Raw genomic sequence first — 105,149 nt, 5'->3', positions numbered from 1 at the left:
GTAACCTAATTGCCTTGCAATAGTTACCTTGTCGTTGGTTCCCTTAATGGAAAGTTCAAGATTGTAGTTAGCAGTGTAGCCGCTGCCAGCTACAGCGCGTTTTACGAGGATATCTTCTGGGCTAATACCTTCACCAAATTGAAGGGTATCCACGCCATCGGTCTCTTCAATATAGTCTACTCCATCTCCCTTGTTGAAGATGTAGAGGTCGTCGCCCTTACCACCATAGAGTGCGTCATCGCCAGTGCCACCAATGAGAGTGTCGTTACCAGATTCGCCACGGAGCCAGTCGTCGCCAGAGTCGCCATAAAGAAGGTCGTCAGCAATGCCACCGCGTAAGGTGTCATTGCCATCAAGGCCGTGGTATTCAACAGCGCCATCGTCGTAAGCAACAAGTGTGTCACCTCCATCACTGCCAGTACGGTTATGTAACATCTGGTAGATGGTATCCTGTGCCCATATGGTGCCATCAGCAAAGGCAATTCTTTCTACTGCTTGTCCTGACGCATCTTTTTGACTTACACCAAACACGTTTCCATCGCTGTAACCTAATTGCCTTGCAATAGTTACCTTGTCGTTGGTTCCCTTAATGGAAAGTTCAAGATTGTAGTTAGCAGTGTAGCCGCTGCCAGCTACAGCGCGTTTTACGAGGATATCTTCTGGGCTAATACCTTCACCAAATTGAAGGGTATCCACGCCATCGGTCTCTTCAATATAGTCTACTCCATCTCCCTTGTTGAAGATGTAGAGGTCGTCGCCCTTACCACCATAGAGTGCGTCATCGCCAGTGCCACCAATGAGAGTGTCGTTACCAGATTCGCCACGGAGAGTGTCGCTGCCGGAGTCGCCATCTATTAAAGTATACTGACTGCCCACGCTGAGAGAATCTCCACTAGCCGTTCCGCGTAAAACCCGTTCACCAGCAAAGTCGATGATACGACCATATTCCGCCGATTTACCAACATAATAACTTCTCAAAACAATAAACTCTTCACTGCTCTTCAGTCCGTAATATTTCATTGCCCGCACAAACTCACTCAGCAAACCAACGCCAGCAACAGAGTCTCGAGAGATAGCATCATCTATTATCTGCTTAGCTTTCTCGAATGAAACCTCATCATTGTCATCAGCCACGCTATTCACTATATCTTTCAACTGTGCCTGAGAAATCAATGATACATACACAACCTCAAACAATTTAGTATACGAAGATTTTAGCAAGGGTGCCGAGTTGGCATTTGGCGACCCTTGAAATTCTACACCAAAAAATTTCTCCAATACAGCCAATTTTCGGGCATCAAACGTATCGCCGCGGCTTTTCGGATCAACGGAATCCACTCCCGCCCAACGCGCCAAAATATCCTCAGCTAACGCCTCGCGTTTTGCAACATCTTTTTCTGCAATAAACTGATTGATCAAACTGCGTAAAGAACCGGACTCATCCTGCATTATCGCCTTATGTAATGAACCGACATTGCCCGCTCCTTGTACATTTGGAAGCAGCGCAACATCATCGGAAATCTCTACCTGTGACGAATCCACCGAATACACCGGATTACGATTCAGCAGATATTCTCCAGTCATCCGAGTGCTGCCATCCGCCAAAGTAAACGTTCCTGTTCGCACTTGGATGTTATTAGCGCCGTCGGTCACGCCAGTGTTGTTATACGACAAGCCAATAGACACAATCCCCAAATCAACCAACTGTTTTAATTCGCCAGCGGAAGCAATACCGTCGCCGTCAGAATCTTGCCAAATCCGCAGCAGTGTATATATCGCATCATTGCTATCAATCTTGCCGTCCTTGTTATTGTCATACTCTGCCAATGCCGTAAAACCGCTTGATGCCAACGTTTTGCTATCTTTCATTAACGTACGGTCGCCAAACAACTCATTGCCGCCATTAATTATCCCGTCGCCGTTTTTATCGTACGCCAGCAAACCTTCTTTGGCACCAACCCACGAGGTTTTTTCAGCGAAGCCATTATTATCCAAATCAAAGAAAGCGTTTGACTCCTCAAGTGAAACTGTCGTTATTCCGTCGCCATCCAAATCAAACACCAGCGGATCAATACGACGGTTTTGCTCGGCTTGGGCTTTCTGAAAAATAACCTCAATATCTTTATACTCTCCACCCGAGAACATCCTTTCAAACTCTTTCAGCACGTAGTTCGCATAGCCAATTTGAGCATCTGTATAGCTGTGCCTAAATTTACCGTTCTCTTTTGCTGGAGGATTACCGAGCATCCCTTCATATCTACCAGACCTATGTTCTTTCCATTTGTAGAAAGGCAATTTATTGGTCAGTAATGATTCCTTATAATTACCTTCTATTTTAGCTACTTCAATAACTTTGATAGCTCCAAGAAGCTTCTCGATCTTGTCCTTGTCGAGCTTAGCTAAGCCGGCTACATTCTCCTCTACGGTATCTGTTACATCACCCGTTGTCCTGTCTATTAGAGTGTCAAGCATATGATACCTTGCAACACCTGAGCCGCCTCCGCCGCCAAAGAACCCTGCGTATGCCAGCATAGTACTCCTATATTCATCTCCGTCTTTTAAGCCCTTTTGAATGTTCTCTATTTTAGCAAGGTAATCGACATTGCGATTCTTGCCCGTAAGGCTATAGACCTTATACATCAGCATAGTTGTTAACGCCTTGACGTTCACCGATTGAGCTCGCACTCCACTCAATGCATCGACGTGATAAACTTGCCTGCCTAGCCTCATGCCGTAATTACCGGTAATATCTCCAGAATTAATATGATTCGTTGAATTATACTTATATCCATTATCCCATATTTCAATATCCCAAGTGTTCTGACCTATACCAACGCCATTAAAGGTTACTGACTTTACCCCTGTATCACCACTTTCCATATCAGAAGTTACGTATGTCATATACTGAGCCAACCCGCCACCTAGCGAGTGTCCAGTAAAGCTAACATTACTATTCTGGTTGAGAGCCTTGAACATAGCATCTTTAGTCTCGTAACATACTGGACCGTGTTCATTTAAAGTGTTAAACACAAAGTCTTTTGCTTGTTGAAATTGGCGAATAAATACCTGTGGAACGAAAGACGCTATTTGTATGTCCGTACCCCAATCTTTTATATTATTAGTGCCACGAAAGGCAAACACTATCTCACCCGTTTCGGGGTTTTGAAAAGCAGTGCAAGAAAAGGGGATAGAGCGAGTAACAACTTCCTCTCGTTTATACCCGCGATAATTCACAACTTTTACTTCACTGACGCTAGACGGGGATTGGGCTATAAGTTTCCAGGAGCGAAGTGGATTAGAAGAATTTTGGAGGGCAGAGAATTCAGGACTATTGATATTGAAATCTTTACGCGACATAGTACCATTCTCAACACCGTCGACAAGACTACCTATCGTTTTTCCTTTATCTACACTCTCAAAATCAACATACGCCAAGGCTGATAGATTTAGATAGTCTTTAGTGTTTACCATATAAGATCCTCCTTTGGTAATGCAGATATATTATCCAGGCACTTTTTTATGCTTTCTAATGATATGTTTTCGTCTACGCCACAAGAAACACCCCTTCTATCTTTTTCGCTGATATCTAGAACACTAGATGATACCCGAGAAATACCTTGAAGTTTTATATATTTCACCAATTCAAATAATCTACTAGCTATGTCATTTTTTGACATCTCCCGGCCTTCTCTATATCTTATAGCAATCGAATATACAGTTAATCCATATTTATCTTTATCACCCTCCAAAAACACCTCCTCAAAAGTTGGCTTTTTCAGAGTGAAGGTACGCTCTACGTCTGGATCTATTACGCCTAGTCTAACTTTTACATCAACGGGCATGTCTTTAAATATTTCTCTGACTTTGGGTTGAATTTTGGCAGTTTGTTCTTTTTGCCAAGTTCTTACAACATAGTCGTCGCTGTACTTCGTCTGGTTATCCACCCGAGAAATATACACCTTTATGCTTTTATCTGATTTAGGATAAGCATCAGCAGACCATACACAAGAAATACCAAAAGCACCGCCATTACAACTAGGTTTTTCTACTTCAAAATCTTGGTCATATTTGTTTTTTAGATAGCTAGTCATGTTAGCTTGCTCAGTCTTATCGCCAACCGAACGTTTATTAATTTCTCTATCTATTATAATTCCACCTACAATGTACACTACAGTCATTACCACAACTATTGACGACAGAATAATCAAGATAGCTTGCCAGATTTTTTTATTATTTACATGCGATTTGCTCGCTCTTTTGCTCTTACTATTCGCCATACAATATAGCCCCTATTGCTTAGTTATTTATCATTTTACCTTAAGAATAAGCACGATGCAACGGACTGATAATTCTATAATTTATTTCTATACTAACTGACACTAGACGGGGACTGGGCTATAAGTTTCCAGGAGCGGAGAGGATTAGAAGAGCTTTTGAGAGCGGAGAGTTCGGGATTGGAGAGGTCATCCTCCTTAATTAACTTGTCGAGCTAATGATTCAATACGTAGCTTGCGCTCCGCCCGCCTCATGCGCTGAGGCATTGAAGCGACTTCAATATTACGGCGCAACGTCAAAAAAGGCTGCAGATAAAACGATTGGAAAACAAATCCAATTGTCTGGTTGCGAAACTTAGATAGTTGACGATCATTCACACTGGAAACGTTTTTCCCTCCTACAACAATCTCACCAGACGTAGGCTTATCTAGTCCACCAAGTAAATGCAGTAAAGTGCTTTTACCACTGCCGCTTGGACCAACAAGAGCCACAAATTCACCTTCGTGAATGTCTACTGAAACATCATCGATAGCTCTAATTATTTGCTTGCCAACTTTATACTTCTTGATTACATTCGTAGCCTTGATGGCGATCGGTCTGAAATCAAGGTTCGTAATATTATCAGCCTGCGCGACTAGAATATCCGTATTATTACATTCCATATAAAATTACCATTAGCGTTATTATAGCCGATAGCTATTCGTACGGTCAACATAGCCACATAAACTAGCCTCCACCTCCCCTTAATGCTAGAATATAAAATATTATGCCAGAAATAGATAAATACATTATCTCAAAAATTTTGTTCTTTATTTTCGGGTCAACCACTGTAATTATTTTCTTTTTATTCTATACGGGAGCATTTGTAAATATCGTTGGGTCCATAGAAGCTGCAATTACGATATATTGCATAAACACCGTCCTGCTGATACCCATAACAATCTGGTATGCAATCGAGCGCTCACATAAACCGAAATATAAGGAGAGCGATATACTTGAAGCCTATTCTGAAATGATGTCTCGGACTGACGATGAGTCCGTTGCCAAAGAAACTACAAAGCAACAATGAAAAAACTCGCCACAAAATAAGCGAGCTATTCCAAACATTCTTTATGGTGAGCTAACCAATATAAATGTGGAACTTCTTTTTCGCGATTTGTTTGTACTGCGAAATCGCTTCAAGGAGCTTGGTATGGTTATTAAAAATGGCGAGGTACATTTGCTGGATTTGGAGGAGCGTGATGTTTAATTTGCAAAAACTAGATTCAAAACTCTACGACCAAAATACTTTTGACAACCAGTTTATGTGTGACTTACGAAAAACCCGCAAAAGCATTATCATCGAAAGCCCGCTCCTTAGAGTCGCCCGAGTTAAAAAATTCACTCCAATACTCCACCGGCTCAAAAAGCGTGGCGTGGTAATATTACTTAACACCAAACCACTTGAAGAACACGACGAAATATACAAACTACAAGTCCAAAAATCTCTGAGTTTACTACAATCAGTAGGCGTCGAAGTGCTTTTTACAGTCAAACATCACCGCAAATTAGCCGTCATCGACAAAGAAATTATTTACGAAGGCAGTCTAAATATTTTTCCGTATCGCAACAGTTGTAAGATAATGAGAAGGACGACATCGGCGCTGGAGGCGGAGATGTCGATAGATTTTATCGGCTTAAATAAATTTATGGAGGTGAAATAATCATGAACAACGAGTATACAATCAAGGATTTTCATCTGTACGAAGACGAAGAAACGATTCAGAAAACGATCCACCGCCTGGAGTTTCACGACCCAGACAATGCCAATCGCTAATACGCGGTCGGATTTCTGAAATTCATGCAGCGTTTTGCACATGTTGCAAGCAAGACTGAGGGGATTGATCTTGAGAGGCTTTTGAAGAAGTACAAGAAACAGGATAGTGTCTCTTAACAGACTTCAACGCGGCGGTGCTAAAAAGTTACACCCAGTAATGTGCCGCGCTCGTCTTTGTCGTTAAACCTTGCGATAATATATTTGCTGAGATTATCGGTAAATTCTTCCGGTAGAGAGTCATACGGCATATACCCAGAATTCATGGAGCAAATATACTGAAAGTCTAACGACTCGGCTTTGCTACTAGAAATTTCTAGAGCTTTTGCTACCTGTCTAGGATCTACGTCTGCAAATATTTTTGAATCGTGGAATAAGGGAAATTCTCTATGACGTATAGTAGACCAATATTCAGCTAGCATAAGATCGTAGCAGAACACCTTCATACTACTAACGCCGTCGCTGCCAGCTTTTTTAATATCAATTTTAAACTTATAGCCTTCTTTATCTACATCGATAGAGAGTGTCCCGGGCTGTTCGTACAAAAATCGAGAGTTTGAATTAAATAAACGTATAGCTGTTGATATTAGCGGCTGGTCTCCGCTATATTCCTGCCGCATTTTTGATATAATACCGCTAATCTCTATCCTTATATCATCAATCCTTGACTTAATCTCCGTGAGTCGAGAAATTCTGCTCTCTATGTCCGCTATCTTAGCCTTACTTTTATTGACCTCATCTTGAAGCTTTGTATACTCATCAAGAGCTCCATGTGTTTTTAGTATATTCATGTAGCCAGCTCTCTCGTTTGAGAGTTTCTCCATTTTGTTATCCAAAGCTCTGTTTTTTGTTACATATAGCTCAATCTCGCTTTCTAGATAATTTTTTCTATTAAGCACCACGTCCCTATGGAAGTTGATTACCTCATCAAGTGTACGTAGAGAGGACTTTTCGAAGACAGCGCCTGCCGCTTCGTATATTTGTTCTATTCTTATATCATCACCGTTTTCATTTTTTAAACTGTCTTTGTATCTCTCTACTATTTGAGAGTTTATAGTGATTTCATTGATAATATCGTGGATTTCTTTAGTTAAAGTGTCTGCTTTAGCCTGTATATCTCTATAGTCTTCGTGAACTTGAAAATTTTCTAGTCTTTTCATCTTCTCCGCAAGTTGCAACTCAACGTCTATTTTCTCTGAGTTCAAATCGCCAACCGTACCTCCAAACACATCAAAAGCACCCGTTTCAATAGCTTTGTTTGCACTATCTAATTTATTAAATTCAGATTTAAGTTGCGAGAATTTGACAGATAGTCGCCAGTTTAGCCCTATTAGAAAAGCAGCATTGTTATTTCTAGATAGCACGTTCTGCCCAGCAAAGCATAAGAAAGGATTAGAAAATGCGCCGTCATAAGTCCTCATGAAGTACGATGCTAATGTGCGATACGTAGGGTGATTGCTTTTGTCTTTTACCTCGCGCACACTAAGGCCAAATAACTTCTCTCCTAGAGTTAAACAAACTTCATCTACGTTGATGTCTTCAATTCCTAGCGCCTCTACATATTTCTTACGATCCTTTACTGCCCGTTTGAGGACAATTTCTTCTCCATCTATCTCGATAGTTAAATTGAATATCCAGTCTCGCATCTCCTCTTTTTTGAGAGTTTCTGATGGACTGCCTCCGAGACAATAGCTTATAATTTCAAGTAATAGTGTTTTACCCAAGCCATTAGTAGAATGCTTATCGCTGGAATCCTGATCGCGGTCGGCTATGATTATATTAAAACCTCTACGAAATTGTATGGTTTTAAAACTGCTTTTGTTTGCGCTTAATTTAACTAATTTCATGTTTTTTATTTTTTTCGATTACTCCATTATTATACAGTATAGCTCCGGAGGAGTACAGTAACACCAGAGCTGCAATAAACTTCTCAAACGTACCTATTTCTTCATATACCTTCACTTTGCTCCATAACGAACTCACTGTCTCAACTGAATCTATGTTTTGAAGAAGTATTGCGCCAACTCCAACGACCGAAAACCCCACGCGAATAGTTTTATCTGGAAGTATTATCATTTTTCAAACACCTCACACAGCTGAAAATAGTAGGCCACTATTCCGTAAGCTGCAGCCATATGACGAGGGTCGCTACTGTCGCTAGAGGCTGCTTGCACTAGAGAGTAAAATATAGCATCCCCGTTATCAGTGTCTCTTCTTAAATTTTTATACTTTTGTACAAAAAATATCCTTAATTTTTCTGGATAGTCTTCGCTAGCGTTTTTGTTTAAAAAATCATCAATCAGCGATACAGAAGCCATGCCCATTTTTAACATTTGCTCTGTCTGCAGACTTAGACTATTTTTGTGCACTTTATCCTTTATAGGTATCAGTCTAAAGTCTTCGCTATCGTATTTCAAAGGAGGGTTATCTATGATGTGCCGAAGAGTTTCCTCGAGTTCTCTAAATGTGATTGTCGGTAAGCTTCTCTTTATGGCTCGCTCAATGCGTTCCTCGTGCAAAGATTTGATTTCATGAAGATAGTCAACAGAGTATTTTGCCACATTCTTATCAATAATAGCGTGGCACGCTGGACAGAGAAGAATAAGATTATTATAGGAATGACGTTCGATATCACTCTGGCCGTCGTCATAGCGTGCAGAACCCGGCTTATGTCCCTTAATATGAGCCATTTCTCCTACAGGAATCAGGGTGTCAGTTTGACGCTCAACCACTGGTTTGTTACACATTGCACAGCAACTACCACTTTTTGCCCATAGAATTTTCACGCTTGATAGAGGAATACTCATTTGTCTATTATTGTATCACTCTATACCGCTTGTGCCTAGCTAAAACCTCAGCTTTCATCTATCATCGGCTCCGCCTCAATCTGTGATCTTTTCTTCGGGCGCTTTGTTAGTTTTGATTGCTTTTCTTGAAAGAGGCCTGCTAGAACTTTTTCGCTCAGAAATCTCTTCTCACTTCCTGGCAAACTTCTTTCGTGAATGTTTAACAATTTCATCTCGTACCGTCTCATTACCTTCGGTTTCTAGCAGCAAAGTCTGCCTAGACAGCGGCGCACCGCCGCCAGCCGAGCATAGTAATTATACGCAGGCAGGTTGTCGATTTCACCAGGCTCAATGTACGAGCTAAACATCGACCCTGAGCTACTACCCGAACTCTGTAACCCCTTGCGAAAAGCCGCCTTTTTCGCTGCCATCTTCAATAAAATTCCAACTTACGATGAAATAGAGCTTGGAACTCACAAAGACAGCCCGCTACCAGAGGTAAACGAGCTGTTTCGTATCCAGATGGATAATAAATCCTTTAATGGTGACCTTACCGGGAATCGAACCCGGATTGCCAGGATGAAAACCTGGTGTCCTAACCGTTAGACGATAAGGCCACGACTTCAGATATCATAACAAATTATCGTCGAATTGTCTATAGCAAATCAGCTACTTCTCCGCCGTTATCTATTAATGTATAATATTTCCATGACAAAGCAGAAGAAAAAGCGCAATAAAAAATATTCTGGGATGGACGCGGCATCTCAGCGACCAAAAGTAACAAGGATTACAGCAACGAATCGCTCCAAATTATCTCAATGGTTTTTTGATCGAAAAAAGCTCATTCGCACCATTGGCATGGCGGGACTTGTTGTAGTTGCTTTAATTATCGTTATTTCTGGAATATTGAGCCTGTTTCGTTAACGAACCGGCAGCTTAAATCCAAAGGTACTGCCTTTTCCTTCTTCTGATTCAAAGATCATTTCGCCATCGTGCGACAAGATAACTTTCCTCGCCAAAAATAAGCCAACGCCAGTGCCGTCTGGTCGCTTTTTTCTGGCATTTGTGCCGCGGAAGAATTTGCCAAACAAATTTGCCTGCTCCGATTTTGGCACACCAATTCCCGAATCTTTCACCGTAAATTCAATCGCGCCATTACTATTTTTCAGAGAAATTATTACCTTTTTATGTGGATTTGAATAGTAAATGGCATTGTCAATCATATTCAGCATAACTTGACGAATCTTCTCGGAGTCAGCCGTAATCAATGGAACTTTTTTATCAATCTTTAGGTCCATTTCGACAGACCTCTGATCAGCCACAACCTTAAGCAAAGTAACTTCATCCCGAAGAATTTGAGCAACGTCTGTCTCCTGTTTATCAATGTTAAATTTACCAGTCTGAAGCCTAGAAACATTAAGAAAGTCGTTTATTAGCCTCACCATACGCTCACTCGAAGAAAACGCCTCTCTAAGAACTGCACGCTGCGTCGGCGTAATCTTCCCTAGATCGCCCTCTAGCATCATATCCAGATAACCCTTAATACTAGTCAACGGTGTCCTTAACTGATGTGAGGCCATAGAAATAAATTCGTTCTTCGCCTCGTCCAATCGCTGAAGCTGTCGATTACTGAACCTCAACTCTTTCGTCGCCTCGTCAATTTTGCGCTGCAAACTTTTATTCAACTCATTAATTTCTTCCAGTGACAAAGAATTTCGAATCGACACAGCCAGTTCCCCGGCAATCGATTCCAGCATTTCAATATCGCGAGAACTATAGCCCAAACTCTTATGATCGCCCAGAAATAGAATTCCCGTTTCTTGATTTTGATGCAGTAGCGGCATAACAATTTTCGTGCGATGAATATCCAAAAGTTTCTTCAGCTCTGGATCTTTTACTTGATTTGCCAAAATAACTTCCGGAAAACTACAATTCTTATAATAGTAATCCATAATCCTGTGAACATCTTCCTCGACAACAGATATTCGTCGCCGACCCGCCCGACCGTATATTCCTTTTTCTGGAATACAAAACGCCACTTTTTCCGCCTTAAGAGAAGTCGCTATATAATTGCCAACACGTCGAGTTAGCAATTGCAGATCCGCCGTATAGGTCAATATTTTACTAATCTCACGCGTAAACGTATCAGCATCATATTCTCCGTAGTAAAAAACCCTATCAGTAAATTTATCAAAGATTTTCTTCACTGGTTGATATACGACCGCCAAAACCATAGCCAAAATCATGTTCATGAGATTTACGTGACTATCAACCGTTAGGCTGCGCTGGAAGACCAAAATTGAAATAACATATGCAGAAATCACGTAAACGACAGCTAGTGCGATCAATAGCAACATATACGAAACACTTCGAGCCACCGCCATTTTTACGTCCATCAATCGGTATCTTACGATGCTATACATAATTGCGAATAAGAAAATAATCGTAGCAATTGGACCAATCCATATATATCGATAATCACCAAGCGCCGGAAGAAATAGATCCACTACAAAGCCAGGAATGCTACATATCAACAAACCAATCATGTAAATTGCGACTTGCTTGCGTCGAACAGGATCTGATTTGCGCCACGCTATATAACCAAAACACATAGAAATTAAGAAGAATACCGAGAAAAAAGTTGCAAAAATAACATAGTTGACTGCATGAATCGGAATTCGAGAAAAATCTACTGGCGTGACGATTTCTGATGTATTAATAATAAATTCAGGCACCAAAATAATGTATAGCGAAAAAATCGTTATTAGTATACTAGACGCGCAGATAAAACTCTTCGTTGATTTTGTCGATGGAAGGAATGACTTTGTAGTAAAAATAGCCAACGCAGGACAAAAAACAGCCGAAGCTACATAAAACCACCTGGATGCAGTGTCCAATGTTACTTCCTTGTCTGCCAGAGAAAACACTTCAAGTCCAGCCGACCACACAGCCAAACATAAACAAACCAGAAAAAACCAATACTTTGCATCATGACGATGCTTCGATTTTTTAAGCACAAGCACGCCCAAAATTAGCGCCATCAACGCAACCAATCCTAGCACTAATGCTCGTATCATCATACTAATGCTTATTATAGCATTTTATTCTACGTTTCAATCGCAAAAACTGTGTAAACGCCGCTCGCGGTAACTGTAGCTTCAATAGATTCTTTTGGTATGCCGGATTTTTGGAGCAACTTAAAGCCTTCTTTAATTGAACGCATCCTAACTTTTGGAACCCACCCCATTAGTCCATGCAAAAATTCTTTTTGTGGGCGATTTACGTTCATATTGCCAGTGATCATTAGCCCACCGGTTCGTAAAAATTTCAATGATTCTCGTGTCAATTGCTTATAAACGCCATCTGGCAGATATTCTCGTAAGCCAGAATCTTCCGCAATATCCAGCTTACGGTTGCCCAAAACTCCCTCCAGGCTCAAAGGCTTGCCAAGCTTGCTAAATAATCGCTCGCAATGAATTTCAATCTTATCTTCCAAATTCCATTTCTTCGCCAAGCTTTGCGCCGCTGCCAAAGCCAACGGATCTTGATCTAGCAGGATAACCGTCGGCGCCTCACCAGTTTCATTCTTAAGTTTTTTCAGCATCTTCAAAGTCGCCAGTCCCGTTCCGCAGCCAAAACTCATCACCAACATATCGTCAATTGAACGATTCTCTTTTTCTGCCACTTTCTTCAAATAATCAATTGATAAACCATTCACTGTTTCCACTCGCTCACGAATACCAAGCGAATCCGCACAGTGACGAATGACGTTAGAAAACTTCTCAGTCACCGGTGCCTGGATAAACTCTCGGACTTCACTAATTCTCTTCTCTACTTCTTCAATAGCCGTCGCTTTATCTACGCCGTTGTTGATTTTATCTTGAATCATAACTTCTGTCAGCGGTAAGCCATTAATCTTCTCATCAAATACCGACTTATCCAGCGGACCACTCATAGTTGGATATTTACCTTCTGACAATATTTCGCCATTTTTACCAAAAACACTTAAGCCCTCAGCTTCAGAAATTGTCAAAAATGTTAGTGCGGAACCTCGCTGATTGTGCCACGGCTTCGAATCAGTTTGATCTTTACCATACAATAACTTATCACGAGAAATCTCCAGATATGAATCTATATCATTACCCCATTTATTTTCTCTTACAAAAGGAATCTTTTCTAGGACACTCGCAATTGCTGCGGTAGCTGGATTTTTATGAATAAAGTATTTACGAATCTCTTTTAACTCTGCATCGCCCCGTTTCAAATAGTTATATATATTTTTAATATTGTCAGGGTTGTTGTATGCGGAGTCGGTCTTTTCCCCCGCCTTAACCTTACATCCCTCGCGTCTAAGATCCTCAATTTCCTTGTTTAATTTTTTATTAGCTTCATGATCAACTCCATTAAGAAAATCACCTGCTTCCGTAATATACTGTTCGCCTCTAAAGTTTTCCATGCCAGAAATTATAACATAGTTTATATGATATACTTAGAGCATGATAAAAATCGCTATCATTGAAGACGACCCAACCATCAGCCAGATGTACCGAATGAAGTTCGAATCGGACGGGTTTGACGTTCGCTTGGCTGCCAACGGACAAATTGGTATAGAAGTAGTCGAGAAGTTCCAGCCAGACATTATTTTGCTAGATTTACAAATGCCGGAAATGGACGGCGCGGAAGCCTTAAAGCGAATTAGGTCTAAAGATTGGGGAAAAACTATTCCCGTTATCGTCCTCACTAATCTCGGAGAAGAAGAAGCTCCGCACGATTTGAAGAAATTAGGAATTCATAGCTACATCGTAAAAGCGAACCTCACGCCACGCCAAGTTGTCGAACAGGTCAAATCCGCCATAAAAGCTGCCTAGTTTTTTGATTGATTCGCAATTTTTAGACAAGCCGTAATTACATTATCAAACAGCGCAGAAACCGTTAATGGACCAACTCCGCCTTTTTTTGGTGTAATAATTACATCATCACGCTGACGCGCCTCTTCGGATACGTCGCCAACAATTTTTCCATTTTCCGAAGCAGTTCCCGCGTCAACAACAACCGCCTTGGCCTTGACCATTTGGCTTTTAATCAGCCCCGGAACTCCAGTCGCCGACACGATAATATCGTAATTTATCAATTGAGATAAATCGTCACCTTTTTCAAAAACCGTCACATCGACGTCAGACTTTAGCCACATCTTCTCAAGAGGGGCGCCAACCAAACGACCTCGCCCGACAATTGCAACTTTTTTTCCCTTCAAATCAACGCCATATCCAGCCAGTAGCCAGCTAATAGCCGTTGGTGTAGCTGCCTGAAAAATCGCCTTTTTACGCAAACCGTCAACGTCTTTATCTTCTCGAATACTCTCGAGCAACTCCTCAGTCTGATCAGAATTACTAATCGGCAATTGCAGAATTATTCCTTGAACGTCGTCTCGATTGTTCAATTCTTGAATCACCTCCAAAGCACCGCCCGCAGGGACTCGATGAATCTCCACGTCAACCAAAATATCAGCGCCATACCTCTGCTTCAAACGCATATACGTTTCAATGACTGGATTTTCGACGTCAGTAACAATCGCCAAACGAGGATTAATATGCCAAGCTTGCCTTAAAGCTCGCACCTGTTTCGCCTGGCGCTCCTTGATAAATCCAGCTAGTTCTGAGCCATTTAGTTCTCTCATTGTCATTAAGTATAGCAATTTTACCATCTTGAGTACAGATATAGTGTGTGCTATAATTTGAAAAGCTTGGATCATGGCGGATGTAGCTCAGTTTGGTTAGAGCGCTGGATTGTGGCTCCGGAGGCCGTGGGTTCGAACCCCATCATTCGCCCCAAGTTTTACGACAATTTGTTCACACCAATAAATTATTTTCAATAAAACGGTAGACATTTTTATTAATTGTTGTATAATGAAATCGTGGGCCAGTAGCTCAGCTGGTTAGAGCACCTGCCTCTTAAGCAGGGTGTCGAGGGTTCGAGCCCCTCCTGGCCCTCCAAGAAAATAACCTCACATTGAAGTGAGGATTTTTTATTTATCCAAACGGATTATATCCGCGAGAAGGCGGCTCGCGAAAAGTAGTTCGATTAGCATTGAAAGATTGGCGAGAATTGTTCGCGCCCGACGAAGCATTATTATTCTGTAAACTATTAGCCCGTCGATTTCCGCCAGACAAGCCAGCGTCATCAGGATTATTGTTAGCGACTCTCGACCGAGGTGCTACACCTATTTCCGCACCAAATCGTCTTCGATTGTCAGAATTATTGGCTGATATCGAAGATCCATATCCCTTAATAAATCGGCGCTCCGAATTAACGCTACGATTAGCGGTCAGCATTCTGCCCGTATCTCCATACGCTTTAAAACCATCAACTGATCTTCTTAAGGAGCCAGATAATCTAATCATCATTTCCCGCGTCATTTGCGGTTTTTTGTTCGCATCCATATATCCCCCATTAGTTATATGAAATGGCGCCCCGAGTAGGATTCGAACCTACGACCTTAGGCTTAGAAGTCCTCTGCTCTATCCAACTGAGCTATCAGGGCGTATTCACATTATAACATCTTTCTGCTACAATAGTAAAAGCTTGCGGGTGTAGTACAGCGGTTAGTATGCAAGTTTTCCAAACTTGAGATGGGAGTTCGATTCTCCCCACCCGCACCAAGTTAGACAATTTCAATCCATAAAGGGCATCGATGGATCCATATATTTATACAGAAAAGCCAAAATACCAGCCGCACGACATTGAAGATGCGTCCGAATTTTATGATGTAATTGAACGAAGCAGTTTAACGCATCAATTGTCTGAAAACCGACCATACGTCTACTGGACAATGGAAATTTATGATAAGTCCAATGGCATTAAAGGTGGCGGCGGACTTGGAGTTTTGGCGGCGGATACGCGACGTGTAGCTGAAAAATTGGAAGTTCCATTCGTAGTAGTGACACCGTTTTATCGTAGCGAATCACACCAGAAAATCACCGACCTCGCGCAAGAAGAATTTTCAGAGTCCGTTTCACCTCAAGATTACGGATTTGAATATATTGACGAAATTTTTGTGAGTTCGAACGGTTTTCCAGACGCAAGCTTAAGCATTTTTAAGAAGACACTCGGTTCAACGCAATTTGTTACAATTTCAGAACCGAACTTTGGGCAATTGTACGAAGGCGACGGATCTGGTGACCATAGACTATACCAAGAAGTAGCGCTGGGTTTTGGCGGCTATAAAGCATTAAAACTCCTCGGTATTAAGCCGGCTGTTATTCAACTTAATGAGACCGCAACAATTTTTGCTGCATTGGCACGACTAGACGAACTGTGCGCTAACGGAATGAATTTATATGAGGCCATCGTTTACGTTCGCAAACATACACTTTACACAAACCACACACTTCTTCAAGCGGCCGAACCGGAATTTCATCGTTCGCAATTTGAAAAATTAGTTCTGCCAAATATAAAGAGCAACGCCGTACGTTGCTGGCTAATGGAACAATTCCGCAATGACAGATTGAGGCCGAATCTTTTGGCAATTGAACTTACTGAAGCGAAGAATGGTGTAAGTAAACTACATGCCCGCGTAGCAAATTTCCGCGACCGCAACAACGACAAAGTAAAATTTCAAGCCATTACCAATGGAATAGATCTTGAAACGTGGGTGCTACCTGAAACGTTGCAAACATATCGCGATCACGGCATTATCGATAAATTTGGACTACCCACAAATGATTTTTCTGAAAAATTAGACTCGCTGAGTATCGCAGATTTGAGATATTTGAAAAAACTCGGCCGAAAGGAATTAAATCGAGTCCTATTGAGTCGCCAAGACCAGTACGGAAAATCCATACAAATCCCAGAAAATGCAATATTATTCGACTTCAAGCGAAGATTCGCCAATTACAAACGACCTTATATGCCGTTTGAAAACCCAGATTCATTGCGCCAAATTCTCATTAACCACAACGCGCATTATATTCTGACAGGAAAAGTTCACCAAGGCGACGTGACGATGTATCAGAAATTGCTCGAAGTATTAAAATTGATTGATAACGATCCAGTCCTCAAGGATCGTGTTCATTACATACAAGATTATGACGAAGAGTTGGGGCGAGCATTAGCAATCGGTTCAGACGCCTCGATAAATATTCCTATTGTCGGATTAGAAGCGTGCGGCACGTCGTGGGAAAAAGACATCGCCAATTTGAAACTCCTCATCTCCACTAGTGACGGCGGAGTTGCCGATATCCAGCCAATCGCCTGCCTCGAGGTTACCGGGAGAAACTACGAAGCTGAAGTTTCATCTCTGTACGTCAACATGCATAAAGCTGCCGCTATTTTGAAAAATGACCAATTGTTAGAAAAGCATATCCGCCACCAATTAAGCAACTATTTGCCAATTATTTCTGGCGCCCGAATGATGAAAGATTATCTCAAATTTATTTTTCCAAAACCGCAAATCCAGCCTAAAAAAGAACCGCAGATCAAGCGAATTCCTATTCAATAATCACTTCAATATCAGCACCTAGCGAATTTAAGCGCGCCGCCAATTCCTCGTATCCGCGATTAATCGAATATACATCGCGCAGAATCGATACACCTGGAGCAGCAAGCATTGCCAAAAGTATCACAACGGACGGACGAAGTGCCGGCGGAGCAACAACGTCGGCTGGCTTCCATCTTGTTGGACCGGTGATATAAACACGGTGTGGATCAACCAGTTCGATTTGCGCATTCAGCTTGCTCAGCTCTGTAAAGTAAATTGCTCGGTTCTCGTAACTCCAGTCGTGAACCAACGTGCGCCCCTCAGCCACCGTCGCGATAAGCCCCAAGAACGGCAAATTGTCCATATTAATTCCAGGAAACGGCAAGGCGTGAAGTTTATCCTTGGCTGCCTGTAGTTTGGAACGCTGCAATTTAATATCAACCAAACGAGTTTGCCCGTTATTAGCAAAATATTCCTTGCTGAGTTCAAATTTAAGACCCATTTCCGCCAATGTTGCCAGTTCAATTTCCAAGAATTCAATCGGCGCACGGCGAACGGTAATTTCCGAATCCGTCACCACAGCCGCCGCAATAAAACTCATCGCTTCAATCGGATCTTCGCTCGGATAATAGTCCAGATTTTTACTAATTCGTTTACGACCCGTGATTTTCAAGGTTGTCGTACCAATTCCCTCAATTTTCACACCCAACTTCTTCAAGAAGAAGCAAACATCTTGAACCATGTAATTTGGGCTAGCATTGCGGATGATAGTGGTATTTGGCGACAACGCAGCAGCCATAATTATATTTTCCGTCACCGTATCGCCGCGCTCCGTCAACAAAATCGTTCGATCGCCAGAATTGACATCAGTTTTTGCGTGATAATAATCAGTTTCCGCCGTGACGTTCATTCCAAAATGCCTCAAACCACTAAGATGCGGCTCGACCGTGCGCTTGCCTAAATTACAGCCGCCAGCAAACGGCAATTTGAAATCGTCATATTGATGTAGTAGCGGGCCAAGGAACATAATCACCGTCCTAGTTCTCTTCGCCGCAGCAACATCCATATCTTCAAGCTTCAAGCGCGCTGGCGGCACGATCTCAAGATCGCTACCGTCCAACCAGCGAGTTTTAACACCAATCGAATTCAAAACCTCGATAATTCGGTTGACTTCCTCAATTCGCGCCACCTTCCTAAGCGTCGTCTTCCCTTTATTCAACAAACTCGCACAGAGAAGACCAACTGCAGCGTTTTTACTAGTCTTAACTTGTATCTCACCAGACAATTTTTTGCCGCCAGTTACCTTAAAATTCATTTTTCCGGAATGATTTACAGTCACAATATTGTTATTAAGCACTTCACTAATTCGAGCAATCATATCAATGCTAATATTCTGACCCCCGTTTTCAATGCGATTAATAGCACTTTGCGACGTGCCAATCGCCTCAGCTAATTGCGTCTGTGTCAAACCTTGTTTTTGACGATTTTCAGCGATTAAATTGCCGATTTTTTGAAGATACTTGTCTTTTATCATGCGTAAATTATATCACTAATGATATATATAAGCAATGATATAATAAGTATTAACGGAGGTTTAGTCATGAGAGACAAGCAAATTGAAGAACTTATAAAAGCAGAAAAAAAGCGCCAAACGGACGGTCTGGAACTGATTCCTAGCGAGAATTACGTTTCGTCAGACGTGCTTCAGGCGCTCGGTAGTGTTTTCACTAATAAATATTCAGAAGGCTACCCTGGTCGACGTTATTACGGCGGACAAGAAAACACTGATCAAGTCGAGCAGTTGGCGATTGATCGCGCTAAAAAACTTTTCAAAGCCGACCACGCCAACGTCCAGCCACATTCTGGCGCGCAGGCTAATGAGGCGGTGTACTACGCTTGGTGCGAGCCTGGCGACACTATTCTGGCTATGGATTTGGCTCACGGCGGACATCTTACACACGGCGCCCCGGTTACTCGTAGTGCCAGAGAGTACAACTTCATTCGCTATGGTATAAAAAATATCGACACTGGCGAAATTGACTATGAAGAGATTCGTCAATTGGCCTTAAAGCACAAACCAAAGATCATTCTGGCGGGATTTTCGGCATATCCACGAGAGCTAGATTACGAAAAATTTGCCGAAATTGGCAATGAGGTCGGCGCTATGCTAATGGCGGATATGAGCCATATTGCGGGGCTAATCGTTAGCGGTGTTGCCAAAAACCCGTTTGATTATGGCTTTCATGTAATTACCACAACAACTCATAAAACTCTGCGTGGACCACGAGGCGGGTTGATTCTTAGTCGAGGAATAGTCGGCAATCCATTGAAAAAACCAGAGAAAACTCTCGAAAATTTACCTACGTTGATTGATCGAGCGGTATTCCCTGGCACACAAGGCGGACCGCACATGCACACCATCGCTGCAAAAGCCGTAGCATTTGGTGAAGCCTTACAGCCAGAATTCAAAGATTACGCCGAGCAAATTGTCAAAAACGCGAAAAGACTGGCGGAAGAGTTGCAAAAACGCGGCTTTAAGTTAGTGACTGGCGGCACCAGCAACCATTTGATTCTGGCAGATATTCACAGCAGCTTCGGCATTGACGGCAAGGAAGCAGAAATCGCCATGGATAAAATCGGTCTGACACTGAATGCCAATGCGATTCCAGACGATCCCCTACCAAGATTCAGGCCAAGCGGCATTCGCCTAGGCACACCAGCTGTCACAACGCGAGGCGCCAAAGAAGACGACATGGAAAAAATCGCGGAATGGATGAGGCGGTCAATAGACAATCGCGATAATGACGATGAGTTGGCTGAACTACGCAAAGAAGTTATGGAATTCTGCCATACTCTACGCGATATTTAACATATAACCGCACATAAAAAAACTCTGGCTTAATGCCAGAGTTTTTTTATTACCTATATCGAATTACGAAGCACAAGTACCGACTGTTCGCTCTTCTGCTACGTTCTTGGAGAAGTTAAAGTACTTAACGTGCGCACCCGTAGTCGGACATGGAACATACTCAATAGTATTAGCCTCTGAAGGAGCGCTAGATACGCTACCAGACTTAACAGTGCTCTCGTCTAAGTAGTATGGTTCGCCAGTCTGTGATTCAGAAGAAGTGCCAACAGTAACAGTCTTACTTGTTAAGACTGTTAGAGATCCTGGATAGTGACTCTTTGCTGTATTGTATAGCTCAGCTTTCTTAGCAACAGCGTCAGCAGCAGATTTAGCAGCAGATGTCTTTGCTTGGTTCTGCAAACCGTTGTATGCAACCAAAGAAACAACTGTCAAAATTGCGATGATCACGATAACGATCAAAAGCTCAACTAGTGTAAAACCTTGATTTTTGATATTCTTTGTAGTCACGATAATGTGCCCCCTAAATTGTTAGTTTGATTTGTAATCTGATAATACTACAACGTTTTTAAAAGCGCAAGCATTTTTTAATATATATATCGATTCTGTACTGGACGCAAGAATAAAGATTCCGTCGGGCTGAACCTATTATTTTCACTACCTGAAGTTCCGTCACCAATCTGCCCATTATCATTCAATCCCCAACAGTAAGAGCGCTTGTCCGACATAATTGCACAGCCACGGTTTGCCCCAGCAGACAAACTTACTACACTCTCTGAAGCGGGAAGTCCATTTGAACCAACGTTAACTGGCTGAGGAGTAAATGAATATTGAATGTCCGTCCTATTTGCTCCAAGTTGACCCAATCTGTTATCGCCCCAACAATAGACTTTCTTGGTACCAGCATCGTTCATCAAGGCGCAAGAATGAGCAATGCCAACCTCAACCTGCAGCGCCACTCCAGGCAAACCACCGACCAACCTCGGCTCAATATGCTTTTTAGGAGTGCCACTCCCCGGAGATCCAGCCTGTCCGCGCCCAGCGCCACCCCAGCAGTACACCCTACCCGCAGCAATAGCGCAGGTGTGAGTTACATAATCAGGAGAGCCCGACCAAGTGTATCCGTCTTGAGATATATCAGTCACGTCCTCCAAACCCTTAACTCTGGTAGCATTACCATAGCTGCTATAATGCGTCACACCAATACCCAACTGCCCATACCTAGCTTGCCCCCAACAGTAAGCTCTTTTTTCGGTGGTTATAACACACATAGTTTGTGAACGAGATCCGCCAGTTGATAACTTAGTAGCAGAATAATTATTAGGAAGCCTGTCGGGGCCGCCCGAATTAATACGCACTGGCGTTGCGCTGGACTTAGGGCTGCCGGGACTCCCGTAACCCAATTGACCCATAGTATTACTACCCCAACAATACACCTTTCCTGCGGCAATAGCACACGAAACATCGCCGGTTCCTCCAATTGCACTGATATTATTTCCAGCAAAATCTGCAGCCAACGCGCCAGTAGGCGGCTTAACCTCGACTGGAACACTAGAATATTTACCGTCGCCAAAATCTCCATTACCTAGTTGTCCAAATTGATTATTACCCCAACAATATATCTTCCTGACAGAACTAAATTCAGTCAATACACAGCTATGAAATTGTGCCGCAAATATATCAATAATTTTTCCATTTCTCATATCACCCACAGAACGTACCTTTACGGGGACATTAGAGCTAACAGTAGTTCCGTCGCCCAATTGACCCATAGTATATTCATTACTTTCATACTTGTCATTATTGCCCCAACACCAAACATTATTCGACAATATAGCGCACGTACGATAAGTGCCGCTTACTGTACGCGTTGCGTCAATATCGGCTGGCCAAGTAACTGATTTTTTTACAACAGCAGTATAAGTTTTTAAGACTGTGCCACTACCATTTGTTATTTCAACGCGACCAGTAGATGAGATTTGAGCGGTAGCGGCCGACAAAGCCGTGCTTCTAGTCGAAGCCTCCAAATCACCGACTTCAAAAGTCGTCCTAAATTTATTGCCTTCATCAAATACATATTTCTCATAACTCGGATTTACAGCCCCCTTACAATTAGTTTCCGGGCGAAGCGGACCAATTCCACCAGGAACCGACCCCCATGATTGCTCAGCTCCATTAGAATCCAAGCAGGCGTTAGCATACGCCGTACCCGCCTCACCAGCCTCTTGAGCTAACTTGTAATAATACTCTTCCTGAGAGTAAATATATGATTGAGCCACAACCCTCATAGCTCCAGCCAAAAGAGCTAATATGAAAGTACTCATAAGCACGATCAACACCAAAGAATAGCCGTTTTTTTGTCGAATCATAAGTTATTTATCTTTCGTATCATTAATGTTTGAGAATCGGAAACTTGTTTACTTGGTGATTGTATTGTTAAAGTAACCTCTACATTATCCGCGCCATCAAGAGCTTTCTTATCGCTATCTGGAGCGTCGCTATTTTTGCTTATCAGCGTTTTTCCGTCATAGTAATTAATCTTAAATTCCGAAACTCCAGTCGCTAAAATCGAATCTTCACGAAGCTTCATAGCTCGATCTTTAAACTTATCAGCATCCGTAACATTCATACAAAAGTAACCCGCGGCAGACCCTGAATATGGCGCTGGAGGATAACTGGAGAAATCAACTAAATCATTATAGATAGTCCGTCGATGCAACTCTCCATTCTTCAAAAAATATATGACTATTTTTTTATACTTCGGCTGCTGAGTCTTATTTGCATTACAGTCAAACTTTGGAGTTCTTAGATATACAATCTCTCTAGAATCGGCGCCTCGCCCCATATTTGTAGCATATTGGAGCAATATAAGTGAGTTCTTTTCAGGATCAGTAACGGCACTACTTGAATATGGATTACTCCTATATCCCCACTCTCTAGGCACCGCACTAGGGAAATTTTTATCAGTAGCAAACGTATCCTCCCCATCATAACTACTCACCTTAAAGCGCGAGGCTTGGCGCACGTCAGTTTCAATTGCATCCATGGAATTGTGCATATTTCGACTAATCTCGACTTTTGCCTTGCTGATAGATGCGCTTTGATTTGCTGAAATTAACATCTGGCTAAACACGCCGACAACCATTGCAATGATGACCATCACCATTGCCAATTCAACTACGGTAAAACCCCCCTCATTAGAACGCCACATACGTCGCATGTACCACCTTCTTTCCACTACCTATGCCAGAGCTTGGCAATCCATATTCTACGATAGATTCCACTTTGATCGGCATCCCCAGGCTAACTGTTCCACTCTTACATCCGTATGGCGCTGATGCATATACTTGCTGCCTAACCATTCCAGGCAGCCCATCGACATTACCAGTAGTTCTCGTAACTTCATACCTAGTATTCGACGACGCCGTGTTACATTTAAACCACGACGGAGCGGAATCATTCGCGTAACGACGCATATTATTATACGCCAGAAGACTTGCTTTATTATGCTGAGCACTTAAAACCGATATCTGACTGACCTGCGCTTGCATACTTAATATAACAACCATGAAAATACCAATAACAACCAGAGTAACCGCAACTTCGACAATAGTAAATCCATCGCTTTTTCCTGTTAATCGCGCCATATACTATTTACCTTTTTTTCCGACCCCGTCGAAAATTCCTTATATATAATGTTATATTTCACGCAAGTTACCGCCGCCACGTCAGTTATAGGACCAGAAGTCGGCTTCGTACAATCTCCATCGTCTATGTTTGCCGCCTCGTACAACAATTCGCCGTTACTACCGCCAGCCCAATCACCACGACTACATTTAATCATTTCTTTTTTTAATGAATCACTTCCTACAATTGACGAAAAACTCTTAATAAGATCAGCACAGGAAGGATATTCGTGTCCAATAGAGCTTACATTTTTATATTTGTAATATCGTTCCAACCTCAAGGACAGCTCAGATACATCAGCTTTTTGCTCCTGGTCTCTAGTCAAGTTCAAAAATCTTCCGCCACCAACAAACGCAATACTAGCCAAAATCGACACAACCACAATAACTACTGCCACCTCAACTATCGTATAGCCACCCGTCCCACGATTCATATCAATATTGTAGCGCAAATCTACAAAAAAGCATATGCTTATTATCAGGAAAGTTCTAACGGCTCTTGCTCAATTTTTATACCGAACTTGTCAAAGACAATTTGCACAATTTCCTCGCGAATTGCCGCCAAGTCATCATATCCCGTTGCCGAATCGTTCACAAGCACCAACGCGTTCTTTTCGTAAACTCGCATGCCGTGACTGCGATAACCCCTTAAGCCAGCCTTATCTATCAACCAACCCGTCGGGATTTTATATCTTCCGTCAGACATTGCATAATTTGGAATGTCGCTATATTCTTTTTGCAATTCCTCCAATTTCCATTTTTCAACCAGCGCATTTTTGAAGAAAGAACCTGCACTTGGCAATTCCGCTGGGTCTGGCAATTTTTCCGAACGAATATTAAGAACTGCCACGCGAATCACTGACAAATTGATCTCACGAATATCATTCTCGTCAATATATCTCTGTAAAGAAGCGTAATACGGCGGTTTCGGCTCTGATTTATTTAGTCGCAAAGTAATATTCAGAATGCAATATCGTCCTTTTTCTTTGTCGCGAAAAATGCTGTTTCGATAAGAAAAGTCACATTCGTCAGCAGAAATAGTTACAATTGTGTCGGTTTTTGAATCATAAGCTTCCAGACTAATCAACGTGTCGGCAATTTCTTGACCGTACGCCCCAACGTTCTGGACTGGCGCAGCTCCAGCAGTTCCAGGAATTCCCGACATAGCTTCAATCCCCTGAAGTCCAAGCCCAATAGCCTTCTCAACAACCTCATCCCAGACTTCGCCCGCACCAATTTTTACATCAGTTGTTTCGTCAGTTTCAGAGATAACCTCAAAACCTTTAATCTTATTCAACAGTACGATTCCTTCAAAAACCTCGTCATGCGTAATCACATTACTGCCACCACCTAACACAAAAATCGGCAAATTTTCCTTTCGGGCATTACGATATAGCGACACGACATCACCAGCAGAATCCGCCGTCGCCATATAGCGAGTCTCACCTCCCAATTTCATAGTTGTGTATTGTTTCAGTGATATATTAGTCATGACGTCCATGCATATAGTATATCATTTTACTCGGCCGTCATCTATGATATAATAACTTCATACGCACCCGTAGCTCAGCGGATTAGAGTACTTGGCTTCGAACCAAGGGGTCGCAAGTTCGAATCTTGCCGGGTGTACCAAAATAGCTCGTCATTATGACGGGTTTTTATTTATGATGACATCATAAAAACACTAGTCGAGCGGCTGAGCTAGCTATTCAGTGGCGGGTTCTGAATTCCTGACGGCATTTGTGCAGATTGTGAACCTAAAATTTGGCGAATTTGATCAGCGGTGATAATTGTGGTCGAGCCAGGTGCGACAGTTCCCGCCAGCATTTGCTTGGCGACAGTATTCTCGACAGCTCGCTGAACGACGCGGCGCATCGGACGAGCTCCCAATCTTGGATCATAGCCAGCCTCGACCAACAATTTCTTACCTTCTTCCTCGACCGCAACTTGAATTTTTTGCGGCGCCAAAGTCTTATTAACTCCCGCCAAAATCAAATCAACAACCTGCAACAATTCCTCTTTTCCTAGCGGACGGAACAGAACAATTTCATCAAAACGGTTTAAGAATTCTGGGCGGAATAAATTGGCATTAATCAACTCGTTGATAAACGTCTGCTCGAACTGCTCCAATTGATAGCCCCGCTCAATATATTCACGAATTCTATCCGCGCCAGCATTCGACGTCGCAATCACAATCGTATCGCGAAAACTAATTTCTCGGTTATTTTCGTCACGCAATATTCCCTCATCCAAAAGCTGCAGAAGTGTCGTCAAAACCTGAGGATGAGCCTTTTCAATTTCATCCAAAAGCACAACAGAAAACGGGCGCTTCTGAACCTGAGCCGTCAAACTCCCTGGATCTCGCGCGCCATCCGCAATCAACCTAGCCACGTCATCCGGCCTGACAAATTCGTTCAAATCCAAGCGAATCATATTGCCTTCACCGCCAAAATAAACATCTGCCAAGGCTTTAGAAAGCTCCGTTTTACCAACACCAGTCGGACCAAGAAACAGGAACGCACCAATCGGTCGATTCTGATTTCTAACACCTGTGCGCGCGCGGCGAATAGCGTCAGAAACAACCGTCACGGCTCGCGTTTGATTGATCATTCGCTGATGAATTAATGACTCCAAGTTTAACAATTTTTCCTTTTCGTCGTTCAAAGATGCTACTGAAATTTTTATGCCAAGAGTCTTCTCAATCGCATCATCCACAGATTGCGCGGTCACTAGCCCGCCACTCGCATAACTTGCTGCTGCTTCCAAAATTTTCAACGCCTTACCTGGCATTACCAAATCTTGAACATAACGATCGCCAACACGATACGCCTCCGCCAACGCCTGATACATATATGTCACTTTGTGTTGCGCCTCAAATAAAACCAATTGATCGCGCATAATTTTCATAGTTTCGGGTTCATTTGACGGCTGAATTGCAATTGTATTCAAAGCGTGAGCAAGCTGTGGCTTAGTCTGGGAGATTTGCAAAAATCGCTGATCGTCCATCGTTAAAATTGTCCTAAGTCTGCCCGCCTCCAGAATTGGCAATAACACATTACTCAGGTCAACCGAACCGACGCCTTCTTCGAAGAATAATTGCGCATTGTCCAGACATAAAATCACGTTTTTCGACAAAAAAGCCTCATTCAAAATCATCGTGACTAGGTTTTCCAACTCCCCGCGACCCGACGCTACGCTAATCAACGACGACGCATCAAGCATAAAAACTTGCTGATACATCAGCGAACCAGGAACGCCTCGATGTCCGTCAATCAACATTTCCGCAAACGCCGACACGACAGTACTTTTTCCCGCACCGTCAGCACCAACCAGCGTAATATTCTGCCGCCCGCCAGAACTAAACGTTTTAAGCATCTGCCCCAGCGCCTCCTCGTGCGCAGCTAACTTAGTTGTAAACGCGCCGCCAGACACACTAACGCTAATATTCTGAGCAAATCGACTCAGCAGTGGCGTATAACCAAAAGACCAATCCCTAGCAATTCCGCCCGTATTTAACGGCTTCTCTTTATATTGATCAATCAGCGCCTTGATTCGCTCGTACCATCGAATAGTCTCCTCGATATCATGAAAATCGATCTTCATATTCGCCAGCAAAGAATCGTGTTGTGGCAATTGCTTTACTATCGCCGCCGCCAAAACCGCGCTAGTAATCTTCGGACTTTCCGTGCTCTGCCAAATTTCAATCGCCGCTTTCCAAATCTGCTCCGTTCGATCCGGATCGTCGACGGAAATATTGCGCAAGAAATTCGGCGTCAAGCCCAGTCGCACTGCCAAAAATTGCCCGGCTCGCGTACCTGTAATCGCCTCAGCAATATCAATCGGCGTCGGTCTGCGCGGCAATTTACCCAAAACGTCCGCCGCCATCACATCGTCAATTGTCTTAGGATTTTTACTAATTTCCGCTGTCTTAAGGTCTTTTTCCCACCAAATCGACACCATAATCATTGGACCACTCAGACCAAATAATAGCCAGCCAATCGCCCCGTGTTCAATCAACGACCACAAACCAAGTAACACCATCATAATGCCGACGGCTATCGCCACGATATGCCAAGCATTGCCAAACCTTACAGAGAATCGCGCTTTCTGAGCTCGCAAACTGTCGTAATTAAATCTCGGCTCTATTTCCATACAGAAACTCCCATTTGCCATAAAATAATTCCGATAAACGGCATCAGCGGCAGCGCCAGCCACATAATAATTCCTACAATCATCCACAAAAATCGTAGCAATATCATCAATATCCCAATAATTATCACCATCGAGCGCACCACCGCACCAATTACTCGCGAGAACATTTTGTCAAAAAACGCAGATAGCTGCACGGATAAGTCGCCACCAACCGGAGCGGCTGAAATCTGGCGAAACGGATTGAATAAGGTTTTCAAAAGTAGCCCGACTGAGAAAAAATCTGCGGTTCGTAAAACCCCCAGAAAACTTTGTCGGATATATTGCAACAAGCCATTGCCATACCACCACTGAAAGATACCCACCAAAAACATATTGATATTGTAGCACATCGGCCCGGCAGAGTATAATAGACAATATGGCAAGACAGATGATTAGTACTATTATTGGCAAAAGCGTCAAGAAAGTCGCTAAATTACGCGGCGGCGGTTCGGCCTTGCCGGGTTTGGTGATTGAAAAAATTGACCCAAAATTTATTCAGAGAACGCTGGCAGATTTGCCGCAAGGCGTGGTGATTATCAGCGGAACGAATGGGAAAACGACGACGACAAAAATCGTCGTAGAGTTGCTGGAATCAGTCGGACTGAAAGTCTTCACGAATCGCACTGGTAGCAATTTTTCCCGAGGTGTGGCAGCGGCGCTGCTCGATGAGGTCAATATCCGCGGCAAGCTGGACGCCGACATTGCAGTTCTGGAACTGGACGAGGCTTGGGCGGTTAAGTTCGTGCAAATTGTTCGTCCACGCTTTTCCCTACTTCTGAATGTTATGCGCGATCAATTGGACAGATTTGGAGAAATCGACAATACAGCCGCACTACTTCAAAAAATAGCTGAAGCCACCAACGACACTGTCGTTCTCAACCGCGACGATCCACGGATTTTTAAGATTAGCGAACATATTCAGGCTAAAAAAGTTTTCTTCGGCACAACCAGAGAATTACTTCAATTGATGCCAACAGACGACACTCTAAAATACGGCACCGCAGTCGCAAATCAAAGCGTGGCGGCTGATGTTTTATTGAAAAAAATTAACGCTCAACAGGCAACTTTTCAAATTGACAATAAAGAAATTGACGTAGATCTGCAACTCACTGGAGTTTATAATCTTCTCAATGCGGCGGCGGCGGTTGCCCTGGCTCGACAAGTCGCGGGACCGGAAATTACCGATACAATTTTATCTGCACTGGAAAACGTAAAGCCGGCGTTTGGTCGTGGCGAAACGATTTACTTAAACGGCACGCCAATTGAGCTTATTTTGGTGAAAAATCCGAGCGGCTTTCGGTTGGCACTTCTGTCGTTCGCCAAAAATAATAGTGCTACGATGATCGCCGTTAATGACAATTACGCCGACGGACGAGATGTAAGTTGGTTCTGGGACGTCGATTTTTCGCTATTAAAAAACGTAGCAATGATCAGCGGTGCGCGTGCTTACGATATGGCTTTGCGACTTCAATATGACGACATTCCAATTGGGAAAATTGACACCAATATTTCGAAAGCCCTGGAAGATTTCATTAATACTAATCCCGATGAGCCAAAACAGATTTTTTGTAGCTACACAGCCATGACAGCAATTCGTCGCTTGCTGAGCGAAAAAACCGACGTGGAGGAAATATCATAATGAAAATAACAATTGCGCAACTTTATCCGCGAGATATGAATCTTTATGGCGACTGGGGAAACACGCTAGTCCTGAAAAAACGACTGGAGCGACGCGGCTTCGATGTTGAGATTATCGATCACAATCCAGGTGATTCAACGGATTTTTCTAAAATTGATATTTTTGTTGGCGGCGGCGGACAAGATTCTGGGCAGACAATTATCCAAAACGACCTTCTGGCACGAGCTGATGAACTGCGACAATTAGCAAAAGACGGTGTACCGATGTTGATGATTTGCGGAATGTACCAATTATTTGGTCGGTTTTTCCGAACACTCAAGGGTGAGGAAATTGTTGGCGCTAACATTCTGCCGATTGAAACAATTGCTGGCGACGAGCGGATGATTGGTAATATTGTCATCAAAAGTCAGGAATTTGGAGATATCGTTGGCTATGAAAATCACAGCGGACAAACTTTCTTAGATAAGACTACCAAACCTCTTGGGCAAGTTATTAAAGGCGCCGGCAATAATATGACTGACGCAAACGAAGGTGTTCGCTATAACAATATCATTGCCACTTACCTGCACGGCCCGATTTTGCCCAAAAACCCGCAAATTGCAGATTTTCTTATTGGCGAAGCACTAGAGCGACGCGGCGTAAGCGCAGATTCGGGGCTGGAAAAAATTGACGATACTTTAGCGAATAAAGCGAGAGAGATAGCGTTAAAATTATCCAGATAATCCATGAAAAAAATCCGTATATATCTTAAAAAGCTATATGCATTTCTTCATAAAATGCCCGGTTGGATTTGGCTAATTCCAATCTTAATTTTAGCCATCAACGTTCGACTTACCTATTTAACAAAAGCCGACATTTGGCATGACGAAGGATATACGGCGACTATCATTCAGCAGCCGATCAGAGAAATTATCGCCATCACAACCACGGATGTTCACCCGCCACTTTATTACGTTATCATGCATGTTTGGCAATCGATTTTCGGCAATTCCGTAGCTTCGCTCAGAGGGTTTAGTATTACGTGCGGAGTTCTGACGATTGCCCTATTATTTCTATTACTCCAAAAACTTTTCTCTAAAAGAATTGCTGTATTTGGAAGTTTTTTAGCAGCGCTAGGACCGTTCTTAATTCGCTATAGCGACGAAGCCCGAATGTATGCGCTGGCGGCATTTTTGGCTGTAGCAATGACATACGCATTTGTCGTGGCAGTCGAGCGCAAAAATAAGAAGTTCTGGTGGGCGCTATACGGAATTTTAGTAGCGCTCGGTCTTTATACTCAGTATTTTCTAGCGCTCATATTACCCGCGCATTTCGCATATATATGGCTAAAACTTGACGGAAATCGCACTGCCATAAAAAATATATTTAAGGATAAAAACGTTTGGCTTGCCGCAGGAACATGCTTTTTACTATTCCTTCCCTGGTTACCAGTTATGATCTCCCAAACCAGCCGAGTACGCGGCGGCTTCTGGATCCCTGAAGTCACCAAATTCACCATCCCGACAACATTATCAATGTTCTTAACTTATGACGACAGAATTGTCCGCTATTTTGGGTTGCTGCTGCCGCCAATTATAGTCGCAGCTTCATTCATCCTAGCCAAAAAACACCCAAAATACCAAGCAGCAATTTGGATTTTAACAATTTGGCTACTGCTGCCGATGATCATCGTTTACATACTTAGCCAGGGTCGACCAGTTTACTTAGACCGCTACTTCACTTATTCAGCGCCAGCGTTTTACGGCTTGATTGCAATATTCATTGGGCTTATTTTTTCTAATAAAAAATGGTGGTCTATTGGAATATCTATCGTTCTGACATTATTTATCGGTCATTACATGTGGCATATCGGCGGTAAAAATATTGCGAAATCATCCTGGAACAACACCAACACAGCCATGAATCATATAAATGGGAATATCCAGAGTAGTGATGTCATTATTTCTGGCGAGATCTACACTTATTTTCACACTTCCTATTACAACCGCACAAATAAAGAAATTATACTTCTGAAGCCGAAAGAAGAGCTGGGCTGGGTTGGCGAATGGGGATTAATTAAAAAATTGAATACTCCAGAAATTAGCTCTTTAGAGTCAGTAAAATCTCCAAGAATCTGGCTTATTCTCCGCGAAAAAACATATGACGAATATAAAAAACAAGTTCCACCCTATTGGCAATTAAAGCAAGAATTCCATGATGGCGACTTGATTATTGGACTATACGAAAATAAAAAATAACTGGTCGAATGCCAGTTATTTTAATACGCTGAATGATTTCAATTGGTCGGGGTGAAAGGACTCGAACCTTCGACCTCACGGTCCCAAACCGCGCGCGCTAGCCAACTGCGCCACACCCCGAAGATATCTCTATCATTCGCTCTGATCTATCTTAACATATATCGCTGAATAAGTACAGGAAAATCCCATAAAACTTAAAAGAGATCACTAAAATGCAGCAGCTAAGCATTCACAGCTTCAATCTCAACCGATAGCACTTCTTTTTTGATTGGCAAAGATTGACCGGGCTCGAACGTATAAACCAGCAATTGACCAAATGGCATTTCTACGTTCGCCATCTCGGCTTCTGGAACTTGGTCGAGATGTTTAATTAAAGCTCGAATAGAATTGCCGTGAGCCACCAATAAAATATTCTCACCATTCTGCAATTTCGGCAAAATCTCTTGCTCAAAATATGGAACAACCCGCGCATAAACATCTTTCAAAGTTTCGCCACCCGGCACTGGATAATCCCAACCGCGTCGAATACCATTAAAAGCCTCTTCGCCAATCTCCGCTTTAACTTCCCATTTATTTTTTCCAGTCAAATCGCCATAATCACGCTCATTTAACTCAGTTGCATGCGTTGTTGGTAGATTTTCGACTCCGCACCCCTCAAGTAGCGCAGCCAAAGTTTGTTGTGTGCGTTTTAATGATGAAGTGTAAGCTTCATTAAATGACAAGTCTTTCAACAAAGCGCCCAATCGCACTGTGTCATTATGACCTTTTTCCGTCAAATTAACATCCGTCCAGCCAGTCCACTTACCGAGCAGATTCCACTCGCTCTCACCGTGCCGACTGATAACTAATATTCCCATTATTTCCCTCCAATCATCGGCGCAAAAAATTCTACAACTTCTTTCTTCACGCCGTCATTATCAATAATTTTCGTATTTACGTAACCGAATTTATCAATTGCCCAAAATCTGATTGCCCAGAGCAGCGACATATCTTCAAAATCAACCTTATTTTTGGCAATAAATTTACTAGCCACAATTTCCGATTCCTGCAATTTTATCTCAGAAAAAGCATCGTTTTCTAACTTTGTAAAAAACACAAATTGATGCGTCAAAAACTCATCAGAATGACGCGAAGCAACCATGGCAAGTTTCAGATTCTTAGGATCGACTTGAATGTCGACTTCTTCTTTCACCTCGCGCACCGCCGCCTCCAGCGGAGATTCTCCAGTGTCAACAATGCCACCAGGCAGCGACCAATGGTCTTTATAACCAGCCTTGACGATCAATAACTCGCCCTGCTCATTTTCAATCAACACCGCCGCACTAGAAAAACGCCTGTCCAAACTTGCCAACCAAGCCCGTCGCTCTTCATCTGTAAATTTCATTATTTAGCAAACTCAATTGCTCGCGTTTCGCGAATCACGTTAACCTTAATCGTGCCAGGATATTGCATTGTCGACTCAATTTTCGTCGCAATATCTCGTGCCAATTTAATCGCCGACAAATCATCAATCGTCTGAGGTCTCACAATTACACGAACTTCACGACCAGCAGAAATTGCGTAAGCCTTATCAATTCCCTCAAAGCTCGTAGCGACATTTTCCAAATCGCGCATTCGCTCTGCAAAATTCTCAGCAGAAACGTTACGCGCACCTGGACGTGCAGCCGAAGCCGCGTCGCAAACTCGAACAATAATTGCCTCTGGAGTTGTCGCTTCGATATCATCGTGGTGCGCTTCGATTGCGTGAACAATTCTCTCATCCATGCCATATTTACGAGCCAATTCCGCCCCAATATGATGATGTTTACCCTCAATTTTATGCGACACCGCCTTACCAACATCATGAAGAAGTGTAGCAATTTTTGTAATGCGCACGTCCGCACCGATTTCCTCAGCAATCATCCCCGCAATTTGTGCCATCTCAGTCGAATGCTTCAAGACGTTCTGCCCGAAGCTGGTACGAAACTTCAATTCACCAAGTAGCAATAGCATCTCCTTCGGAATCCCAACCACGCCAGTTTCGCGCATAGCGTCTTCACCAGCTTGTCGAACCTCTTTTTCAATCTGTTTTTTAGCCTTAGCGACCACCTCTTCAATGCGTGCAGGATGGATACGACCGTCCTTCATCAACATCTCAAGACTCAGGCGAGCCACTTGTCGGCGAACAGGATCAAAACTCGACAAAATAATCATGCCGGGTGTATCGTCAACTAAAATATCGACGCCAGTTTCGCGCTGCAGTGCCTGAATATTACGACCCTCCTTACCGATAATTCGACCCTTCATCTCGTCATCAGTCAACTTGACTGCAGTCACCGTGCGCTCAGCAGTCACCTCACTACTCATTCGTTCCATCGCGGTCACTAGGATCATTTGCGCTCGCTCTTCAGCGTCATCCATTGCGTCATGCTGTAATTTTGACACCAAACCGACCAAGTCTTGCTTAATGTCGCGCTCGGTCATCTGCATTAACTTATCAGCAGCATCTTTTTTCTTCAATCCAGCGATTTTTTCAAGCTTTTCCTGCTGACGTGTGCGAATGTCGCGAATTTCATTTTTAAGATTATCAACTTCATCCTCATGCGCGCGCAATTTTTCTGCTCGTCGATCAAGCTCCTCCAGCTTATTATCCAGAGTCTTCTCGCGATCCGCCAAACGATTTTCGGTCTTTTGCCATTCCTTGCGACGTTCATTTTCAATCTTAAGCGCCTCGTCCTTAGCCTTTAGGACAATGTCGCTCGCCTTAGTTTTCGCATCCGCCAGATCTCGCTCAATCTGATTTTTACCGTTAATTTGGCGAGTTCTCTGATAGCCCACAAGACCAGCAGCGCCCGCGCCAGCTCCAATAGCCGCGGCAATAATTACTTCTATCATTATCATTCCTTTCCGATCAGCCGCCCCTGAGTGTTCGTCTCAAGGAAAAATATCAACAGCCAATCAACTTCAAACTATCTAACTCGGCGAATCAAAAATCACAAACCGCCGTAATTTAATTATACACGGTTTTGACGGTTTGGGCGATAAAAATTATTTTCGCGGCGCAGTGATATTCGCAGCAGCACCGTACTCTGGCATAACAATTTTTTCATTCTCACCAGAACGCAATTTACCCAAAGCCAAATCACGCCAATTGTCACCCATCGCACTAACAATAGGGATATTCAAGCTGTCCGCCAAGGTATTCACAACCGTCAAACCAATTCTCAGCCCCGTAAAACTTCCTGGTCCTTTCATCACGCCAATGCCGCTTATCAGATGCAAATCACCAGTCTTTTCCTCCAAAAATTTCAACAAATTCCGCGCCAACGTTCGCCCAGCTTCCCATTCAAAATCCTGACGATTTTCTCCATTGACTATTGTCAAAAAACATGTTGATGTTGAAGTGTCTAATAAAATTATCACGCCATATTCTCCTTTATTTTTCCCAAAAGTTCATCAGATTTTTTGCCGCCAGGATAAAATTCCACAAGCCGCCCTTCTTCGCTAATCGCAGTAATTTTTATCACCAACCGATCACTCGGCAATGCATCATCAACAGCGCCAGCCCATTCAACTACAACCACCGAATTAGAAGCCGCCACTTCGCGAATCTCCTCGCTCATAATTCCAGCATTTCCCAATCTATAAAAATCGTAATGCGCCAAACTCAGACCGCGAGGTGAATCGTACACGCGCGAAATCGTGAAAGTTGGACTCTGAACTGGCTCGTCAATCTCTAAAGCTTGCGCAATTCCCTTCGTCAATGTGGTTTTTCCCGCGCCAATATCGCCAACCAATTCCAGAACTTCCCCGCCAGAAACAGCCCGACCAATTGCCGCGCCCAATTCTCGCATTTTCTCTTCACTAGAAATATTCACTCTTATATTATACTATGCTAGCTTTTTTTTGGCGATGATAGTACAATAACCATAAGAGTTATGCGTGTTTCAGACCAGACAATTGAGAGCATTCTGAAACAAGGTGGGGTTGTTGATGAGCCGCAGCTTGCTGATTTGAAATTGATCGCTGAACGGTCGAAGCAAACATTGCAAGAAACCGCTATTGAGCAAAAAGTCATTTCTGAGGAAGATTTGACAAAGTTGATCGGCGATTACATTGGCGTGCCTTTCGTGCGAATTGAGCCAAAGGATATTCCCGAAGATGTGTTGAAACGAATTCCTGAACATATCGCGCGCCAGTATAATGTTGTGCTTTTTGAGAAAAATGAGGACGACAGCCTATCGCTTGCGATGGAAGATCCAGACGACGTGCAGGCGTTGAACTTTATTCAGAAAGAAATTGGCTACAACACTAAGGTTTTCCTAGCGACAAAAAGCAACATTTTGGACTGTTTGGAAAATTATCGCGGCAATATCAATGCCGAACTTGACGAAGTTATCGCAGTACAAAAAGACGCTTCTGCCGAGGATCAAAACGTTAGTCAAGATGATTTTGCGGAAAATTCACCAATTGCCCAAACTGTTAATTTGTTACTGGAATATGCCATAAAATCCAACGCTTCTGACATTCACATTGAGCCGCGCGAAGATTACGTTCAGGTTCGCTATCGAATTGACGGTGTTTTGAAGGAAGTTAACAAATTGCCACGAAACGTTCACGGCGCTTTGGTGAGCCGCATTAAAATTCTCTCCAATCTGAAAATTGACGAACGCCGCGTGCCGCAGGACGGACGATTTAAGATAAAAGTTTCAGGAAAACAATACGCGCTTCGTGTTTCGACATTGCCAATCGCTGACGGCGAAAAAGTAGTCATGCGTATTTTGGACGAATCCAACCAGGCCGTTAAACTAGATAAGCTTGGCTATTGGGGTCTGTCGCTCGCAACCGTAAAAGATGCAATGGCTCAGCCGAACGGAATGATCCTGGTGACTGGGCCGACTGGATCGGGAAAATCGACCAGTTTGTTTAGCGTCTTGTCTGAGCTCAATACTCCAGATGTCAATATTTCCACAATTGAAGACCCGGTAGAATATAAAATCCCAGGAGTCAATCAAACCCAGACCAACGCCAAGGCCGGAATGACCTTCGCATCAGGGCTAAGGGCGCTACTTCGCCAAGACCCAAATATCATCATGGTCGGAGAAATTCGTGACGGCGAAACCGCAAACCTTGGTGTTCAAGCAGCGCTGACCGGACACTTGGTATTCTCGACACTACACACCAACAACGCTGCAACATGTTTACCCCGTCTGCTGGATATGGGAATTGAGCCATTCTTGATTGCCTCAACCGTGAAGGCGGTGATCGGACAGCGACTGGTTAGGCGCCTGTGTATGAATTGCCGCCAAGAATATACCCCAAACGAAGAAGAAATAAAGTATATCACCGAGATGTTTAAGATAAACACCGAGTCGATTAAAAAAATTCACAATCTCGAAGAACAAGCTTTTGAGGATAAAATTGGCGGAGAAACACCTATGGGATCAACCGATTCAGGAATTGAACGATTATGGAGGCCGAACCCAGAAGGCTGCGATGAATGTGGACATAATGGATTCAAGGGGCGTGTTGGTATTTATGAGGTTCTGGGAATATCCATCCCTATCCAAAAAATGATTACCGCCAACGCCACCAGTAACGACATTCAGGACCAGGCAATCTCCGAAGGAATGGTGACAATGCAGATGGACGGACTTATTAAATCACTGCGCGGAATCACTACTGTAGACGAAGTTTTGAGGGCAACAAGGGAGTAATATTATGCCAATTTTTGAATATTTGCTTGTCAATAAAAAGAAAGAGACCGTCTCTTCAACTATTGAAGCAGCCGACAAACTATCTGCCATTAATAATTTAAGGTCACGCGGACAATTGATAAAAATTGAAGAAAAAGGCGCAAAAAAAGAGCTTAGTTTTTCTTTCGGTAAGAAAAAGAAAGGTGCCAAGACTGAAGAATTGGTGATGTTTACTCGCCAATTAAGCGCCATGGTTTCAGCTGGCGTTCCTATTCTTCGTTCCCTTAACTCTATGGCAAAACACGCCGAAAGCGCCAATTTCCGAGACACGGTCAACGCCGTAATTAAAGACATTGAAGGCGGTATGTCTTTTGCGGACGCCCTGAGCAAACATCCAGAGACCTTCAATGATATTTATGTAAACATGGTTGCTGCGGGTGAAACTGGAGGTATTTTGGATGACATCTTAAAGCGCCTGGCCCTACAACAGGAAAAAAACTCATCCATGAAGAAAAAAATTAAAGGCGCCATGACATACCCGATCGTACTTTTAATCATTACGATTATCGCCTTCTTCATCCTGATGATCTTCATTATTCCAGTCATCGGCAAAACTATTAAAGACATGGGCGGACCTGACGCTAAACTACCAATGCTTACTGAGATTATGCTCGGAATTAGCGATTTTGTAGTATCATTTTGGTATATAATCATTCCAATATTTGTCGGAAGCATTTGGCTATTGATTCGCTACATTAAAACCCCAAAAGGTCGCGTAAAATTTCACAATATCATCATCAAAGTTCCAGCTGTCGGACCAATTGTTAAGAAGGTGGCAATCGCCCGCTTTACTCGAACCTTCTCCGCTCTTATCGGTGCGGGCGTGGCTGTGCTCGAAGCATTAGACGTAACTTCGCGAGCTGTCGGAAATGTCGCCTACGAAAAATCCCTCAAAGAAGCCACCAAGCGAGTCCAAAACGGTGAAGTCTTGTCAAAAATTATTGCAGAGCAGGACGATTTATATCCGCCAATCGTAGCACAGATGTTGTCTGTCGGTGAAGAAACCGGACAAACGGACAAAGTTCTGGTTAAAGTCGCTGACTTTTACGAGGAGGAAGTTGACACCGCGATTGACGGCGTTAGCTCTATTATCGAGCCAGTGATGATCGTTGCTATGGGTATTGTTATTGCCCTGGTGGCGGTTAGTGTTATGGGTCCAATTACAAGTATGGCGGGTCAAGTTAAGGAATAATAGTTTTTCAAAAAAGCTTATGCTATAATACTGACATATAGGTGGGGAAATAATAACGTGTCGAGCATATTTTATAGAAAAAAACCAATCATCGGCCTAGACATTAGCCGAACAAGCATAAAAGTAATGTCGATTGACAGAAATCGAATGTTGGTTCATGGGTATGGATCGATTAACCTCGATTCTCAAAAAAGCGACGGAAATTCTGCAGACAACACTGAATATTTGGCGCAGAATATCAAAACGTTATTGAAGAAAAACGTCGTAGGACAAATTAATAGCAACCGCGTGGCGTTGGGCATACCAACTAACCGAACATTTTCGCGAACATTCAGCCTACCCGTGAAAGAAGAAAGCAATATTCGCAGTGCGGTAAATTTGGAAGCCGAACAATACATTCCAGCCCCATTAGATTCTCTTTATTTGGACTATCGAATCATCAATCGCACGAAAGATGAACTTAGTGTGCTAATGTGTGCCGCACCGAAGAAAATGATCGATAGTATGTTAGACGCCACAAAACAATGCGGCCTAGAAGTTGCAATAATTGAGCCAAACATCAGCGCAATCGCTAGACTTCTGAAGCGCACAGAAGAAGGAATGCTTCCTACTGTTATTGTCGACATAGGTACATCAACTACAGATATCGCGATTCTAGACTCTGATATACGTGTGACGGGAGGCTTAAATGTTGGCGGCTATTCACTCACCTTAAATTTAGCTAAAAAAATGAATGTACCAATTGAAACAGCTCATCAATTTAAGGTATTAAACGGATTAAATCCCGGCCCAAGGCAAGCCAGAATCGCAGGAGCCTTGCGCCCAAGTTTGGAAAAAATGACCAACGAAGTTAAGCGCGTTATGCGATATTACACAGACCGCTTCCCTGATGAGAAAAAAATTGAACAAGTTCTCATCGTTGGCGGTGGCGGCAACTTACCAGGAATCGGTGATTTTTTCACGAACGAGCTATTAATGCCAGCACGCGTGGCAAGTCCGTGGCAAATGCTGAATTTCGATGGACTAGAGCAGCCAGCAAAACAGCTCCGCTCTCAGCTATCGCCAGTCGCGGGATTAGCCTTAATCAAGCAGGAGGATATTTATGATTAACCTTCTCCCTCCTCAAGAAAAAAAGCAAATCAGCGCTGGACGAGTAAATGTCATCTTAAGACGATACTGCATCATATCATTGATATTTGCAGGTTTGCTATTCTTAACTATTGGCGGATTTTATCTGTTCTTAGAAAATAGCCGTACCTCAGCTCAAGCTAACATCGACGAAGGAAATGCCAAACTTGCTCAATATCAATCGACACAAAAAGAAGTTAGCGAGTTTAAGAAAGACCTCGACTCAGCTAAGGTAATCATCAACAGCGAAGCTCATTACTCTACAATTATTCCAAAAATTGCACAGTACATCCCATCAGGTATGGTTTTGGATTCTCTAACACTAGACACTTCAGCGCTAGATAAACCGTTGTCATTAACAGCTCTCGGAAAGAATAAGGACGACGCTATTCGAATAAAAACTAGCTTAGAAAAATCAGAGATATTTAGTGACGTTCACCTTGAGACCGTTGTTTATAGCGGCGGCAACCAATCATCGGACAAACCTGCAGATTATCCAATCACTATAACAATTAGCGTTACACCAAAGCCAGAGGTCTTAAAACAATGAAAAAAGTTCTAAATGCCAGTATCGCGCGAATTGTTCTGTCGTTATTATTGCTCATAATATTGTCAGCAATGGTAGGACTAGTTATTTTCGCCTACTCATTCCTAAGTAAAACATCAGAAGAAGTCGGAAAAATGCAGACCGAAGCAACTGCAGTTGACGCAAAAATACAAAGTTTGCTAGCGTCAAAATCTCAGCTCGACCGCAATTCCGACACAGTTAAAAAAGCAAAGAATATCGTCTCAGAATCGAAGCTTTATCAATATCAGAATCAGATTATTCAGGATTTAAATACCTACGCTGACCGCGCTGGCATTCCGATTAAATCTTTCTCTTTCCAAAACGAACCAACAACTTCTGCTAAGACAGCGACACCTAGCAAGCAAACATCCGCCAGCCCTGCCGGAGTGAAAAGTACTTTCGTATCAATTCAATTGGGAGATCATATAGATTACACGAAATTCCTGCATTTCCTTAGTCTTATTGAAAAAAATGTCACTCGAATGCAGCTTTCAGGTGTGTCAATTTCCAGAGGCGCAAATAATCATGAGATATCAATCCAATCACTTGAGGTAAAGGTTTATACACGATGAGCCCATCAATATCAGAACAACTCGAACCAATCGTAAAATCACTGTCCAAATTCCTGTGGCGATTTCATGTGATAATATATAGCGTTGTCGTAATCGGAGGCGTAGCAATCGCGATATTTCTTTTGAGCGGACTTTTAGCAGTTCCTACTGAAGAACCACAAACCGCATCAATAAGCTTCGATAAAAAAACCATGCAAATTATTAAAGACTTCCGACCATCAACTTCAGCAAACGACTCGTTTAGTCTGCCAGCTGGTCGCTCCAATCCGTTTGCCGAATAGAACACAACCGTTTATAATATAGTTATGCTTATATCCGCAGATCGCTTCCTTGATATTCCCGTCATGAGTCTTCAGACGGGTTCCGAGCTAGCGCGAACATCGCGGGAAATTATCAATCCTAAGAATTTGTCTATAATCGCATATGAACTTGAAGGACGACTTCTGGACCAACACCCTAGCCTGCTTCGCATTGACGACGTCAGAGAAATTGGACCACTCGGTATGATTATCGATTCAACCGATGAGATCATCGGAATTGATGATGTGATTACTATAAAAGAAATTTATGACATCAATTTTGCATTAAAAGACAAGTTGGTTATTGATGAAAAAAATAAGAAAATCGGAAAAGTTATCGGATACACACTGGCGGCTGGGAATTTTATTATACAACAACTCCGAATTCGGCGACCGTTCTTGAAAAGTTTTGGCGACACAGAATTGCTTATTCATCGTTCTCAGATTATAAAAGTAACCGACGATAAAATTGTTGTAAAATCAGCAACTATCTCGCACATAGCCGAAAAAACACCTATTTCGCAGATAAATTCATACGAAAATCCATTCCGCAAGCAGCCTCGTCCACAACCAGAATCTACAAAAGCTGATTAATCATTTGGGTTTTCAAGAGCCTTCTTAATGTCATCATAAGAAAAACCCTGCCTAGCCAAATATTGCATTAACTTCTGCTGATCACTATATCGATAACGTTTTTTAGCAATGACCTTCCGTAATTCCTCGTCATCAGAGCGAATATTCTCTTTAACCAATGATTCAATCGCTGTATTATCAATTCCCTTTTGCGCCAGTTCCAATTTCAAGCGACGAATACTAGCGCCTTTTTTCATAAACCGCTGCTCAAACCAAAATCGAGCAAATTTTTCATCGTCCAAATATTTCTTCTCAATAAGACGATCCAAGACGCGCTCGGCAATCTCCGGCTTTATTCCAGGACGTTCAATAATTTTTCCAGTTTTCGCTGAACGTCGACGAGTGGCTAGTGTTTTCCGACGCAGATAATCGCGCACTTCTTTGATGGCTCGCGGACGCATTAAACAGTATTCTATAGATCTAGCATACAACTTGCCAAACTGGCTATCGTCTTCTAATTTCGAAATTTCCTCTTCCGTATATTCGCGACCAATCTTAATGCCTAGTTCGCCGACCTGAAATACGTCCAAGCTAAAACGATATTTCCCGTCAACACTTACATTGACACGATTTTTATCACGAGTCTGAAGAGAAATATCAGTGATTTTCATAAATCTATTATAGCGCCAAAACTATGCGCTAGCTACTAGTGGACTATTCGACCACCTCAACCACTTTGCCATGCATGCCGTTATAGCAAGCAGCAGCACGCGGCTTAGTAATAACCGGCAGTTGGCGCGGAATGGCGCTCATATCGACATCGCCAAGTGTACCAGCCTCGACACACCCAATCGTAATGTGTGGACGGAATCCATCAATATCCAGCCCCGGATGAATATCGTCCAGCATTTCAAGCAACTTCCGACGCACTTCAACCATCCAGGAGGTTTTCTGTACACGCAATTCAACCCAAACACAGTTACCAGCTTCATCTGGCAAGAAGTTAACACCGTCAAGCACCAGTTTATCTAGGGACGGCAACGCAGCGGCAGCTAACTTGAGACGCGGTATATCCTGCTCAGTTACATTGATCAGCGTTGCGTGCGGAATAAACTCACCGAAATCAAGATTCATTTTTTCCGACAGCTCTCGAAGGTAAGCGGTCTGCTCATCATCAAAAATAAGATTAACTGACGCCATATGGTGTTCGGCTGAATATCTGGACTCTACTGCTCGCATTACTTTTCCTCCTCCTTCACTTTATCACGCACTTTCTGATCAATTTCCGCCAAAACCTCAGGATTTTCCTTCAAATAATTCTTCGTTTTGTCGCGCCCTTGACCAATCGTTTCGCCGTTATATTTATAAAACGCGCCAGATTTTTCAACTATACCGTGCGTTGCCGCTAAGTCCAAGATATCGCCAGTTTTACTAATTCCCTCGTTGTACATAATATCAAATTCAGCCACACGGAACGGCGGTGCAATCTTATTTTTCACGACCTTAATTTTCGTGCGGTTACCAATAATATCATCGCCAACTTTGATTTGACCAATTCGACGAATATCAATTCGCTGCGACGCATAAAACTTCAACGCATTACCGCCAGTTGTCGTTTCAGGATTGCCAAACATCACGCCAATTTTCATACGAATCTGATTGATAAAGATCACCGTAGCTTTCGACTTATTGATAATTCCCGTCAATTTACGTAGAGCCTGACTCATCAATCGAGCCTGAAGACCCATATGAGAATCACCCATATCGCCATCAATTTCAGCCTGTGGCGTCAAGGCAGCCACCGAGTCGACTATCACCAAATCCACCGCGTTCGAACGAACCAGCGTCTCCGTAATTTCCAATGCTTGCTCGCCGTTATCTGGCTGAGACACCAACAAATTTTCCGTATCCACACCCAGACGCTTGGCGTATGCTGGATCAAGGGCATGCTCAGCATCAATAAACGCCGCCGTTCCGCCCTGCTTCTGAATTTCTGCAATAGCGTGAAGCGTTAATGTTGTCTTACCTGAACTTTCTGGACCATAGATTTCTATAATACGACCCTTTGGATATCCGCCACCAAGCGCCAAATCCAAGCTCAAAGCTCCAGAAGGAATTACCTCAACATCAACTTTATGAGCCTCGCCTAATTTCATAATTGATCCGTCGCCAAATTGCTTGGTGATTTGATCCATTGCCAGACCAAGCGCCTTAAGCTTACCTTCATCAACTTTTTTATCCGATGCCTGACTTGACTTTTCTGGATTTACTGTTTTACTGTCTGATTTTGCCATAGCATTCCCTCCTTAGTTACTTCCTTTATTATACCGATTTGTTGCAAGATTTGCTATAATTACATTCATGAATAAGCGAAACGGTTTCACTATTATTGAACTTTTGGTTGTAGCGACTTTCTTGATTATTATCGCAATCTTAGGTTTCTCACAATATACAAAATTGACCAACGAATCAAACAACGCCAAAAAACGCACCGCGATTAACGCCATGCATTATAGCCTGGAAGAAGGTTTTTACGTTAAAAATGGCTATTACCCAGAGAAGTTAGAAGAAGGTACGCTTCCGACTATGGATCCCGCATTGTTAAAAGATCCGCAAGGTAAGAAAATTGGCGAAAAAGACAGCAGTTATCGCTATGAATCTTCAAATTGTAATGATGGAAAATGTAAGTCGTATAAACTTGTTGCGACGCTTGTCGATGAAGATGACTACGTAAAAGAAAGTCGCCACAAATAATTAGCTAATCATCACAAACAGGACGGCCATTCTTAAAGTCTTCAATGGCATTATTGATTATCGCAATTTGCTTGCGTGGATTTGCCACAAAATGGAATATATATGTCGTTTCTTCGCCCTCGGTGCTGAGACGAATCGTGCCATAATTGAAAAGAGTCTGAATAATTCCAGATTGGAGGAAGCTTGCATCCTCAATACTGCCTAAGCTCACCGTTTGCTCGTGCCGATAAAATAAACTACCCTGAATTTCCTGAATCACACTTTCGTTTGTCATGTAAAAGTGATTCTGCAAATATATCCACAAAGACACCGCACCACCAAGCGCCACTATCCCAATAAGCAACATCGCCACGCCAAACACATCGGTCAGCGAAGGCATCGGCGAGATAATTGCGTCACGAGCAATTGACGGATAAAACATCACAAACACCATGATCATCACCACCAAAAAAACCGAAATTCCTGTTGGAATAAGCATACCAATCGGATGGCGTTTAATATCCAAAATAATATATTCGCCTTCACTCAAATTGAGATTCGGGTATTGCTGGACTGATTTTTCATGCTTTTGCTTCAGGTCATCGCTAATAGTAAACGGCTTCGGGTCAATATCTCGCGCAACATGTACGACTTGCGGCTCATTGGCATATTGACTACGCAATCGCGGATCAAAATTCTCCCCATCAATAATTTCCGGTCTTGCCGTCACATAAGAATTCGTCTGCGCCACAACCGGAGCTGGACGACCAGTCTGTGACGGATGATGGTATAGTGGTCGACCATCAGCATCGTACGCAACAGGCTGCGTTAAATCTTCTGACGAGGATGTTTGTGGATTCATGCCTATATTATAACACGACAGAACTTAAGATAGTCTTGTTTTTTGCCCATGGCGGCTCCTAGTTAAGTTTGTCTGGTTTTATTAAAACACAAAAAGTCGAAGAATACGATAACTATTTTCCCAAATGTCGCTTTGCCTTAATTGTTACTCGACGACCACGCGGCGTGCGCTCAATAAAACCAATTTGTAGCAAATATGGTTCATAAAAATCCTCAATTGTTGTCGCCTCGTCACCAGTCAACGCCGCAATTGTTGTTAATCCAACAGGATTATCGCCATAATTTTCCAGAATCGACTGTAATAAATTACGATCAGCCGGATCCAAGCCCAACTCATCTACTTCCAACATTTCCAAAGCATTAGTCGTAGTTTTTACATCAATTATTCCATCACCATTAACGTCTGCGTAATCACGAACTCGCTTAAGAAGTCTATTGGCAATACGTGGCGTCAAGCGCGCTCGCGTCGACAATAGATCCGCCGCTTCACTTCGAATTGACGACTCCAAAATCTTCGCACTACGCGTCACAATTTTCGCAATATCCTCTGGCGTGTAAAATTCCAAGCGATAAATATGCCCAAACCTATCGCGCAAAGGTGCCGCCAAACTTCCGGTTCGTGTCGTCGCACCAATCACCGTAAATCGCGGCAAATCCAATCGAATTGATCGCGCTGCCGGACCTTTTCCAATCACAATATCCAGCTTAAAATCTTCCATTGCGGAATATAAAATCTCTTCTACAGACCGACCCAACCGATGAATCTCATCGATAAACAGAATATCGCCGTCCGATAAATTAGTCAGAATCGACGCCAAATCGCCCGCTTTTTCAATTGCTGGACCACTAGTAATCCGCAGATTCGTGCCCATTTCATTAGCAATCACTGTCGCCATAGTTGTTTTACCAAGCCCCGGCGGACCATATAATAATACGTGATCCAACGGCTCGCCGCGCTTTTTAGCCGCATCAATCGCCAAGCGCAAATTACGTTTTAATCTTTCCTGACCAACATACTCAGCAAAACTCTGCGGACGCAGACTCACCTCAATTCGCTGCTCTTCAGAATCATCATCATGCGAACTTGTATCAACTATTCTTTCAATTGCCATAAACTAATTATAACATTTATAGTACAATAGAATTGTCTACATCTAGAACTCAACGTTTCAAACGTATTGTTTACGCATATAATGGGCAGCCGTTATTCGAGCGTAAACTCTACGTTCTAGGTGTAGACAGCCAAATTTAACGGCTGTCCTTTTTGTTGGGCGGCACATCTCATAGGAGGGGATGATGAACACAAGCGAGAAAAAACCAATTTTTAAGAAGGTGTGGTTTTGGGTAATTATTGTTATTATTGTGATTGGAGTATCCAGCGCATCGCAACAGAACAAAGCCACTGTCGTCAATACAAACAATAATAACGCTACTTCGGAAAATAAACCAACCGAAAAAACTACTTTCAAAGTTGGTGAAACTATCGCTTTCGACGGCAAGGAGGTGACTGTTAAATCAATTGATCGCGACTGGAAATCAGATAACCAGTTTATTAAGGCTAATGACGGAAAAGAATTCGTTAAAGTGAATGTGTCAATTGTCAACAAATCAGATAGCGAGCTATCATTTAATACGTTCGACTGGAAAATAGAAGATGCGAATGGTGCCATTGAAGGGCCAAGCGGCACAGCCTTCACTGCAAGCGACAACCTAGGGTCTGGCGACCTAGCAGTCAACGGCAAAAAAGAAGGTTCTGTTATTTTTGAGGTTGCAAAAGATTCAAAAATTAAAATTCACTACCAGCCTTCATTTTGGTCAAATAAAAAGATAGTCATTGAGCCTTAGAAAATTTACCTATTCTTTAAAAGGGCGCCATCTTAGCGTCCTTTTTATTTCTTCAGCGCCTCAGTTACTCGCTGAGCTGTTGGCAAATTGACATCAACGTTTTCGAGCGCCTTAGTGGCATCCGCTAATGTATAGCCCAAAGCCATCAACGCCTCCAAAGCTTCATCGGAAGTGTTTAATTCAGTCTGTAGCGGAGTTTCCGTTCGGCCGTAATGAGTCGGTAAACCAACTTTATCGCTCAGATCAACCACCACTCGCTCGGCGGTTTTTTTGCCGACGCCAGTGGCCTTTTGTACAAAGCCGCTGTCAGCGTTAGCAATAGCATTGCGCACTTGCTCAGCATCACCCAAGCTTAAAATCGCTAACGCAGCCTTCGGGCCAACCCCCTGAACCGTGATTAGCATTTCAAACAGTTTTTTCGCCGCCAGGCTAGAAAACCCGAACAATTCCTCCGACTGTTCGCGCACGTGATGATAAGTGTAAAATTTTGCTTCTTGATCTAATGTCACTGCGTCAAAATCATTAGTCGCCACGCTAACTTCATATCCAACACCATGAACATCAATAACTAACGAGCCGTTAAACTTCTCAGCAACTTTTCCAAAAACATGTGCAATCATATTTCAATTATACCCGATTCATCGCCGCGTGTGTAATTGCTGCAGCCAAAGCATCCGCACAGTCATCCGGCTTTGGAATATCTTTCAAACCCAAATTAAGGCGCACCATTTCCTGGACCTGCTTTTTATCAGCCTTTCCATAGCCGGTCAAAGTTTGTTTTATTTGCAACGGCGTATATTCAGCAATCGGCATTCCGGCTTTTCGTCCAGTCAACATCGCCACGCCGCGCGCTTCCGCCACAGAAATCGCCGTCGTAACATTACGCGCAAAAAATAGCTTTTCAATCGACATAACATCAGGATTTGTTTCGGCAATAATCTCTGTTAGACTATCAAAAATATCTTCAAGCCTTTCGTCAATTGGCGTATGTGCCGGCGTCGTCACAACTCCCGCTGTGACCATCTTAAACTTACCGCGAGAAAAATCAATCACACCAAACCCCAAAATTCCCGTTCCCGGGTCAATCCCGATAATTCTCATATCTTTATTATAGCAATTATTTACCGCTTGCGGATTTAATGCTTTCGCGGATTTTTCGTACAAATTGCGAAATTTCCCATCGCCATTGCCATACGCCGTAACCGACGGCCAGTAAGCTCACGCCACCAAACACCCACCAACCCCAAGTAGCGCCAGCGACTTGCTTAACTTCAGCAGCCGCCGAACCAACGGTCGGCATACTAGCCGATTTTATCTTTCGGCAACGCTTAGTCTGCAGGTTACGCTCAAATCCTTCTGGGCATTCTTTTGCTATATCGTCAGTGGAGGCAATTTTCTTACATCGACCCGTAGCTGAATTGCGGAATTGACCCTCCGGGCAAGGCTTCAAAGTTTTTGCCGCAGCCGATGCGATAGATCGGCATCTACCAGTTTCTTCGCTACGATAATAGCCATCTTTACAGGGAGTAATAGTTTTTTCCGCTTCAATTTTTCGACAACGGCGAGTTTCCGGATGGCGGTATTGACCAACGGGACAAGGACTTTCAATGGGCGGAATGGCAATTTTCACACACCTGCCCAGCACATTTCGTTCATAGCCGTTCTGACAATCTGGATATTCCTTAAAAATATTAGCGGCGCCTTCAGTGGTGGCAAATGTCCGAGTCCACTCATCATCAACCAAACTCCACGAGGAGCCTTTTGGCATATTGTTATATTCAGAGATATCAATTTTCGATCCAGCCTCGTCTAATAAATAAACTTTTCCTTTTGTTTTTGGCAATTTCAGTTTCGTGTTTTTTATTTTGATCGTTAAAAATTCACCCGGATTTAATTCGATGTCACCAATATTTTCACGAACGCCAGAATCGCCAACCGTCAATTTACAGCCTGTCGTAATGACGGTTTTTTCGCCAGAATTTACAATCTCAATGAATTGTTCATCAACATTCGACGCGATTTCACTTAGCTTCAGACCTTCACATTTATTCAACTCCTTTGGAGATTCAGGTTTGGGCTCTGGACTCTTACAATTCGGACGTGAATAAGGCACAATTTCCTGATTATCAGAACCTTTACTCGATAAAAAATCAGTGGAATTATTTTTCGAATCAATAATATTTCCATCAATAAAACAGCGCCAAACAATTTTCACGCCGCCTTTAATTGGTGAACCCGCAGACTTTGAATTATTTCCCCAGCCAACAGTATCTGAAACCGACCCGTCCGAGCGCGACAGCACGACCGATCCATCATTTTGAGCCAAACCTAAATTGTTATCAAACTTTATGGCGCCCGCTAACATCTTATCATTCGACAAAACCAAAAATCCGTTCGCCGATATTACTTCATCCTTGAAAATTTTTCCAACGGGTTTAGCGACAGGTCCAGTGTAATACTCTATTTTCCAACCAGCCAAATTAACATCCTGATTCGTCTGATTATAAATCTCAACGTATTTTTTATCCTGACTAATCTTTGAAATTAATATCGGAGCATTTTCTTCTATTCTTCCGCTTGGATTATCTATTTTTGGCGACTCAGATTCGGGGTTTGGCTCAGATTTTAAAGACTCATTGGTAGCAGGATTTTCACTCGGACTATCTGTAGAAGAATTCTCCGTTGGAGCCTCGGGATTTTCACTTGATTGGGAAGGTGAATTGCTATCGATCTGCTCCTTGTCAACAACTGAATCTTTCGCTTCCTCAGCCGATTTAAGACTATTATCGACAGTCTGAGCGTCATCAACTTTCGACTCTTGAGTAACACTTGAAGCGCCTTCCGCCAAAACCAACGGCGACGGCATCATTAGTGCCACGGCTAGTATCATAAGTAGTGTGTTGCGCAAATACTTCATGCTCGCTCCTTGCTTATGGTTAATCATCTTTAGTTTAGCGTACTTTTTGTCAAATTAAAAATCGCCCCAGAAAAGGAGCGATTTCTTAAAGCGATGATTTTATTCCGCTGTGATATCCGCATTTGTATGAACATTCACAACGTCATCCAAATCGTCCAACGCATCAATCATCTTCATCAATTTCTGCGCAGTTTCCATGTCGGCAATTTCTATCGGCGTATTGGCAATATATCGCAACTCCGCATCTTTAACCTTCAAGCCCTGTTCAACCAATTTATTCCGCACACTCGCCAAATCTTTCAACTCCGTATACACGATAATTTCGCCATCTTCCTCGACAGCATCTTCGGCGCCAGCGTCCAAAACCGCTAGCAACAAATCTTCCCCGCTGCCTTCAATAGTGATGACGCCTTTGCGTGTAAATTGGAACATCACACTACCAGCATCAGCAATTCGTCCGCCGTTTTTAACCAACGCAGTTTTTACCTCTGGCAATGTTCGATTGCGATTATCTGTCGCCGTTTCAATAATAACACCCACGCCGCCAGGACCATAACCTTCGTAAGCAATTTCCTCCAAAGCCGCCGCACTCTTATCCGCCACTCTGTCAATTGCTCGCTGGATGTTTGCACTAGGCATATTCGCAGCCTTAGCTTTTTCAATTGCCATCGCCAAACTTGAGTTCAGCGCTGGATCTGTGCCGCCACGTGCCGCAATAGCAATTTGATTACCCAATTTCGTAAAAATCGCGCCACGCTTAGCGTCAACAATCGCTTTTTGTCGGTGAGTTGTAGCCCATTTACTGTGTCCTGACATAATTTCTCCTAAAGTTATTTGCTATTTCAATCTGTTACTATTATACACTACTCCACAATATTTATCTTAGCGAGGTCCAATTTAGTTTGCTTTTTCATCCAAATCATTGCCAAAATTAGCGCCACATATAAAACCGCACATTGCCACAAATTGATACCAACTTCCATTTGAGCCCATTCAAATCCAGCCGTCCAATTGGTGACTTGAATCATATAGCCAAGTAACCACGTCGTCGGAATTGCAATCAACACGCCAATCATCGGCACAAAAACCAGCACGCCCGACATAAACGTCAGTAGCATCGCTAGCGGCACAAACGGCAAAATCAGCATATTCGCGATTAACGCCACATTGCTAATAACACCGAAACTCATCATAAGTAGCGGCAATGTCATAATTTGTGCCGACAAAGTTTCAATTAAAATTTGTCGAAACGCACCCGGCTCTTTATTGCCGAAAAAATAAGAATGTAGAAGCGGCGCCAACATGATCACGCCCGCAAATGAAGCAAAGCTTAATTGCCAGCCCAAATCGCCCCAACCAAATTGTGGATTTATCAATAGCGTGATTGCCGCCGACACAGGAAGTAGAACCAGCGGATGAATTGTCCGACCATAATACCACGCTGCCAAACTCAGTCCCGCCACCAAGCCAGCCCTCGACATACTAGGACTTAATCCAGTCACCGCCATAAAACCAATTATCATAACAGCCGCGCTGAGCATCGCTAAATATTTTGATCGCTTGGCGAATAATCGTCGCGCTAAACGAACTAAAATTGTTAAATTATAGCCGCTCGCTACCACGATATGTGTCAATCCAGCAATTTTCAAATTGTCACTTAATTCAGTCGGCATAGCACGCCTTAAACCCAATAAAAATCCCAATCCCAACGCGGACTCTGACTCTGGAACATGCTTACGGACCCGTCCCGCAAACCAATCGCGAACTCCCACCGCCACATCACCCGGAACGGGTCTTTCGGCGCTAATAATTTTTGCCCGATATACGCTTGCTGAAAAAGCCCCAAATCCCGCCGTCATTTTACCCTTAACCTTCACGATATCACTACGCTTAATTGAGTTTTTATCTGGCGTCGTCACCCAAATTTGTCCCGGCAATTTTTCATTATTCATCTGCAGATTGCCCAGCCTAAGAACCGTTTGGCTATTTTTATCGAGATCAGGATCCTCCAAAACTTGACCTTGGACAATTGCGACTTTTCCGATTAACGAATCATAAATCTCCACACCTTTTCTGCCGATTTCACCGCGCCAAAGACCAACCAAAACTCCAGAAATAATTGCTAAAATCACGAAAACTCGCCAGCGCCAAATTGCCACAATTACAAAAATAGCCAGCCCGACCAATAAAAATAATGAGTTCGCCGCAAACGACCGCGGTATGTAATGGATGGAAATTACGCCAATTGTCAGACCGAGGCACCACACCGCCACCAACCAAGAAATATGCAACTTCTTAAATAGCCAACTATTCATACTTAAAGTATATCTGGATCTGAAGCCATAAAAAAGACTCCGCCAAGGGAGTCGATTTCAAATTTGGAGGGTCCACCGGGGCTTGAACCCGGGACACCCTGCTTAAAAGGCAGGTGCTCTAACCAGCTGAGCTATGGACCCATTCGGAATATCCGCTTTCTTCATCCTAGCACAAACCAACACAAAGGTCAATGCTTAGTGAGCTTATGTCCGCCAGTATGTAGTGAAAAAATGTCAATTAAACCGCACACCAGACCAAACGTAGCCACATATCGCCAATTATTCGCGAAAATCTTATACAGCTCCAGCGCCTGTCCGTCTAATGATATATATTTTCCCAGAGGAACCACCAATAGCGCTGCTGTCAAGAACGCGATTCCCACCGCCGAGACAATTCTCTCATGTTTTTTCTGGTATCTCGGACCACTTAAAAGAAGCATAATTAACGGAACCAACGTTAAGACTAATCCCGAAATTACACCATTTGGCAATAAACCAGTTTCCAATTTCAAGCCGTCCAGCACCCCCGTCAGCCAGCTGCCCCACCATTCTGATAGTAAAAATCCCGTCGCCAACGACAACGCCAATGGACCGAATCTTCGAGATGAAACAAATGCAACCGCAAAAATCGTTACTAAAATTGCTCCAAATAAAATTATCACACTCATTTATCCTCCTCCAAATCAAATTTTACCGGTGACCCAACTACAGCGCTTGCCCGCTTAGCAACACCCGCCTTCACCTCCAACACGTACTTTGCCGGAACCGGTGACGCATATTTTTCATGCGGCTCAGCATCTGGCTTGACGTTATGTTTTACATAGACGACGCGCTTTTTATCATTGATCCAAATCATATCGACCGAAAACTTCATATCTTTCATCCACATTTTGTGACGATCGTTATGGTCAAAGACGAACAGCATGGCATAATTCTCATCAATTCCCAGCCTTCCGGACAGACCTTTCCGCTGCGATTCTTCGTCATTAGCAATTTCCGCCTGAAGCATCGTCTTATTCAGGTAAATCATTTCCGTTTTTGGCGAAACCGTTCGAAAAGCATAAAAAATTGCCCCACCAATAACCATTAGCATACCGCAGATAAATATCCATTTGATGACAGTCTGAGTTACTGTCGAGTGACGAGGCTCGTCCATAAACCTATTATAACAAGTTTATGCTTAAGCGCCGATTTTATCTTTTTTATTGCCACGCTTGGCGTTTCGATCAATGTATTCAATTATCTTTCCAGCCACATTTCGGCGAGTAATTTTCTCAATTCCAAACCCTGGACTAGCATTAACTTCCAGCACCAAAGCTCCACGGCTTGACCTCATGAAGTCGACTCCAGCAACCGTCAATCCCATTGCCTTAGCGGCTTTCACACACATTTTACGTTCAGAATCTGTCAATTTTATACTGGTTCCTTCGCCGCCCTTGTGTAAATTGCTACGGAAATCATCGTCCAAACTCTGACGCTTCATACTAGCTACCACTTGACTACCAACCACAAACGCACGAATGTCGACACCAGCCGACTCTCTAATAAACTCCTGAAGCAGCACGTTCGTACCGTCCGAGTTAGTCAAATAGAACGCCTGCAGAACCGACTTGGCAGCCTTTTTAGTTTCCGCCAGAACTACGCCATTGCCATGCGTACCGCGTGCCAACTTAATAATTGCCGGCATACCACCAATCTCTTCAATGAGCGAATCAATGTCAGTCGCGTTTCGAGAAAAGACCGTCTTCGGAATCGACACTCCCGCTTTTACCAATAACTGCGTTGAGCGCAATTTGTCTCGCGCCCTAGTGATTGCAATCGAGCGATTCATGAAAAACGCCTTCGGATACATCATCTCCAATTGACGCAAAACCGCTGTTCCATACTTTGTCATGTGGCTCGCGATTCGCGGAATCACCACATCAAATTCACCAATCTCCTTACCTTTGTAAATAACCGTCGGATGCTTTTCGTCAATTGAAACGTAACAGTTTTTATACTTAATAACTTTAACTTGATGACCGCGTTTTTCAGCTTCTTCCTTCAGGCGAAGCGTCGAATAATTAATGTTGCCGTTGGATAAGATTGCAATTCGCATTATTTTTTCCCACCTTTCTGATGATATTTTTTATAAAATTCGTATGGATTCAATTTTACTTCTTCATTAAGGCTAGCAGTTACGGACGGTTTTTTCCTGCGAACATTTTTCCTTGATACGTCCACTAGGAATTTTCCAGAAATCGACCGTCTTCCGATTAACACAGGAAATTCATTTTTTGATCGATCAGACAAATTCATTAACATTTTAATTTTTCGCCCGCCAAGATTCACCCAAAAATGCGTTCGATAACGAATCTGATTTTGACCCATTGCAGAGCGTACGCTAGCCACAGAATAATCAGTTCTCTTAAATATCTTACCGTTATAATAAGGCGAACCCTTACCAAATAGAGAAAATTTCAATACCCCATCTTTATCAATGCGAATATTGCTCGCCCAAACCGCACTGGAATCGGCGCCCGTATCAATTTTAGCTGGGACTTTTTGCGCTCGCTTGCCAAAATCCACAAGCTCAGTCGACCCAATAATGGTTTTTTCTTTCATACGTCAATATTATGGCATAAAAACTATCTTTTTGCAATATCTTGCCTTTTGCTTCTTTGAGCTCTCGCTACCACAATTATCACCGCTACAATGATAGATATACCAGCCAAAATAGCTAATACATAAGTGTATCCCGACAATAGATATATCAAAGCTAATGTCACGCATACGGCACCCCAGGTCGTAATCAGTCGTTTGTTAAGTACCAGCCCCACAACGACCATCAATGAATGCTCTATTAGGAATAATATTTCCATAACGCCGTCTCCTGCGAACGCCAAGACGAGAGTCGACAAACTAAGCACAGAAAGAGCCAGCACTAGGTGTGCTGTCGTAGACTTATGAATATACCCCAACCAACGCCACGACATTACTGCTCCCGAAAGAATTGCCGCTGACCACAAATATGGTATTGTGATAGCGTGAACAGGTAGGGCTAGGTTTTTAATAGTAAATAAAACACCGCACAAAATCAGGATCACGCCTGAATCAAAATATAAAATATTCTTTTTAGGAATACCTTCGAACATCAAGGCGATACCATTAATTATCCACACTAGCGCCGCCAGAATCACTGACGCCACAGTAGCGCTAACTGATGTAGCAATAGACAATAAGGCTACCGACCAGCCAATGGCACTATAGAACGAAGAGTAATACCAAAGACTCGACATCTTTCTGATTCGCGTAGTAATAGCCAGACCGTAAAACACCGCAAAAATGACCAGGGCAACGACTGACATAAATTCGAGTGGAATGGCAAGCCGTTGCGCTATAAGGTAAAGCAACAACACTAAACTCGGGTGCGCAGCTATTGCCATTATTCGCCAATCTCGTTTAGCAAGTACCGCCATATAAAGAGCCGCTACAGCTGCTAGCCATCCCAATACCTTGAACGACAAATCATATGTTGCCAGTAGATTAATCATTGGAAGCACTGTCGCTGGAACTATAGCAGCACACAGCGTCATATCACCAATAATTGACGATTGCCTATTCATTCGCAACAGCCAGTACAAAGACCCAAAACCAACTAGACTCACCCATGCAGCAATTGCGAGATTGTCATTAAACGGTATATTCAACCAATGCAGAGATAATAAAACAAAGATGATTGTCGTAAGATATGCCCCACCCAAATAAACCTCTCTACGACATCGGTAAAACGCGTAATATAGTGACACCGCTAGCGGCAACCAAACTATCGGATGAATTGACGACAATACAATAAGCACAGCCACACCAACGATAGAATGTAATAATAACTCACGACTTTTGACGGCTGTGTTGCCATGACGACGATAAAGCCATTCTACTATTAATAGCGACGACACATTTATCCACGCCATTAGAATGGAGATATTTTCACTAGACACTGCAAAACCTAAAGCTAGCAAAAATACTGACAACATTAAAGAAGTATGGACTCCAACTACAAACTCATAAACTTTTTCGCGCCATACAGCCACACTCATAATGCCAGCGCCGATAGCTATCGCGCCCGATAGACACATCAGGGCTTCCTCTGTCGCATAAGTGGCTATCATCGCTGAAGTAAACATTGCCATTAATAGCCAAGTTGACGCAGCGCCATATACTAAAGCAGCCTGACTTTTACTAATATTCGGACGCTTCAAAATTAGCAATCGGCAAATAACTGGCAGTGGCGTCATGAATAGAAAAATTAGATACTGTACGCGTGGTGCTATAGCTATATCAATATTAAATAGTGTTATACCAATCGGCACCAATAGAATCCCAGATATCACAACCATAACACCGAAGCGGACACGACGTAACAAAAAAAGGATTGCAAGACTAATCGCTGAAATAACACCAATAAAGGTAAAAGCAACCATCATTCGTAGCGAATCTCCAGAACCGATCACGCCGAACAGAGTACTTAATGACACAACAAAACTAGCCCACAATACTATTTCATGATGTCTATCGTACTGTTTCTGGATGTACATTGATATAGCAGACCAGATTATATTTCCAAGTGCCGCTAACCCTAGAATCACGCTTACGACCAACTGATTATCGTCAGATAAATACATTGCGAAACTAGTAGCCATCACCATTAACAATAAGCGAGCTGTTGTCAATTCATAAGTACGCATCTTTTTAGACTTCTCAACAAGAGCAACCGTAAAGTAATATGCAACGCTAGCAAATAACAGTACACTAATATCTAATGCACCCATATATGCCGACGAGCTAAGCGCGATAAACATCGTCATCGGCACGATAAACGGACTTACAACGTTTAATGGTTCGACGAACTGACGAGGAAAGCGACTAGAAAAATATGCAGCCACAGTCATCAAACATCCAAATAGCAGCATTACAACGTAATACCAGACCAGCTGCGCATGCACAACAGCCGGCAAACTAGTCGTCATCGTAAACATCGATAGTAGCGATATATAAGCAAGGGGTCGACTATTCAATCTCACCGTAGCATCAACACACAAAACAGCACCAATTACAGAGGTAATAAGCCAGCACCATGCTGGGTCAATACCTAAAAGTAAATTCATAGTCCAGCCGCCAATTGGTACAGCGGCCAAGGCGGTTCCAATAAGTGCTGTCGACGCAGATTTTAATATTGGCAAGCGAGCATACAATATCTGACCAATAATATAATAAATAAAAATAAACAGCCACACCAATCCAAACCTAAGTTGGATAGATAGATTAATTGTCTGAGCCAGAAGCAATATTCCCGCAGTCAGAAGTAGCGATGCCGTATATAGCGCTATATTAATTGTAGTCTTACGGCCCCTCTCCTTTTCCTTGTCATCAATATGTGATGTTCGTTCAATATTATTCTCAACAGGCACAGCAACTGCATCCACTCTCTCTTCAGATGTGGAAATACTAGTAGGAATTATATTATCGAGATTCTCATTATTACTGATATTTAACGGTGTATTCGCAAGCCGTGAAGCGGCGTTTTGATTCTCGGTAATAAGCCTCACTTGACCGTTGTCATTCTCAATTTTTGCGCATCCATTTTGCGCATCACGCACGCCATCCCAATATCCCTGCCGATAATCTTCGGAGTAATTAGACGGCTGACTATTACCTCTCTGTAATAATTTTATTAGCTTAATTACTACAATAATAACTATTATCAGAAAAATTAATCCCATGCCTTCAATCCCTCTTATGTTAGCTTCAGTATAACACAGGATTTTTTCTCGACAAATATACTAAGAAAACAGTCCTCGTTTTTTCGCGCCCTTAAATTGTTCCAAAAGTTCCTTCTGCTTTTTGGTCAATTTGGTTGGCGTATCAACAATAACACCCACAATATGCGGACCACGAGATTCACTATGTAAGTGCGGCACGCCATGACCTGACAACTTGAAGTCGGTGCCGCTCTGAGTGCCTGCTGGGATTTTCATCGTTATTACGCCGTCCACAGTCTCCACGTCAATCTCCGTTCCCAGTGCCGCATCAACCATAGAGATATGTTCTTCGCTAAGAATAATATTACCCTCACGAGTGAATTTTTTATGCGCCTTAACACGAATGTGGACATACAAATCACCCCTACTACCACCAGCAACTGCTTCGCCACGATCGCGCAGACGAATTGTCGCGCCATCATCAATCCCTGCCGGAATTTTAATAGTGATATCCTGATTCTGTCGGGTCGTGCCTTTTCCTCGACAAACTGAACATTCTTTTTCAGGAACTTTTCCCTTACCGTGACAAGTTTCACAAACAACCGCCTGCTGAATTTGCCCAAACAGAGAATTCATCGTTCGAGTTTGCTGACCCGCGCCCTTACAAGTTGGACACGTCTTCATTCCAAATCCAGGCTCAGCGCCATCGCCATGGCAATGCTCACATTCAACATCCAGCATTAAACTAATTTTCTTTTCTACACCAAATACCGCGTCCTCAAAACTTAATGTTACACTAGTTTCAACATCACGCCCACGCGAACGACCATTCCCAGAGCCGCCAGCTGCGCCACCGAAGAATTGGCTAAAAATATCACCTAGTCCACCGTCACCAAAATCAAAGTGAACGTTTTGACCGCCGAATCCACCGAACCCCTCAAACGGATTACCAGAAAAACCGCCACCAGACGCGCCACCAACGCCAGCGTGACCAAATTGATCATAACGCTGTCGCTTCTGTTTGTCTTTCAGAACTTCATAAGCCTCATTAATTTCCTTAAATTTAGCTTCGTCGCCACCCTGTTTGTCAGGATGATATTTAATTGCTAATTTACGAAAAGCCTTTTTTACCTCATCTTCAGAAGCGGTCTTTGGAACGCCCAATATTTCATAATAATCACGCTTGCTCATACCTTACATATTATACGCGTTTAGCACTCTCAGTGCAAGAGTGCTAAGTCCAAAAAAGGCCACTCTTTTTATAGAGCAGCCTTCTTCGTAAATACGTTAGGTTTATTTTTCGTCGACAATTTCACCTTCGACTGGCTCGTCTTTATCAGACTTTTTGTCGCCAGCTTCGTCAGCTTTTTTATCGTCGGCTGATTGTTGATACATCTTAGCCCCGATTGGCATAATCGCGTCGTTCAAGGCTTTAATTGCAGCGTCCAATTCATCCTTATCTTCAGAATCTTTGTGCTTTTCAGCCTCTTCGACGGCCTTTTCAATCGCTTGCTTGTCGTCGTCAGAAATCTTATCATTGAATTCGTCCGGCATCTTCTTTGCCTGATAAATAGCGTTTTCAAGCTGATTCTTCGTATCGACAGCTTCGCGTTTTTTCTTGTCTTCGTCCGCGTGAAGTTCGGCTTCTTTTTGTGCCTTCTCAATATCTTCCTTGCTCATATTGCCAGAGTTTTGGATGGTGATCGATTGCTCTTTGCCTGTTCCCTTGTCTTTGGCTGTAACGTTAAGAATACCATTGGCGTCAATGTTAAAGGTCACTTCAATTTGAGGCACGCCGCGTGGCGCTGGCGCAATACCGTCAAGCACAAAACGACCCAGGCTCTTATTGTCATTAGCAAACTCGCGCTCACCTTGAAGAACGTGAATTTCCACCTGAGGCTGGTTATCCGCAGCTGTCGAGAAAACTTCACTCTTGCTTGTTGGAATCGTCGTATTTCGGTCAATCAACTTCGTCGATACACCGCCCATCGTCTCAATTCCAAGAGAAAGCGGAGTCACGTCCAGAAGCAACACGTCCTTAACATCGCCAGCCAAGACGCCACCTTGAATTGCGGCACCAACAGCCACAACCTCATCTGGGTTCACGCCTTGCATTGGATCTTTTCCAAAGAAATTCTTTACACGCTCGACCACAGCTGGCATACGAGTCATTCCACCAACCATAACTACATTATTAATGTCGGACTTAGAAAGCTTAGCATCCTTCAAAGCCTTTTCTACTGGACCGTCCAAGCGATCCAATAAATCCTTAACCAAATCTTCCAACTTAGCGCGACTCAAGCTCATCTCAAAGTGTTTTGGACCATCAGCATCGGCGGTAATAAATGGAATGTTGACTTCATACTCAGTAACCGTCGACAATTCTTTCTTCGCCTTTTCAGCCTCATCCTTCAGACGTTGCATTGCTGCATTATCCTTACGAAGATCAATTCCTTCCTTTGATTTGAAGTCGTCCAAGAAGTAGTTGACAATAGCGTTGTCGAAATCTTCACCGCCAAGGTGTGTATCACCATTGGTTGCTTTAACTTCAAACACCCCGTCGCCTAGTTCCAGCACCGACACGTCAAACGTACCACCACCAAGGTCGAACACTACGATAGTTTCGTCGTTCTTACCCTTCTCCAGACCGTACGCCAAAGCTGCAGCTGTTGGTTCGTTGATAATACGCTTAACTTCCAATCCAGCAATTTTACCAGCATCCTTAGTTGCTTGGCGCTGTGAATCGTCAAAGTACGCTGGCACCGTAATCACTGCTTCCGTTACTTTTTCACCCAAGAAAGCCTCGGCGTCAGCCTTGATTTTACTAAGAATCATTGCCGAAACTTCTTCTGGTGTATATTCCTTATCACCCATCTCGACTGCCACGCCAGTACCCTTTTTAACAATCTTGTACGGCATGATATCCAAGTCTTTTTGCACTTCCTTGTCGTCAAACTTACGACCAATCAAACGCTTAACGCCGTAAATCGTGTTTTTTGGGTTTGTTACACGCTGACGCTGAGCAACTTGACCGACGAGTCGTTCACCCTTTTTATTAACCGCAACTACAGATGGCGTAGTACGATTACCTTCGGCATTAGAAATTACCTCTGGTTTTCCAGCTAACATATACGCAAATGCGCTGTTGGTTGTACCGAGGTCTATACCAATAATTTTACCCATATGATTCCCCTTTCTATTATGATCACATCTGGTCTATATCTTATATTCATTCTAGCACTCTTTCGTGGCGAGTGCCAACTATCTCAGTATAAATAATTAGCACTCTCGTGTCAAGAGTGCTAAACGTAGTTTTTTTCTTAATTAAATTACTGACGGGCAACTTTTACCATTGCGTCGCGAATAACCGAACCGTTCAAAGTATAGCCGGCGCGAAGCTCCTCGGCAATAACTTCCTTGTCACCATCCGTTGATTCGTCAAATTGAACAGCCTGATGAAATTCAGGATTAAATAAAGTTCCGGGTTTGGCGTCAATTTTCTCCAAACCAATCTCCTTTAACTGCTTGTCAAGCTGCTTACCCAGACCAGCCACGCCCTTAACCCACGCATTATCTTGGAGTTCCTCTGGGACGTTGGCGACAGCTCGCTCAATTGTATCAATAACTGGCAATAATTTCATCACCGACTTAGTTTGACCCAACTCGTGTGCTGATTGCTTTTCTGTCTCCACGCGCTTACGATAATTCTCAAAATCCGCTCGAGTTCGCTGCAAATCCGACGTCAGCTCGGCAACTTCTTTCTCTAAATATTCAGCTTTTTTATTCTTCGTCATTTTTTCCTCCTTTTAAATGGCAAGACCGGATCAACACCAGCCGTAACAGACTCAAAGGCTAAAATACAAATCGCTCCAATAATAAATATTATTATTGAAATTATTACAATCAGCCATGCCGGCAAACCACTTAATAGTCCACCAATCCATTCAGCCATTACAATACCTCCTCTAGCATCGCGCCCGTACGACGCACCAGTTCCATAGTTCGACGATAATTTTGTCGCGTCGGACCAATCACACCGATGTAATTATCACCGCCAGACGATGACTTAAATTTACTTATAATCAACGTAGCTCCACTACTTTTACCGATTGGGTTTTCGCTACCAATAAACACATTTAGCGGTTCGTCCGGTGCCGCTTCACGCAGCCACGGTTCGATATTGTCAATCAATTTAGCAACCGCCTGAACATGATCGCCATCGTCAAACTCTGGCTGACTGAATAACTGAGTCATTCCGTTCATATACAAACTCGAACCAAATGACGCAAAACCAAAATTGCCAGTCATTTCCACCAAACCATCAACTGCTCGACGAATCGCTTTGTCTGAAGTATCAACATTTGAATTGACATGCGCCTCAATTGCCTTCGTGCTACTATCAATACCGCTCGGCAATTCCGTCATTTGCGCCGCCGTGATTCCATTGACGTAAAAACGATATCCCTTATCTGTCGGAATTCTGCCCGCACTCGTGTGGGGCGCCTCAATAAATCCCATCTCCTCAAGTTTTGCCATTTCGCTGCGAATCGTGGCGCTACTCACGCCAAACAGTTTGGCTAGCGTTACACTACCAACTGGCGCCGCAATTTCGGCGTATTGCTCAATAATAGCGACAAGGATTGCTTGTTGACGTTCGGTCATAGTCCAATTATATCGCAAATCTAGCACTCATACAAGCAGAGTGCCAAGCCTTATCGTCTTTCCGTAAAGTAGCGCGCTGCATCTGAAGAAAACAACATCATGATCATAATATGCACACCAATTGAGATCAAAAGCAACATAATCGACGCATTAATTCGCCCAATTGTCACGGATAAAGATTCGGTGACAATAGCTAATGTCGCCACAGAAAGTAGTGAGATTCGCGCCCGACTACTTCCTCGAAGCAGCAACCCAACTAGCACGATTTCCGCTACGACCAGCAGAACATTAAAGCCAGCCATCATTGACAACATGGTATTCGCGGCATTTATATCAATTCCGTCAATATTCGCAACTTGCACCAAAGTCGTCGGCCAGCTAGAAAAGTCCACCAACATTTGCCCGATTGTGAATAACGACGCCAGAATCATTAGTCCGCCGCCAATTAAAATCTGCGGTGGTCGGCGACCCCAAAGCTCTTCCAATAAAGTTTCGTGATTTCGCGGATGACGATCATAAATTGTGCCGTCCATAATCACTCCGAGCCGCGTTGAAGTCGCGACATTATCTTCAGCCTTTATCCAACTGACTTCCAAAATCGGTAAATCGCCATCGGTGCGAATGGAATCTCCAAGACCGTTGCGCGAATGATAGCCCGTTGAAAAATCCTTTAATATCGTCACTCTAATATTTTTATTGTTACTTTTAACCGACTCAATAATATAATCTCGTTCAATATCAATATTCTCGTCAATCTTATGTGTGAACTGAAAAGTAAATAAAGAAAAGCCAATACTCTTATCGTACGTACCAGCCGCCAACCAATCAACTCGATGACCGCCAGGAAGAAGCCAGCCATTTGGACATCGCCAAAACCTAACGTGATGACGACGCCTTGGATTGCCGTCAACTTCCTGCTGATAGGCAAAGTCTTGCCGCCTACCAAACAAAAACGCTGGCGACACTGGTGCATTTGGATAACTACGACCGCTCAGCACCGTAAGCACCATTTTCCAAGCCGACCTTGGAGTTACATCATCCGCCAAAACCCAACCAGCCTCAGTCATTGCCTTATGGAGCTTTTCTTCCGAACCGCGCACGCTCAAATTTACAGGGTCACTTAATACTCCGTCTGCCGTTCGCGTCCTGCCAATAAAATAGTTCGGCACGTACATATTACTCAAAATTCGATGAAGTCTAGGCAACGCCAAATACGCCACAATTATCCACACAACAAAGAACAAGCCAACTAGCCACCAGCCGCCCGTCGCCCAACCTTCTCTAAGTACCAACCACGCTAACCAAAACGACGCCAAACCTGCAAAGATAAAGAAGGATTGGTCTAACAATGTAGTCAAGGTCTTCGAGGAGCGATCTTGCCTGGCTGCTATTTTTTTTGGAGTTTTTACTGAACTCATAGATTAATTATATCATTGAGGAGATTTCGAGCTACCAAACGCGCCTCGTCATCCTGACGCTTAAACACGTCGCCGCGCAAAATAATTTCCTCAGTCACTCGGATTGCTCGCTCCAAATCGTCATTGATAATCACGTGATAATACGGAACTTCAAGCGCGTAAGCCAGCTCTTTTATCGCCGAGGCATGACGCTTCGGCCACTCCGCTTGAAAATCTTCTTCGGTTGCGTAACGCTTTTTTAATCGCTCAATCCAAGTTCGACTATTTGGCGGCACAATGAAAATTGCAATGCTATCTGGCGCCAGTCGCTCATATTCCTCCACGCCCTGAACGTCAATGTCAGTTATTGCCACACGGTTCTGATCATGCGCTAATTTTAACTCAGCCACCGACGTCCCATAAACCGTACCGTGAACAAACTTTGCCTCAATGAATTCATTATTTTGTAGCATGTTTTCGGCAGTTTGCGAATCAATAAAATGATAGTCAATTCCATCTTGTTCGGCACACCCGTTATTCGTGCGTGGAGCGCGCGTAGTGTGAGAAACAATATCGCGAAACTCGGGCGACTTCAGCAATTGTTTTTTTATCGTGTCTTTGCCTGCACCAGAAATTCCCGCAAGCAGCGCAATTTTCGTACTTTTGACCAACTCAATTGTCGATTCAGTCGGCTGATAATTTGTAATAAGATCTTCAATACTTGGCATAATATTTACCTATAATAACTCATCAAGTACAGATTGCCAATTAGGAAATTCAGAACTTCCAAAACGAATAAGCCGACCAGAAAACTCGCCTGCACCATTCGCCGTCCGATCGTCAATCAAAATATCGCCTCGACTCAAATTCTTTGCTGACGAAAAAATAACCTTACGGAAGAAAACATTATCCGAACCTTCGCCGCCAAAATACTTTTTCACCCACGCCAACTTATCACCCAAAGCCGTCGGATTTTCCCACGGAGAAGAAGATAAAATATATAAATCGTATTTGTCTTTCAGGGCGTAAACCGCCTCGATAGCTCCAGGCACTGGATCCATCAAAGAAAAAATTCCTGGAATATTATCGTGCTGGCCGACAAACTCATCGGTCAACTCAGGCGATATCTTCGTTAAAGCAGATTTGAAATCCGCCAAAACGCCATCCATATCAATATAAACAATAGGTTTTTTCATAGTTAATCCCTTTTCAGCATCACCATAAACGCTTCGCTCGGTATGTCGACTTTACCAAAGCGTTTCATTCGTTTTTTACCACGCGCTTGCTTTGCTAGAAGCTTCTTTTTACGACTGACGTCGCCGCCGTAAAGATAGCCCGTAACATCTTTTCGGTAAGCGCCGATATTTTCCCTAGCAATAAATTTACCGCCAATTGCCGCCTGTAATGAAACCTCAAAACTCTGACGCGGCACGACTTCCTTCAGTTTCTTAACAATCTCACGTCCCAAATGCTGCGATTCCGACCGATGACACATCACGCTCAGCGAATCAACCATTTCGCCCGCCACATAAAAATCGACGCGCACCAAATCTTCCACTTGATAATCTGCCAACTCATAATTAAACGAACCGTATCCGCTGGTAATAGATTTCAATTGGTCATAAAAATCCGTCAATAAATTCGCGAGTGGCGCCGCAAATGAAATCAGCGCCCGTTCGTCAATGTAACTCAGGTTTTTCTGGCGACCACGCTTGCTCACGATCAACTGAATCACCGCACCGATGTAATCCTGTGGCACAACAATTTCACCGTCAATCCACGGCTCGCGAATCTCTTTTATTTGCGCTGGATCGGGCAATTCACTAGCGGATTTAATATCCAACTCCTCACCATTCGTCAAACTAACTTGATAATCAGTACTCGGATTTGTAACAATCAAATCCAAATTATACTCACGTTCTAGTCGCTCGCGAATAATGTCCATGTGCAGCAATCCCAAAAATCCAATTCGCACACCATAGCCCAAAACCGGCGAATTCTCCGGCTCGAATTGCAGCGCCGAATCGCTCAGGCTCAACTTTTCAATTGCCTCTTTCAGGTCATTGTAGTCTTCATTGGACACCGGGAAAAACCCCGCATAAACAAACGGCTTAACTTCTTTATAACCTGGAAGCGGCTGGACGGTAATTTTTTCAGTCATAACTATGTATTATTATATCAGTTCAGCGTTCTTGTATAAATGCACAGTAAATCGCTCCTTGCATGCCTACTTATTCTCAGCAAATTATTCCTTACACACTGAGGTCTAACCTATAACTGCTCAAAAATCTTATGAGCTTGATTCTTGCCAATAACCTGAACCAGTTCAACGTAACTCATCCACCGACCGCGTTTAGCTTTGTCGCGACGATAGTCCTTCTCGTCAGTAATATCGCCCTTAACTATTGCATCAACATTACGCCAAGCGACCCAAGGCATGTCATCGCTCAAAAAGCTATAATCTAGATGAACATAATTTTCGTTGATCAGTTTATAGTCTGACGATGAAAATCCGCGCGCATACAACTCGCGGAGAATAGCGTCTGCTAGCTCGGCAAAACTGTCAACCGTAACACACAAAAAGTCATCGTATTCCTCACCGATTTCGTATGATCGTCCATTCATAAAAATACTACACGAATCATCGTCAACAATTTTCTCATCCAACCACACACGGCGGTCGCGTGTTACTGGAATTACACGACATCTAATCTTCTCTGTAAAGTTTTTGAAATTGCTCATAATTGCCAACAACAGATATATCAATACCTATTTCGTGCATTTTATTACATCTGCGCTTTTCAATACAGTATATACTATTTCCACTGTCGCGTCTGGTTGATCTTGTGCTTCTCAAAATACACTTCCGCCAAATTGACGTCAAACCGATTCGCCAATTCCATCAAATAGTTCAGCACATCCGCGAACTCCTCGCGCAGATTGTCGTGGTTATCAGGTCTTTTTTCTCCCTTAAATCCTGTCTCTTTGCGAATCGCCTTCGCCAGCTCGCCAACTTCCTCGGCTAACAATAAGAATACTTCAGTGACAGAATTTTTATCCCAACCTTTCTCCTTACAAGTTTGATCGAGGTGTTTTTGTAATTCAGTTAAGCTTATTGTTTGTGGATTCATGGTTTTTCCTTCTTTAATCTTAATTAACTTACACTTGATGGAATATAAACATAGCAGGAAGCAAGAATCTGCTCGCTATCCAATCCTATTTTTAATTACTATTATACTCTGATTTATCAAACAATATATCACTTTGGTTAAATATTTTTTCCTGTGATAGTCCAAAATCTCTACCAGCAACTTTTTTTATGAAGTTGCTGGTTTTGTTTATATAACTTTTATAAAGAAGTAATAAAAGTTAAACCGCCTAATATCACTCCCGCTGCATTGGGAATGATGAGGATCCAGTCTTTTTTAGGTTCTTTTGTCCAACCATAGATTACCCAAATTAAACAAGAAACTGCTGCGAATAGTGGTTGGAATGGTTGAGCTTTTTCTCCTTGTAGGTTAGCGATAATTTGTGGAATATATGCAATAAAGACAAGGATCCCAATAAAAGCTCCAATAGATCCGACAAAGCGATTAATTTTTTGTTTAGACATATAATACCTCATGAGGTTTTATTATATTATAAAGGAAAAGATGCTGTCAATAATTTTGTGTAAACACTCTAGTAGAGTCTTCAAACAAAGTAACTAAGTAACGTTCCAGAGCCTCCTCGTTAGGAAAAAGAACCTTCTATTTCGTTTGACGTTTGATTTCTTTATTAAGAGACTTAATGAGTTTTGTCGAATAAATGCTATGCCAAATCTGGTAAGGAAACTGATTTCAGCAATCATACGCGTCAATACTACGAACCAACGCCAAAAAAATTCAGTTAAGCTTATTGTTTGTAGATTCGTGGTTTCCCTTTTTAATCTTAATTAAAATATCTCCCCAGTGTTACCGTATCGCCAACCCGCGCCTCGCGTGTCGTCTTCAGGTTTGTCACAATATAGCCAATTTCGCCAGTTTCAAGCGAAGGGTCGGGCTGCATGGCTGGGTTAAGATGACCAACTTCCAGAGCTAGTCCATTTGCGCCAGTCGCCATCATTCGGATAGATTCGCCCTTTTTAATTCGCCCATCAACCACCCGCACGTATAAAATCACGCCACGATAATCGTCATAATAGCTATCAAAAATCAACGCCCTAGTCGGATCATTAGCCTCGCCAGTTGGCGCCGGAATTTTGCCAACAACCGCATCCAAAACCTTATCTACATTTTGACCAGTTTTAGCAGAAATATGAATAATCTCGTTCTCATCGCAGCCCAACAAATTAATGACTTGCCTGGATACGCGCGGTATATCAGCGGCCGGCAAATCAACTTTATTCAGGACCGGAATAATTGTCAAATCCTGCTCCATCGCCAGATAAACATTCGACAATGTTTGCGCCTGAATTCCTTGGCTAGCATCAACCACCAATATCGCGCCCTCGCAAGCCTGCAAACTACGCGAAACTTCATAACTAAAGTCAACGTGCCCCGGAGTGTCAATCAAATTCAGATCGACATTTTTATATCGCATTCGCACCGGCGCCAGCTTAATAGTAATGCCTTTTTCCCGTTCCAAATCCATTGAGTCCAGCAGCTGCGATTTCATTTCACGCTTTTCTACCGTCCCAGTCATCTCCATCATTCGATCAGCCAGCGTAGACTTGCCGTGATCAATGTGAGCAATAATACAAAAATTCCGAATATTTTCCATTAGCCCTTAAACTCCAATCGTCCAAATAACACTTTTTTCAATCGTGCAAGAATCGGGTCAATTTCTGGCAATTTTAGCCACTTTGAAGCCGCGGCATACGTGCCAAAACTAACCAATGAAATGATAACAAATTTCGGAAAAGCGCTAAAGAAACTATCGTCATGATAACGAAACGGCATAATTAGCACGGCAATATAACAAACCACACCCGTAACAATTCCAGCGAGTATCATCTTAAAAATCGCCCGCACAAACGTCATGTCAAATAATTTTGGCATTTGACGATTCATAACCGCCAAAAGAACAACCACCTCCAAAACCGCCACCGTTGATTGAGCCCAAGCCAATCCATACGCGCCCATTTTCAAGACCATTGATAGAACAATTGCTAAAATTATATTTAAAGTAATCGAGAAAATTGAAATGTATAGCGGAGTTTTCGTATCTTGGCGGGCGTAAAATGCTCGTGCGGCCATGTGGTAAATGGTTCGGAATAAAATCGCCACGACCAAACAGCCCAAAATTCCCGCGATCAGTTGATTGCCACCATTGCGAATAAAATGCACGACGTATCCCCTGGTAAAGAAAATCACCACCGACACCGGAAGAGCCATCCAAAAAATAATTCTCAGCAGGGAACGCAGGTCTTTTTGAAATAGGTCATTTCGACCTTCACCCAAATGCTCAGTCAATTGAGGAAAAGCGGCATTTGAAATCGCCACGCCAATAAGATTGATCGGCATCATATGGAGGGTCAAAGCCTGCTGGTACGCCCTAACCGTTCCGTCAGCCAAGCGCGAAGCCAAATTGACCTCGACCAAGCTAACCACATAATCCATTCCTTGATCAACAGAACGCGCCGGCAATAGAGATAAAACTTTCCTAAATCCCTTATTCCGCCAATAAATTTTGAAATTGTAATCAAAACCAAGCCCAGCCAAACCGACTGCGCTGACGATCAATTGTAAAAATGATCCCAAAACCACACCCAACGCCACACCCATAATGCCGCCGTCAAAAATCTGCCAGCCGAATAAATTGACACCGCCGGTAAACCACACCGTACCGATAATAATACCGACGTTATACAGCATTGGCGCCAGCGCACAGAACATAAATCGCCCAACCGCTTGCTGGATACTAGCAATTACCGCTGCAACCGCAAAAATAAACGGATTAACCGCGATCACCTGCATCATACTAACCGCCAAAGCATGACCAGATTCACTCAGACCAGGTGCGATTAAATACTTCATCAATGGATCAGCGAAAATAATAATCAGCACCGACGCTGCCATAGTTATAAGCGCCATAAAATTAATCATGCTCGAGCTAATTTGCCAAGCCGACTGCTTATTGCCCTTGACCCAGCGCTCATTAAAAACTGGAATGAACGTCACACTAAGCGCACCAGAAACCAGCACTGCAAACATAAAATCTGGCACCATAAAAGCTGCCGTATAAGCGTCTAGTCCAACCGGGTATCCCGCCAATGCTCCATTTTCGCTCGGCATGTAGGCGGAGTTGAGTAAACGATCACGAAAAAACCCCAGCAAGCTCGACAACAACGTCGAGCCCGCCAGAATCGTAGCAGCCAATTTCACATTAAGCCGCTGATTTATTTTCGTAACTGTACTACGAACGCGCCCCATAGTATTTTACGAATGCAGTTTAGCTTCTTTTGGTAATTTAGTGCCTTTAAGAATCTCGTCAACCTCAGATTCTTCCAGAGTTTCTTCCTTTAGTAAAGCCTCAGCCAACTTATCAAGGAACGAACGATTTTCTTTCAATACCAACATTGCACGATGTTTAGCTTCGGTAATCAATTGCGCGACTTCCTCATCAATCATCTTCGCAGTCTCATCAGAATACGGACGCTCTCTGGTCATTTTATCGAACATCAAGCCGCCGTTATCTTCATGGAATACTTGATCGCGTAAGCCCTTGCCCATTCCTTGCTCAATCACCATATCACGGGCAATTTCAGTCGCTTTTCGCAAATCCGAACCAGCGCCAGTAGTGATTCCGTCATCGCCGTAAATCAATTGTTCAGCGATTCGTCCGCCCATTGCCCGAGCCAAAATATCTTTAAACTCGTAAACATTTGTGTAGCTCTTATCTTCTGGCGGCAAGAACCATGTTACTCCGCCAGTACCGCCGCGCGGAATAATCGTAACCTTGTGGACTGGGTCAGAATCAGGCAAGACGTGACCAACAATTGCGTGGCCAGCTTCGTGATAAGCAGTCAATTCTTTCTCGTGATCGTTCATTATCTTAGTCTTGCGCTCTGGGCCAATTGCCACACGCTCAAACGCCTCAGTTAATTCGTCATTTGAGATCTTCTTCTTGTTGCGACGAGCGGCAATAATTGCAGCTTCATTGGCCATATTCGCCAAGTCCGCACCAGACGAGCCAGCGGTTTTTGCCGCCAATTTATCAAGATCAACAGTTTCATCAGTTGGCTTTTTCTTAAAGTGAACTTTTAGAATTGCCTCACGATCTTTACGTTCTGGCAATGTAATATTCACACGTCGGTCAAATCGTCCAGGTCGAAGCAAAGCTGGGTCCAAAACGTCCGCGCGGTTGGTTGCCGCCAAAACAATAACATTCGTTTCGCCATCAAAACCATCCATCTCTACCAAAATCTGGTTCAAGGTTTGCTCACGCTCGTCATGACCACCACCCATACCAGAGCCACGCTTACGACCCACAGCGTCAATCTCATCAATGAAGATGATGCATGGAGCATTTTTCTTAGCCTTTGAAAACAGATCTCTCACTCGGCTAGCACCAACACCAACAAACATTTCCACGAATTCAGAACCGGAAATTGAGAAGAATGGCACACCAGCCTCGCCAGCAACAGCTCGGGCTAGCATCGTCTTACCCGTACCAGGATTACCGACTAATAATACGCCTTTTGGAATCTTTGCGCCCAAATCTTTATATTTCTTCGGATGTTTGAGGAAATCAACAACTTCCTGCAAATCTTGCTTGGCGTTATCATTTCCAGCGATATCTGTAAACAGAACCTTTTCTTTGTCCTGTCCATACAGGCGAGCCTTACTCTTACCGAATCCCATGGCTTGATTATTTTGACCCTGAGCTTGGCGCATCATAAACATGAAGAACACCACGATAATCAGCACAGGCACAACCATAACCGCCAGGTTCCACATAGTTTCGCCGGTTGTTGATGGCGGGATAACTTTCACCTCAACCTTAGCATCCTTGTTCAAGCCCTGCTCATAAATACTACTAGATTCCTTGACTGAATGCTCGGTAGGTTTTGATTGATCTTTCGGAGTAATCTTAATATCGTTTCCTTGAATCTCCAATTGAGCAATTTTACCGTCATTTGCTCGACGCACCACATCAGATAATGCAACATCTTTAAGATTTGACGCAGGGAAGAGTGTTGCGTAAAAAATTAACGCTACAAAAATTATAATTGCCCAAAACAATCCAAATCGTAAAATTTGACTTATTCTATTCTTTCCATTTCTTTGAGGCATCTTAACAGCCATTCTCAACTAATCCTTTCGCCTATACTAATCAAACTCTCTTTATTATAACACTTCTTAGCGTCAATTTCATCACAATGCCGCCACCAACTTGCCAGCAAGAGCCAGCTTTCCCAGTTTTTATAGCAATTAGCATACGCTCCAATTGAGAACCCAGTAACGACACATCATAATGTCGTAAAACGTAATAATATAGTAATTCTTGTGCGACATTATCATCTATCATCGTCAAAAAATACCGCCCCAGGACTTCTCCATCAAACTTCTCTATTTCCTGCTCAATTTTTCCTCTTAATTCTCTCTGTTTTCGCCACGCCTCATACACTCCAAGCTTCTGGTATTCATCAAGCTCGCGATTTATCTTACGCCTAAATTTATTCCTCTGATACAAGTCGCTTTGATTTGTCTCATCTTCACACCATTCCAATTTCTGACGAATCGCATATTCATAAATTCTCTGCTTCGTCCAGCTATTCATCGGCCTAACTATTTGACTATCACTCATTCCCGCCAAGCCTCGCCATCTGGAGCCACGCTTAAGATTCATCGCTACAGTTTCAATAATGTCATCTCGATGATGCGCCGTCACTATCACGCCATCAAAATCCGTCGCCACGCCACGCAAAAATTCATAACGCCTTTGGCGCGCTAATTCTTCACTGGCATCAGCCCCCAATTTTTCGCGCCGACAAACGAATTGTATTTTATATCTATCAGCTAAAGCCTCGACAAATCTAGCATCACTCGCCGAATCCTCACGAATTCCGTGATCAAAATGAGCGACCACCAAATCTTTTTCCGTTCGCGACATCAAATCCAGCAAAACTACCGAATCAATCCCACCGCTGACTGCGATAATATATCTCACATATCCATTATCTCACAATTTACCTAAAACGTATTTGGCAAATTTTATACTATCTGTTACAATCAATGCAGTGTGGCACCGTAGCTCAGCTGGTTAGAGCGCAGGACTCATAAGCCTGAGGTCGGTGGTTCGGGTCCACCCGGTGCTACCAGAAATTATCTTTCCTCGTCAATACGGCGGGGAATTTTTTTATAGATACTGAATTAAATTAGCTCAAGCTCTTCGGATTGAACGCCGTCCAAAGCAGCCAATCGTCGTGACACAAAGCTATCCAATTCCCATGAATTACGCTGACGCTCCCACGTTGCTAAATCCTTTTTTCGGGTTACTTCTAAAAATTCAGCTAATTCACTGGTGTTAATTTCCATATTTTTTCCTTTTTTGTGTTAATTATTTAACTGTCTTTATACTATCATAAATTTGACAAAAAAGCAATACCTTTTTCGGTCATTATTTACCTTTTCATTCCGCTTGTGGTACACTGGTAGGGAAGGATTTATACACAAAAATGACCCCCGTAACAATCTCATCACTGGCCACCATAATTTTTGCAGCGATTATCCACGCTAGTTTTCAGCTTAGCGTCAGTGTTTTAACGTTACTTAGCGGACATTCGATTGGCAAAAAAACCGCCCAGAGAAAAATTTTTCGTATGAGCAACAGTTTTGTATTTGGTGTTTCAACAATCACTCTACTGCTCATTAGCTCAATCTCCTATTTCTTATCACTATTCATCCACCACGCCACCAGCGCAGAGCAACTCGTTGCCGCCGTCTCTTCAGGGATGATGTTCGGCTTAGGAATCGCAATTTGGGCGTTCTACTTCCGACGACGACCAGGAACTTCATTATGGCTTCCACGTAATTTTGCAGAATATTTAAACAAACGCACCAAAAAAACCAAAAATTCCATAGAAAGCTTTGCTCTGGGAATAATTAGCGTTATTGCAGAAATCATATTTATTATCGCGCCAATTATCGCCGCTAGTCTGGCTATTATCACCCTACCAAGCCCCTTCTTGCAAATCGTCAGCGTAGCGATCTACGTCATTGTGTCCACACTGCCGTTGTTTGTCGTTATCGTCTTGATCGGCAGCGGACGCAGCATCTCTAATTTACAACGTTGGAGAGAAGATCATAAGAGATTTTTGCAATTCGCCAGCGGCGGTAGCTTACTAATTTTGGCAGCATTCCTATTTGTCGACCGCGTTATTGGCGTCATTAGCTATGGAGGCAATCTATGGTAAAGCCAGGTCAAATTGACGTCATCAAACAAGGAAAACGACCACCAGAGGAGTTTAGTCCAGATAAGCTCCACAATTCCATAATTGCCACCTGTCTAAGCGTTCGCACACCAGAAGGTCAAGCTCAAGACATTGCAAAAACCGTCACTCTGGGCGTTATGAATTGGTGCGAAACTCACCCAGAAATAACCTCTGCCGATATCCGCCGCCAAGCACAACGCATTATGAAAACTCTACATCCTGACGCGGCTTATTTATATAAAAATTATAAAACCATAATTTAGGAGATTTGATGTCGCAAAAACCAACTTTTGACTATGATTATATCGTAATTGGTAGTGGCGCTGGTGGCTCACCTGCAGCCAGCATATTAGCAAGTGCCGGAAAAAAAGTTGCTGTTGTAGAAAAATCAACATTCGGCGGGGAATCACCAAACTGGGGAGATGTACCAACTGGATTCTTAACTCACGCTCTTAACGTTTATCAAACAGCCAAAGATGCCGCTAAGTTTGGGCTGCGCACTAACTCGGTTGGGTATAATTACCCTTCTCTACTCTCCTGGAAAGACAAAGTTGTAAAGAGAACTGGAGCTGGTGGTAATCGCTATTATTACGAGAAGCAAGGCATTAGTGTTTTTGCTGGCAATGCGCATTTCTTGAGTCCGAATGAAATAGCTATCAATCGAAGACACTTGTCTGCTCGTAAATTTCTCATTGCAACTGGATCTGATTGGCAAATTCCAGAAATACCTGGGTTAAGCGCCGTTTCTTGCCACACTCCAAAAACTATTTTTAGCTTAAAGCGCCCACCAAAAACCATGTTCATTGTTGGCGCGGGAGCTACGGCACTAGAATTGGCGCACATCTTCTCCACCCTGGGAACAAAAGTTTACGTAGCAGAGAAATCGCCCAGAATATTATCAACATTTGACCCAGAAGTCAGTGCTTTGGTTACGAATGACGCAAAAAATCGCAATATTTCAATCTTAGCTCGCACTAAGATTATCGCTATACAAAAATCATCTATACAAAAGCGCGTCACTTTTCTGCAAGGGCGAATAGAAAAATCTGTACGCGTTGATGAGATTCTAATTGCCGACCAACAATTGCCTGCGACAGATTTAGGATTAGAAAATGCTGGCGTAAAATATACCGAAAATGGCATTTTGGTTAATTCTTACCTGCAAACTTCCGCTCGGCATATTTTTGCCGCAGGAAATGTAACTGACGCTAACATCCAAACCCACACAGCTTTAGCGCAGAGTCGTATTGCGGCTCATAATTTGCTACATAATAATAAGATTAAATTCAATGATTCCCCACGCCTACAAGTTGCATTTACTCAGCCAGAAATAGCTCAAATTGGAATGAATGAATATGATTGTAAGGTGAAAGGAATAAGCGCAAAAATAGCAATTGTTCCGCTCACGACTACCGTACGCAGCAATATTACCGACCAGCGAATAGGTTTTGTGAAATTGATCGTTGACAAGAAGCGAGTTGTCGTAGGCGGAACGATCGCCGGACCGCACGCTAGCGATATGGCAGCCGAGCTAGCCCTGGCTGTTCGACATAAAATTACCAGCGAAGAGCTGGCGTCCACTCCGCATTGTTTTACTTCTTGGTCAGAAGCCGTGCGAATTGCCGCTGGAAAACTTCTATAATTACCTCTGATGCGCTATAATAAGTCTCACGGGGGCGTAGCTCAGGGGTTAGAGCAGTCGGCTCATAACCGATTGGTCGCTGGTTCGATCCCAGCCGCCCCCACCACATTCTGAATTCGAATTTGATAATCATAAGATGAATATTTTTACCATTCCTGCTACAATATTATGTGGTAGATATTAAATTTGCAAAAATGAACAAATTAAAACTCAAACGATTAATTTACAGAATACAGCACGACTATTTGACCCTAAATAATGTCGTTATTGCTGCTGCGATTTTAATTGCTATGAGTTGGGCTTGGGGCTCCATTGAATCAATGCAAAAAAATTACGAATTGCAACGCTCTATCGACAACAAACGCCAGCAAGTGGAAATAGAAAAATTACAAGTCGCCTTGCTGGAATACGAATCGAAATATTATCAAAGCGAAGAGTATCAAGAATTAACTATTAGACAGCGCACGGGAAAAGGTCTACCTGGCGAAAAACAGCTCATCACCCAATCTTTCGAAAGCGCCACGCCTACACAAAAATTCACATCAAACACGAAACGGACTGACAGCAATTTCCAGCAATGGATGAACTTTCTATTTGGCGGCAATAGTCATAAACACTAAGGTGTTGCAATTATTGTGCTAAGCTGATATCATAATTATGTATCGCGGGGTAGAGCAGCCTGGTAGCTCGTTTGGCTCATAACCAAAAGGTCGTAGGTTCAAATCCTACCCCCGCCACCAAGAAAGGTTTTTCAGGCTCTGGAGAGCCTTTTTTGGTTGGTAGTATTCTGTAAAATACACTGATTTCACTGATTTCAAACCTATGGTTTTTATAGTCATATATCAACCCCCTGTGGGAATAATATGTTTTGGAACCTTGTCCTAGCGCTCGGCGAAGCCAGTACCCATTGTCTATCTACATCTCGCAAATCTCAAGAGCAACATCAATATCAGTCTCTCGTATTGCTTGCTGACGCTCTAGTCGCTGTAGCTAGTCGGCTATCATTGCCTTATCGTCATCATACGCATTTATTAGATCTGTTTTATCATACAACAATCCAAGCACAAAAAGTAGCAGTACCTAGCATGACTTATTTTGGCAAAAGATGATTCTAGGTTTTATCGCTCAGGGCGAGATAACTCTGCTTCAAGTCTACGAGATTCTTCGTCAAGGCGAGCCCGAGCAGAGTCTTTATCGTCATAGAATTCTGATTTTGTTTCAACATAATTACCTAAGCCAAAGGTTTTATAATAGATAACTTGATATCGCTTATCATCTAACTCCCATAGTTCAAGCGAAGTGTATAGGTCGTGCTTAATCACTCCACTCAGCCCTAGCTTATGCCGTAAATACCACTCACTAATCAGCGTTCCTTTGGGGATATTTGAGTGGTGGTTAGTTCCTTCTTTGGCGACTTTACCATTCTCAATAAGCGCCGCTAAGAATATTCCTCTTTCGCTTGGGTTAATATCCTTGTAGCTAAACTCTTTTGTGGCTAGTAGTTGCTGAGCGGTTTCTAATGTTATTTTGTTCATATAGTCATTCTCTTCCTAATTTGTATTAAGTCACATCTTCCTCAAACCGTGTATACAGGACAGAGCAATCGTCCATTGCGGCTAGGCTATCCGCTAGTTCAATAATATCATTCCCTTGATAAACATCACGCCGCCATTCGTTCGGTATTGCATCAAGTCCATAGTATGCACCAGCTAATTGTCCGTACACCGCCATAGTTGTATCGACGTCGCCGCCCAGACACATAACTGCCAATATTCCATCCTCAAATGTGTCATAGTTCATAAAGCCCCATAAAGCTATCTGGAGGGTGTATACAACATAACCCGGCTTATTCTTGAGCTTATCTGTCTCAACTCTCTCTTTTAGCTTGTTCAGCAGCTGGTCGTAGTGTGCGCCGGTACTATACTTACTAACATCTATAATATATGTTTTGTCTTTTAGATGGATAGCGTTGTGTAGTATGGCAGCAAATACTTCAGCAGCAGCTTCAGCCTCATAGGAGTAATGCGTTTCTCTAGCAGAGACTTGAGCAAGTCGTATCACGTCACGAATATCTCGTTTGCCGTAGGCAGCTATCACGACTGGTGCGAGACGCATTACAACGCCGTTGCCAGCACCATCGCTCCGATTCATCGTTTTGTGAACAATAGCGTAACCGCTAGCGTACATATCCAGCATGATAAGCGTCTGCATGCCGATACCCTCGCCATAATCAAAATACGAGCGGTAGCCCTCTGATTGCCATTTGCAATACTTATCCATAACGTTCCACGAATCATAGCCGCCGCATTCCAGCAAGCTATCTGCTAAACATAATGCCATAGAAGTGTCGTCTGTCCAGACGCCACGAGGAAAGTGTGCTTCATCGTGCATATGACGCAATTCTTCTTTACGACCAGCAATCTCATCACTTGTGTAACCGTGTTCAACAGGAGCACCGAGAGCGTCACCTATGGCTAAGCCGAGTAACATACCCTGGAGCTGTGCTTGAGAGTTTTTCTTCATTATTTTGATTATATCGTCAATCTCCTAAATAAGCGACCTCGATTAGCCCTTTGTAGCAATCTTAGTCTAACCCAACCGCGACATTTAGTGCTGATTTATGAATTTATCAGGCTGGATAACGTAAAAAGTAGTCAAGAGGATAATTTATTGATATTAACACATTCTGTTACGATATACTTTAATGGTGGTTAGGTATCTTTATTGAAGGGGTGGTCGCCTCTATTAAGCGTCTCCAGCTCAGAATCTCGCTACAGATATGGTTCCAATGTAGATGCACTTGGGTCACCAAGAAAAATCCCTCTTCATTCAGAAGGGGGCTTTTCTTTACGCATTATTATCTATGCAACCCTTATTCCAACCCGGACGCTTCTTGCCCGCTTTAGTCAGAGATGTGGCTGTGCGAACTTTTTTATAATCCAAAACATCACTTAGGACAGCCCCTCCTAATTTACCATACAGTTCACAATCAAGCTTAAGTGGACACGCTTCACAAGCATTCATAGCAAGTCTGCCAACTTCAGAAATATCACTACCCCTGTTTCTTTCTATGCGACGAGCTCGATCATAGTCGCCACGACCTCTATGACGTTCGGCAAAGCCAGCACGACGACGAATCCTGCCGAAAAGATCACACATCTCAACTATAATTCTATTTCTCTTCGTAAAATCTTCATCACTATAACTATTCGCATCAGGAACAAAATCTTCGCCCAAATAGTCCAACGGCACAACATTACCGTCCGAATCAACAACATCAATAACGCCCGCTCTGTTTGGTCTAGCAAGCTCCAACACTTCAACCGTCTTCGACTTCATATAGTAACTGTTATACCACAATATCCACAAATAATCAACCCCACAAAAAACTCCCCTGCTTTTTACAGAGGAGTTATGGCACCTGTTTGTTTGGTTCTACTATATCACCAAACGCGCTTATGGTGCAAGCAAAGGACTATTTTTTCTTAGAAATTGTCAAAAAGCCGTTGCGTGGGTTTTCTTTCACAATACGATCTTCTGGTAGATCACATGGTGTACCCTTTTCATTCTTCTCAACCTTAGCGAAGAAGTAAATAGTTTGAGTCTTGCCGCCGCGCAAAGTTACGTCAGTCTTGTGCAAGTAATATGTGATGCCCTTTGAGTTGGTATGTTTATAAGCCATTTGGTTATATACCTCCTATTAATGATATACCTATATAGATTACTATCTCTATATCACCCCTGTCAAGCTAAAAAAGCTTATTTCGTCGTCTAAGCATCAACTTTAACATCCCCAGAACAACCAACCTCATTACGATAATCATGGCAATAAATATCGTCACTAGCAAAGACCACCCCGCGTAATCAGCTGACCATATCGGCGAAACGAAGGTATGATAATATGGCTCGGTTGAAGGCGCTTCAAACTGCAAGTTAGTGGCTTTCGCGGCAGGATATTTCGCCCACTCCTCGTTAATACAATTGATGTACCTCGGATCCGCCTGTGTCGTAAATCGGCCGTAACCGCCTTGCTGTGCCCTAGCATCGCAGACAGCCCTAACCTTCGACACAGTGTCATTGTTAGACTGATTTTTTATCTCCTCCTCGAACTCTTTCAGCTTCCGGTCATACATTTGTTTATACGTATGATCCAGCGCAATCTTCCCCGGATCAGCATTCATGTGCGTAGATACATAACGCTGTAAATCGTATAGTCGCTGCTGAAGATTGACTATATCTCCAGCCTTATCTGCATTTTCTACAGATTCTCGTCGCTCGACCATACCAACATTATTCAGCCTCAAAAAAGTTGCCGAAATAAAACCAGACATAATCAATAAAATAACCAACTGCCAAGTCTTAATCTGACTGAGCCGCTTAATTCTAAACTTGGTTTTTTTCTTATCTATAGCCATCCCACCACCTTCTCTATAATTTTAGTATAGCAAATTATCCCAATGACGTGAATATTACTATCACTGCGGTGGTATAATATTTGTATGCGAATTTATTTTTCAGGAATTGGCGGCGTTGGCATCGGACCACTAAGTAGAATTGCTTTAGAGGCTGGGTATGACGTTTGCGGCTCCGACAAATCACCAAGTCTTATCACAAACGAATTAGAATCAGCCGGAATTCCTATTTCTTTTGATCAATCTGGCGCGTTCTTGCAGTCAGAACACGATAAATCACCATTTGACTGGTTTATTTACACCGCTGCTTTACCGGAAAATCACCCAGAATTAGTCTTGGCGCGAAAATTAGGCATAAAAACCAGCAAACGTGACGAGTTACTAGCGCAAATAATCGCCGATAAAAACCTGAAGCTTATCGCGGTCGCTGGTACTCACGGAAAAACCACAACAACGAGTATGCTAGTCTGGACAATGGAGCAATTGCAAATTCCTGTCAGTTATTCTGTGGGTTCAACTTTAAGCTTTGGGCCAAGCGGAACATTTGATAAAAATAGCCAATTTTTCGTATACGAGTGTGATGAATTCGACCGCAACTTTTTGCATTTTTCTCCAGAAATTAGCCTCATCACATCTGTTGACTACGACCATCCAGACACATATCCAACAAAAGAATCTTACTTAGACGCCTTCCGCGAGTTCGGCGAAAAATCTAAAAAAGTTATCGCGTGGCAAGAAAGTTCCACCATATTTGATGAAAAAAATCTAACAATCTTGCACGATTCCAATAAAAATATCACTCTACCCGGCGAGCATAACCGAAAGAACGCTACTTTGGCGATTGAAGCTTTGAAGCATATGGGAGTAGACACGGAGGAATCAGAAATATACCAAGCAATAAATTCCTTCCCTGGATCAGGACGACGTTTTGAAAAGCTCGCCGAAAATCTATATTCTGACTATGGACATCACCCGGTTGAAATTCAAGCGACATTACAGATGGCTAAAGAGTTGTCAGACGATGTAGTTCTGGTTTATCAGCCACACCAAAATGTTCGCCAGCACGAAATAATCGGCCAATACACTAATGATATTTTCCATGATGCCAACGAAATTTACTGGCTGCCAACTTACTTAACTAGGGAAAATCCAGATTTACCAACCTTGACGTCACAACAACTTGCTAAAAATATCGATAAAGAAAAAGTTCATTTTGCCGAATTAGACGATAATTTATGGCAAGAAATAACCGCGGCAAGGAACTCTGGAAAACTCGTCCTGTGTATGGGCGCCGGCACAATCGACGGATGGATTCGCGAGCAATTAGCTAAAAATTAGCGATCATCGCCGCTGCCGTGAATCTTCCCCCGACTCTGGCGACTGAGCAGTTTGTCGTTGTTTCTGCGAGCCACTTCTTCCAGACTACAGTCAAGCAAATGAGCCACAGAATTAACATACCATAACACGTCACCGAGCTCTTTTATTATTGCGTCGCGGTCATTCTCCGAGATCTCGCCATTTTTATCACGTAAAATTTTCTTAAACTTCTCCATAACTTCGCCAGATTCGCCACTTAATCCCAATATCTGTGCCATCAATCTCGCGTCAACATCGCCATATTTATGAGAATCTTTATCTGTTAAAGTAGAAATTGCTTTAGTTGAATAATCGTTAAATTGCATAATATTCCTTTCGTTTATTAGCGGGTAGTTCTTGCGAAATTAATAGTTTTTCCTTCGCCAATCCACCTTTGTTCGTAAGTCGTCATTATTTTATATTCGTCATTTAGCGCGGATTCATGAAGATCAAAACTCAACTCTTTAATTTGCCATTTTTCTGCCACCAATTGCTCCAAGCTCCAACAGAAAAAATTATGATCGTCGTGTTTGATTAATAAAGATCCGTCCGATTTTAACAATGAAGAATACTTCTTCAAAAAATTAGGATGAGTCAAGCGACGCCCAGCGCTATGCTTCCTCGGAAACGGATCAGGAAATGTTACCCAAATTTGTTCCAAAGAATTCTGCTCTGCTAATTGGTCTATTTGGTCAGCCCGCGCTCGAACAAAAAACACATTCTCCAGCCCTTTTTCTTCGGCAATTTTCGCACCCTTTTGTAATCGATCACCTTTCACGTCAATTGCTAAAAACGTTTTTTCGGGATGACGCAATGCAAGCTCCACGCTGAATAGTCCAGTTCCAGCACCGATTTCCAAACAATCGACTTTCCGCTTTATCCACTCGTCAAACTCAAAACATAGAGGTGAGTTGTGGAATAAAGCAAATTTATACTTCTTACGTTTTCTGGTAATAATAAATTGATTCGGATCGACAAAACTCATATTTTCTATTATACTAAATCAATAATGGATAAGCTTATAAAACAGTTCTTAGATTCTTCTACGTTAGGTCAATGGTTGCATGGCAATAACTTTGGCTGGCTAATTAGTGAGCGCATTATTGACACAGTCAGCATTATTATCGGCTCTGTTTTTGTTTATTTTCTGGGGAAATATTTATTATCTTGGACTATACATTATTCTATACGCTCCACCGCCAAACATCGTTCCTGGCACCGTAAAGACATAGAAAAGCGCGAAAAAACTCTCATCCAATTAACTCGCAGTTTCTGGCAAATTATTATAATTTTCTATGTCGCCGCAATTGTCGCCAATAAACTATTCCTATTTGATTTATCGCCGCTATTCGCTAGTGCTGGTATAATCGGTGTGGCGTTAGGATTTGGCGCTCAATCGCTCGTTAAGGACTTCTTGTCTGGTATTTTCATCATCGCCGAAAATCAATATCGTGTTGGCGATGTCGTTGACGTAATGGGAGCTGCTGGAACCGTCGAAAGAGTTGGTACTCGCACTACTGTTATACGAGATTCCGAGGGTAATGTTCATTATGTTCCAAATGGCACAATTCAGCACGTTATAAATAAAACTATGGGCTATAGTATGTCGCGCTTCAGTATTTATATTGACCCAAGTTCTGACATTTCTGCAGTTACAGACATCATTAACGCCACCGGTCAAGAATTGGCTAAAGAAAAGGCTTGGCAAAAGAAAATTATCGATCCGCCTAAATTTGTTTCCGTTGGTGATATTACTGGACGAGGAACAGAATTGATCATTGCCGGAAAAACTCAGCCATCCGATCAGTGGTCTGTTACCTCTGAAATGCGACATCGATTGTTACAAAACTTTGATCGCGAAGGAGTTCTTCTGGCGACTCTGCCGACCCCAACCTCAATAACCAGAAGATAAAGATTAATTGTTAGATAAACCCAATTCTTTATCGCTCAACACATCATTAGAAAACGCTTTAATCTTATTAACGTTCTCTACTTCTTTATTATAAATTCCCAAAAATTCCTTCAATGTATCCTTATTTACTGTGCCTTGCGCGTCAAATTCGTGACTTTTTTCATTCGCATCCTTGCTAATTTGCTTGCGGCGAGAAGCGTATTCTGGACGACTCAAATCCAATCGATAAGCGTCAGTCTTGTAATACATAAACATTGCAATCGATACTAGTAAAACCGAGGCCGCAATAGTCAGCCCAATAAACGTAGCGAATTTATAGCTACGAAATAATTCCTTAGCCCTATTCATTAGAACCTCCAGACAGCGAATTTTTAATAGCTTGCACTTCTTCTTTATACCTCACTAACAATTCATCCAATATCTTCACATCCTCAGAAAGTTTATTACGAGCCTCGCGAGCGACGGTCAATTTTTGATAATAGTCCGCCACATTATTAGAGCAATTTGCACGCTGAAGATCAGTCATAGCAGTATCGTAATCGTTGTAATTGCTATTAAACTTAAGTCTCGTCGACTCGAACTCATTAGTAATGTTCACTAACTTTGAGCTATCCAGCTTATTGATTGCCAATCGACCGTTCAGCCTGGCCATAAGTTTGGTAGAAATAGAATTATATCTCTGTCCAACGTTTACCCTAGTTAGAGCGTCATTGGTATGGATGTTTTTAATAGTAACTCTTACGGAACTACAATTTCGCTCAAGCGTTTTTATAATCTCAGAATCAGCCGTAGCATCGACAGACTGAGCCTCAACTGCCCGTGGCGTCACTAACAAACTAGAAGCAATCAAAAAAGACGCGAGATAGAAAGTAACTTTTTTCATCACTTATATTATCTCACGTCTTCTTGAATAGAGTCAAATATTACTTGAAACGTTTTTCGACGTTGCCCTTAACATCTTTTGCGGTTTCTACTACAGCGTCTCCAACTTTCTGAGAGCCAGCTTTCAATGAGTCTACACTGTCTTTAGCTGCAGCGGTCGCTTTGCAAGCCACCTTTTCAGTGTCGGCTTTCATTTTTGCAGCTTTATCCTTCAAGCCTTTCCTTGTTTCCTTGCCGCTCTTTGGTGCAGTTAAAATTCCAGCTGTAAAACCTGCTGCTACTGCTCCGATAATTGCTAAAACTTTTTTCATATATTTACTCCTTTTTTAATTATTTTTTACGAAATAAACCTGATATTTCACTAAAAACTTTTGTTGGCGACAACCACTCAGTCGCACTAGCTACGTTAGTTGTAATTTTACTAACGCTTTTCATGACCGTATTAAGTCTTACCAACAAGGCTATGACCACTGCCAGTAGCGTTACGATAATAACCGACAACAATCCTACGATGATTGATAATAAAACGATGGCTGTTTGGATATCTTCCACGCTTTACCTTTCTGCAAAAGTTTATATTTGTTATGTTTATTTTAGCATGCTTGTTAAATTGTTTGTATTAGATAATCTAACTATTTCACTATAGCATAAGCTTATTAAATTGTCAATAGAGATGTCCGCTAATCGTTAATAATATGATAAACTGGTATGGTTATGCGAGATTTTTTCAAACGATACATACCGGAATTTGTTTATGGCGCGGTTGACGGCACAGTAACGACATTTGCAGTCGTGGCGGCTTCAGCCGGTGCTGGAATATCCAGTTCAGTAATTCTTATATTAGGAATTGCTAATTTAATAGCCGACGGATTCTCAATGGGCTCTAGCGCATATTTGGCAGCAAGTGCAGAACACGAAGAGTCTGTTCGCGACAGCCAAAAACGCTCATCCCCAAAGATCATAGGCGCAGTAACATTCTTAGCTTTCGTGGTAGTCGGTAGCGTGCCAGTATTGCCATATTTGATTGACGTAATTGCAAGCTTAAAAGCGCCAAACGCGGCGTTATTCTATGTTAGCTCGGCGCTAACTGCGGCAATGTTCTTAGCAATTGGCTTCATCAAAGGTAAAGTCAGCAAACAATCACCTTGGCAATCTGCAGGTATCACGTTACTTCTTGGGGTAATTGCGGCAGGGCTAGCCTACTTTGCGGGCGACATTTTGGCGGCATGGCTGGGGATTAGGATTTAGATTTTCTGCGATAAAATTTATTATTTTATCTATATTACACACAGCATTTTCGCTTACCACATCACCATCCAAATAGACACGCCTATTGATTTCCAACATCACCGACTGTATCTTCGGATTTTCATCGTAATAAAATTCCATCGGAACCAGCGCCCCAGAATACGGATAATTTAACTCACAACTATATCCCATTTTTTCAATATATGTTTTCAATTTTGATGCATTGTCTTTACCGAACCATTTTTCATCATAGCCAAGGCAAATATCAGGTAAATTCTCCGTCCAGCCAAACAATCTTCGCACCAATTCATCGCTATAACTATGAATATCAATAATCACACACGATCCATATTGATCAACAATTTCCCTACTCAATGCGTTTAGCTGTTTGTGATGTAAGTCATATGATTTGCCCAAAATCTCTTCGCGACGGGATGATCCTATTTTGCGATATTGCGTACCGTCAGATAAATGTGTATAAATCGCTCCCATACCCAGCTTAGCCATCGACTCAGCTTCGTCATCGCGAAACCTCTCGACGTCACAATATAGCCGCGAATATTTAGCTATAATTTTATGGCTATCTATATTTTTAACAAGCTCATCAACTTTATAATCAGCAATGAAACGCAATTCTCTCTCGATAATCTCTTTATCTATCGTAATATCACGCCAAAAATCAGGCGGCAAGCACAACGAGGCGTGAGGAATGTGAAGAATAATATTACAGCGCATTACCAATCAGCTCTTCTCTGTATTGATAAGCTTCATCGTATGGAAAATATGGCACACTCTCTGCGAATTCGTCAGCATTATTAAGCGACATTATTTGCCTATGCAACATAAAGTAAACGGCCGGTCTGCCGAACTTAGAATAATTCCAGTTGTGTGGTGCATATTCGTCCATAAACTGCACAGCCGCTACAGCTATAAATCCATATTTAGTATATTTATTGCATAATACTTGACCCATACAGTCAAGCTTCACCCCCCCCCAGAGATATAGCTGCTGGAATCATGGTATCCAAAGACTGCCTCACTGGATTCTGTTTAGAATTAAAAACACTAACTATATCACCATCCTTAATGGCAAACCCAGCATAGCTATTATGCATGAGTATTGTATGATTCATATTTGCATAGTCATCTATCGAGTACTCGGACAAAAAACACTTCCTTTCATCACCCAGCATTGATTGATTTATCGCTACATGGAATTCCTCGGCAGTAGCATATCTTAGTTTATCGTTCATTGTATAATATATACTATACTTTGCTACTAATTTACAAACCCAATTCGCGCAACTGAGCGGGATCGACAACCGATGGTGAATTCATCATCACATCCACACCAGAGCCATTCTTTGGAAATGCCAGAGTCTCGCGAACGTTTTGCTCATCGGTCAATTCCATCAAAATACGATCAACACCAAAAGCACATCCTGCGTGAGGCGGAGCGCCGTATTTGAAAGCGCCTAGCATAGCACCAAACTTTTCTTCAACATAAGACTCGCTGAAGCCCAGCAGACCGAACACTTTATAAAGCACCGCTGGGTTATGATTACGAACACCACCAGAACAAATTTCATAACCGTTCATCACCATGTCAAATTGATCAGCGACAATGGATAATTTTTCGGCGTCAGTTTCAGCAGACTCCAGAGCTTGCAAACCACCCTTTGGCATACTGAACGGATTATGACCAAAATCAAGTTTTTTACTTCGCTCATCCCATTCATAAAACGGAAAATCAATAATCCAAGCAAACGCCACGACCGATGGGTCCTTAAGATTAAAGTGCGAGGCAAATTCATTACGCAAGCGCCCCAATACCGCGTTAACAACCGAGCGAGAATCAGCGCCAAAGAACACTGCATCGCCATCAACCGCACCAGTTTTCTGTTGGATGTCAGCCAATTCCTTCTCACTCAAGAATTTCGCAATTGGAGATTTCGCCTCGCCGTCTTGATATGTAATGTACGCCAAACCACCAGCGCCTTCACTTTTAGCGATATTAGTGAAATTGTCAATTTGTTTGCGACTCAAACTTGCGCCATTTTTTACGCAAATAGCCTTAACACATTCAGCATTTTTAAATACGCCAAACTCAGTCTCCGAGAACACGTCCGTCAGCTCTATCAATTCCATACCAAATCGCAAATCCGGCTTATCAGAACCGTAAGTTTCCATGGCGTCGCGATACGAAATTCGCGGAATTGAACTGCCATCACCAACCGCCAAATCGCTCAAATCCAACAATTTTTTACCAGCAAAATCAGTTGCCAGTTGCTTCATCAAAGGCTCAACTTCAGCGCGAACTTCTTCGCCATTTTCAGCAAAACTCATCTCCAAATCAAGCTGATAAAACTCGCCATACAAGCGATCTGCTCGCGGATCTTCATCACGGAAACAAGCAGCCAACTGATAATAACGCGGCACACCGCCAACCATCAGCAGCTGCTTAAACTGCTGTGGAGCTTGTGGCAAGGCGTAAAACTTCCCTTCCTGCAAACGACTCGGAATCAGAAAATCACGCGCACCCTCAGGACTTGAATTAGCCAAAATTGGCGTTTGAATTTCAATAAAATCTCGATCGTCCATATATTCATGGATTCGACGATACATTTCAGCACGTTTTTTAAGCATGTTTTGCATTTTTGGACGACGCAAATCGAGATAACGATACTTGAACCTTAGTTCTTCGCCAGCTTGATTATCCTCGGCAAATGGCTGAATTGGCAAAGTTTCAGCTCGGTTCAAAATCTCCAAATTGTCCACAACAATTTCCACATCACCACTGGCAATATTCGGATTTTTCAGACCTTCACCACGCTCCGCAACCACACCACAAGCACGAACCACAAACTCATCTCGCAAGCTTTCCGCCAAAGAAAAAGCATCTTTTTTATCAGGGTTAATAACCAACTGAACCAAACCCGTGTGGTCACGCAAATCAATAAAAATCAATCCGCCATGATCACGCCTGGAATGAACCCAGCCCGCAACTGTAATATCCTCACCAACTTTTTTAGAAGTTTCTGCCGCCAAAATTCTATTTTTCATATCTGTTATTATAGCATAATCTGGTCAAATTCCCAGAATTAAACATCTCGACGAGTTTTTGTGGGCAAATTATTTTTCTGCGGATTAGCCGTGGCAGCTTTACGGAGATCTCCATAAACATCATATTCGTCAATGATTTTCTGACCTAATAGCGCTTCAATTACGTCTTCTAAACTCAGTAAACCAACTGTTTCTCGAAACTCATTTACAACAATAAACAAGTGATGCTGCGTTTTCAAAAATGCAGCTAAGGCGTGCTGTAGAGTTTGATTTTCGCGAATATAATAGACCTCTTTACCCATGGTTGTTTCCGCACGATGAGATTTTGATTTGCGATCAATTGTCAACAAATCCTGAATTCTCAGCATACCAACAACATGGTCAATGTCGCCGTCAATGACAGGAAATCTGCTATACCCCTTTTTATGAAGATCATCAAGCACTAGCGGCCCAAGGAGTTCATCCATAGGTACCGATTCAATCATGCTTCGCGGCGTCATAATTTCCTCGACCTTCATATCATTGAAATTCAGTCCGTTAGTAATAAGCTTTTTCTCAGAAGATGAAATCGCTCCGCTGGATTGAGCCACCATTTCCAGCAATTCTTCTTTCGACTCAATCACCTGACTATCACCAACCACTGGCGACACCGAACGGATTAGCGACAAAATTACTTGATGTCGCTCAATTGTCGTTAAAATTAGCGGTTCGTATTTTTCATAAAGTTGCTGTGAGTATTTCTGCCACAAGCTAATTCGCGCAACAGCTCCGATTTCTAGGGCTATTATAATTGACAAAATAAGCCCAGCCGCCCAATTGAATAAATAAACGCTAATAACGCTTAAAATTACCAAACACAAAGAAGCCACAGCGCGTTGCAGTGAAATAATATCTCGTAAAAATTCTCTTTGTCGCAAAAGAATTTTAGCCTTTTCATCGCCTAGCCCACTTCTCCGCCGTAGCTCAAATTGGCTATGCGAAGACGTTTTCGGCTGAACTCCCAGCACTATCAGTAAAACCGCCAAAGTAGCCAAATATCCAAAAATTAGCACAATCGTCATAGTTTTATTGTACCGCATTCCGTGCTATACTTACTAGAGTAAATGGAGGTAAAATGAATAAGAAAAGCTGGATAATTTTCGCAATTATTGTAGTGGCGATTGTTGGTGGAATGATTTATATTTCTACACAAAATCGACTAAATATTAGCGATATCAATAACGATCAGCTGAACACGGCTATCAGCGCAGAATCAAGAAATGGTAATATCGCGGATCATGAAATTGGTAGTAAAGACGCCAAAGTGACAATTATCGAGTACGCCGACTATCAATGCCCTGGCTGTGGTACCGCTGCACCAAAAGCCGAAGCGCTAGCTAAAAAATACAAAGATCACGTTCGATTAATTTTCCGCAATTTCCCAATTGCTAGTTCACACCCTAACGCACGAGCTGCCGCTGCCGTGGCTGAAGCTGCCGGCTTGCAAGGTAAATTCTGGGAAATGAATGAGCTTCTATATGCAAATCAGGACGCTTGGAAAAACGCCAACACTACAGAACGCGACAACATTTTCAAATCTTATGCTGAACAATTGAAGCTTAATATCGATCAATATAAAACCGATATTGCCAGCAACAAGGTTAAAAATAAAATCGACTTCGATATGGCTCTCGGTCGCAAGCACGGCGTTGCCGCAACACCAACTTTCTACATAAATGGAAAAAATACTGAGATGGACAGCTCTGGCTCAATCGAATCATCAGTCAAGGAGGCCTTGAAAAAAGCTGGCGTTGAAGTAAAAGATTAACGTATTTTCACACAAACCAAAATCCCGCTCCGGTGCCTTGGAGCGGGATTTGTTTATAGTCGTCCCTATTCTATCATTGGATCGACTGCACTCTTTTTATTGTGCTATGTATGTTTGCCATTCGGCAGGCACCACATCCACCGCGATCTTTTTGCGCCTTGATGGCACAAATTTGATTGCTATTGGCATGTGTTTTGCACTCCTTATTATTATGTGCAGCCCCACGCGCTTCGACCTTTATCACTTAATATCAGCAATTTAATGCTTCGGCGCGAGACATGCTAACAATGTTACCAAACGCTTATTGGTACGTCAAGCAAAAACATTTTGAAAATGCTTATTATATCTATATTAGAATAAGCGGAGTCGCTTAGCAACAAACATAACAAGTAAAATCAACAACACCGTAAAACTGGTGATAACCGGGTACGCCCAAGGCTCGCCCTGAAATGGTAACGCGATATTCATTCCATACATTCCGTAAAAAACGTTTGGAATAGCCAGAAGAATTGTTATGGCGGTCAATGCCTTCATACGTTGGTTCAGCGTATTATTAGCAACTGTCGAATAAGCGTTTTGGATACTGGAAATTGTGTGCGTGCTGGAACTGATCGCCACTAGAACTTGTCTAATATGTAGGTCAACATCCTCCAATGCTTCCAGATCTCTGGTCTTAAATAAATGGCGACGGTTTTCCATCAGTTGCGTAATGACGCGGGACATCCCTTCCAGACTGCTTCGATATTCATTGAGCGTATCTTCAATTGCCACAAATTTAATAAAATCCGAATTCTCAACTTCATGACGACTTAGTCGCCGGCGAGCATCGCTAATTTGCTCCGTTAACAAGTGTACGCGCTGTTCATATTGAGAAATAATATACGCCAAATTCGCAGCAAAAACTCCCGCCGGACGCTCGGTTGTACTAAATAAATAATCGCTAACCTCCAGAGGTGAAAATTTAACATGAGGCGATATTGTAATATAATGACCGCCGCTAATTGCAATCAAAAACGGTGCCGTTTTGCCAGAATCAGTTTGACCAAATGGTATGCGTGTAAAAATATATTCAACGCCATCGGAAAACTCCGCTCGAGGCAATTCGTGGATGTCCAGTACGTCACGGACAATATTAGCAGACAACGACAAAGCCTTTGAAACTCGAGTAACATCAAGACTTCCAGTCAAATTAATCCAACCGTTTTTATGCATTCGTTGAGCTTGCGTCAACTTTTCAGTCAACGATCTGCGTTCAAAATAGCCCACCATCATGAGAAAATTATAATATACATAAGCGATATTAGCAATCTGTCGAATTGCAATTAAACTTTAGCGGCGGCGCAGGAAATAATAGCCCACAACAAATGCCAGCACTACACTAACTGCGGTAATCGCCCAAAACATCAATGGATTATCAGCACCTGGAACCGGCACGTTCATACCATACAAACCAGCGATCATCGTCGGAATAGTCAAGGCTACGGTAATTACGGTTAGCAGGCGAATCGTCTCATTAAGACGCGTATCCATCACCGCCCTATAGCTGTCGCGCACATTAGTAATCGTCCTCAATAAACTTTTACAACGCGCAATCACCTGCTCCAAATCAATCGAGATATCCTCAACGTCTTCCTTATCATCAGCTTTTAGTCGCAACTTCTGAGTCGCCAAAAGTCTCTCAATTGCCCAGTTCATCGGAATTAGCGCGTCAAGATAATCATTCAATTTGCGCTCATACTCCGCCAGAGTGGCAATATCATTAACTCTCAGTGTATGAATGCTGTCCGTAGCCGCTCGCATTTGGCGATTAATCGTTGCCACACGCCGCTGATATTGCATTGAAATTGCCTCAACCATCGCCACCAAAAGCTCAACTTGTCGATCCGTTCTAATTCGCACCTTATCAATAAACGGCTGCCACAATCGCCCTAAACTATCTCTGGACAATGTTACAATATGATCTTTATTGATACAGAATAAAATTGGCGTGGTAAAATCGTTAAAATCGTCGTCAGTGTCCGGCAATCGCGCAATCAAATAAGTCCACTCGTCATCAAACTCAATACGTGGCACCTCATGCGGATCAAGTGCATCACTTATCAAATCCTCGTCCAAACCCAGCGTCAACAATTGCGAAACCTCTTCGTCGCTCGGCCTTTCGCAGCGCACCCACGAACCAGACTGCAAATTTTCTTGCGAGCTAATTATTGAATCACTATTTGTTGAACGAAGATATTGCAACATAATTTCATATTATAAAATAAAACATACATAAACACAAGAAGCTCCTGTGCCATTCACAGGAACTTCTTGATTTTTATTACGATTTAACTATAGTGCCTGCCGAGCCGCTAATGGCTTCAGCGGTTTTATCCAGCGAAGTAATGATCGCCGTACGCCCCGACTTCCCGCCCAGGAACGACAAGGCAGCCTGAGTTTTTGGCAACATCGAACCTGCTGCAAATTGCCCATCGTCAATGTGTTTTTGGAGCTCTTCTATTGAAACTTCCCCGAGAGATTGCTCATCTGGTTTGCCAAAATTAATTTTAGCAGCATCAACCGAAGTCAAAATCAGCAAAGTGTCAGCATCCAAAAGATCTGCTAACTTCGCCGCGCCGAAGTCCTTATCAATGACCGCAGCGACGCCTTTTAATTGACCGGTTTCGTCTTGCAGAACAGGAATGCCGCCGCCGCCAGTTGAAACGACCGTCACGCCAGCATGAACCAGCGCCTTAATCACATCGGCCTCAACAATCGTCTGAGGTTTTGGCGAAGGAACGACACGCCGCCAGCCGCGACCAGCGTCTTCTTTTACCGTGTAGCCGCGTTCACTAGCGACGGTTTTTGCCTCGTCTTCCGAATAGAACGGACCAATTGGCTTGGTTGGATTTTGGAATGCTGGATCGCTCAAGCTAACAATTGTTTGAGTTATAACGCTAACAGCGCGATTGTTCATTTGATTAACCATAAAGGCGTCATGAAAAGCCTGTTGCAGCCAAAAGCCAATCAATCCCTGACTCATAGCGCCAGAATCTTCCAGCGGCAAGCTCGGCACATCTGGCGTGTTAATCGCCTCTTCGTGCAACACAATATTGCCAACCTGAGGACCATTGCCATGAACAATTGCTACGTTATGACCGGCTTGGATTAACGGCAAAAGTTGACGAACCGTTTCATCGGCTACTCGTTGTTGTTGCTCAGACGCGGCTTCGCCCTGCCGTTGCAGGGCGTTACCACCGAGCGCTACTACAATAGTACGCTTCTTATCCATAGGCTACAGTGCTCCGAAAATTGCAATAACTGTAATGCTGATAATAGCAAATACTGCCATAATTGGAGCTGAACGTTTTAGCCAGTCGCGATATGAAACGCCAGCCAAGGCCAATCCACCCATCAATGACGCGATAGTTGGAGCCATCATGTTGATCAAGCCAGACGCTGTCGCAAATGCGGCAACCATAACTTCTTTGCTTGAGCCAACCAAGTCAGCAATTGGCGCAATAACTGGCATAGTTGCTGCCGCCAAACCTGATGATGACGGAACGATAAATGACATTGGCAAATAGAATAGATATGCCAACACACCGACAACACCGCCACCAGCATCTTTCAGGAGAGATTCACCCCAGCTGATGATTGTGTCCTGGATTTCGCCATTAGACATCACCACAGAAACACCTGTTGCCACCGCGATAATCAGAGCAACCGGCAAGATGTCTTTCACACCGTCGATAAATGTATCAACTGGGAAAACACCCTCTTTCTTAAATTCTTTGTAGTAAATTGCGGTTATTACAATTGTTGAAATTAGGAATAGTGCAGTAATTTCATTGAAATACCAATCGCCAAATGCCGCACTGTGGACTACACCAAGCACTGCGCCAATAACCGGCAAACCTGCAGCCCATTCAAACATGTCGGCGAAGAGTGTGATATTCCAACTTCCCCATGGAATCAAGGAAAGAATCATTAGCACAAATGTAATAGCAAACACAGACATAACAACTTTTCGCGGACCAGTGAATTTTGGTACGTTTGTCATGTCAAGAGCAGCCGTAGCTGGCTTGTAGCGAACGTCTTCCTTGTACTTGCCGGCCTTCACTTTTGCAGCGTAACGCATAGTAAAGATAATCGCGGCAATTAGACAAAGAACCAAGATGATCGACATGATTGGAATAACGCTACCTAATTTCACGTCTGCGGTTTTTGCTGCAACACCAGTAGAGAATGGGTTAATTGTCGAGCCGAGCACACCAGTACCAGCACCCAACACGATAACCATCACACCAGTCATGGCATTATAGCCAGCAGCAATCATCATCGGTATGACGAGCGCGTAGAACGCCACAGTTTCTTCTTGCATACCGTAAGTAGTACCACCGATAGCGAATAAAATCATCAGAATCGGGATGAGCCACTTTTCCTTGCCCTTCATCTTTCGAAGCAGCGCGCCAAGAGAAGCGTCAAGCGCACCAGTTTTCATGGTGACGCCTAAGAATCCACCAAGCACCATCACGAAGACGATGACATCAAGCTTGTCTGACATACCTTTAATAGGTGCAGTAAAGACGTCCCACAAACCTTGCTGGTCGTGTTTTTTGATCTCTTCCTTTTTACCGTCTTTTTCTTCCGTGACGGTTCGATCTTTATCGACTACGTGATACGAATTAGCTATACGATCGCCATCTTCGTTCGTCTTATATAGTCCAGAAGGAACAACCCACGTCAATGCCGCCATAACGATGATCACGACAAACAAAATAGTAAACGCCGACGGTGATCGAAGCTTCTGCTTTGCTTTTTTAATTTTTTCTACCATTGCCTCGGAGCCTCCTTAACCTCCTTATTACGACAACAACTACAATGTCAAAGCCATCACAGCCTTGATTGTATGCATACGATTTTCCGCTTGATCAAAAACTATCGAATGTGGCGAGCGGAACACCTCATCCGTCACTTCCATTGAATCTAAACCGAAATCTTCCTGAATTTTCTTTCCAGTAATCGTTAATGCGTCGTGGAATGCTGGCAAGCAGTGCATAAACTTGACCTCAGGATTTCCTGTCAGGTTAATCATCTGGCGATTAACTTGGAAATGTCGCAATTGGTTAATGCGTTCAGCAAACTTGTCTTCTTCGCCCATTGAAACCCAAACGTCCGTGTAAATTACATCAGCACCGCGCAAAGCTTCTTCGAAATTATCAGTGATAGTAATGCGTGCGTGGCTTGACCTGGCAAAATGATTTGCCTTATCGACCAAAGCCTGATCTGGATGCAATTCACGAGGTGCCAAAATGCGGAAATCAAGTCCCATAATAGCTGAGCCAATCATCAGCGAGTTCGCCATATTGTTACGACCATCGCCAACAAATACCAGCTTAGTTCCCTTCAATTTTCCAACATGCTCTTCAATTGTCATAAAGTCTGCCAAAATCTGCGTTGGATGAAACTTATCGGTCAATCCATTCCACACTGGAACGCCAGCGTGACGCGCCAATTCCTCAACAGTCGCGTGATCAAAGCCGCGGAATTCAATTCCGTCAAACATTCGACCCAAAACCTTAGCGGTATCTTCAACCGTCTCTTTCTTACCCAATTGAATATCATCTTTGCCGAGGTATTCCGGCGCAATTCCAAGATCATTAGCAGCTACCGTAAATGCACAGCGTGTTCGCGTTGAAGTCTTTTCGAACAACAAAGCCACGTTTTTACCTTCATGAATTCGGTGCGGAATGCCAGCATATTTCAATCGACGATATTCACGAGCCGTGTCTAACAACAAGCGAATCTCTTCAGCGGTATAATCGCTCAAAGTCAGCAGCGATCGTCCTTTCAAACTCTGAGCCATTAGAATACATCCTCTCGTACTAGCGGCATACTCATACAGCGTGGACCGCCACGACCGCGTCCAAGCTCAGCGCCACTAATTTCAATAACTTCAATACCGTTTTCGCGCAATTTCTGGTTAGTTACGTAGTTGCGATCATAAGTCACCACAACACCCGGCGCAATCGCCAAAGTGTTTGAACCGTCATTCCACTGCTCACGAGCAGCAGCAATTGGATCGCCACCACCACACTCAATCAACGTAACACTTGGCAAGCCCAGCGCAACTCTCAAGACGTGTTCCAGGTCTGTTTCGTGTGTAATTCGTGGGAATGGCTGACCTTCAACCTTCTCCAAAATAAAACAATTCATCCTGCCGCCATGGTCGCGAATCTCTGGGTGAATCGTAAACTTATCACGATCAATCATCGTAAACACGGTGTCTAGGTGCATAAAGGCGTGAGATTTTGGAATTTCCATAGCAATGACTTTCTCGAATTTCGAGCCAGCAAACAATTTGGTTGCCATCTTTTCAATTGCCTCAGCAGTTGTTCGCTCTGAAACACCAATTGCCATAACCTTATCGCTTAATATTAATTCGTCACCACCTTCCATTGAGAATTTCTCTGTGCGGTTGTACCAAACTGGCGCACGATTAGCAAATCGTGGATGATGGTCGATGATGTAGCGCATAAATAGCGATTCACGACGACGAGCCGTCCAGTGCATCTTGTTGATTGTCAAACCGTTACCAATTGCGGCAGCTGGGTCGCGTGTAAAGTATAGGTTTGGCATTGGATCGAGATAGAACGGATAATGATTTTTCTCGATCATATTATGAAGTTGCTGATGCTGATCTGGAGGCAAAGTAATTTCATCCTTACGAACACCAGCCATAATCTTGCGAATCATAGCGTGAGTTGGCAAGTCCAACAAGAATTGGCGCAACGTTTGAGTAACACGGCGTGAATCCTGCTTAGAAGCAGCCAACATTTCATCGACAAATTGTTCGCGCAATTGATCTGTGCTAATTGCCTCGGCGACCAATTGATCCAGATACAAAACTTCGATTCCACGACTTCTCAATGCTTCCGCAAAAGCATCGTGTTCAGCCTGCGCCACTTTCAGATATGGAATATCGTCAAATAAAAGATCGGTCAGATAGTCTGGCGTCAAATTCTCCAGCTCTTCACCTGGCCGATGCAATAGAACGGTCTTAAGTTTTCCTATTTCAGACGTGATGTGAATTGGTTCGTCCATCACAACCCTCCCCTGTTTATATTAGTGATGTTTTAATTGTAACACGTTTATGTTTTTGGGCAAGAGGAGATAATTGCCAGACTAGCTTCAGTCCTGACCGCGAATTGTCGGTTAACTTTCAGCCATTCATCAGTAGCTTTTGCAGCTCCCGGTAAAGCTTCATTCGCGTAATCATCAACAATAATTATCGAGTCTTCATTAAACTTACTTTCACAAACCCGAAAAGAATCGACAATTGATTCATAAAAATCGCCATCAAAAAACGCAAACATAATATTTTCCGGTACGTCATCAGAAGTAAAATCAGAAAACCAGCCTTTGTGAATAATCGGCGACTTCAATCCTGCTTTCTTAAAATTCTGGACAAACGTCTTACGCGGCGCTAATAACTCGCCAGCCTTAAATTGATCACCCGCAGCGCTATTATCCTTCTGGGTTTTTTCTGGCAATCCCGCAAACGAATCGTAAACGTGAAACTCGCCCGTAAAATCATAAGCGTCCAGCAGTCGGCGAATAAACAAACTAGTCGTGCCGACATAACAACCAAACTCCACAATGTTTCCAGTGACGCCACGGCGTAAAGTTTTCTCCAACTCTCTTAAAAGCGCACTAAGCTCTTTTATATCGACTTGGTCAGAAATGATTGGGTATTTAGTGATGAGTTGGTCTGCGATATTCATGACTTAATTATAAATAACCTTCGGAGTATTGACAAATAATCAATATATAATATATAATGAAACAAGAGTCGAGAATTTCTAAACGCGTTCCTTACCATCATCTATTCGTTCAGGAGTAGACCATGACTGCAGTTCTCATACTGACCAATTCTCTGGACAACCCTCATGTTGAGGCAGTGAGCCAATATATTGACTCAGAAAGTAATCGGATCATACGGATTGATACGGATCTTTTAATCCAAGGGCAATGTAGTATCTCTTTTAACTATTCAAACGGTAGCATACTATATAGGCATTCAGAGGATACTATAGATCTTCGTAGTGTTGATAACGTATGGTACAGAAAGCCGTTCGGGTTCAGTCAAACCTATGGATTCCTTGAGAGTATCCAAGATCCAATCCAAAGATCTATCGTAGACAAAGAGATACATGATGTATTGAATGGTCTGTGTTTTCTGCTACGCGACAAGTTTTGGATTAATCACCCTAGCTCCATTCATACAGCTAGGATTAAGCCATACCAATTGTCGATTGCAAAGCGTATTGGGCTGCCAATGCCCGACACACTGATTACATCAGATCCAGACGCAGCTCGCCAGTTCTGTCTAGAAGCGCCAACCGTATTCAAACCGGTATCTGTATCTAGCCTAGATCTTGACGATACAGGCTACATGATAGAAACCACGCTCATGACAGATGATCTGATAGACTCCTTGGGGTTGATCAAATCACAACCGATCATTCTGCAAAGGTTTATCAGAAAAACAAGTGAGCTACGGGTCACTTGTATCGGAAAACAGATCTTCGTTGCCCGTCAGATTCCACAAGAGAAAACCTCCGGCACGGTAGACTGGAGATCTCTACAAGATTCTGGCAGTCGATACGTGATCGACTACGTCCTTCCCGAAGACATTGAGCGGAAGGTTCGTTCTCTGCTGACTTCGCTAGGTCTTGGTTTTGCTGCAATTGATTTCGCGATAGACGAAATCGGAGATCTGCATTTCCTTGAAGCAAACCCAAATGGCCAGTGGCTCGGTTACACCGATGAAATAGGCCTACCGGCAGCCGCACACATGGCGTGCTGCCTGGTGGAAAAAAGTCTACTCTGACAATTGAAAGGAGGTGAAGCATGAATAACGCCGAGATCTTTTCCGCGAAAGTTGCCACGATCGTTGATTCGGAGGTCGACTCGTCGACCTTCCTGACCCGATGCGGCAAGCCCAAGACGACGGACGACTAGTCCCACGTCACACCCCGTGCCCTTGTGTTTTTACAAGGGCACGGGGTAACCTATCAAAGAGTATATTATGAACAAGCACAAAATCATCAAAACATTCTTGCCGAAACAATTAGACATAAAGCGCCTCGAGCTCCCGCGACCCGCCCTACAAAAATCAAACCTAATTGTATATGGCGAAATTCACGGCATAAAAGAAAATGCCAACGTCGTCTATACTCTAGTTAAGAAACTTGGCGTAAAGAGATTAGCTATTGAAGCCAGCCCCGCCGTATCCAACTTCATCAATTCAGTAAAGACCGGATCTTGCGATTTTTCCTTAGTTGATGAAGACCTTTTTGATTCAAGCATTTTATCTCTTGAAATGATAAAAACGATAGCAATTCTCCTACAGCAAAACCAACTTAAAGAGCTCGTTTTTATTGATACATTTTTTGACAATTTAGATGAGGACGCCGTCATATCACCAAGCCCGCAGGAACGAGAAAAACAACTAGCTAAAAATATCCTCGGAATTGACGACTCTCTACCAACATTATGTATTATGGGACAATGGCATACGCAGCCCAAAGTTGTTACAGATGGCGAAACACGGCATGAATCAGCGTTATATCGCTTAAAAAAAGTAAAGCCAAATGTGCCGTTTATCCACAATGTCTATCGACAAGGACAATTATTTAACGACGGAAAAATAATTGAACTTCCGAAAAACCCATCAATTCCGCCTTATTATGAAATTGTCCAGAAAACTGATATTGATTTTGAACTGCACATACCCGAAGCGACAAAAATATCACTATGTAAAAAATAGCGAACGTCTACTCAGAAAACTGGCTATTGTAAAGCTCAGCGTAAAATCCATTTTGCTTCAGCAGAGTTTCGTGATTGCCCTGCTCGATGATATTCCCGTCCTTAACCACCAAAATCAAATCAGCGTCACGAATCGTACTCAGACGATGCGCAATAACAAAACTAGTTTTCCCCTGCATCAACTTATCCATGGCTTTTTGGATAAGGACTTCGGTGCGTGTATCAACCGAGCTTGTCGCCTCGTCTAAAATCAGCATCGGCGCCTTCTCTAACATTGCCCTGGCAATTGTCAGCAGCTGCTTTTCTCCCTGGGAAATGTTAGCAGCCTCCTCACCAAGAACCATATCATAGCCGCCCGATAGCGACCGCACAAAATGATCAACATGCGCTTCTTCGGCGGTTTTTATCATCTCTTCCTCGGTAGCTTTTGAATTGCCATACATCAAATTCTGACGAATCGTGCCATTAAACAGCCACGTATCTTGCAGCACCATGCCAAACATTTGACGCACATCGCTACGTTTCATTTTACGAATATCCACGCCGTCAATCTTAATCGAACCGCTATTAATCTCATAAAATCGCATCAACAAATTGACTAGCGTCGTTTTGCCAGCACCAGTCGGACCGACAATCGCCACGCGCTGACCTGGCTTAATGTGCGCCGACAAACCTTTAATGATAGTCTGGTCTGGCTTATAACCAAAGACGACGTTGTCGAATTCAACTTCGCCTTTTATGTTGGACAATTTTGCCAAGTTATTCGGTTCAACCGCTTCCTCTGGCTCGTCCAAAAACTCAAACACTCGCTCGGCGGCAGCAGCTGTCGATTGCAAAATATTAGCGATATTAGCAACCTGAACCAGCGGCTGATTGAACTGATCGACATATTGAATAAACGCCTGAATGTCGCCGATTTTTAGCCGACCATTAATCGCCAGCCAACCACCCAAAATTGTCATAGCAACGTAGCCAATATTGCCAATGAAATTCATAATCGGGTGAATCAATCCAGAAAAGAACTGAGCCTTCCAAGCGCTCTCTTGAAGCCGATTATTGATCTTAGAAAACTTAGCAATCGATTTTTTCTGACCATTAAAGACGCGCATCACTTGATGACCGCCATACATTTCTTCAATGTGTCCATTAAGTTCGCCAAGCTGCGTCTGCTGGCGTAAAAATTGTTTCTGTGAGCTCTTTGCGATCAGCGTAATCACACCGCCTGCCAGCGGAAGCACCAGCAGCGCAACTAGTGACATCTGCCAGCTAATCGAAAACATCATCACCAAAATTCCCAACACCGTAACCGTTGAAGTTATAATTTGCGACAAACTCTGATTTAGTGTTTGGCTAATAGTATCGACGTCATTAGTTATGCGACTAAGAACTTCGCCGTAAGTTTGCTTATCGAAATAACTCAGTGGCAAGCGATTTATTTTTTCGGACAATTGTTGTCGCATTCTGAAAGTTACGGTTTGTGTCACCTGGGTCATTATCCACGTTTGAATATAACGAAAAATCGCACTCAGCACATACATTCCGACTAGCAAAATAATTATTCGCCAAATAGCGTCAAAATGAAATTCTGGACGCCGACTAAGATCTAGCTTTTTAATCGACTCAAGTTGACTGGATGGAATCTGTTTTTCAATCTCCGACTTATTCGGCAATCGGCTCAAAACGTCCGCGCCAGTAGTTCCCGCTGACAAAGAAACGCCTTTTGGCAATTTGCTAGTGATCGCCTCGTAGACTTTCATATTGGCATAATCATCAACAATTTGATTCGTCGCGCCACCTAAAATCTTCGGGCTGGCAATCGCAAAAATCGTGCTCCCAATCGCAAAAACCAACACCATCAACATTTGCCATCGAAAATCCGACAAATATTTGATCAGCTTCTTAACCGTTCCCTTGAAATCTTTAGCCTTTTCGCCAGCGCCCATTCCGCCCATCGGACCGCCCATTCGTACTTGCTGTCGCTTTTTCGTGGTTTGCCTAGACATTACAACACTCCTTTCGCAGCAATAGACATTTTCTGCAAATCGTCTTCCGAGAGTTGCGAAGCGGCAATTTCTTGATAAACTTCACAATCTTTCATCAACTCCTGATGCGTTCCCTGACCAACAATTTTTCCCTCGTTAAGCACGATAATTTTATCAGCATTCATAATCGTATTAATTCGCTGGCCGACAATTAACACAGTTTTATTCTTAGTTTCCTTTGCAAGCGCAGCCCGCAACTTCGCGTCTGTCTTAAAATCAAGCGCCGAAAACGAATCGTCAAAAATATAAACATTCGGCTCAACCGCAATAGCCCTCGCAATCGACAAACGCTGGCGCTGACCACCAGAAACATTGCTGCCACCCTGAGCGATTTCACTTTTATAGCCACTTTTTAATTCGCTAATAAATTCTTCCGCTTGGGCAATTTTGGCCGCTTTTTCAACCAACTTATCACTGGCCTCAGCGTTGCCGTATTTGATATTGCTAGCAACCGTTCCACTAAACAGTACGCCTTTTTGCGGCACGTAACCAATTTGACCAGACAAATCTTCCAATTTCAGATTTCTAATATCCACACCATCAAGCAAAATCTGCCCCGCCGAAACATCATAGAAACGAGGAATCAAATTAATCAACGTCGACTTTCCCGAACCAGTACTGCCAATAAACGCCGTTGTCTGACCAGGTTCAGCTACAAAATTAATATCCGAAAGCACCGGCAAATCCGCGTCAGGATAAGTAAACGTAACGTCCTTAAACTCAATTTTTCCCTTGGCATCTTTTGGCAATTTTTTCGGCGACTTCGGGTCAATAATTGATGGCAAAGTATCCAAAACTTCTCCGACTCGACGCACTGATACGGCGGCTCGCGGCACCATAATAAACACCATTGACAGCAACAAGAACGAGATTATCACCTGCATCGCGTATTCCAAAAACGCCATCATATTACCAATTTGCAAATTACCGCTGCTTATCAAATGCGCGCCAAACCACACAATTGCCACACTCGAAAAGTTCATCACTAAAGTCATAATCGGATCAAGCAACATCATCAAACGATTTACAAATAAGTTCATCTTATTTAATTCCGTATTGGCTTCTTGGAATTTTTTCTGCTCAATCTTCTCGTTATGGAACGCGCGAATAACTTTTAGCCCAACCAAATTTTCCCGCGCCACCAAATTAAGTTTATCCACCAGCGCCTGCAATTTCTTAAACCTAGGTACGGCAATCGTAAATAATGTAGCGATAACTACGAGTAAAATAAACACCGCCAAAGCAATGATCCAGCTTAAATCGGGCGCATTATTCATGGCTTTTTGCAGACCACCAATTGCCATAATCGGTGCCATTAACGCCAGTCTCAGCAGCATTATTGACGTTGTTTGAATCTGCTGGATGTCATTCGTTGAGCGCGTAATCAGCGACGCCGTAGAAAACTTATTAAAGTCCGCCAAAGAAAAACTTTCTATTCGTTCAAATAATTTCAATCGCAATTTTTGTGCCATTCCCGTAGCAATTCGTGCCGCCAAAAAACCCACAACAATTGAACAAAACCCACCAGCCGCCGTCACCAAAATCATCATCAAGCCATTATTCCAAATCGCCGACATATCTTGTTTAATAATGCCGTTATTGACAATTTCCGACATTTTATCCGGCAGCCACAAATTTGCCATCACGACGCCATACGTGAATCCAATCAAGATGATGAACAGTAACCAATAATCTCTAAAAATTCGTAAAATATGTTTCATTTATAGTCCTTTACGCTCTAAGTCCATCTTATATTATATCATTTTAGGACTAGTTGATTTCATTTTAATAATTACAATTGGACAAAAATATCTGTTAGTTTTATACTGTTTTTAGCGTCGGGGTGTGGCGCAGCTCGGTAGCGCGCACCGTTCGGGACGGTGAGGTCGCTGGTTCAAATCCAGTCACCCCGACCATGAAATTATTGGGCGTACGTTCGGCTTAATTGAACCTCTGGCTATTAGCAATCAAAGGAGGTTTTATGCGACGAAGAGTAAACGTACGCGGAATTATTATCAATGAAAACGGCGAAATTTTCTGCCAGAAAT

At 42.9% G+C, this 105,149-nt stretch carries 110 protein-coding genes, 12 tRNA genes and 2 pseudogenes (1 of these 124 running past the window's edge); 37 read left to right on the top strand and 87 right to left on the bottom strand.

All coding sequences use genetic code 11. From position 1 onward, the window contains the following. The 3 genes from LRM42_RS03915 to LRM42_RS03905 form a co-directional block, all read right to left on the bottom strand. Nucleotides 1-3,471: calcium-binding protein (locus tag LRM42_RS03915; protein ID WP_275973104.1), on the bottom strand; the 3,471-nt coding region annotated here is incomplete at its 3' end. After that, nucleotides 3,465-4,277 carry a hypothetical protein gene (locus LRM42_RS03910; RefSeq protein ID WP_243816822.1) on the bottom strand — a complete coding sequence of 271 codons (813 nt, stop codon included), beginning with the start codon at nucleotides 4,275-4,277 and terminating at the stop codon, nucleotides 3,465-3,467. The genes LRM42_RS03910 and LRM42_RS03915, both read right to left, overlap by 7 nt. A gap of 195 nt (nucleotides 4,278-4,472) precedes the next feature. After that, nucleotides 4,473-4,937: an ABC transporter ATP-binding protein gene (locus LRM42_RS03905; RefSeq protein ID WP_243816821.1), complete on the bottom strand. Its 465-nt coding sequence runs from the start codon at nucleotides 4,935-4,937 to the stop codon at nucleotides 4,473-4,475. Nucleotides 4,938-5,041: 104 nt separating this feature from the next. On the opposite strand from LRM42_RS03905, the gene LRM42_RS03900 reads away from it, so the two are divergent. Together LRM42_RS03900 and LRM42_RS03895 are read left to right on the top strand one after the other, a co-directional pair. Further along, nucleotides 5,042-5,344 carry a hypothetical protein gene (locus tag LRM42_RS03900; RefSeq protein ID WP_243816820.1) on the top strand — a complete coding sequence of 101 codons (303 nt, stop codon included), beginning with the start codon at nucleotides 5,042-5,044 and terminating at the stop codon, nucleotides 5,342-5,344. A 136-nt stretch (nucleotides 5,345-5,480) separates the two neighbouring features. Next, entirely contained in the window at nucleotides 5,481-5,978 is a 498-nt protein-coding gene (locus LRM42_RS03895; RefSeq protein ID WP_320412656.1) for a phospholipase D-like domain-containing protein, read from the top strand. Between the two features lie 250 nt (nucleotides 5,979-6,228). Here the strand turns inward: LRM42_RS03895 and LRM42_RS03890 are convergent, their stop codons facing one another. The 5 genes from LRM42_RS03890 to LRM42_RS03870 form a co-directional block, all read right to left on the bottom strand. Beyond that, nucleotides 6,229-7,935, bottom strand: a complete 1,707-nt coding sequence (locus LRM42_RS03890) for a DUF2326 domain-containing protein (RefSeq protein ID WP_243816819.1) — start codon at nucleotides 7,933-7,935, stop codon at nucleotides 6,229-6,231. Beyond that, entirely contained in the window at nucleotides 7,922-8,164 is a 243-nt protein-coding gene (locus LRM42_RS03885) for an ABC-three component system middle component 6 (RefSeq protein WP_243816818.1), read from the bottom strand. Before LRM42_RS03885 ends, LRM42_RS03890 begins: the two co-directional genes overlap by 14 nt. Then, nucleotides 8,161-8,895, bottom strand: coding sequence for an ABC-three component system protein (locus LRM42_RS03880; protein ID WP_243816817.1), 735 nt, complete (start codon nucleotides 8,893-8,895; stop codon nucleotides 8,161-8,163). Before LRM42_RS03880 ends, LRM42_RS03885 begins: the two co-directional genes overlap by 4 nt. Nucleotides 8,896-8,942: 47 nt before the next feature. Then, nucleotides 8,943-9,107, bottom strand: a complete 165-nt coding sequence (locus LRM42_RS03875; protein WP_243816816.1) for a hypothetical protein — start codon at nucleotides 9,105-9,107, stop codon at nucleotides 8,943-8,945. Nucleotides 9,108-9,416: 309 nt separating this feature from the next. Next, nucleotides 9,417-9,491, bottom strand: a tRNA-Glu gene (locus LRM42_RS03870). A 91-nt stretch (nucleotides 9,492-9,582) separates the two neighbouring features. On the opposite strand from LRM42_RS03870, the gene LRM42_RS03865 reads away from it, so the two are divergent. Continuing rightward, nucleotides 9,583-9,798, top strand: coding sequence for a hypothetical protein (locus LRM42_RS03865; protein ID WP_243816815.1), 216 nt, complete (start codon nucleotides 9,583-9,585; stop codon nucleotides 9,796-9,798). On the opposite strand, the gene LRM42_RS03860 is transcribed toward LRM42_RS03865, so the two are convergent. Then, the gene (locus LRM42_RS03860; protein ID WP_243816814.1) at nucleotides 9,795-11,954 is read right to left on the bottom strand and encodes a sensor histidine kinase; all 2,160 of its coding nucleotides are present in this window, start codon (nucleotides 11,952-11,954) and stop codon (nucleotides 9,795-9,797) included. The two genes, LRM42_RS03865 and LRM42_RS03860, sit on opposite strands and share 4 nt — an antisense overlap. A gap of 26 nt (nucleotides 11,955-11,980) precedes the next feature. Beyond that, nucleotides 11,981-13,330 carry a hypothetical protein gene (locus tag LRM42_RS03855; protein ID WP_243816813.1) on the bottom strand — a complete coding sequence of 450 codons (1,350 nt, stop codon included), beginning with the start codon at nucleotides 13,328-13,330 and terminating at the stop codon, nucleotides 11,981-11,983. Nucleotides 13,331-13,370: 40 nt separating this feature from the next. Between LRM42_RS03855 and LRM42_RS03850 the strand changes: the two genes are divergently transcribed. Then, nucleotides 13,371-13,742, top strand: a complete 372-nt coding sequence (locus LRM42_RS03850; protein ID WP_243816812.1) for a response regulator transcription factor — start codon at nucleotides 13,371-13,373, stop codon at nucleotides 13,740-13,742. Here LRM42_RS03850 and LRM42_RS03845 read toward each other — a convergent pair. Next, nucleotides 13,739-14,551, bottom strand: coding sequence for a bifunctional 5,10-methylenetetrahydrofolate dehydrogenase/5,10-methenyltetrahydrofolate cyclohydrolase (locus LRM42_RS03845; protein WP_243816811.1), 813 nt, complete (start codon nucleotides 14,549-14,551; stop codon nucleotides 13,739-13,741). The genes LRM42_RS03850 and LRM42_RS03845 overlap by 4 nt on opposite strands. A 76-nt stretch (nucleotides 14,552-14,627) precedes the next feature. On the opposite strand from LRM42_RS03845, the gene LRM42_RS03840 reads away from it, so the two are divergent. Both LRM42_RS03840 and LRM42_RS03835 read left to right on the top strand, forming a co-directional pair. Further along, nucleotides 14,628-14,705: transfer RNA gene (locus tag LRM42_RS03840), tRNA-His, on the top strand. A gap of 85 nt (nucleotides 14,706-14,790) precedes the next feature. Continuing rightward, nucleotides 14,791-14,867: transfer RNA gene (locus LRM42_RS03835), tRNA-Lys, on the top strand. 36 nt (nucleotides 14,868-14,903) lie between these two features. Here LRM42_RS03835 and LRM42_RS03830 read toward each other — a convergent pair. Then, nucleotides 14,904-15,314, bottom strand: coding sequence for a hypothetical protein (locus LRM42_RS03830; RefSeq protein ID WP_243816810.1), 411 nt, complete (start codon nucleotides 15,312-15,314; stop codon nucleotides 14,904-14,906). Between the two features lie 24 nt (nucleotides 15,315-15,338). After that, nucleotides 15,339-15,415: transfer RNA gene (locus LRM42_RS03825), tRNA-Arg, on the bottom strand. A gap of 43 nt (nucleotides 15,416-15,458) precedes the next feature. Here LRM42_RS03825 and LRM42_RS03820 point away from each other — a divergent pair. Further along, nucleotides 15,459-15,533 (top strand) — tRNA-Gly (locus LRM42_RS03820). A gap of 32 nt (nucleotides 15,534-15,565) precedes the next feature. Beyond that, a complete protein-coding gene (locus LRM42_RS03815) occupies nucleotides 15,566-17,371 on the top strand; it encodes a glycogen/starch/alpha-glucan phosphorylase (RefSeq protein ID WP_243816809.1) in 1,806 nt (601 codons plus the stop codon). On the opposite strand, the gene LRM42_RS03810 is transcribed toward LRM42_RS03815, so the two are convergent. Continuing rightward, a complete protein-coding gene (locus LRM42_RS03810) occupies nucleotides 17,361-18,881 on the bottom strand; it encodes a helix-turn-helix domain-containing protein (protein ID WP_445083042.1) in 1,521 nt (506 codons plus the stop codon). The two genes, LRM42_RS03815 and LRM42_RS03810, sit on opposite strands and share 11 nt — an antisense overlap. Before the next feature lie 69 nt (nucleotides 18,882-18,950). Here LRM42_RS03810 and LRM42_RS03805 point away from each other — a divergent pair, with 69 nt between their 5' ends. After that, complete coding sequence (locus LRM42_RS03805) at nucleotides 18,951-20,219, top strand: serine hydroxymethyltransferase (protein WP_243816807.1); 1,269 nt, start codon at nucleotides 18,951-18,953, stop codon at nucleotides 20,217-20,219. Between the two features lie 63 nt (nucleotides 20,220-20,282). On the opposite strand, the gene LRM42_RS03800 is transcribed toward LRM42_RS03805, so the two are convergent. The 6 genes from LRM42_RS03800 to murB all read right to left on the bottom strand — a co-directional run bounded on the left by LRM42_RS03800 (nucleotide 20,283) and on the right by murB (nucleotide 25,403). Next, nucleotides 20,283-20,726 (bottom strand): prepilin-type N-terminal cleavage/methylation domain-containing protein, encoded by a 444-nt coding sequence (locus LRM42_RS03800; RefSeq protein ID WP_243816806.1) that lies wholly within the window; start codon nucleotides 20,724-20,726, stop codon nucleotides 20,283-20,285. A gap of 77 nt (nucleotides 20,727-20,803) precedes the next feature. Continuing rightward, complete coding sequence (locus LRM42_RS03795) at nucleotides 20,804-22,585, bottom strand: RCC1 domain-containing protein (RefSeq protein WP_243816805.1); 1,782 nt, start codon at nucleotides 22,583-22,585, stop codon at nucleotides 20,804-20,806. Next, nucleotides 22,582-23,427, bottom strand: a complete 846-nt coding sequence (locus LRM42_RS03790; protein ID WP_243816804.1) for a hypothetical protein — start codon at nucleotides 23,425-23,427, stop codon at nucleotides 22,582-22,584. The genes LRM42_RS03795 and LRM42_RS03790 overlap by 4 nt, the downstream gene beginning before the upstream one ends. After that, entirely contained in the window at nucleotides 23,414-23,863 is a 450-nt protein-coding gene (locus LRM42_RS03785; RefSeq protein WP_243816803.1) for a type IV pilus modification PilV family protein, read from the bottom strand. Before LRM42_RS03785 ends, LRM42_RS03790 begins: the two co-directional genes overlap by 14 nt. Continuing rightward, on the bottom strand, nucleotides 23,851-24,336 hold the full coding sequence (locus LRM42_RS03780) for a prepilin-type N-terminal cleavage/methylation domain-containing protein (protein ID WP_243816802.1): 486 nt from the start codon (nucleotides 24,334-24,336) through the stop codon (nucleotides 23,851-23,853). Before LRM42_RS03780 ends, LRM42_RS03785 begins: the two co-directional genes overlap by 13 nt. A 44-nt stretch (nucleotides 24,337-24,380) precedes the next feature. After that, nucleotides 24,381-25,403 carry a UDP-N-acetylmuramate dehydrogenase gene (gene murB / locus LRM42_RS03775; RefSeq protein ID WP_243816801.1) on the bottom strand — a complete coding sequence of 341 codons (1,023 nt, stop codon included), beginning with the start codon at nucleotides 25,401-25,403 and terminating at the stop codon, nucleotides 24,381-24,383. A gap of 54 nt (nucleotides 25,404-25,457) precedes the next feature. On the opposite strand from murB, the gene LRM42_RS03770 reads away from it, so the two are divergent. Continuing rightward, a tRNA-Arg gene (locus LRM42_RS03770) sits at nucleotides 25,458-25,534 on the top strand. Nucleotides 25,535-25,603: 69 nt separating this feature from the next. On the opposite strand, the gene LRM42_RS03765 is transcribed toward LRM42_RS03770, so the two are convergent. Together LRM42_RS03765 and LRM42_RS03760 are read right to left on the bottom strand one after the other, a co-directional pair. Then, complete coding sequence (locus tag LRM42_RS03765) at nucleotides 25,604-28,054, bottom strand: AAA family ATPase (protein ID WP_243816800.1); 2,451 nt, start codon at nucleotides 28,052-28,054, stop codon at nucleotides 25,604-25,606. Then, complete coding sequence (locus LRM42_RS03760) at nucleotides 28,045-28,425, bottom strand: hypothetical protein (RefSeq protein ID WP_146424041.1); 381 nt, start codon at nucleotides 28,423-28,425, stop codon at nucleotides 28,045-28,047. The genes LRM42_RS03765 and LRM42_RS03760 overlap by 10 nt, the downstream gene beginning before the upstream one ends. A gap of 44 nt (nucleotides 28,426-28,469) precedes the next feature. Between LRM42_RS03760 and LRM42_RS03755 the strand changes: the two genes are divergently transcribed. Genes LRM42_RS03755 through LRM42_RS03745 form a run of 3 tightly spaced genes read left to right on the top strand, consistent with a single transcriptional unit; the run spans nucleotide 28,470 to nucleotide 31,969 of the window. Continuing rightward, complete coding sequence (locus tag LRM42_RS03755; protein WP_243816799.1) at nucleotides 28,470-29,732, top strand: Mur ligase family protein; 1,263 nt, start codon at nucleotides 28,470-28,472, stop codon at nucleotides 29,730-29,732. Next, the gene (locus LRM42_RS03750; RefSeq protein ID WP_243816798.1) at nucleotides 29,732-30,454 is read left to right on the top strand and encodes a type 1 glutamine amidotransferase; all 723 of its coding nucleotides are present in this window, start codon (nucleotides 29,732-29,734) and stop codon (nucleotides 30,452-30,454) included. Before LRM42_RS03755 ends, LRM42_RS03750 begins: the two co-directional genes overlap by 1 nt. A gap of 3 nt (nucleotides 30,455-30,457) precedes the next feature. Further along, a complete protein-coding gene (locus LRM42_RS03745; RefSeq protein WP_243816797.1) occupies nucleotides 30,458-31,969 on the top strand; it encodes a glycosyltransferase family 39 protein in 1,512 nt (503 codons plus the stop codon). A gap of 43 nt (nucleotides 31,970-32,012) precedes the next feature. Here LRM42_RS03745 and LRM42_RS03740 read toward each other — a convergent pair. The 6 genes from LRM42_RS03740 to tsaE all read right to left on the bottom strand — a co-directional run bounded on the left by LRM42_RS03740 (nucleotide 32,013) and on the right by tsaE (nucleotide 35,826). After that, nucleotides 32,013-32,089: transfer RNA gene (locus LRM42_RS03740), tRNA-Pro, on the bottom strand. 101 nt (nucleotides 32,090-32,190) lie between these two features. Next, nucleotides 32,191-32,826: a 2,3-bisphosphoglycerate-dependent phosphoglycerate mutase gene (locus LRM42_RS03735; RefSeq protein ID WP_129637416.1), complete on the bottom strand. Its 636-nt coding sequence runs from the start codon at nucleotides 32,824-32,826 to the stop codon at nucleotides 32,191-32,193. Next, nucleotides 32,826-33,353: an NUDIX domain-containing protein gene (locus tag LRM42_RS03730; protein WP_243816796.1), complete on the bottom strand. Its 528-nt coding sequence runs from the start codon at nucleotides 33,351-33,353 to the stop codon at nucleotides 32,826-32,828. The genes LRM42_RS03735 and LRM42_RS03730 overlap by 1 nt, the downstream gene beginning before the upstream one ends. After that, nucleotides 33,353-34,843 (bottom strand): ribonuclease Y, encoded by a 1,491-nt coding sequence (gene rny / locus LRM42_RS03725; RefSeq protein WP_243816795.1) that lies wholly within the window; start codon nucleotides 34,841-34,843, stop codon nucleotides 33,353-33,355. The genes LRM42_RS03730 and rny overlap by 1 nt, the downstream gene beginning before the upstream one ends. 153 nt (nucleotides 34,844-34,996) lie before the next feature. After that, nucleotides 34,997-35,371, bottom strand: coding sequence for a tRNA threonylcarbamoyladenosine biosynthesis protein TsaB (locus tag LRM42_RS03940; RefSeq protein ID WP_243816794.1), 375 nt, complete (start codon nucleotides 35,369-35,371; stop codon nucleotides 34,997-34,999). After that, on the bottom strand, nucleotides 35,368-35,826 hold the full coding sequence (gene tsaE, locus LRM42_RS03715) for a tRNA (adenosine(37)-N6)-threonylcarbamoyltransferase complex ATPase subunit type 1 TsaE (RefSeq protein WP_129635287.1): 459 nt from the start codon (nucleotides 35,824-35,826) through the stop codon (nucleotides 35,368-35,370). Before tsaE ends, LRM42_RS03940 begins: the two co-directional genes overlap by 4 nt. Before the next feature lie 60 nt (nucleotides 35,827-35,886). On the opposite strand from tsaE, the gene LRM42_RS03710 reads away from it, so the two are divergent. The 7 genes from LRM42_RS03710 to LRM42_RS03680 all read left to right on the top strand — a co-directional run bounded on the left by LRM42_RS03710 (nucleotide 35,887) and on the right by LRM42_RS03680 (nucleotide 42,057). Then, nucleotides 35,887-37,665, top strand: coding sequence for a GspE/PulE family protein (locus LRM42_RS03710; protein WP_243816793.1), 1,779 nt, complete (start codon nucleotides 35,887-35,889; stop codon nucleotides 37,663-37,665). A gap of 4 nt (nucleotides 37,666-37,669) precedes the next feature. Continuing rightward, nucleotides 37,670-38,896 (top strand): type II secretion system F family protein, encoded by a 1,227-nt coding sequence (locus LRM42_RS03705; RefSeq protein ID WP_243816792.1) that lies wholly within the window; start codon nucleotides 37,670-37,672, stop codon nucleotides 38,894-38,896. A gap of 57 nt (nucleotides 38,897-38,953) precedes the next feature. Next, the gene (gene pilM / locus LRM42_RS03700) at nucleotides 38,954-40,006 is read left to right on the top strand and encodes a type IV pilus assembly protein PilM (RefSeq protein ID WP_243816791.1); all 1,053 of its coding nucleotides are present in this window, start codon (nucleotides 38,954-38,956) and stop codon (nucleotides 40,004-40,006) included. After that, on the top strand, nucleotides 39,999-40,574 hold the full coding sequence (locus LRM42_RS03695; protein WP_129631554.1) for a PilN domain-containing protein: 576 nt from the start codon (nucleotides 39,999-40,001) through the stop codon (nucleotides 40,572-40,574). Before pilM ends, LRM42_RS03695 begins: the two co-directional genes overlap by 8 nt. Further along, the gene (locus tag LRM42_RS03690; protein ID WP_243816790.1) at nucleotides 40,571-41,164 is read left to right on the top strand and encodes a hypothetical protein; all 594 of its coding nucleotides are present in this window, start codon (nucleotides 40,571-40,573) and stop codon (nucleotides 41,162-41,164) included. Before LRM42_RS03695 ends, LRM42_RS03690 begins: the two co-directional genes overlap by 4 nt. A 68-nt stretch (nucleotides 41,165-41,232) precedes the next feature. After that, the gene (locus LRM42_RS03685; RefSeq protein ID WP_129635067.1) at nucleotides 41,233-41,445 is read left to right on the top strand and encodes a hypothetical protein; all 213 of its coding nucleotides are present in this window, start codon (nucleotides 41,233-41,235) and stop codon (nucleotides 41,443-41,445) included. 24 nt (nucleotides 41,446-41,469) lie between these two features. Beyond that, on the top strand, nucleotides 41,470-42,057 hold the full coding sequence (locus LRM42_RS03680) for a PRC-barrel domain-containing protein (protein WP_243816789.1): 588 nt from the start codon (nucleotides 41,470-41,472) through the stop codon (nucleotides 42,055-42,057). Here the strand turns inward: LRM42_RS03680 and LRM42_RS03675 are convergent. The 3 genes from LRM42_RS03675 to recA are packed head-to-tail and all read right to left on the bottom strand — an operon-like array spanning nucleotide 42,054 to nucleotide 44,330. Continuing rightward, the gene (locus tag LRM42_RS03675) at nucleotides 42,054-42,707 is read right to left on the bottom strand and encodes a regulatory protein RecX (protein ID WP_243816788.1); all 654 of its coding nucleotides are present in this window, start codon (nucleotides 42,705-42,707) and stop codon (nucleotides 42,054-42,056) included. The two genes, LRM42_RS03680 and LRM42_RS03675, sit on opposite strands and share 4 nt — an antisense overlap. A gap of 43 nt (nucleotides 42,708-42,750) precedes the next feature. Further along, nucleotides 42,751-43,275: a 2'-5' RNA ligase family protein gene (locus LRM42_RS03670; RefSeq protein WP_243816787.1), complete on the bottom strand. Its 525-nt coding sequence runs from the start codon at nucleotides 43,273-43,275 to the stop codon at nucleotides 42,751-42,753. Beyond that, entirely contained in the window at nucleotides 43,275-44,330 is a 1,056-nt protein-coding gene (gene recA / locus LRM42_RS03665; RefSeq protein WP_129743875.1) for a recombinase RecA, read from the bottom strand. The genes LRM42_RS03670 and recA overlap by 1 nt, the downstream gene beginning before the upstream one ends. Nucleotides 44,331-44,397: 67 nt before the next feature. Between recA and LRM42_RS03660 the strand changes: the two genes are divergently transcribed. Continuing rightward, nucleotides 44,398-44,790: a type II secretion system protein gene (locus tag LRM42_RS03660; protein ID WP_129637085.1), complete on the top strand. Its 393-nt coding sequence runs from the start codon at nucleotides 44,398-44,400 to the stop codon at nucleotides 44,788-44,790. 4 nt (nucleotides 44,791-44,794) lie between these two features. Here LRM42_RS03660 and LRM42_RS03655 read toward each other — a convergent pair whose 3' ends face one another. Together LRM42_RS03655 and ruvB are read right to left on the bottom strand one after the other, a co-directional pair. Continuing rightward, a complete protein-coding gene (locus tag LRM42_RS03655; RefSeq protein WP_129745294.1) occupies nucleotides 44,795-45,631 on the bottom strand; it encodes a PH domain-containing protein in 837 nt (278 codons plus the stop codon). Between the two features lie 112 nt (nucleotides 45,632-45,743). Beyond that, complete coding sequence (gene ruvB / locus LRM42_RS03650) at nucleotides 45,744-46,742, bottom strand: Holliday junction branch migration DNA helicase RuvB (RefSeq protein WP_129631586.1); 999 nt, start codon at nucleotides 46,740-46,742, stop codon at nucleotides 45,744-45,746. Nucleotides 46,743-46,926: 184 nt separating this feature from the next. Here ruvB and LRM42_RS03645 point away from each other — a divergent pair, with 184 nt between their 5' ends. Continuing rightward, a complete protein-coding gene (locus LRM42_RS03645) occupies nucleotides 46,927-47,475 on the top strand; it encodes a DUF4352 domain-containing protein (protein WP_243816786.1) in 549 nt (182 codons plus the stop codon). A gap of 44 nt (nucleotides 47,476-47,519) precedes the next feature. On the opposite strand, the gene ruvA is transcribed toward LRM42_RS03645, so the two are convergent. The 28 genes and pseudogenes from ruvA to tilS all read right to left on the bottom strand — a co-directional run bounded on the left by ruvA (nucleotide 47,520) and on the right by tilS (nucleotide 73,660). After that, complete coding sequence (gene ruvA / locus LRM42_RS03640; protein ID WP_243816785.1) at nucleotides 47,520-48,095, bottom strand: Holliday junction branch migration protein RuvA; 576 nt, start codon at nucleotides 48,093-48,095, stop codon at nucleotides 47,520-47,522. Nucleotides 48,096-48,102: 7 nt separating this feature from the next. Continuing rightward, nucleotides 48,103-48,576: a crossover junction endodeoxyribonuclease RuvC gene (ruvC, locus tag LRM42_RS03635; protein ID WP_243816784.1), complete on the bottom strand. Its 474-nt coding sequence runs from the start codon at nucleotides 48,574-48,576 to the stop codon at nucleotides 48,103-48,105. A 16-nt stretch (nucleotides 48,577-48,592) separates the two neighbouring features. Further along, entirely contained in the window at nucleotides 48,593-50,392 is a 1,800-nt protein-coding gene (locus tag LRM42_RS03630) for a lamin tail domain-containing protein (protein WP_243816783.1), read from the bottom strand. A 99-nt stretch (nucleotides 50,393-50,491) separates the two neighbouring features. Beyond that, the gene (locus tag LRM42_RS03625) at nucleotides 50,492-51,208 is read right to left on the bottom strand and encodes a YebC/PmpR family DNA-binding transcriptional regulator (protein ID WP_129743740.1); all 717 of its coding nucleotides are present in this window, start codon (nucleotides 51,206-51,208) and stop codon (nucleotides 50,492-50,494) included. 47 nt (nucleotides 51,209-51,255) lie between these two features. Beyond that, complete coding sequence (locus tag LRM42_RS03620) at nucleotides 51,256-52,707, bottom strand: ComEC/Rec2 family competence protein (RefSeq protein ID WP_243816782.1); 1,452 nt, start codon at nucleotides 52,705-52,707, stop codon at nucleotides 51,256-51,258. 64 nt (nucleotides 52,708-52,771) lie between these two features. Next, nucleotides 52,772-52,848, bottom strand: a tRNA-Lys gene (locus LRM42_RS03615). Nucleotides 52,849-52,895: 47 nt separating this feature from the next. Then, nucleotides 52,896-53,375 carry a hypothetical protein gene (locus tag LRM42_RS03610; RefSeq protein ID WP_243816781.1) on the bottom strand — a complete coding sequence of 160 codons (480 nt, stop codon included), beginning with the start codon at nucleotides 53,373-53,375 and terminating at the stop codon, nucleotides 52,896-52,898. Then, entirely contained in the window at nucleotides 53,372-53,863 is a 492-nt protein-coding gene (locus LRM42_RS03605) for a DUF192 domain-containing protein (RefSeq protein WP_243816780.1), read from the bottom strand. Before LRM42_RS03605 ends, LRM42_RS03610 begins: the two co-directional genes overlap by 4 nt. Nucleotides 53,864-53,887: 24 nt before the next feature. Continuing rightward, nucleotides 53,888-54,805 (bottom strand): RimK family alpha-L-glutamate ligase, encoded by a 918-nt coding sequence (locus LRM42_RS03600; RefSeq protein ID WP_129631616.1) that lies wholly within the window; start codon nucleotides 54,803-54,805, stop codon nucleotides 53,888-53,890. Next, nucleotides 54,805-55,311 (bottom strand): ATP-dependent zinc protease family protein, encoded by a 507-nt coding sequence (locus LRM42_RS03595; protein ID WP_243816779.1) that lies wholly within the window; start codon nucleotides 55,309-55,311, stop codon nucleotides 54,805-54,807. The genes LRM42_RS03600 and LRM42_RS03595 overlap by 1 nt, the downstream gene beginning before the upstream one ends. A 23-nt stretch (nucleotides 55,312-55,334) precedes the next feature. Further along, on the bottom strand, nucleotides 55,335-58,469 hold the full coding sequence (locus LRM42_RS03590; protein WP_243816778.1) for a hypothetical protein: 3,135 nt from the start codon (nucleotides 58,467-58,469) through the stop codon (nucleotides 55,335-55,337). A 60-nt stretch (nucleotides 58,470-58,529) separates the two neighbouring features. Next, complete coding sequence (gene dnaJ, locus LRM42_RS03585) at nucleotides 58,530-59,639, bottom strand: molecular chaperone DnaJ (RefSeq protein ID WP_243816777.1); 1,110 nt, start codon at nucleotides 59,637-59,639, stop codon at nucleotides 58,530-58,532. Between the two features lie 102 nt (nucleotides 59,640-59,741). Continuing rightward, nucleotides 59,742-61,631, bottom strand: coding sequence for a molecular chaperone DnaK (gene dnaK / locus LRM42_RS03580; RefSeq protein WP_243816776.1), 1,890 nt, complete (start codon nucleotides 61,629-61,631; stop codon nucleotides 59,742-59,744). Nucleotides 61,632-61,777: 146 nt separating this feature from the next. Further along, a complete protein-coding gene (locus LRM42_RS03575) occupies nucleotides 61,778-62,242 on the bottom strand; it encodes a nucleotide exchange factor GrpE (RefSeq protein ID WP_243816775.1) in 465 nt (154 codons plus the stop codon). Beyond that, nucleotides 62,239-62,400, bottom strand: a complete 162-nt coding sequence (locus LRM42_RS03570; protein ID WP_165000104.1) for a hypothetical protein — start codon at nucleotides 62,398-62,400, stop codon at nucleotides 62,239-62,241. Before LRM42_RS03570 ends, LRM42_RS03575 begins: the two co-directional genes overlap by 4 nt. After that, complete coding sequence (locus tag LRM42_RS03565) at nucleotides 62,400-63,110, bottom strand: hypothetical protein (RefSeq protein ID WP_243816774.1); 711 nt, start codon at nucleotides 63,108-63,110, stop codon at nucleotides 62,400-62,402. The genes LRM42_RS03570 and LRM42_RS03565 overlap by 1 nt, the downstream gene beginning before the upstream one ends. A 50-nt stretch (nucleotides 63,111-63,160) precedes the next feature. Next, the gene (locus LRM42_RS03560; protein WP_243816773.1) at nucleotides 63,161-64,528 is read right to left on the bottom strand and encodes an LssY C-terminal domain-containing protein; all 1,368 of its coding nucleotides are present in this window, start codon (nucleotides 64,526-64,528) and stop codon (nucleotides 63,161-63,163) included. Then, nucleotides 64,525-65,235: a guanylate kinase gene (locus LRM42_RS03555; protein WP_243816772.1), complete on the bottom strand. Its 711-nt coding sequence runs from the start codon at nucleotides 65,233-65,235 to the stop codon at nucleotides 64,525-64,527. The genes LRM42_RS03560 and LRM42_RS03555 overlap by 4 nt, the downstream gene beginning before the upstream one ends. Before the next feature lie 9 nt (nucleotides 65,236-65,244). Then, nucleotides 65,245-65,703, bottom strand: coding sequence for a 5' nucleotidase, NT5C type (locus LRM42_RS03550; protein ID WP_243816771.1), 459 nt, complete (start codon nucleotides 65,701-65,703; stop codon nucleotides 65,245-65,247). A 2-nt stretch (nucleotides 65,704-65,705) separates the two neighbouring features. Continuing rightward, complete coding sequence (locus LRM42_RS03545) at nucleotides 65,706-66,668, bottom strand: elongation factor 4 family protein (protein WP_129744684.1); 963 nt, start codon at nucleotides 66,666-66,668, stop codon at nucleotides 65,706-65,708. A 110-nt stretch (nucleotides 66,669-66,778) separates the two neighbouring features. After that, nucleotides 66,779-67,249: a hypothetical protein gene (locus tag LRM42_RS03540; RefSeq protein ID WP_243816770.1), complete on the bottom strand. Its 471-nt coding sequence runs from the start codon at nucleotides 67,247-67,249 to the stop codon at nucleotides 66,779-66,781. 74 nt (nucleotides 67,250-67,323) lie between these two features. Then, entirely contained in the window at nucleotides 67,324-67,638 is a 315-nt protein-coding gene (locus LRM42_RS03535) for a dUTP diphosphatase (protein ID WP_243813177.1), read from the bottom strand. 218 nt (nucleotides 67,639-67,856) lie between these two features. After that, nucleotides 67,857-68,120, bottom strand: coding sequence for a SemiSWEET family transporter (locus LRM42_RS03530; protein WP_061582780.1), 264 nt, complete (start codon nucleotides 68,118-68,120; stop codon nucleotides 67,857-67,859). A gap of 46 nt (nucleotides 68,121-68,166) precedes the next feature. Next, nucleotides 68,167-68,343: pseudogene (locus LRM42_RS03525) on the bottom strand (transposase); the annotation flags it as partial. Nucleotides 68,344-68,458: 115 nt separating this feature from the next. After that, nucleotides 68,459-69,268: pseudogene (locus LRM42_RS03520) on the bottom strand (GTP-binding protein); the annotation flags it as partial. Then, complete coding sequence (gene murJ, locus LRM42_RS03515) at nucleotides 69,268-70,920, bottom strand: murein biosynthesis integral membrane protein MurJ (protein WP_243816768.1); 1,653 nt, start codon at nucleotides 70,918-70,920, stop codon at nucleotides 69,268-69,270. The gene murJ and the pseudogene LRM42_RS03520, both read right to left, overlap by 1 nt. 6 nt (nucleotides 70,921-70,926) lie before the next feature. Beyond that, entirely contained in the window at nucleotides 70,927-72,795 is a 1,869-nt protein-coding gene (gene ftsH / locus LRM42_RS03510) for an ATP-dependent zinc metalloprotease FtsH (protein WP_129745095.1), read from the bottom strand. 28 nt (nucleotides 72,796-72,823) lie between these two features. Beyond that, entirely contained in the window at nucleotides 72,824-73,660 is an 837-nt protein-coding gene (tilS, locus tag LRM42_RS03505; protein WP_243816767.1) for a tRNA lysidine(34) synthetase TilS, read from the bottom strand. Between the two features lie 74 nt (nucleotides 73,661-73,734). Between tilS and LRM42_RS03500 the strand changes: the two genes are divergently transcribed. Then, nucleotides 73,735-73,811: transfer RNA gene (locus LRM42_RS03500), tRNA-Met, on the top strand. A gap of 52 nt (nucleotides 73,812-73,863) precedes the next feature. Here the strand turns inward: LRM42_RS03500 and LRM42_RS03495 are convergent. Further along, complete coding sequence (locus LRM42_RS03495) at nucleotides 73,864-74,028, bottom strand: hypothetical protein (RefSeq protein ID WP_164999847.1); 165 nt, start codon at nucleotides 74,026-74,028, stop codon at nucleotides 73,864-73,866. Between the two features lie 140 nt (nucleotides 74,029-74,168). Between LRM42_RS03495 and LRM42_RS03490 the strand changes: the two genes are divergently transcribed. The 6 genes from LRM42_RS03490 (at nucleotide 74,169) to LRM42_RS03465 (ending at nucleotide 77,306) form a co-directional block, all read left to right on the top strand. Beyond that, nucleotides 74,169-74,906, top strand: coding sequence for a hypothetical protein (locus tag LRM42_RS03490; protein WP_243816766.1), 738 nt, complete (start codon nucleotides 74,169-74,171; stop codon nucleotides 74,904-74,906). Next, on the top strand, nucleotides 74,900-75,187 hold the full coding sequence (locus LRM42_RS03485; RefSeq protein WP_129631704.1) for a hypothetical protein: 288 nt from the start codon (nucleotides 74,900-74,902) through the stop codon (nucleotides 75,185-75,187). The genes LRM42_RS03490 and LRM42_RS03485 overlap by 7 nt, the downstream gene beginning before the upstream one ends. 8 nt (nucleotides 75,188-75,195) lie before the next feature. Continuing rightward, nucleotides 75,196-76,566: a dihydrolipoyl dehydrogenase family protein gene (locus LRM42_RS03480; protein ID WP_243816765.1), complete on the top strand. Its 1,371-nt coding sequence runs from the start codon at nucleotides 75,196-75,198 to the stop codon at nucleotides 76,564-76,566. Nucleotides 76,567-76,596: 30 nt separating this feature from the next. Beyond that, nucleotides 76,597-76,672 (top strand) — tRNA-Ile (locus LRM42_RS03475). An 88-nt stretch (nucleotides 76,673-76,760) separates the two neighbouring features. Further along, nucleotides 76,761-77,186, top strand: coding sequence for a hypothetical protein (locus LRM42_RS03470; RefSeq protein ID WP_243816764.1), 426 nt, complete (start codon nucleotides 76,761-76,763; stop codon nucleotides 77,184-77,186). Nucleotides 77,187-77,229: 43 nt separating this feature from the next. Continuing rightward, nucleotides 77,230-77,306 (top strand) — tRNA-Met (locus LRM42_RS03465). Nucleotides 77,307-77,684: 378 nt separating this feature from the next. On the opposite strand, the gene LRM42_RS03460 is transcribed toward LRM42_RS03465, so the two are convergent. The 5 genes from LRM42_RS03460 to LRM42_RS03440 form a co-directional block, all read right to left on the bottom strand. Then, nucleotides 77,685-78,101, bottom strand: a complete 417-nt coding sequence (locus tag LRM42_RS03460) for a hypothetical protein (RefSeq protein WP_243816763.1) — start codon at nucleotides 78,099-78,101, stop codon at nucleotides 77,685-77,687. A gap of 25 nt (nucleotides 78,102-78,126) precedes the next feature. Then, nucleotides 78,127-79,089 (bottom strand): ADP-ribosylglycohydrolase family protein, encoded by a 963-nt coding sequence (locus LRM42_RS03455; protein ID WP_243816762.1) that lies wholly within the window; start codon nucleotides 79,087-79,089, stop codon nucleotides 78,127-78,129. 324 nt (nucleotides 79,090-79,413) lie between these two features. Then, nucleotides 79,414-79,905: a hypothetical protein gene (locus LRM42_RS03450; RefSeq protein ID WP_243816761.1), complete on the bottom strand. Its 492-nt coding sequence runs from the start codon at nucleotides 79,903-79,905 to the stop codon at nucleotides 79,414-79,416. A gap of 136 nt (nucleotides 79,906-80,041) precedes the next feature. Then, nucleotides 80,042-80,248, bottom strand: a complete 207-nt coding sequence (locus tag LRM42_RS03445) for a hypothetical protein (RefSeq protein ID WP_082001355.1) — start codon at nucleotides 80,246-80,248, stop codon at nucleotides 80,042-80,044. 67 nt (nucleotides 80,249-80,315) lie between these two features. Then, nucleotides 80,316-80,981 carry a hypothetical protein gene (locus tag LRM42_RS03440; protein WP_129634679.1) on the bottom strand — a complete coding sequence of 222 codons (666 nt, stop codon included), beginning with the start codon at nucleotides 80,979-80,981 and terminating at the stop codon, nucleotides 80,316-80,318. Between the two features lie 84 nt (nucleotides 80,982-81,065). Here LRM42_RS03440 and LRM42_RS03435 point away from each other — a divergent pair, with 84 nt between their 5' ends. Next, nucleotides 81,066-82,316, top strand: coding sequence for a UDP-N-acetylmuramate--L-alanine ligase (locus LRM42_RS03435; protein ID WP_243816760.1), 1,251 nt, complete (start codon nucleotides 81,066-81,068; stop codon nucleotides 82,314-82,316). On the opposite strand, the gene LRM42_RS03430 is transcribed toward LRM42_RS03435, so the two are convergent. Together LRM42_RS03430 and trmB are read right to left on the bottom strand one after the other, a co-directional pair. Next, a complete protein-coding gene (locus LRM42_RS03430) occupies nucleotides 82,313-82,660 on the bottom strand; it encodes a nucleoside triphosphate pyrophosphohydrolase family protein (RefSeq protein ID WP_243816759.1) in 348 nt (115 codons plus the stop codon). The genes LRM42_RS03435 and LRM42_RS03430 overlap by 4 nt on opposite strands. Before the next feature lie 17 nt (nucleotides 82,661-82,677). Further along, on the bottom strand, nucleotides 82,678-83,319 hold the full coding sequence (trmB, locus tag LRM42_RS03425) for a tRNA (guanosine(46)-N7)-methyltransferase TrmB (RefSeq protein WP_243816758.1): 642 nt from the start codon (nucleotides 83,317-83,319) through the stop codon (nucleotides 82,678-82,680). A gap of 24 nt (nucleotides 83,320-83,343) precedes the next feature. Here trmB and LRM42_RS03420 point away from each other — a divergent pair, with 24 nt between their 5' ends. Beyond that, nucleotides 83,344-84,246 (top strand): mechanosensitive ion channel family protein, encoded by a 903-nt coding sequence (locus LRM42_RS03420; protein ID WP_243816757.1) that lies wholly within the window; start codon nucleotides 83,344-83,346, stop codon nucleotides 84,244-84,246. A gap of 3 nt (nucleotides 84,247-84,249) precedes the next feature. Here LRM42_RS03420 and LRM42_RS03415 read toward each other — a convergent pair whose 3' ends face one another. From LRM42_RS03415 to LRM42_RS03400, 4 genes are read right to left on the bottom strand one after another with little or no spacing between them, the layout of a single operon-like run. Next, on the bottom strand, nucleotides 84,250-84,594 hold the full coding sequence (locus tag LRM42_RS03415; RefSeq protein ID WP_243816756.1) for a hypothetical protein: 345 nt from the start codon (nucleotides 84,592-84,594) through the stop codon (nucleotides 84,250-84,252). After that, nucleotides 84,587-85,129, bottom strand: a complete 543-nt coding sequence (locus LRM42_RS03410; RefSeq protein ID WP_243816755.1) for a hypothetical protein — start codon at nucleotides 85,127-85,129, stop codon at nucleotides 84,587-84,589. Before LRM42_RS03410 ends, LRM42_RS03415 begins: the two co-directional genes overlap by 8 nt. Before the next feature lie 40 nt (nucleotides 85,130-85,169). Then, on the bottom strand, nucleotides 85,170-85,439 hold the full coding sequence (locus LRM42_RS03405; protein WP_243816754.1) for a YtxH domain-containing protein: 270 nt from the start codon (nucleotides 85,437-85,439) through the stop codon (nucleotides 85,170-85,172). A 19-nt stretch (nucleotides 85,440-85,458) separates the two neighbouring features. Next, nucleotides 85,459-85,680 carry a hypothetical protein gene (locus tag LRM42_RS03400; RefSeq protein ID WP_129636661.1) on the bottom strand — a complete coding sequence of 74 codons (222 nt, stop codon included), beginning with the start codon at nucleotides 85,678-85,680 and terminating at the stop codon, nucleotides 85,459-85,461. A gap of 162 nt (nucleotides 85,681-85,842) precedes the next feature. Here LRM42_RS03400 and LRM42_RS03395 point away from each other — a divergent pair, with 162 nt between their 5' ends. Then, nucleotides 85,843-86,376, top strand: coding sequence for a VIT1/CCC1 transporter family protein (locus LRM42_RS03395; RefSeq protein WP_243816753.1), 534 nt, complete (start codon nucleotides 85,843-85,845; stop codon nucleotides 86,374-86,376). Here the strand turns inward: LRM42_RS03395 and LRM42_RS03390 are convergent. The 5 genes from LRM42_RS03390 to LRM42_RS03370 are packed head-to-tail and all read right to left on the bottom strand — an operon-like array spanning nucleotide 86,323 to nucleotide 90,500. After that, nucleotides 86,323-87,111 (bottom strand): N-formylglutamate amidohydrolase, encoded by a 789-nt coding sequence (locus LRM42_RS03390; RefSeq protein ID WP_243816752.1) that lies wholly within the window; start codon nucleotides 87,109-87,111, stop codon nucleotides 86,323-86,325. The genes LRM42_RS03395 and LRM42_RS03390 overlap by 54 nt on opposite strands. Then, nucleotides 87,101-87,349, bottom strand: coding sequence for a hypothetical protein (locus tag LRM42_RS03385; RefSeq protein WP_243816751.1), 249 nt, complete (start codon nucleotides 87,347-87,349; stop codon nucleotides 87,101-87,103). Before LRM42_RS03385 ends, LRM42_RS03390 begins: the two co-directional genes overlap by 11 nt. Before the next feature lie 4 nt (nucleotides 87,350-87,353). Continuing rightward, nucleotides 87,354-87,629: a hypothetical protein gene (locus LRM42_RS03380; protein ID WP_243816750.1), complete on the bottom strand. Its 276-nt coding sequence runs from the start codon at nucleotides 87,627-87,629 to the stop codon at nucleotides 87,354-87,356. Nucleotides 87,630-87,660: 31 nt separating this feature from the next. Then, a complete protein-coding gene (gene aspS, locus LRM42_RS03375; protein WP_243816749.1) occupies nucleotides 87,661-89,439 on the bottom strand; it encodes an aspartate--tRNA ligase in 1,779 nt (592 codons plus the stop codon). 38 nt (nucleotides 89,440-89,477) lie between these two features. Further along, entirely contained in the window at nucleotides 89,478-90,500 is a 1,023-nt protein-coding gene (locus LRM42_RS03370) for a CBS domain-containing protein (RefSeq protein WP_243816748.1), read from the bottom strand. 53 nt (nucleotides 90,501-90,553) lie between these two features. On the opposite strand from LRM42_RS03370, the gene LRM42_RS03365 reads away from it, so the two are divergent. Continuing rightward, nucleotides 90,554-91,246, top strand: coding sequence for a DsbA family protein (locus LRM42_RS03365; RefSeq protein WP_243816747.1), 693 nt, complete (start codon nucleotides 90,554-90,556; stop codon nucleotides 91,244-91,246). A gap of 351 nt (nucleotides 91,247-91,597) precedes the next feature. Here the strand turns inward: LRM42_RS03365 and LRM42_RS03360 are convergent, their stop codons facing one another. The 7 genes from LRM42_RS03360 to LRM42_RS03330 all read right to left on the bottom strand — a co-directional run bounded on the left by LRM42_RS03360 (nucleotide 91,598) and on the right by LRM42_RS03330 (nucleotide 99,012). Next, complete coding sequence (locus LRM42_RS03360; RefSeq protein WP_243812189.1) at nucleotides 91,598-92,518, bottom strand: CorA family divalent cation transporter; 921 nt, start codon at nucleotides 92,516-92,518, stop codon at nucleotides 91,598-91,600. Nucleotides 92,519-92,575: 57 nt separating this feature from the next. Continuing rightward, nucleotides 92,576-93,490, bottom strand: a complete 915-nt coding sequence (locus LRM42_RS03355; protein WP_243816746.1) for a magnesium transporter CorA family protein — start codon at nucleotides 93,488-93,490, stop codon at nucleotides 92,576-92,578. A 76-nt stretch (nucleotides 93,491-93,566) separates the two neighbouring features. Next, a complete protein-coding gene (arcC, locus tag LRM42_RS03350; RefSeq protein WP_146555132.1) occupies nucleotides 93,567-94,517 on the bottom strand; it encodes a carbamate kinase in 951 nt (316 codons plus the stop codon). A 3-nt stretch (nucleotides 94,518-94,520) separates the two neighbouring features. After that, on the bottom strand, nucleotides 94,521-96,065 hold the full coding sequence (locus tag LRM42_RS03345; RefSeq protein WP_243816745.1) for a YfcC family protein: 1,545 nt from the start codon (nucleotides 96,063-96,065) through the stop codon (nucleotides 94,521-94,523). 39 nt (nucleotides 96,066-96,104) lie between these two features. Then, nucleotides 96,105-97,094 carry an ornithine carbamoyltransferase gene (gene argF / locus LRM42_RS03340; RefSeq protein ID WP_243816744.1) on the bottom strand — a complete coding sequence of 330 codons (990 nt, stop codon included), beginning with the start codon at nucleotides 97,092-97,094 and terminating at the stop codon, nucleotides 96,105-96,107. Continuing rightward, nucleotides 97,094-98,332: an arginine deiminase gene (gene arcA, locus LRM42_RS03335; RefSeq protein WP_243816743.1), complete on the bottom strand. Its 1,239-nt coding sequence runs from the start codon at nucleotides 98,330-98,332 to the stop codon at nucleotides 97,094-97,096. The genes argF and arcA overlap by 1 nt, the downstream gene beginning before the upstream one ends. Nucleotides 98,333-98,379: 47 nt before the next feature. Beyond that, the gene (locus LRM42_RS03330; RefSeq protein WP_243816742.1) at nucleotides 98,380-99,012 is read right to left on the bottom strand and encodes a TylF/MycF/NovP-related O-methyltransferase; all 633 of its coding nucleotides are present in this window, start codon (nucleotides 99,010-99,012) and stop codon (nucleotides 98,380-98,382) included. A 122-nt stretch (nucleotides 99,013-99,134) separates the two neighbouring features. On the opposite strand from LRM42_RS03330, the gene LRM42_RS03325 reads away from it, so the two are divergent. Next, complete coding sequence (locus tag LRM42_RS03325; protein WP_243816741.1) at nucleotides 99,135-100,121, top strand: MvdC/MvdD family ATP grasp protein; 987 nt, start codon at nucleotides 99,135-99,137, stop codon at nucleotides 100,119-100,121. 198 nt (nucleotides 100,122-100,319) lie between these two features. Next, nucleotides 100,320-101,060 (top strand): hypothetical protein, encoded by a 741-nt coding sequence (locus LRM42_RS03320; protein WP_243816740.1) that lies wholly within the window; start codon nucleotides 100,320-100,322, stop codon nucleotides 101,058-101,060. Nucleotides 101,061-101,067: 7 nt separating this feature from the next. Here LRM42_RS03320 and LRM42_RS03315 read toward each other — a convergent pair whose 3' ends face one another. Beyond that, the gene (locus LRM42_RS03315) at nucleotides 101,068-103,062 is read right to left on the bottom strand and encodes an ABC transporter ATP-binding protein (protein ID WP_243816739.1); all 1,995 of its coding nucleotides are present in this window, start codon (nucleotides 103,060-103,062) and stop codon (nucleotides 101,068-101,070) included. Then, entirely contained in the window at nucleotides 103,062-104,822 is a 1,761-nt protein-coding gene (locus LRM42_RS03310; RefSeq protein WP_243816738.1) for an ABC transporter ATP-binding protein, read from the bottom strand. Before LRM42_RS03310 ends, LRM42_RS03315 begins: the two co-directional genes overlap by 1 nt. 118 nt (nucleotides 104,823-104,940) lie before the next feature. On the opposite strand from LRM42_RS03310, the gene LRM42_RS03305 reads away from it, so the two are divergent. Both LRM42_RS03305 and LRM42_RS03300 read left to right on the top strand, forming a co-directional pair. After that, nucleotides 104,941-105,017, top strand: a tRNA-Pro gene (locus LRM42_RS03305). A gap of 65 nt (nucleotides 105,018-105,082) precedes the next feature. Then, a protein-coding gene (locus LRM42_RS03300; protein ID WP_243816737.1) for an NUDIX domain-containing protein crosses the window boundary here: on the top strand, nucleotides 105,083-105,149 show its start. 401 nt of this gene lie beyond the right edge of the window; the window shows 67 of its 468 coding nt (coding positions 1-67); the start codon lies at nucleotides 105,083-105,085; its stop codon lies beyond the right edge, outside the window.

This window comes from Candidatus Nanosynbacter sp. TM7-075, from assembly GCF_022828255.1.
Classification (GTDB): Bacteria; Patescibacteriota; Saccharimonadia; order Saccharimonadales; family Saccharimonadaceae; genus Nanosynbacter.
Note: the sequence above shows the minus strand (reverse complement) of the source record. Positions and strands in the feature narration are given on the sequence as shown.

What these genes read in the sequence shown, in the direction of transcription:
- LRM42_RS03540 (WP_243816770.1), bottom strand. Translation starts at nt 67,249, where the DNA reads ATGAGCAATTTCAAAAACTTTACAGAGAAGATTAGATGTCGTGTAATT.
- LRM42_RS03395 (WP_243816753.1), top strand. Translation starts at nt 85,843, where the DNA reads ATGCGAGATTTTTTCAAACGATACATACCGGAATTTGTTTATGGCGCG.
- LRM42_RS03355 (WP_243816746.1), bottom strand. Translation starts at nt 93,490, where the DNA reads ATGTTGCAATATCTTCGTTCAACAAATAGTGATTCAATAATTAGCTCG.
- arcC (WP_146555132.1), bottom strand. Translation starts at nt 94,517, where the DNA reads ATGGATAAGAAGCGTACTATTGTAGTAGCGCTCGGTGGTAACGCCCTG.
- LRM42_RS03910 (WP_243816822.1), bottom strand. Translation starts at nt 4,277, where the DNA reads ATGGCGAATAGTAAGAGCAAAAGAGCGAGCAAATCGCATGTAAATAAT.
- LRM42_RS03380 (WP_243816750.1), bottom strand. Translation starts at nt 87,629, where the DNA reads ATGAACGATAAACTAAGATATGCTACTGCCGAGGAATTCCATGTAGCG.
- LRM42_RS03765 (WP_243816800.1), bottom strand. Translation starts at nt 28,054, where the DNA reads ATGGAAATAGAGCCGAGATTTAATTACGACAGTTTGCGAGCTCAGAAA.
- LRM42_RS03530 (WP_061582780.1), bottom strand. Translation starts at nt 68,120, where the DNA reads ATGTCTAAACAAAAAATTAATCGCTTTGTCGGATCTATTGGAGCTTTT.
- arcA (WP_243816743.1), bottom strand. Translation starts at nt 98,332, where the DNA reads ATGGACGAACCAATTCACATCACGTCTGAAATAGGAAAACTTAAGACC.
- LRM42_RS03745 (WP_243816797.1), top strand. Translation starts at nt 30,458, where the DNA reads ATGAAAAAAATCCGTATATATCTTAAAAAGCTATATGCATTTCTTCAT.
- LRM42_RS03420 (WP_243816757.1), top strand. Translation starts at nt 83,344, where the DNA reads ATGGATAAGCTTATAAAACAGTTCTTAGATTCTTCTACGTTAGGTCAA.
- LRM42_RS03610 (WP_243816781.1), bottom strand. Translation starts at nt 53,375, where the DNA reads ATGAGTGTGATAATTTTATTTGGAGCAATTTTAGTAACGATTTTTGCG.
- LRM42_RS03675 (WP_243816788.1), bottom strand. Translation starts at nt 42,707, where the DNA reads ATGAAAATCACTGATATTTCTCTTCAGACTCGTGATAAAAATCGTGTC.
- LRM42_RS03890 (WP_243816819.1), bottom strand. Translation starts at nt 7,935, where the DNA reads ATGAAATTAGTTAAATTAAGCGCAAACAAAAGCAGTTTTAAAACCATA.
- LRM42_RS03710 (WP_243816793.1), top strand. Translation starts at nt 35,887, where the DNA reads ATGCGTGTTTCAGACCAGACAATTGAGAGCATTCTGAAACAAGGTGGG.
- ruvB (WP_129631586.1), bottom strand. Translation starts at nt 46,742, where the DNA reads ATGGCAATTGAAAGAATAGTTGATACAAGTTCGCATGATGATGATTCT.
- LRM42_RS03435 (WP_243816760.1), top strand. Translation starts at nt 81,066, where the DNA reads ATGCGAATTTATTTTTCAGGAATTGGCGGCGTTGGCATCGGACCACTA.
- LRM42_RS03780 (WP_243816802.1), bottom strand. Translation starts at nt 24,336, where the DNA reads ATGAATCGTGGGACGGGTGGCTATACGATAGTTGAGGTGGCAGTAGTT.
- LRM42_RS03830 (WP_243816810.1), bottom strand. Translation starts at nt 15,314, where the DNA reads ATGGATGCGAACAAAAAACCGCAAATGACGCGGGAAATGATGATTAGA.
- LRM42_RS03545 (WP_129744684.1), bottom strand. Translation starts at nt 66,668, where the DNA reads ATGACTGAAAAAATTACCGTCCAGCCGCTTCCAGGTTATAAAGAAGTT.
- LRM42_RS03455 (WP_243816762.1), bottom strand. Translation starts at nt 79,089, where the DNA reads ATGAAGAAAAACTCTCAAGCACAGCTCCAGGGTATGTTACTCGGCTTA.
- LRM42_RS03415 (WP_243816756.1), bottom strand. Translation starts at nt 84,594, where the DNA reads ATGAATAGGGCTAAGGAATTATTTCGTAGCTATAAATTCGCTACGTTT.
- LRM42_RS03320 (WP_243816740.1), top strand. Translation starts at nt 100,320, where the DNA reads ATGAACAAGCACAAAATCATCAAAACATTCTTGCCGAAACAATTAGAC.
- LRM42_RS03680 (WP_243816789.1), top strand. Translation starts at nt 41,470, where the DNA reads ATGCTTATATCCGCAGATCGCTTCCTTGATATTCCCGTCATGAGTCTT.
- LRM42_RS03550 (WP_243816771.1), bottom strand. Translation starts at nt 65,703, where the DNA reads ATGAAAAAACCTATTGTTTATATTGATATGGATGGCGTTTTGGCGGAT.
- LRM42_RS03570 (WP_165000104.1), bottom strand. Translation starts at nt 62,400, where the DNA reads ATGGCTGAATGGATTGGTGGACTATTAAGTGGTTTGCCGGCATGGCTG.
- LRM42_RS03845 (WP_243816811.1), bottom strand. Translation starts at nt 14,551, where the DNA reads ATGAGAGAACTAAATGGCTCAGAACTAGCTGGATTTATCAAGGAGCGC.
- LRM42_RS03370 (WP_243816748.1), bottom strand. Translation starts at nt 90,500, where the DNA reads ATGACGATTGTGCTAATTTTTGGATATTTGGCTACTTTGGCGGTTTTA.
- LRM42_RS03900 (WP_243816820.1), top strand. Translation starts at nt 5,042, where the DNA reads ATGCCAGAAATAGATAAATACATTATCTCAAAAATTTTGTTCTTTATT.
- LRM42_RS03555 (WP_243816772.1), bottom strand. Translation starts at nt 65,235, where the DNA reads ATGCCAAGTATTGAAGATCTTATTACAAATTATCAGCCGACTGAATCG.
- rny (WP_243816795.1), bottom strand. Translation starts at nt 34,843, where the DNA reads ATGATAGAAGTAATTATTGCCGCGGCTATTGGAGCTGGCGCGGGCGCT.
- argF (WP_243816744.1), bottom strand. Translation starts at nt 97,094, where the DNA reads ATGGCTCAGAGTTTGAAAGGACGATCGCTGCTGACTTTGAGCGATTAT.
- LRM42_RS03345 (WP_243816745.1), bottom strand. Translation starts at nt 96,065, where the DNA reads ATGGTAGAAAAAATTAAAAAAGCAAAGCAGAAGCTTCGATCACCGTCG.
- LRM42_RS03860 (WP_243816814.1), bottom strand. Translation starts at nt 11,954, where the DNA reads ATGATGATACGAGCATTAGTGCTAGGATTGGTTGCGTTGATGGCGCTA.
- LRM42_RS03325 (WP_243816741.1), top strand. Translation starts at nt 99,135, where the DNA reads ATGACTGCAGTTCTCATACTGACCAATTCTCTGGACAACCCTCATGTT.
- murJ (WP_243816768.1), bottom strand. Translation starts at nt 70,920, where the DNA reads ATGGGGCGCGTTCGTAGTACAGTTACGAAAATAAATCAGCGGCTTAAT.
- dnaK (WP_243816776.1), bottom strand. Translation starts at nt 61,631, where the DNA reads ATGGGTAAAATTATTGGTATAGACCTCGGTACAACCAACAGCGCATTT.
- LRM42_RS03535 (WP_243813177.1), bottom strand. Translation starts at nt 67,638, where the DNA reads ATGAATCCACAAACAATAAGCTTAACTGAATTACAAAAACACCTCGAT.
- LRM42_RS03630 (WP_243816783.1), bottom strand. Translation starts at nt 50,392, where the DNA reads ATGAAGTATTTGCGCAACACACTACTTATGATACTAGCCGTGGCACTA.
- dnaJ (WP_243816777.1), bottom strand. Translation starts at nt 59,639, where the DNA reads ATGAGCAAGCGTGATTATTATGAAATATTGGGCGTTCCAAAGACCGCT.
- LRM42_RS03750 (WP_243816798.1), top strand. Translation starts at nt 29,732, where the DNA reads ATGAAAATAACAATTGCGCAACTTTATCCGCGAGATATGAATCTTTAT.
- LRM42_RS03670 (WP_243816787.1), bottom strand. Translation starts at nt 43,275, where the DNA reads ATGCGAGCAGTAGAGTCCAGATATTCAGCCGAACACCATATGGCGTCA.
- LRM42_RS03875 (WP_243816816.1), bottom strand. Translation starts at nt 9,107, where the DNA reads ATGAAATTGTTAAACATTCACGAAAGAAGTTTGCCAGGAAGTGAGAAG.
- LRM42_RS03705 (WP_243816792.1), top strand. Translation starts at nt 37,670, where the DNA reads ATGCCAATTTTTGAATATTTGCTTGTCAATAAAAAGAAAGAGACCGTC.
- aspS (WP_243816749.1), bottom strand. Translation starts at nt 89,439, where the DNA reads ATGAAAAATAGAATTTTGGCGGCAGAAACTTCTAAAAAAGTTGGTGAG.
- LRM42_RS03785 (WP_243816803.1), bottom strand. Translation starts at nt 23,863, where the DNA reads ATGGCGCGATTAACAGGAAAAAGCGATGGATTTACTATTGTCGAAGTT.
- LRM42_RS03790 (WP_243816804.1), bottom strand. Translation starts at nt 23,427, where the DNA reads ATGTGGCGTTCTAATGAGGGGGGTTTTACCGTAGTTGAATTGGCAATG.
- LRM42_RS03480 (WP_243816765.1), top strand. Translation starts at nt 75,196, where the DNA reads ATGTCGCAAAAACCAACTTTTGACTATGATTATATCGTAATTGGTAGT.
- LRM42_RS03330 (WP_243816742.1), bottom strand. Translation starts at nt 99,012, where the DNA reads ATGAATATCGCAGACCAACTCATCACTAAATACCCAATCATTTCTGAC.
- LRM42_RS03865 (WP_243816815.1), top strand. Translation starts at nt 9,583, where the DNA reads ATGACAAAGCAGAAGAAAAAGCGCAATAAAAAATATTCTGGGATGGAC.
- LRM42_RS03460 (WP_243816763.1), bottom strand. Translation starts at nt 78,101, where the DNA reads ATGAACAAAATAACATTAGAAACCGCTCAGCAACTACTAGCCACAAAA.
- LRM42_RS03485 (WP_129631704.1), top strand. Translation starts at nt 74,900, where the DNA reads ATGGTAAAGCCAGGTCAAATTGACGTCATCAAACAAGGAAAACGACCA.
- murB (WP_243816801.1), bottom strand. Translation starts at nt 25,403, where the DNA reads ATGGACGTCATGACTAATATATCACTGAAACAATACACAACTATGAAA.
- LRM42_RS03450 (WP_243816761.1), bottom strand. Translation starts at nt 79,905, where the DNA reads ATGAAGTCGAAGACGGTTGAAGTGTTGGAGCTTGCTAGACCAAACAGA.
- LRM42_RS03815 (WP_243816809.1), top strand. Translation starts at nt 15,566, where the DNA reads ATGGATCCATATATTTATACAGAAAAGCCAAAATACCAGCCGCACGAC.
- LRM42_RS03855 (WP_243816813.1), bottom strand. Translation starts at nt 13,330, where the DNA reads ATGGAAAACTTTAGAGGCGAACAGTATATTACGGAAGCAGGTGATTTT.
- LRM42_RS03470 (WP_243816764.1), top strand. Translation starts at nt 76,761, where the DNA reads ATGAACAAATTAAAACTCAAACGATTAATTTACAGAATACAGCACGAC.
- LRM42_RS03905 (WP_243816821.1), bottom strand. Translation starts at nt 4,937, where the DNA reads ATGGAATGTAATAATACGGATATTCTAGTCGCGCAGGCTGATAATATT.
- LRM42_RS03575 (WP_243816775.1), bottom strand. Translation starts at nt 62,242, where the DNA reads ATGACGAAGAATAAAAAAGCTGAATATTTAGAGAAAGAAGTTGCCGAG.
- ftsH (WP_129745095.1), bottom strand. Translation starts at nt 72,795, where the DNA reads ATGGCTGTTAAGATGCCTCAAAGAAATGGAAAGAATAGAATAAGTCAA.
- LRM42_RS03690 (WP_243816790.1), top strand. Translation starts at nt 40,571, where the DNA reads ATGAAAAAAGTTCTAAATGCCAGTATCGCGCGAATTGTTCTGTCGTTA.
- ruvC (WP_243816784.1), bottom strand. Translation starts at nt 48,576, where the DNA reads ATGAGAATTATCGGGATTGACCCGGGAACGGGAATTTTGGGGTTTGGT.
- LRM42_RS03430 (WP_243816759.1), bottom strand. Translation starts at nt 82,660, where the DNA reads ATGCAATTTAACGATTATTCAACTAAAGCAATTTCTACTTTAACAGAT.
- LRM42_RS03445 (WP_082001355.1), bottom strand. Translation starts at nt 80,248, where the DNA reads ATGGCTTATAAACATACCAACTCAAAGGGCATCACATATTACTTGCAC.
- LRM42_RS03595 (WP_243816779.1), bottom strand. Translation starts at nt 55,311, where the DNA reads ATGAAAGAAAAAACCATTATTGGGTCGACTGAGCTTGTGGATTTTGGC.
- ruvA (WP_243816785.1), bottom strand. Translation starts at nt 48,095, where the DNA reads ATGATTGCACATGTTTTTGGAAAAGTTGCTGAGAAGTTTAACGGCTCG.
- LRM42_RS03755 (WP_243816799.1), top strand. Translation starts at nt 28,470, where the DNA reads ATGGCAAGACAGATGATTAGTACTATTATTGGCAAAAGCGTCAAGAAA.
- LRM42_RS03620 (WP_243816782.1), bottom strand. Translation starts at nt 52,707, where the DNA reads ATGAATAGTTGGCTATTTAAGAAGTTGCATATTTCTTGGTTGGTGGCG.
- LRM42_RS03880 (WP_243816817.1), bottom strand. Translation starts at nt 8,895, where the DNA reads ATGAGTATTCCTCTATCAAGCGTGAAAATTCTATGGGCAAAAAGTGGT.
- LRM42_RS03410 (WP_243816755.1), bottom strand. Translation starts at nt 85,129, where the DNA reads ATGAAAAAAGTTACTTTCTATCTCGCGTCTTTTTTGATTGCTTCTAGT.
- LRM42_RS03885 (WP_243816818.1), bottom strand. Translation starts at nt 8,164, where the DNA reads ATGATAATACTTCCAGATAAAACTATTCGCGTGGGGTTTTCGGTCGTT.
- LRM42_RS03365 (WP_243816747.1), top strand. Translation starts at nt 90,554, where the DNA reads ATGAATAAGAAAAGCTGGATAATTTTCGCAATTATTGTAGTGGCGATT.
- LRM42_RS03760 (WP_146424041.1), bottom strand. Translation starts at nt 28,425, where the DNA reads ATGTTTTTGGTGGGTATCTTTCAGTGGTGGTATGGCAATGGCTTGTTG.
- LRM42_RS03490 (WP_243816766.1), top strand. Translation starts at nt 74,169, where the DNA reads ATGACCCCCGTAACAATCTCATCACTGGCCACCATAATTTTTGCAGCG.
- LRM42_RS03645 (WP_243816786.1), top strand. Translation starts at nt 46,927, where the DNA reads ATGAACACAAGCGAGAAAAAACCAATTTTTAAGAAGGTGTGGTTTTGG.
- LRM42_RS03315 (WP_243816739.1), bottom strand. Translation starts at nt 103,062, where the DNA reads ATGTCTAGGCAAACCACGAAAAAGCGACAGCAAGTACGAATGGGCGGT.
- LRM42_RS03600 (WP_129631616.1), bottom strand. Translation starts at nt 54,805, where the DNA reads ATGCGAATTGCAATCTTATCCAACGGCAACATTAATTATTCGACGCTT.
- LRM42_RS03735 (WP_129637416.1), bottom strand. Translation starts at nt 32,826, where the DNA reads ATGGGAATATTAGTTATCAGTCGGCACGGTGAGAGCGAGTGGAATCTG.
- LRM42_RS03560 (WP_243816773.1), bottom strand. Translation starts at nt 64,528, where the DNA reads ATGAGTTCAGTAAAAACTCCAAAAAAAATAGCAGCCAGGCAAGATCGC.
- LRM42_RS03895 (WP_320412656.1), top strand. Translation starts at nt 5,481, where the DNA reads ATGGCGAGGTACATTTGCTGGATTTGGAGGAGCGTGATGTTTAATTTG.
- LRM42_RS03660 (WP_129637085.1), top strand. Translation starts at nt 44,398, where the DNA reads ATGAATAAGCGAAACGGTTTCACTATTATTGAACTTTTGGTTGTAGCG.
- LRM42_RS03730 (WP_243816796.1), bottom strand. Translation starts at nt 33,353, where the DNA reads ATGAAATTTACAGATGAAGAGCGACGGGCTTGGTTGGCAAGTTTGGAC.
- LRM42_RS03805 (WP_243816807.1), top strand. Translation starts at nt 18,951, where the DNA reads ATGAGAGACAAGCAAATTGAAGAACTTATAAAAGCAGAAAAAAAGCGC.
- LRM42_RS03360 (WP_243812189.1), bottom strand. Translation starts at nt 92,518, where the DNA reads ATGATGGTGGGCTATTTTGAACGCAGATCGTTGACTGAAAAGTTGACG.
- LRM42_RS03405 (WP_243816754.1), bottom strand. Translation starts at nt 85,439, where the DNA reads ATGAAAAAAGTTTTAGCAATTATCGGAGCAGTAGCAGCAGGTTTTACA.
- LRM42_RS03605 (WP_243816780.1), bottom strand. Translation starts at nt 53,863, where the DNA reads ATGGACGAGCCTCGTCACTCGACAGTAACTCAGACTGTCATCAAATGG.
- LRM42_RS03385 (WP_243816751.1), bottom strand. Translation starts at nt 87,349, where the DNA reads ATGGGTCAAGTATTATGCAATAAATATACTAAATATGGATTTATAGCT.
- LRM42_RS03310 (WP_243816738.1), bottom strand. Translation starts at nt 104,822, where the DNA reads ATGAAACATATTTTACGAATTTTTAGAGATTATTGGTTACTGTTCATC.
- recA (WP_129743875.1), bottom strand. Translation starts at nt 44,330, where the DNA reads ATGGCAAAATCAGACAGTAAAACAGTAAATCCAGAAAAGTCAAGTCAG.
- LRM42_RS03655 (WP_129745294.1), bottom strand. Translation starts at nt 45,631, where the DNA reads ATGAATCCACAAACATCCTCGTCAGAAGATTTAACGCAGCCTGTTGCG.
- LRM42_RS03795 (WP_243816805.1), bottom strand. Translation starts at nt 22,585, where the DNA reads ATGATTCGACAAAAAAACGGCTATTCTTTGGTGTTGATCGTGCTTATG.
- LRM42_RS03565 (WP_243816774.1), bottom strand. Translation starts at nt 63,110, where the DNA reads ATGACCGAACGTCAACAAGCAATCCTTGTCGCTATTATTGAGCAATAC.
- LRM42_RS03440 (WP_129634679.1), bottom strand. Translation starts at nt 80,981, where the DNA reads ATGGCTATAGATAAGAAAAAAACCAAGTTTAGAATTAAGCGGCTCAGT.
- LRM42_RS03390 (WP_243816752.1), bottom strand. Translation starts at nt 87,111, where the DNA reads ATGCGCTGTAATATTATTCTTCACATTCCTCACGCCTCGTTGTGCTTG.
- trmB (WP_243816758.1), bottom strand. Translation starts at nt 83,319, where the DNA reads ATGAGTTTTGTCGATCCGAATCAATTTATTATTACCAGAAAACGTAAG.
- LRM42_RS03495 (WP_164999847.1), bottom strand. Translation starts at nt 74,028, where the DNA reads ATGGAAATTAACACCAGTGAATTAGCTGAATTTTTAGAAGTAACCCGA.
- LRM42_RS03695 (WP_129631554.1), top strand. Translation starts at nt 39,999, where the DNA reads ATGATTAACCTTCTCCCTCCTCAAGAAAAAAAGCAAATCAGCGCTGGA.
- LRM42_RS03850 (WP_243816812.1), top strand. Translation starts at nt 13,371, where the DNA reads ATGATAAAAATCGCTATCATTGAAGACGACCCAACCATCAGCCAGATG.
- LRM42_RS03590 (WP_243816778.1), bottom strand. Translation starts at nt 58,469, where the DNA reads ATGGGATTAATTTTTCTGATAATAGTTATTATTGTAGTAATTAAGCTA.
- LRM42_RS03625 (WP_129743740.1), bottom strand. Translation starts at nt 51,208, where the DNA reads ATGTCAGGACACAGTAAATGGGCTACAACTCACCGACAAAAAGCGATT.